A 113,377-nucleotide genomic window follows, 5' to 3' on the forward strand; every position below is an offset into this window, starting at 1 on the left:
CTGGTGGCGATGCGGTTCGAGGGGGCGGTGCCGCCGGCGCCGTCGGTGCGGGTGGAGTCGCTGGAGCTGCCGGTGATGATCGAGGCGCTGCGGCGGAACTGGCGGGCCGACGAGCCGGAGCTGCCCGAGGACGAGGTGGAGCAGCTGGCCACCCGGATCGCCGCCCGGCGGCGGGGTGCGGACGAGGTGCACTTCCTCGGCGTGGTGGCCGACGGTCGGCCGGTGGCGTGGGCGGATCTCTACCTGCACGAGGGAATCGCGCAGATCGAGTACGTGCTGACGGTGCCGGGCCACCAGGGCCACGGCTACTCGACGGCGATCATGCGCGAGGCGTTGCGGCGGGCCCGCGGCCGCGACACGGTGTTCCTGTTCGCCGACGGCGAGGACTGGCCGCAGAACTGGTACGGCCGACTGGGATTCACCCCGGTCGGCCGCTTCCACGAGTACGTCCGCACTACTTAGCCCAGGGCACCTGCGGGGAGGCGTAGAAGTTCACGCCCTGCGCCTTCCAGCGCGGACCCTGCGCGGCCAGCCGCGTCTTGAACGTGTTCCAGTCGTGCGTGCTGGCCGGCGACCAGCCCAGCTCGGCCAGCTCGGCCAGGCGCGGGAAGGCCATGTACTGGATGTCGGCCAGCTTGGTGATGGTCTCCGTCCACAGTGGACCTTCGACGCCGTTGACCTGGCTGGCGTTCACGCCGGTCAGGTACGCGCCGGGATCCCAGCTGTAGGCGGTCTTGGCCTCGATCAGGCCGGCCCAGTCCTGGCCCAGCGGCGTGCTCGAGGTGTACTTCATGTCCAGGTAGGCCAGATTGGCCGGGGACAGCACGAAGTGCGTGCCCTTCTTCGCCGCCGCCTGCACAGCCGCGTTGGTCGGCGTGGTGTCCCAGTACTGCCCGATGGTCGAGGGCAGCAGCGCGGCCTTGCTGATGTCGTGCCAGCCGATGGCGATCTTGCCGTGGTTGGCCACGATCTGCTGGACCTTGGGGATGAACGCCTGGTAGTCGGCGTCGCTGGTGGACTGCGACTCGTCGCCGCCGATGTGGATGTACGGGCCGGGAGTCAGCGCCGCCAGCTCGCCGATCACGTCGTCCAGGAACTTGTAGGTGATGTCCTTGTTCACGCACAGGGTGCTGAAGCCGACGTCGGTGCCGGTGTAGAGCGGCGGGGCCACGCCGTTGCAGTTCAGCTCGGCGTAGGAGGCCAGGGCCGCGTTGGTGTGCCCCGGCATGTCGATCTCGGGAATGATCGTGATGTAGCGGCTGGCCGCGTAGGCCACGATGTCCTTGTACTGGGCCTGCGTGTAGTAGCCGCCGGCGCCGCCGCCGACCTGGGTGCTGCCGCCGTAGGTGGCCAGGCGCGGCCAGCTGTTGATCTGGATGCGCCAGCCCTGGTCGTCGCTCAGGTGCAGGTGCAGCGTGTTGACCTTGTAGCGGGCGATCTCGTCGATGTAGGTCTTGACCGTGTCCACGCCGAAGAAGTGACGGGCCACGTCCAGCATCGCGCCGCGGTAGGCGAAGCGCGGGTGGTCAGTGATCTTGCCGCTCTGGATCGTCCACGGGCCCGGCTGCTTGGTGCTGGCCTCGATGCTGGCCGGCAGCAGCTGCCGCAGCGTCTGCACGCCCTCGAACAGGCCCGCCGGCTTGTTCGCCGACAGCACCACCGAGGCCGCCGTCACCGTCAGCGTGTAGCCCTCGTCGCCGAGCGATGCGTCCGGCACGATCAGCAGCTGGATCGGGTCCACCGCGTGCGCCACCAGCGACTTGTCCACCGGCAGCGCGAAGCCCGTCGCCGGACGCAGCGCGCCGGCCAGGTAGTCGCCCACCGCCGCCGCCTGACCGCTGGCCGCGATCCGCGCGCCGCTGGCCAACGTGAACGTCGAGCTCGCCTGCGTGGCCGCCGCCGGGGCCGGCACCACGCTCGCGTACGGCACCGCCTTCGGCGCCGTCGCCGCCTGAGCGGCCGTCGCTGTCCCGAGCATCGTGATGGCGGTGGCCGCGACGACCAGCCGCCGGGGGATCGTTGACATGTCTTGGTTGTCCTCCCGAGCGGGGACCTGGACACGGCGGCGGAAACCCATTGGATACAGCCCCCGTACGCAGTGTCAAGGTCTGGACCACTTCATGGCGCCGCCTTCGGCGTCGCGGCTCGGCCCCCGGGTAGCCGATGCCTCGCCCTTGCCGGATTTAGTCCGCCGCATCGGCTCGGGTGGGTGGTTGAGTTGAGTGGCGGCGGACGAAATCCGGCGTGCGGGCGAAGCATCGGCGGGGCCTCGCACTCTCTCGGTTGGCGATTCTCGCTCTCTTTGGTAGTGGACCCCCAAGATTGGGTCTCCTCGTCGGATGTCGACACTATTCCTGCTGTCGAAGAACTGAGGAACCTCCAGCATTGGCGAGGCCCAGTTGGATCAACGACGCCTGGCGTCGCTTGTTGCGCGAGTCGCTGCGGACCATCTGGAGAACCTCGTTGCCCTTGAGCTCGTGCAGCACCGAGTCCAGGGCGAGACCGTTGTTGAACCGGCGTGGGAAGTACTGGCGCTTGAGCGCCAGAAAATCGCGGGTGAGGCCGGGAACGGCGACGGCCTCGACGATCAGCCCCAGAATTACCATGACCGGAGTCGAGTTAATTCCCTGATCGGGTGATTCTGTGCCACCGGACTCGTCGAGATAACAGAAATGCACCCCGGCAACATAGCGCACAACAGCACTAAGGCCGCCCCGAGGGGCGGCCTTAGGATGTGATGTTCGGTCGTTCTGACCTATGCACCGGTACTGCCGTTTCTGCACCCAGCATACCCACTACGCCATCCGGACGCAAACTCCTTCGGGGTCAGGCGCTGACGCGGAGGGTGGAGACGCCGCGGAGGATGAAGTGGTCACGGTAGGAGGGGCGGGAGTCGACGAGGGTCAGGTCGGGCAGGACGGCGAGGCCGGCCAGGGCGAGCTGGCCTTCGAGGCGGGCCAGGGGAGCGCCGAGGCAGAAGTGGATGCCCTGGCCGAAGGAGACGAGCCGGCCGGACTGGCGGGTGAGGTCGAGGCGGTCGGGGTCAGGGAAGGCGTTGGGGTCGCGGTTGGCCGCCCCGAGGACCATGGAGACGATCTCGCCGGCGAGGACGGTGTGGCCGGCGACCTCGGTGTCGGCCACGGCGACCCGGGAGACGAACTGCACGGGGGAGTCGTAGCGCAGCAGTTCCTCGGTGGCGGCGGGGGCCTGGTCGGGATTCGAGCGCAGGAAGGCCAGCTGGGCGGGGTGGCGCAGCAGCGCGAGGGCGCCGTTGCCGATGAGGTTGACGGTGGTCTCGCGCCATGCTGCTGGCGCTGTTGTCGCGCGCGTCGGACGACCTGCTCACGCAGGTGGAGTGCTGGCTGGAGCCGCACGCGGACCGCCGCGAGAGCGTGCGGCTGAGCATCGAGCTGGCCGTGCAGATGTACGACGACCACGGCGCGGTGCTGATGGCGGCGCAGAACCCGGACGCCCCGGCCGAGGCCCGGCAGTTCATGGCCGACCTGAACGGCCGCCTGGTCGCGGCGACCGAGGACATGATCGAACGCACCCGTGAGGCCGGCGCCGCCCCGGCCGGGCCGCCCTCGGCGCACTCGCTGGCCACCATGCTGGTCGGCATGACCGAGCACGCCATCTCCCACGACGAGGGCGATCCCGAGCTGGTGGACACGCTGACCTCGATCTGGCACCGGGCGGTCTTCGCCGCGGACTAGGACCGGCGGCCGGGCGCACGGTCAGGTCCACCGCCGCCGGATCAAGGTGGAGCCGGCGGCGGTGGACCCGGGGCTAGCCGGCCGCGGCCAACCGGGCCTGCCGCCGGCCGACGTACCACCGGGTCCACACGGCCAGCAGCACGAACGCGACGACCAGCATCACCGTCGACACGGTGACCATGACCTCGATCGGCAGCAGGAACACCAGCGGAACCCGCACCAGCGCCTCGATCACCAACCCGACGCCCCACACCAGGGACATGGTGTAGAAGGTGCGGCGGAAGCCGGGCAGCTCCTGCCACCGCTGCGCGAACTCCGCCTCCCGGCCGGGCTGCATGCGCAGCGCCGCGAAGTAGATGAGCGGCTTGCCGAACAGACAGCTGACCAGGAACGCGACGCCGGCCACGAAGGTGCCGGCCGATTCCTTGACGAGCAGGAAGCGCGCGTCGCCGGTGACGAACGACAGCACCAGCCCGACCGTGAACACGCCGACCATGAAGGCCGAGAACAGCTGGAACTTGCGGTCCTTGACCGCGACGAACAGGGTGCGCAGCAGCGCGACGACCGAGCCGGTCAGCAGGGCCACGAAGTCGCTGGCTCCCAGCCAGTGGGCCACGAAGTAGGCCAGCGCGGGCACGCCGACGTCCACGAGCAGCGAGCTGAGGATCGTCGCCACCCGGGGTGACTCGGTCTTCTCGGTCATGGCGTGAGTTCTCCGTCCGGGATCCAGGACCCGTGGAAGCCGGCCGGCACCCGACGGGGCAGCAACACCGCCGCGACCGGCTTGGCGGACAGGTCGGTGGCGTCGTGCACGAGCAGTTGGGAGGCCACGGACGGATCGGTGTTGGTGGCGATCGACAGCAGCCAGCCCTCATCTTCCCCGCTGGAGTCCTCGGCCGGGACGAAAACGGCCTCGCCGGCCCGCCAGTTCTCGCCGAGTTCATGCCGGGCCACCACGCCGCGGTCGGTGTCGTACTTGACGATGGCGCTGCGGTCGACCGCGTACAGGTAGCGGTTGGGCAGGCCGACCCGCCGGTCGTCCACGGTCGGGAACTCGGCGGCCCCGTCGTCCAGCTCCTGCTCGGTCACCTTGCCGGTGGCCGGGTCGAGGATCCAGCGGTGCAGCTTGCTCACGGCCAGCGCGGCGGCCTGCTCGGCCACCGGCGCGCCGCCGATGTGGCTCCAGCTGGCGAACCACGCGTCGCGGCTGTAGCGGATGGCGTCCAGGACGACCCGGCCCTGCTCGTCCTCGCGGGCGTTGCCCACGTGGAAGACGTAGCACGGGTCGACGTCGAACCACTGGACGATCGGGTCGTCCTTGCCCATCAGGCCGATCCGGGACGTGTACTTGTCGCTCCACTGGTACGGCATGCCCCGGCCGACCAGCTCCAGGTCGAACACCACGGGCAGGTCCAGCCACACGATGTGGTCGGCGGTGATGGCGAAGTCGTGCATCATCGTCGGACCCGGCACCTGCACCGGGAAGTTGGTGATCAGCTGACCGTCGGCGGAGAGCCGGTGGTAGGTCAGGTACGGCGCCCGGAAGCTGTAGTCGAACAGGTGCAGCTCGCCGGTCTCCGGGTCCTCCTTGGGGTGCGCGGTCATGCCGGTGGTGAGCCGGCCGTTGAAGTCGCACGGGCCGAGCGTGTCCAGCTCGGGGCTCATCTCGTACGGGAAGCTGGTCTCCATCAGCGCGAAGATCTTGCCGCCGTGCTCGATCACCGAGGTGTTGGCCGCGCCGGCGGCCAGGTCGCGGGCGCCGTCCCGGAGCAGGGAGGGCGCGCCCTCCAACCGCTTGGTCCGCACCCACCGGTTGCGGTACCACTCGGCCCGGCCCTGGTTCAGGCGGACGCCGTGGATCATGCCGTGGCCGGTGAACCAGTGGCCGCTGTCCTCGCCCGGCTTCGGGTTGGGGCCGTTGCGGAAGTAGCGCCCGGTCAGCTCGGTCGGCAGCGCGCCGGTGACCTGGAGGTCCTGCGCCTCGATCTCGTCGGGGACCGGCGCCAGGTGGCCGGCCAGGTAGCTCGGAGTCTGTTCGGTCATATCCCAACGGTGACACGTGGCTAATAACATGTCAATGCTGACATGACAGCAATGGGAGGTGGACACGGGCCGTCAACGGGCCGGGCCGATCCGTCACCTCGTCAGGTTCGCTGACACCGCCGCGCCGGCCCGCTGGCAGAGTGGGGCCCCGGTTGGCTACCGGAGCGGAGGACGTCATGCCCGAGGCGAGCGAGTACGCGCGAGGGGTGCCGTGCTGGATCGACCTGTCCAGCACGGATGTCAATGCCAGCAAGGAGTTCTACACGGCGCTGTTCGGCTGGGAGTACTTCGTCGGACCGCCGGAGACCGGTCACTACACGCAGGCGCTGCTGAACGGCCACAGCATCGCCGGGCTGATGCAGCAGGAGGGCGCCACGCCCGTCACCTGGACCACCTACCTCAAGTCCGACGACGCCGACAGCACGCACAAGGCCGTCGTCGAGCACGGCGGGCAGGCCATGACCGAGGTCATCGACGTGACGGGCGAGGGCCGGATGATCATCGCCGCCGATCCGACCGGCGGCGTGTTCGGCGTCTGGGAGCCGGGCCGGCACATCGGCGCGCGCCTGGTCAACGAGCCCGGCACCTGGATCTGGAACGAGCTGTCGACCCCCAACGCGGCGCGGGCCCGGGCCTTCTACGCCGACGTGTTCGGGGTGGAGATCGCCGATCCCCTGCCGGACATGGACTACACGACGTTCCGGGTCGACGGGCGGGACGTCGGCGGCATCTTCACCGTGCCGGACGCCGAGCCGGACTGGCGGGTGTACTTCGCCGTCGCCGACACGGACGCCACCGCGGCGATCGCCGACAGCAACGGGGCGACGGTGGTCAGCGAGCCCAAGGACACGCCGTTCGGCCGGATGGCCGTGATCCAGGATCCCCAGGGCGCCGTCTTCGCCCTGATGTCCGGCCCCCAAACCTGAGCCCTGCTCGTGTCAAGCCGCTGATGCTTGGAACGGACCATTCCTCCACTCGCAGTGCAGGAATGGTCCGTTCATACAGCGTGAGGGGTCATGCGGCGGGCACCGTGGCCGGCATCGTGTCGTCGGCCGGGGCCGCCGGCTTGGTCGGCTTGGTCGGCTTGTCGCCGTCGTGACCGCCGCCGAGCAGGCTGCTGAGCAGGTTGGACAACGAGTCCAGCAGGCCGCTGACCAGGCCGCTGACCGAGTCGAGGATGCCACTGCGGGGCTGCGGCGCGTACAGGGCGGCGGCGAGCTGGTCGCGCTGCTGCTCGGCCCGGCCGAGATACATGGCGGCGGCGGGACTCAGCGCCGTCCGGTCGCCGTGAGCGCCGGCCAGCAACGGGTTGAGCTCGGAGACGGCCGTCTTCAGCGCGGTGACGTCCTGGGCCTGCCAGGCCGCGGCGACGCGGTCCCGGCCCTGCTGGATCTGTTGCGCCAGCGTGGCATTGCCGGGCGCGGGGCTGGTGGACTGGGCGACGGCTGTGCTCACGCCGGTCACGCCGAGCACGGCGGCGACCAGGGTGGCGGCGATGATCCCGACTACGGTCTTGGGCATCGTTGACCTCTGGGGTGGTTGTCGGAGAACCGGTCGGCCCCATAGTTGACCCGTGAAGCACTTTCCGCGCGCTCTAGATCACCCGATCGGGGAACGCGGCCTGGAACAGGCTCAGCAAAGGCGTTGCCTTCACGGCTGTTTCCTCGAACTCATCGTCCGGATCGGACAGTGCCACGACCGCGCCGCCGACGCCGTAGTCGACCCGCCCGGGCGTGACGACCGCGGTGCGGATCACCACGCTGAGGTCGACCGCGCCGTTGAGCGAGAAGTAGCCGACGGCCCCGGAGTACACGCCGCGGGCGGCGCCCTCCAACCGGTCGATGATCTTCATGGTGCGGATCTTCGGCGCGCCGGTCATCGAGCCAGGCGGGAACGCCGAGCGCACGCAGTCCACCGGCGACGCGTCGGGCCGCAGCCGCGCGGTGATCGTCGAGACCAGCTGGTGCACGGTGGCGTAGCTCTCCACGTCGAACAGCTTCGTCACCCGCACGCTGCCGACCTCGGCCACCCGGGCCAGGTCGTTGCGCACCAGGTCGACGATCATCAGGCTCTCCGACCGGTCCTTCTCGCTGGTGCGGAGTTCCTCCCGCAGCTCGGCGTCGCGGTCGGGCGTGCGCCCGCGTGGCCGGGTTCCCTTGATGGGCTTGGATTCCACCATGCCGTCGGCGTCGATGCGCAGGAACCGTTCCGGGGATGTGCTGAGCACGTGCAGGTCCCCGAACTTCAGCAGCGCGCCGAACGGGGCCGGGCTGGTGCGCCGCAGGAACCGGTAGGCCGGCCAGGGGTCGACGTCGGCCTCGACGGCGATCCGGTTGGTGAGATTGACCTCGTACGTCTCGCCCTCGACGATTGCCTGCTGGCAGGCGGTCACGGCGTCGATGTACTGCTCCCGGTTGTGCCGCAACGAGATCGCCGCCGGCGTGCACGCCTCGGCCGGTCGTACGTACACATCAGACACGGCATCCAGCAGTGACAGCTTGGCCGGATCGAGGGCTAGCACATAGGTTGTGCCCTCCAGGTGGTCGAACACCACCGCGTGGTCGGCGAACATCATCGCCGCGTCCGGGTACGGCGACTCGTGCGCGGCGTCGCCGCCGCACTCGGACTTCAGCTCGTAACCGAGATATCCGATCCACCCCAAGGTGAAATCGAACGGCACGTCCGCGACCGCCCGGACCGCGCCGAGCTTCCCGGCCAGCCAGTCGAAGAAGGAGCCATCGGCGGCGGTGACGCACCGCGAAGCCGAGCCCATGATGGAGAAGCGGTCGATCCCGTTGCTGTCCAACCAGAAGGCGTTCTCCGCGTCCCGAAACAGCTGGCCGAAAACGACTTCCGGGTCGTGTGTGGTCGGCATCCGCCGCACGTGAACGGAAAGCGGCTCCGGGGCCGGGGAGACAGTGCTCTTGATCGTGATCGCCGGCCGCGGGCGCGCGGGCGTCAGGTCGACGAAGTTGCGCAGCAGCCGGTGGCCGTGCTCGGTGCGGATCGACTCCGGGTGGAACTGCACGCCCCACAACGGTCTTGTCCGGTGCCGCAGCCCCATCAGCACGCCGTCCGGCGTCCAGGCCGTGGCGACCAGTTCCTCGGGCAGGTCGGTGACGGCCAGCGAGTGGTAGCGCACCGCCCGGAACGGCGACGGCAGCCCGGCGAACAGGTCGGTGCCGTCGTGCTCGACCGGCGAGGTCCGCCCGTGCCGGGGCTCGTCGGCCCGCCCGACCTTCGCGCCGTGCCAGTGGGCGATCGCCTGGTGCCCGAGGCACACACCGAGCAGCGGCCGTTCGCAGCGGTCGATCAGCTCCCGGGCGCGGCCCAGGTCGGCGTCGTGCTCCGGGGTCCCGGGGCCGGGCGAGATCACCACGTTGTCGAACTCGGCCAGCAGCCCGGCCGTCAGCGCCGGGTCGTCGTTGCGCAGCACGGTCGGCGCGCACCCGCTGACCTCGGCCAGGTAGTGGGCCAGGTTGTGGGTGAACGAGTCGTAGTTGTCGACCAGCAGCGTGCGCACGCGGCGACGGTAACCGACCGAACCGGCCGTGGACACCGATTGTGTTGCGCCGAACGGCGGCGACGCCATGGCCGAACGACGGTTCACCACTTCGAGCGACGAATCGAAAACGCTGTGTCGACAACGGGAGCGCCGAAGACTGAATATCCCTCACCAATTCGGGGCTGGAGTATACAAGTCGACAGCCTCGGGGAAGGAGAGCGGGCGCGGAGAGGAAAGCCGGTGGCCGGGATGGCGGCCGCCGGACGGGCAAATGCCGTCTCGGGAAGGGAGGCGCCGTGCTGCGCACACCGGCCGCCGCGATCGGCGGTTTCTACGCCACCTCGCTCGACTCGGTCCGGTTCGCCTTCCGTCGCCCCTTCCAGACCCGCGAATTCCTCCGCCAGGCCTGGTTCATCGCCGGCGTCTGCCTGGCCCCGACCCTGCTGATGTCGATCCCGTTCTGCGTCATCACCGTGTTCCAGCTCAACCAGCTGCTGATCGAGCTGGGCGGGGCCGACCTGTCCGGCGCCGGCGCCGGGCTCGGCGTGGTGCGGGAGATCGCGCCGTTGGTCAGCGCCCTGGTGGTGGCCGGCTCGGGGGCCACGGCGATCTGCGCCGACCTGGGCGCGCGGCGGATCCGGGAGGAGATCGACGCGATCCAGGCGCTGGGCCTGCACCCGGTGCACCGGCTGGTGGTGCCGCGGGTGCTGGCCGCGACCGTGGTCGCGCTCTGCCTGAACGGCCTGGTCACGCTGGTCGGGCTGGCGGCCGGCTACGTCTTCTCGGTCTACGTCCAACACGCCAGCCCCGGCCTGTTCACCGCCAATCTCACCCTGCTCACCGGACCGAAGGACTTCATCGTCAGCGAATTCAAGAGCGCGGTGTTCGGGTTGTTGGCCGGACTGGTCGCGTGCCATCTCGGATTGACGGCCAAGGGCGGTCCGAAAGGCGTCGGCGATGCCGTCAACCAGACCGTGGTCGTCGGTTTCCTGCTGTTGTTCCTGGCCAACAGCCTGATCACCGCACTGGTGCTGAGGAGCTGACGATGCTGCGACTGATCGGCCGCCAGCTGGAATTCCACGGCCGCGTCTACGCGACGCTGCCCGGCGCCGTGCGCAAGTACCGGCGGGAAACGCTTCGGCTACTGGCAGAGACGTCCCTGGGCACCGGCGGGCTGGCCGTCATCGGCGGCACCGCGGCCGTTGTGGCGTTCATGACAGCGGCGGTCGGCGTGGAAGTCGGCCTGCAGGGCTACGCCGCCCTGTCCGACATCGGCGGCGGCGCGCTGGCCGGCTTTCTCTCCTCCTACGCCAACACCCGCGAGGCCGCGCCGCTGGTCGCCGGCATCGCGCTGACCGCCACGGTCGGGGCCGGGTTCACCGCGCAGCTGGGGGCGATGCGGGTCAGCGAGGAGATCGACGCGCTGGAGGTGATGGCCGTGCCGTCGCTGCCGTTCCTGGTCGGCACCCGGATCCTGGCCGGGCTGCTGGCCATCGTGCCGCTGTTCGCGCTGGCCGTGCTGACCTCGTTCACCGCGACCAAGCTCGTCGTCACCGTCGGCTTCGGCCAGCCGGCCGGCACCTACCAGCACTACTTCGACATCTTCCTCAACCCCACGGACCTGTTCTGGGCGTTCGCGAAGGCGGTGCTGATGTCGGTGGTGGTCATGTCCGTGCACTGCTACCACGGGTTCACCGCGCGCGGCGGCCCGGCCGGCGTCGGCATCGCGGTCGGCAAGGCCGTGCGGACCTCGCTGGTCGCGGTGCTGTTGGTGGACATGGCCGTCGACTTCAGCGTGTTCGGCAACGCCGCGACCGTGCACATCGCCGGATGAACCGGCACAGCGCGCTGGGGGCCGCGTTCGTCGTCGCCGTGCTGGCGGCGTCGGCGCTGGTCGCCGCGCAGTTCGAGGGCGCGCTGGACCGGTTCGTCCCGGTCACCGTGCGCGCCGACCGGGCCGGGATGCTGATGGACCGCGGGGCCGAGGTGAAGGTCCTCGGGGTCACCGTCGGCACGGTCCGCAGCGTCACGCCCACTGCCGACGGCGCGGAGCTGGGCGTCGGCCTCTACCCGGCGATGGCCGACAAGGTGCCGGCGGACGTCACCGCCAACGTGGTGCCGCTGACCATCTTCGGGGCCAAGTACATCGACCTGATCCGGCCGGCCGGGCCGTCGTCGCCGATCAAGGCCGGTGCGGTGATCAGTGGCAGCCGGGTCGCCGTGGAGCTCAACGAGACCTTCGAGCACCTGTTGGGGCAGCTCGACGCCATCGAGCCCAGCCGGTTCGACCTGGCGCTGACCGCCGTCGCCGATGCCCTGCGGGGCAACGGGGACAAGCTCGGCGAGCTGGCCGCTGACCTCGACGGCTACCTTGTGCGATTCACTCCCAGCCTGCCGGCGCTGGGGTCCGACCTGGCCAAGGCGCCGTCGGTGCTCGACACGTACGCGGCGGTGGCGCCGGACGCGATCCGCATCGGCGACAACCTCGGCGTCACCAGCGACACCCTGGCCGCCGGCCAACTGGGCGGCTTCCTGTTGTCCCTGACCAGGTTCGGCAACCAGGGGGCCGAGTTCCTCGGCGGCATCGACCAGCCGCTGGCCGACGCGCTGCACATCAGCCGCCCCACCGCCGGGTTGCTGGCCGACTACGCGACGATGTTCCCCTGCCTGTTCCGGGGGCTCGACCTCAACCGGGAGTTGTTGAGCCACAACCAGGACAGCGGCCTGCACGTCGACATCACGGTCGGCCCCGGGGTCGAGCCGTACCGGTATCCCCAGGACCTGCCTCGAATCCGGCCGGGCACCGGGCCCGACTGCCACGGAATGGCCGGCCCTCGGTGAAGTTCCTGGTGTTCTTACTCGTCAGCGTCGCGGCCGCGGCGCTGGTCGGCGTGACCTTGTCCGGGGGCGCGCCCAGCGGGCCGGCCGACGACTATCACGCCGTCTTCGCCGACGCGTCCAACCTCACGACCGGGGACGAGGTCCGGGTGGCCGGCATCCGGGTCGGCAGCGTCGACGAACTGTCCATAACGGACGGAAACCGGGTGCTGGTGACGTTCTCCGCGCAGCGGACCGTCGAGCTGACCACCGGCGCCCACGCCGCCGTGAAGTACAAGAACCTGGTCGGCGACCGCTACCTGGAGCTGACCGCCGGCGACGGGTCCCGGATGTCGGCCGACGGCACGATACCCGTGTCCCAGACCGCGCCGGCCCTCGATCTCGACGCCTTGTTCAACGGGTTCAAGCCATTGCTGGCCGCCCTCTCACCGGACCAGGTCAATCGCGTCTCCGACGAGCTGGTCACCGTGTTGCAGGGCGAGGGCGGCACCATCGACGACCTGTTGGCCTCACTCGCCTCGGTGACGTCCACTGTGGCCGACCGGGACCGGGTGATCGGCGACCTGATCACCAACCTGGATGCCGCGCTGGGCAAGGTGAACACCGGCGAACTGGGGCAGCTGATCACGCAGTTGCAGCAGCTGGTGAGCGGGTTGGACGCGGATCGCGACCAGATCGGCGACGCCGTCACGCACATCGACCTGCTCACCGGGAAGACGGCCGCGCTGCTCAACGTGATCCGTCCGCCGCTGCGCGACGACGTCGGCCACCTCGGTCAGCTGGCGAACACCTTGAACGCCAACAAGGACAGCATCACCGCTTCGCTGGCCGCGCTGCCGGACGCCTATCAGCGGCTGAGTCGGGGCGCGGCCTGGGGCGGCTACTTCAACATCTACCTGTGTGGCCTGGGCGTCAAGCTCGCGGACCCGATCGCGCTGCGCAGCGGCATCGCCCGTTGCCAGCCGACGAAGTGAGGGCGGCATGACAAAGACCTTCGCCGAACGAGATCCGGTCAAGCTGGGAGTGATCGGCACCCTCGTGCTGGTGGCCGTGGTGATGGGTGCGTTCATGGCGCCACGGGTCATCGGCGGCCGGCAGTTCACCGCCGAGTTCGCCGAGGTCGGCGGGCTGACCGGTGGGGATCCCGTGGTGGTGTCCGGGCTCAAGGTCGGGTCCGTGGACGGGGTCGAGCTCAATGGCGACCGAGTCGATGTGACGTTCTCGGTGACGGACGGCGACATCCGGCTCGGCGATGCCACCGGTGCCGCGATCAAGGCCGAGACGGCGTTGGGGCGCAAGGAACTCGCACTGACCCCGGCCGGGGCAGGGGAGCTGCGGCGGATTCCGCTCGACCGCACCACCGTTCCCTACGACGTCACCGAAGCGCTCTCGGACGTCACCGCGAATATGTCCCAAGTGGACACCGGGAAGGTTTCGACCGCGCTGGACACGTTGTCCGACACCTTCAAGGACACGCCGCCGCAGGTGAAGGCGGTGCTGGACGGGCTGAGCCGGCTGTCCGGGACCGTCAACTCGCGCGACGCCGCGTTGCGGGATCTGTTGGTGCACGCCAACAATGTCAGCGGTGTACTGGCCAAGCGCGACGAACAGCTGGTCAAGGTCCTGACCCAGGGTTCGTCGCTGCTGGCCTCGTTGAACCAACGGTCGGCGGCGATCCGGTCCCTGCTGACCAACTCCGTCGCGGTGTCGGACCAGCTCAGCGGGCTGGTGGCCGACAACAAGGCCCAGCTCGATCCGTCCCTGAAGCAACTCGACGACCTGCTGACCATGGTGCAGCAGCACCGGGATGAGCTGCGTCAGGTGCTCGACCGGACTGGGCCGCTGGTGCGGGAAGTCGGCGAGGCCGTCGGCTCCGGGCCGTTCGTGGACACCCAGGTCGGCAACCTGGTGCCCACCAACCTGGTGCCGCTGCTGCCGGAACTGTTGGCCAGGGGAGGAAAGTGAACCTACACCGGCTGACTGTGGCGGCGGTGGTGGTGGCCCTGCTGGCTTCGACGGCGTACGTGGTGCTGAACCCGGGCGGGCGGCGGACCGCGACCCTGGAGTTCACGCGGGCGGTCAACCTGCATCGCGGCGACGACGTTCGAGTGCTCGGCGTGCGGATCGGCGAGATCACCTCGGTGCGGCCGGCCGGCGACCAGGTCGCCGTCGGCATCGCCTACGACCGGCCGGTGCCGGCCGGCGCGAAGGCGGTCATCGTCACGCCCAGCGTGATCAGCGGCCGATTCGTGCAGCTCACGCCGGCCTACACCAGCGGGCCGCAGCTGGCCGACGGTGCGGTGGTGCCTCGTGAGCGGACGGCGGTGCCGGTGGAGTGGGACGAGCTCAAGGATCAGCTCACTCGGCTGTCGACTGCGTTGGCACAGAACGGTTCCCTGCCCAAGGCGATCGACACCGCCGCCGCCAACCTCCAGGGCAACGGCGGGTCGATCCGCCAGACGATCATCGATCTGGCCCGGGCCGCCAGCACTCTGGCCGCCGGCAGCAAGGACTTGTTCGGCACCATCACCAACCTCCAGGTCCTGGTCACCGCGCTGAACGGTGCCGACGCCCAGGTCCGGGAGTTCAGCGCGCAGCTGGCGGCGATCGCCACACTGGCCGACGACAACAAATCCGAGCTCGCCGCCGCGTTGGCCGCCCTGGACCGGGCCACCGCCGAGGTCGCGGACTTCGTGGCCCACAACGGGGATCGGCTCGGCGCGACCGTCGGGCAGCTGGCCGACGTGACCAAGATCCTCGCCGACGAGCGGGCCCAGCTGGCCGCGATCCTGCACCAGGCGCCGACCACACTCGCCGACACGCTGGCCATGTTCGATCCCGCGACGGGTACCTTGCAAGCGCGGCTGGCCATCAACAACACTCAGGACCTCGCCGGCTTCACCTGCATCACGCTGTTTTCGCTCGGCGGCACACCGGACCAGTGCCGGCAGACGCTGGATCCGTTGCTGCGTCTGCTGAACATGAACACCGTGCCGGTGGCGTTGAATCCGCCCAACCTGCCCACCCTGCTGTTGGGCGGCGGCCGATGAGAATCCTGTTGGCGCTGGCCGTCGTGCTGCTTCTGGCCGGGTGCGGGCATGACACCTACACCGTGCGGGCGGAATTCGCCAACGTGGCCAACCTCGTGCCCAACGCCGAGGTGAAGGTCGACGACATCACGGTCGGGCGGGTCAGCGAGGTGCGCCTGGACGGCTGGCACGCCCGGCTGACCCTGGAACTGGACGCCGGGGTGCGGCTGCCGGCCAACGCCACTGCCAAGATCGGCCAGAAAAGCCTGCTGGGGGCCGAATACGTCGAGCTGGACCGGCCGCCCGACCAGCAGGGCCGGCTGCGGGACGGCGACCTGATCCCGTTGGCGCGGACCGACCGCTACCCGGAGACCGAGGAGCTGCTGGCCGGATTGTCGTTGTGGCTCAACGGCGGGGGGCTGGAGAACCTCCGCACGATCTACACCGAGGTGGACAAGGCCCTGGGCGGGCGGGAGCAGGTGACCCGGGACCTGCTCGACCAGTTGCGCACCTTCACGGTCTCGGTCGACCAGCAGAAGGCCGCCATCGTCGCGACCATCGACGCCTTGGACAACCTGAGCAAACCGCTTGCTGCGCAACGGGATCAGCTCGCCCAGGCACTCAATCACGTCACGCCGGGGGTGACGCTGCTCAACCAGCAGCGGACCAACCTGACCTCCGCCTTGACCGCGCTGACCTCGTTTTCCATGACTGCCAACAAAGTCATCGACCACAGTCAGGACGACCTGGCCGGGAATCTGCGTGATCTCCAACCGATCCTGGCCAACCTCGCCGCCGCCGGGGACTCGCTGCCGCGATCGTTCGACGTCGCCGGCACGCTGCTGTTTCCGTTGTCCACCTTCACCAACAGCTTCCGCGGCGACTTCGTCAACGTGTACGCATCGGTCGACCTCTCCTTGCAGGCCGTCAATCCGTTGCTGGCCCCGTTGGGCGGCCGCTGATGTTCAGCCGCCTGGTCCGCATCCAGCTCGCCGCCTTCTCGGCGCTGACGATCTTCGCCGTGTCGGTGATCGCCGTCGACTACGTGGGCCTGACCGGCGGCAAGTACACCGTGACCGCCGACTTCTCCGATGCGTCGGGGCTGTACGAAGGGGCCGAGGTGACCTATCTCGGTGTGCAGGTCGGCAAGGTGTCGTCGATGGACCTCGGCCCCGACGGCGTGGCGGTCGGGATGTCGTTGGACCAGCCGGTGCCAGCCGCTCTGCGGGCCGAGATCCACAGCACTTCGGCGATCGGCGAGCAGTACGTCGACCTGTCGCCGACCGGCTCCCTGACCGAGATGGCTGCTGGCGGCGCCACGATTCCCATGGACCGGACCAAGCCGATGACGCCGACCGACGCATTGCTGTCCAGTGTGGACTCGTTGGCCAAGGCCGTGCCGACCGATCGGCTCCGCGTTGTGCTGGCCGAGGTGACCACCGCGTTCCAGGGCTCGCACGACGATCTCCGCCAGCTGCTGGACCAGGCCTCACTGCTCGTGCACGACGCCACGGTCGACCTCGGCCCGACGACCGGCCTGATCGACCAGCTCGGGCCGTTTCTCGACACCCAGCACGACCTCGACGGCCAGATCCGTTCGTACACCAGGGATCTGGCTTCGTTCACCGACCAGCTGCGGCTCAGCGACGACGACATCCGCCGCCTGCTCGGGACCGTGCCCGGCTTCGACGACCAGCTGCTCGGCCTACAGGACCGGCTCCGGCCGACGCTGCCTTCCCTGCTGGGCAACCTGATCGCCACCGGCCAGGTCGTGCGCACCTACCGGCCCGGGGTCGAGCAGTTCCTCTCCGACTACCCGGCGACCGTCGCGCTCATCCAGAACATGCTGCTGCGGCACAACGGCGACATCGCCGCCACGCTGCGGCTCAACATCAACGACCCGCCGCCGTGCACCACCGGCTTCCTGCCCAACCCGCAGCGGCGGGATCCCAGTGACACCAAGGACATCGCCGCGCCGGGCGACCTGTACTGCAAGGTCGAGCCGGCCGATCCACGAGTCGTTCGGGGCGCGCGGAACACGCCGTGCCTGAACGCGCCCGGCCGACGCGGCGCCAGTCCCGAGCAATGCCGAGAACAGGAGCCCGCATGGCAGAAGTTGTTCGTGAGATAAGGCCGTGGCGGCAACGGATCCTGCCGGCCGTCGCCGTGGTGCTGGCGGTCGCGCTCGTCGCCGTCGCGACCCTGTTGCTGCTCAAGCTGGACGACGCCAACACCGAGGAGGCCGACCGTCAGTCGGCGCTCCAGGTCGCGCGGCAGGTCGCCGTCGACCTGACCACCGTCAGCAAGGACACCGCGCAGGGCGACGTGGACCGGCTGATGGCCGTGGCCACCGGCTCGTTCAAGGACCAGTTCGCCCAGCAGGCCGACGTGTTCCGCAAGGTCGTGCAGCAGGCTTCGGTCACCTCCAAGGGAACCGTGGCCGAGGCCGGCGTGAGCGGCGTCGACGGGGACACCGTCACCGTGCTGGCCGCCGTGTCCGCGACCGTGCAGAACAGCGACGCGCCCAGCGGGGAACAGCGCCAGTACCGGATGAAGATGCAGCTGCAACACGACGGGGACCGCTGGCTGGTCTCGGATCTGGAGTTCGTGCCGTGAGGTTCTTGAGATGGGTCGCCGCCGCCGCGATGCTCGGTCTGTGCGCCGCTACTTTCCTGCTCTACCAACGGGTCGAGCAGGCGTCCGAACTGGACTCCGCCCGCCGGTCTGCGGTCGACGCCGCGCGGACCCGACTGCCGCAGCTGCTGTCGTACGACTACCACACCCTGGACAAGGACCTGGCCGGCGCGCGGGCCGGCACCACCGGGGCGTTCCGCGACCAGTTCGCCGAGCTCAGCAGCAAGGTCGTCGCCCCGGCCGCGCAGAAGCAGCAGATCGTCACCAAGACCACCGTCGCCGCGACGTCCGTGGTCAGCGTCGAGCCGGATCGTGTGGTGCTGCTGGTGTTTCTCGACCAGGTCACGCAGACCGCGGCTGACCCGTCGTCGCGGATCGACGGCGCGCGGGTGCGCGCCACCCTGCAACGACAGGACGGCCAGTGGCTCGTGTCCGACCTGACGCCGGTGTGAGGCCTCAGACCCGGGCGGTGATCTCCCCGAGCAGGTCGTACGCGCCGGCGATCAGGGACTCCGGGGTCGCGGGCCGCACGATCAGCCACTGCTCCCCGCCCGCGCCCGGCTTGTGCTGGAACACCCAGCGGCCCGACTCGAAGTCCATGTAGGTCATCGGCTGCTCGCAGCGGCGGTGCCGGCCCATGCCGTCGCGGGCGCTCGCGTACAGGCGGCCGCCGCCCAGCCGGGGCTCGGCCAGCAGCCGCTGCAACGCGCGCTCCTCCGGCGGGCCCTGATCCGTGCCCGACTGCAGCCAGCTCTGCGGCTCCTCGTCGTAGCTCTGCGCCACCGGCTGACCGGTGCCGACCCGGTTGGCCGCCGCCAGCGAGATGCTGATCGACTGCCCGCGCCCGGGCGGGGCCGGCGGCAGCAGGCCGACCGCCGCCTCCGGCAGCTTGTCCGGCGGGATCGGCCGCAGGTGCAGCGCGTGGTCGTCCAGCACCGCCAGCACCGCCGACCGGCCGTCGCTGGCCGCGACCGCGCCCACCGCCACCCGGTTGTGGTAGCCGACGCGGCCGTACAGCTCCAGCGGCGGCCGGGCCAGCAGAGCCATGGTCGCCACCAGGTCCGGGTGCGCCGCCATGCCGTTGGCCATGCCGATCCGGGCCAGCTCGTCGTAGGCCCGCCGCTCCCAGGCCGGGTAGTCGGCCAGCGTCACGTCCGGCAGCGGCACGGCCAGCATGTGGTGCTGCTCCTCGATGCCGTGCCGCTGGCGCACGGCTTCCCACGCGTCCTTGGAGACGCTCACCGGCGCCCTGAGCACTGCCTCAGCCCCCAATCACCCCTCCCGGCGGCAACGTCGCCGGGAGGTCCCCCACGATCTCGTCTTCCTCGGTCACCAGGTAGGCCGCCGACTTGTGCTCGCCGTCCTCTTCCTTCTTGCCGCCCCGGCCCTGGCCGCCGCCCATCATGCCGCTGTTCGCGCCGGCCGCACCTCGTGCGCCCGCCATGCCGCCGGCCATGCGGCCACCCTCTTCGGCCGCGCCCATGCCGGCAGCCGCCCCGGCGCCCGGCTTCGCCCCGGCCCCCGACATCGAGCCCGCGCCCATCGCGCCCCGGCCTGCCGCGCTGCCGTAGCCACCGCCCGCGCCGCCTCCGCCGTAGCCGCCGCCCCCGGCGCCACCGCCGAAGCCGCCCGCCATCGGGAAGCCGCCGCCCATCCCGCCGCCACCGCTGCCGTCGCCGCCCGCGCCGCCACCGGGGTAGTTCCAGGAGCCGGGGCCCGTCGGGTAGCCCGTCCCCGTGCCCACGCCCTGGAGGTTCGTGCTGGAGGTCCCGGGCGGCGGCACGTAGCTGCCGTTCCCGTCCGTGCCGATGCCCCCAGGCTGGTACTGCCCGCCTCCGCCGTTGGTGCCGGACTGGTACTGGCTGCCGCCACTGCCCCCGCCGGCGCCACTGACGTTATGGGCGTTGTAGTTGCCGCCACCACCCGTGCCTGGTCCGACAACATGCCCCGGGCCACCGGTGTGGTCCACCGGATTGCTCACCAGGCTGATGTTGTTGGCGTTCATCGTGTCATTGTCAGTGAACGCGGGGAACGTCTGCACATTCGCGGTGGTCGACCTGCCGTATGCCGCATACGCTGCGGCATTGGCGTTGTTGATGTCGTTGTTCTTGTCAACCGCGTCATCGTGATCGGTGTTCCACGGCACCATGTGTTCGTACCAGGGTTCGTTCGGTACCGGCACCGTGTTGTTGATCTTGGCTTGCGTCGCCTTGAACTGGCCGGCCTGATTGGTCAGCGCGGTGGATGCCTGCTGTGACATCGTCTGGCCATCGCTCATACCCTTGACCAGCGGGTCGAACGCGCTCTGCATGCTGTCGGCGGCCGACCCGGTATAGGTCGTCTTGATACCCTCTAGCGCCTTCTTGAAGGCGGTCTGCTGCTCACCGTATGTCTGGGCAAGTTCCTGGAACCCGGTCGCGTTCTGGTGAATGGGGCCGTCGCCCTTGACGCCGTTGTGGAACTGGTCGTAGATCGTGCCCTGCCCAGCCCTGCAGGTCGGCGCGTACGTGTAGCCGTTTCCTTGTCCGTTTCCACTCATGGGATCACCTCGACGCCTTGATGTTGTCGAGCAAGTTTGAAACGAGCGCTTCGCTCACTGCGCACATGTTGCTGTGGTATTTGTAGCCGTCAATCGACTGCGTCTCGATCGCGACCACAACGTGGTCTGCGACGGAGACGTTGGTGCTACATTCGCCGCTCGGCGAGCCGCTCTGGCTGGTGTCCTGAGCCGGGTAGCCCTGAATTGGGTCGAGCTTCTTGCTGTAGGGAAAATTTGCGCCACCGGCGAACATTGCGGTGGGTGTCATATTTGGATATACGGTGATTGACACATTAGCCTGGTGGCCGTCCTGCGGGAATAGCGTGCATGCCGAGCTTGTGTCGTTCTTGTCGGGAGTGCTATTGCTTACTTGCCCCATGTAAGGGGCCACTTGAGCTGGCGTGAGCCCGGAGCAGAGGTCCTGTTGGAGCTTGGTCGTGTCCAAGGGGTTGGAGACCGTGTCGGCGCTGCTGGTCGCAGTTGTGGTGGTCGTCGCGCCCGTTGTCGGGCTGGCGGTGCCACCAGGATTGTTGTTGCAGCCGGCGAGGGCCAGGGCGGTGACGCCGCCGAGGATGGTCACGGTGAGCGTGGTCTTCGATCGCACGTGTCAGGCCCTCAATGTGTTGTCGTGTTCGGTCTGCTGGTACTGGGCGACCACCGCGTTGACCTTGTCGATCAGCGCCTGGAGCTCTTTCTGCTTGTTGAGGTTCCACTCGGAGTGCTGTTTCACCATCTGGTTCGCTGTGCTGGCCCACGCGGAGCTGTAGTCATCGTGACCCGGCGGCAAGACCTGAAGCACACGAGCTGCTCGCTGCAAAGTCAACGCCAACTCCTGCTTCTGCTGCGTCAGCGCGGTGACGAACTTCTGGGCATCGTCGATGTCGATGCTGTAGCCGCCGCCAACGTCGATCTGCGCTGCCATGGTCCCATCCCCACCTAGCGTCCCCGTAGCCGCCACTCAGGCTAGCCGACCGTGCATCGCGGCGCGGGGGAATCCCTCATCGAGGCGACTCAAGGCCCGTCGACCGTGATCATGGTGACTGTCTGTCGTCGATACGGGTCCGACGCGGGTCGGGGGCCGGTGGTTCCCGGATGGGATTAGGGCGAATGGGTGATCTGCGCCGCATGGCGGGCCCGGGTGAGCAGGAGGAAGGCCAGCACGGCGCCGAGGGCGACGACGGCCATGACGGTGCCCATGGAGACGGCGGAGTTGGCCAAGGGGGCGGCGATGCCGCCGGCGAGGAACTGGGCGGTGCCGAGCAGGGCGGAGGCGTTGCCGGCCTTGTCGGGGTGGTCGGCCATGGCCAGGGCGGTGGCGTTGGGGAAGACCATGCCGACGGAGCCGGACAGCACAAAAAGGGAGGGCAGCACGCCGGGGAGGCCGAGGCCGGTGAGGACGGAGAGCAGGAAGGCGGCGGCGCTGAGCACGGTGCCGGCGAGGCCGACGGCGAGCAGGCGGCGGGGGGAGAAGCGGCCCAGCAGCCAGCTGTTGAGCTGGCTGGCGGCCATGATGGCCAGCGAGTTGACCCCGAAGACCAGGCTGAACAGGGGTGCGGACAGGCCGTAGGTGTCCTGGAGCACGAAGGAGGAGCCGGAGATGTACGCGAACAGGGCGGCGAAGGCGAGGGCGCAGGACAGGGTGTAGCCGAGGAAGACTCGGTCGGCCAGCAGGGAGCCGATGGACAGCCCGCCCCGGCGGCGGCGTTCGCGGGGCAGGGACTCGGCCAGCAGGAACGTGGTGAGGACGAGCAGGAGCAGCCCGATCACGGACAGCACGACGAAGACGCCGCGCCAGGTGGTCCAGTGCAGCACGACCGCGCCGAGGGCTGGGGCGACGACGGGGCCGAGGCTGTTGACCAGCATGAGCAGGGAGAAGAACTTGGCCAGCTCGCGGCCCTCGAACAGGTCACGGGCGACGGCCCGGGCGATGACGATGCCGGCGGCGCCGCCCATGCCCTGCACCAGCCGCAGCACGGTGAGGGACAGGGCGGACGGGGCGACGACGCAGGCGGCGGAGGCGGCGAGGTAGACGGCCAGCCCGACCAGCAGCGGCCCGCGGCGGCCGAGCCGGTCGGACAGCGGCCCGGCGATCAGCTGCCCGACGGCCAGGCCGATGGTGCACGCGGTCAAGGTCAGCTGGATGTCCGACGGCGCGGCGGTCAGCTCCCGCGCCATCGCCGGAAACGCCGGCAGGTACATGTCGATGGACAGGGGCGCGAACGCCGACAGACTGCCCAGCACGATCGCCAGCCCGGCCGTTTTAGCCCTGGTCACAATTGGCCAGAGTACGTCGCCCGGGTGAGGTAGCGTCCGCGTCATGATGGCCGTCACGCCGATGCTGCCCGCGCACGCGCAGGCCGTGCTGGAGATCTATCAGCAGGGCATCGACACCGGCAACGCCACCTTCGAGACGACCGCGCCGGGCTGGGCCGAGTTCGACGCGGGCCACCTGCCCGGACATCGCTTCGTGGCGCTGGACGGAGATCAGGTGCTGGGCTGGGTGGCCTGCTCACCGACGTCCAAGCGGGCGGTGTACGCCGGCGTGGTGAGCGAGAGCGTGTACGTGCGTCCGGACGGCCGCGGGCGCGGGGTCGGGCGGGCGCTGCTGAACGCCCTGATCGCCAGCACGGAGGCGGCCGGCATCTGGACGCTGCGGGCCGGCATCTTCCCGGAGAACACGGCCAGCCTCGGCCTGCACGAGAAGATGGGCTTCCGGGTGGTCGGCGTGACCGAGCGGATCGGGCGGTTCAGCGACGGCCGGTGGCGCGACGTGGTCCAGCTGGAGCGGCGCAGCAAGGTGGTCTGACCATCTACTGTGGACTGTCACGCCGAGGTCATGACATCTGTCGTGGTCGGCATCGGTGCGCCGCTGCCAGACTCGAGGCCATGCGAGCCAGAGGAATCAACTACGACACCGGTTTCACGCCCGGCGGCAAGCTGAGCCGGCGCGGATTCGACCTCGACGACGTGCGGCGCGAGCTGCGGGTGATCGCCGAGGAACTGCACTGCACGGCGGTCCGGATCACCGGCGCGGACCCGGAGCGGATCGCCCAGGCGGCGGCGATCGCGGCGGAGTTCGGGCTGGAGGTGTGGTTCGCGCCGTTCCCGTGCGACCTGACGGCGGAGCAGATGCTGCCGCTGTTCGAGGACTGCGCGACCAGGGCCGAGCGGCTGCGGCTGGACGGCGCGGAGGTGGTGCTGGTCCTCGGCTGCGAGATGAGCTTGTTCGCCAAGGGTTTCCTGCCCGGGGACGACGTCTTCGCGCGCATCGAGGGCATCATGACCGGCAAGCCCGAGACGTACGCGGCCTTCGCCACTGCCCCGGCTGCGATCGAGGCCTTGCTGGCCAAGGCGGCGGCCGCCGCCCGGGAGCGGTTCGGCGGCAAGATCACCTACGCGTCCGGGCTGTGGGAGGACATCGACTGGACGCCGTTCGACATCGTCTCGGTGGACGGCTACCGGGACAAGGAGAACGCGGCCACCTTCCGGGACCAGCTCGCCGCGCGGACGCGGTTCGGCAAGCCCCTGGCCATCACCGAGTTCGGCTGTTGCACCTACGCCGGGGCCGGCGAACGCGGCGGCGCGGGCTGGATGATCGTCGACAACAAGGCCGACCCGCCCCGCATCACCGGCGATTACTCCCGGGACGAGCAGGAGCAGGTCCGCTACCTGCACGACCATCTGGAGATCTTCGAGGAGGTCGGGGTGGACACCGTGCTGTGGTACACCTTCGCCTCCTACGACGCGCCCTGCAACCCCGATCCCCAGTACGACCTGGACACCGCCGGCTACAGCGTGGTGCGGCTGACCGACGGAAGCCTGACGCCCAAGGCAGTGTTCGCCGCGATGGCCGAGGCCTACCGCCGCTGACGCTTCGGCCGCCGCCGAACTGTTGCGGCACTATGGTTTCCGGCATGGATCTGGAACTGCCGGTGCCGCGGCCCGAGCCGACGGTGGCCTGGCTGCGGGCCATGGTCGCCCGGTTCAGCGATGGCCCCGATCACCGCCGGCGGCGGGCCCTGGCCGTGGCCGAGCTGGCCAGGATCGACCCGGCCGAGCTACGCCGCCGAGCCGCCGAATCCTCGTGCTCCGCCGCCGAAGTCCTGGCTCAGGCCATGGGAATCGACGCCGGGGCGGCGGTCGCCGACGTGGCCAGGGCCTACCACCCGCACACCGTCGCCGACGAAGCCGCCGACCGGGCCGTCGCCCGTCTGGTCGACGCCTTCGGCGGCGTCGCCGACGAGCTGACCGCCGCCCGGATCAGCCTGCTGGTGCAGAGTTGCGACGCCACCACCGCCCTGGTGGCCAAGGCCCGCAACCATCCCACCGTCGAGGAGACCCTCCGCGACGACCAGCCGCTACGCACCACCAGAAGGGTCCGGGACGGCGAAGTGGTGCTGGTCAGCCTGGACGGCCATCCCTTCGGCGCCGGCAGTCACGAGTGTCCTGGCCAGGCCCACGCCATCGCACTGGCGGAGGGAATCCTGGCGCGAGGCAGGACGTGACCACGCCATGCCAGGATGGCTCGCATGGCCGTTCCGGAGATCCATCTGAAGCAGATCGCACGCTGGTGCGCGCAGCGCGTGCCGGAACGCGTGCGTGACCAGGTTCGCATCGAGCACAGCACCCGCGGGTCGAACGTGACGATCTTCGAGCTCTGGCAGCCGGATCTGGGCGACGAGTGGTCCCGGCGCGCGATCGCGCAGCTGCGCTATGACGGATCGAGCTGGCGATTGTACTGGCCGGACCGCAACACCCGCTGGCACCTGCTGCCGGAGGTGCCCGCCGCGACGACTCCGGGGCCGCTGCTGGCGGAGTTCGACAATCCCGCGCGGCCTTTCGACTGACTCACCGGCACGTGGCGCCGAGCAGCAGCAGTCGTAGGCCGTGCTCGAAGTGACGGTCGGCGTCGGGTAGCGGCTCGGTGGCCTGCTGCTCCTCGATGACGCATCCGACGGTGTACCGGCTGACGGCCAGCACGGTGCCGAGGGTGTCCTCCCGGCTCAGGCCGTCCGCGAGCATCATCTCGACCAGCCGGCGCAGCGAGGTTGTGTCGCTGGCGCGGGGGACAGTGCCGGCGTGCAGGCGGCCGCCGTCGCGGTGGGCCAGCAGGCCGCGGCGGAAGGCCCGGGCGCGGTCGGCCAGCCACTCGGGCCAGGCCTGACCGGGCTGCGGATGCTCGACGGGCGCCATCGCGGCGGCGGCGATCTCCGCCGACAAGGCCTCGAGCAGCGCCCGCTTGTCGGCGAAATGCCAGTACAGGGTGGGGGCCTTGATGTCGAGGGCGTCGGCGAGCCGGCGCATGGACAAGCCGTCCAGGCCGACCTCGTCCACCAGTCGCAGCGCCGTGTCCACCACGGTGTCCCGATCCACGGTTGCCACTCTAACAGTGTTCGAGTACCGTCTCTAACGGTGTTAGAGACTACGGATGTGGTGATCGTCGGGGCCGGCCCGGTCGGCGCGATGCTGGCGGCCGAGCTGCGCCTGCACGGGATCGGCGTGGTGGTGCTGGAGCGGCTGACCCGGCCGACGGGGTTGTCCAAGGCGCATGCCTTGCACGCCAGGACGATCCAGACGCTGGACCGACGAGGCCTGCTGGACCGGTTCGTGTCGGTGGCCGGGAAGGGGCCGAGGGCCGGCCGGGCCCAGTTCGGCGGCCTGGAGGTGCTGGACCGGACCGCCGTCGAGGCCGATGTGCCGATGATGCTGGGCGTCCCGCAGGCCGAGACCGAGCGGATCCTGCTGGACCACGCGGTCAGCCTCGGCGCGGACGTCCGACGGGGGCAGGAGGTGGTCGGCATCGACGGCGCAACGGTGGAAACCGTTTCTGGCCACCGGATCGCCGCCGAGTTCGTGGTCGGCGCGGATGGCGGCCGGAGCACGGTCCGCAAGCTGGCGGGCATCGACTTCGCCGGCACCGACGCCACCATCGCGGGGCTGCTGGGCGATGTGACGGTCGAGGACCCGCGCGCGATTCCCTTCGGCTGGCACCGAACGGAACGCGGCTGGGTCATCAGCATGGTCCGTCCCGACGGCGCCGGCCGGGTCTTCGCGCTCACCTTCGACGGTCCGCACGCGGACCGGGATGCCCCGCTCGGCATGGCCGAGTTCCGGTCCACAGTGGAGCGAATCCTCGGCCGCCCGGTCTCGATGCGCGATCCCCGCTGGCTGTCCCGCTTCGGCGACGGCTGCCGGCAGGCCGTGGAGTATCGCCGGGGCACCGTGCTGCTCGTCGGCGACGCCGCGCACGTGCACTTCCCGGCCGGCGGCCAGGGGCTCAACCTCGGCTTGCAGGACGCCGTCAACTTGGGCTGGAAGCTGGCCGCGACGATCAACGGCACCGCCGCCGACGGGCTGCTCGACACGTATCACGCCGAGCGGCACCCGGTCGGCGAGCGCGTGCTGCGCAACGCCCGCACCCAGGTCGTGCTGATGGATCCGGACCCGCGGTTCGACCCGCTGCGCGAGGTGTTCACGGAGTTGATGCTGCTGGACGAGACCAACCGGCACCTGGTCTCGATGCTGGCCGGCCTCGACGTCCACTACGCGCCCGGCGATCACCCGGCCATCGGCCACTATGCCCCGGCCTTGCCGGGGCTGGCCAAGCGGCAGCGGGGCGGACAGTGGGTCTATGTCGGCCCCGAGCCGCTCGACGGCGCCGAATGGCTGGCGGGACAGGAGCAAATGCTGATCCGGCCGGACGGCTACGTGGCCTGGGCCGGTGAGCAGGGGATGGCCGAGGCGCTGCGGCGGTGGGTCACTTCTTTCCCAGCAACGAACCGACATCGCTGAGCACGCCGCCGACCACCGCGTCCAGCACGTTCGGCGGCGGGGTCGTGGTGGTCGTGGTCGGTGGCGGCGCAGTGGTGGTGGTCGTCGTGGGTGGCGGGGAGGTCGTGGTGGTCGGGGCGGAAGTGGTTGTGGTGGCCGCAGGAGTGGCGAGGGCGGGGATGGCGGTGACGCCGCCGGAGTAGGTGGTGATCCACTGGAAGACGTCGGCGAGGTAGGCGCCGTCGTGGTTGTAGCTGAGGATGGCGTTGACGAGATCGCCGTTGAGGGACAGGTCACGGCCGTCGGCGCAGAGGTAGTCGGCGGCGGAAGCGGTGGCGTCCCAGACGTTCTGGGGGTCGGCGGTGCCGTCGCGGTCGGCGTCGACGCCCCACTTGGCCCAGGTGGAGGGCAGGAACTGCATGGGGCCCTCGGCATGGACGCCGTCGGGCAGCTCGGGGCCGAAGATCGGCGAGGTGACGGTGCCACGGGTGTCGACCTGGCCGCCCCGGGCGTGGTTGGACTCGACCTTGCCGATGCCGGCCAGCACCTGCCAGCGAAGGTGGCACGACGGCACGCGGCCGGCGGCCTGCTGGTAGGCGGCCAGCAGCACGGCCGGGATCCGGCTGTCGACGACGGTCGGGATCGGCTTGTACGGCACGACATGGTCGGGATACACGACCTGCACGTCGCCACGCTTGTGCGGCGCGGTGGGCGAATGGGCCGGCGGCACAACGCGATCCGGAACGTTGGTGGCGGCCGGCTGGGCGGCGACGACCGCTGCCGGTGGGGTCGTGCTGGCGGCGCAGGTCACGGCCAGCACACCGGCGAGCGCGAGCAGGCCGGTCGAGGCACGGCGGGACAAGGCAGGCTCCAATCAGGGGGAGAGGACCGTGGCCCGGCGGGGACGACGGGCCGGGCCACGGTGGGTCTTTCCGCGGGCGAGATCAGAACAGGCGGCCGAACACCTGGGAGACCGACTGCAGGGCGCCGAGCACCGGGACACCCGCCGGGGCGAACGTCCAGATGTTGTTGAGGCTGCTGGTGTCCGGCTTGTCGACCACGGTCACGCCGTCGGCCAGCGCCGGCGCGGCCGCGCCGACCAGAGCGGCGGCGACCAGCGCGCCGGTGACGATCGTCTTGCGCATGAGGGGGTTTCCTTTCCTTGTCAGCCGCTGATGAGCTTCAGCAGGCCGTCGATGGGGGCCAGCACCTGGGTCGGCACGGGCACGGTCGGGCCGAGCAGCGAGCCGACGTCCAGACCGGGCAGGGCCCAGATGGGCAGCGGGTCGGCGGCGGCGACGCCGGCGCCGGCGGCGAGCAGGGCGGCGGACAGCAGTCCGACGGTGAGGACCTTCTTCACGGGTTTCCTTTCAGCAGACGGAATCGGTGGGCTTGGGGTTGCCGAGGCCGAACAGCGGCCGCAGCGGCACGCCGACGTAGGTGCCGGCGATGGCGGCGACGCCCCACAGCCAGCCGTGCAGGCTGAACGAGGCCACGCCGGAGAAGTAGGCGCCGATGTTGCAGCCGCCGGCCATCCGCGCGCCGAAGCCCATCAGCACGCCGCCGATGACCGCGCCGACGGCCATCTTCCACGGCACGGCCCGGTGCAGCACGAAGGCGCCGGCCAGGGCGGAGGCGATCAGCGCCCCGAGCATGATGCCGAAGTCCATCACCGACACGCGGTCGGCCAGCACCGAGGCGTGCAGGGCGGCGGCGTTCTTGGGGATCGTCCAATAGGGAGCATGGGAGATGTCGATCCCTATCCAACCAAGGAACTTCGCTCCCCACAAGGCAAAGGCGGAGGTGATTCCCCATGGGCTGCCGGAGATGAACAGCGTCACGGCGTTGAGCACGGCCAGCAGGATCGCGCCCACCCACAGCGGCCACGCGCCGCGCAGCACCCGCGTCCAGCCCCGGGCCACGGGAGCCGGCTCGATCGGCGGTGGGTTGCGACGTCGTTGCAGCAGAAGGGATCCGGCGGCGATCGCGCCGATGATCAGCAGCGAGAACAGCACGCCGCCGCCGTAGCCCAGGGGCGTGGCGGCCAGCGACACGGTCGGGCCGAGCGACTGGAGGTAGAGGATCCAGGTGGCGGCGAAGGCGCTGCCGATCGAGCCGAGGATGAATCCGCCCAGCGTGTAGAGGATGGCGGTCTGCCCGCTGCCGACGGCGAACAGCGTGCCGGACGCGCAGGATCCGCCGATCTGCATGCCGATGCCGAAGATGAACGCCCCGGCCGCCACTCCGATGCTCGCCGGCAGCACCATTCCCTGCGGCGCGCCGGAAAGCCCGAAGCCGGACTGGAGGATCACCGCGAACAGCAGCACCGCGACGGCCAGCATCAGCATGTGGGCCCGGATGGCCGCGCCCTGGCCGACGGCCACGATCTGCCGCCAGGCCGAGGTGAAACCGAAGCGGGAGTGGAACAGCACCAGGCCCAGGGCCAGGCCGACCACGTACAGCAGGGCCAGCTTCCAGCCCGCCGCGTGGTAGACGGCGAAGCCGAGTATCGCGGCCAGCGCGGTGCCGACGATGATCACGCCGGATCTCGCCGACGGCGCCTCGACCACCACCACGGGCAGTCTCTCGTTGACGACAGACATCTTCCCTCCTAACGACTCGGGGCAGGGGGCGGTAAAAGGAAACCGGTCACGACAGCGGTCCCGAGATGGGGACGATGGTGCCGTTGGGCACCCACTGGCCGGGATAGGCCATCTCCATCCCGTCCATGGTGCTGTCCATGGGCATGGCGTCGACCTGCGCCGAGGCGTAGAGCCGCACGGCCGGCTCGGTGTGCTGGCCCTGGGCGGCGAGCCACTGGTCGAGCCCGCCGATGGTGCCGGTCTCACCGGGGAAGGCGTTGGACAGCGCGACGGTGTAGGCCAGGGTCTGCGGATCGCGGGGGTCGAAGTGCAGCGGGATCGCCGAGCTGACAACGGACTTCAGCAACGGCGCGGTCAGCAGCCAGGGCGCCAGGTAGACGCCGTAGATGTAGGTGGGCTTCTGGGTCTGCTCGACGGCGACCTTGTTCAGCTCGGCGGCCGCGTCCGACCAACCGGCCACGACGACAAGGGCGCTGTTGGGCTGTTCGGTGTCGGAGACGGGGATGCCGGCCTGCCGCACCACTTCCTCGGCGGCCTTGGCCCGGGGAGAGCCGTCCCCGACGACGGTGATGGACGGAATCTTCCGCCCCTTCAGGTAGTCCGCCAGCTTGCGGACAGAGTCGGAATCCTCTGTGGACAGAACGTCGCTGGGGCAGGAGGCGAGCGCGACGCGGCTGCCGCCGAGCAGGCCGCCCAGCGCGGCGTTGGCGCACTCGGGGTCGATGGCCCGAGCCTCAGGCCCGGAGCCGGTGTCCACGGCCAGCGTGGATTCCTTGCCGTCCCGGGAGATCCGCAGCGAGCTGCGACCCGGCGGCAGATCGACCTCGGCCCAGGCGCCGTTCACACCGGGCCGGGTCACGGCCTTGACGCCGTTGACCGTCGCCTGCTCCGGCAGGTGGACCAGGTTGCGACCGGGCCGTTGCGGCGCGACCAACACCGGCACACCAGTGGCCTCGCCGAGCAGCGGCACGCCCGGCGTGGGCAGGTCCGCTGGCCGGGGAATCGCCCCCAGCGCGGCCCAAGCCACATAGGCGACCACCACCAGCAGCGCGCCGACGGGGTAGAGCCGCCGCGCCGGCAGGGTGAGAGTCAGCGCCGTCGCGGCGATCGGCAGCAGCGCCACCACCAGCAGGGCCAACCCGAAGCCGGTGTCGTAGAGCCGACGGTCGAAGCCGACCCCGGACACCGCTATCTGCAACACCCCGGCCAGCGCCAGCACGGTAGCCAGGGTCAGCGCCACCGGGCGAGCCCGCAGCCGCCCGGTGTCGGCCGGCGCGAGCAGCGTCAGCCCGAGCCAGGCGACCACGCCGACGGTGTAGCCGGTGTCGGCCAGGAACTCGATCCCCATGTGGCTCAGGGAGATCTCGGAGATCAGCACCACCAGCAGGCCGAAGCCGAGGTACGCGGCCGGCGTGCGCCACCGCAGGGTCGCCGGCACGGCGACCGCCAACACCAGCTGTCCGATCGCGAACGGCGCGCTGGTGTCCAGCCACAGCAAGGAGATCACGTCGGCCACGGCCGTAACGGCGGCCGCGATCGACGCGATGAGAACGGTGCCACGGCGCACCGAGGCCACGGTGGGCCGCAGCAGCCCGATGCCCGCGACGGTCGCGCTGGCCAGCAGCAGCACGATCCTGAGCAGCAGCACGGCGGCCGGCACGCCGGTTGCCGGCATGTCCATGCCCATGTCGGTCATGTTCACAGGGGATCCCGCTTCACCTAGGGCGGGTGGCGCCGCGGTCGGGGCGGCGCCACCCGCGTTGGGTCACTTCACGTCGGCGTCGGCCACGACGAACAGCTCGGAGTGCGGCTTGGCGTTGCCGAAGTCCCCGTGCGGCCAGGACTTCCGGTTGAAGTTGATGCCGACCTGCCCCGTGTACTCGTCACGGAACGAGGTGTCGACGGTCAGCTTGCCGTCCGGCCCGATGTCCACCATGTTGACCTTGTGGTCGCCGTCGATGCCGGAACGCGCCACGAAGTAGTCCGACACCGCGACCCGGTCGGGGTTGTCGGTCTCGTGGTAGTAGCCGTCGGAGCCGAGCTGGAAGTTGTCGTACGTGCCCCAGTGCGGCCCCTGGCCCGGCGTGCCCGGGTTGATCGCCGCCGCGCCGACCAGCGTCGGGCAGTCCGCCCCGCCGCCGTTCTGCGCCTTGGCGATGGTGTCGATGTCGCAGGTGTAGTTGTCACCGTCGGACAGCAGCTTGCGGATGTCCAATGTGTACACACCGCCGATGGTGCCCGGGTCGTCGGCCGACAGCGTGCCCTTGGGCCGGCCGATCACCGCGTGGTACAGGTAGTGGTCGTCCGGGCTGACCTGCACCCAACCGCCGTTGGTCCCGCCCCCGTTGGCCTCGGTCGCGTTGGGGTTGAAGGCCTTGGTGGCCGTGCCGTCGTCGAACACCTCACGCCAGTGCGGCTCGGCGGCGGTGATGTCGGGCGTGTAGAAGATCGCGCCGCCCTGCATGGTCTGGGCGAACGCGCCCTTGTGCCCGGGCTGGTTGGTGACGGTGTTCTCCATCGCCGCCCGGCTCTCCGCGTGCAGCGGGTCGGCCGGGTTGGCCCGGGGACCGTCCGGCAGATAGCTGACCGCCCGCAGCTTGGGGTTGTTGCGGTCGGAGATGTCCCAGGTCCGGATGGTCGGCCGCCGCAGGTACGGCGATGGCTGCTTGACCGGGTCCAGGATGATGTTGCGCGGCTCGGCGTAGTCGCTGGTGATCATCGTGTTCAGGTCCTCGCGGGCCTGGATGCCGTGCGGGTTGGCGCAGGTGGGGCTGCCCAGCTGCGGCAGGTTGTCGCACAGCTTGGGGTCGTCGCCCTGCGGGGTGTCGGCCGGCGACTGGGACAGCACCTTGCCGTTCTGGTCGAAGTGGATCACCTCGCCCGGGCTGCCGGCGAAGCCGTTGCCGATCACCGATGAGCCGTCGCCGTAGACATAGGGTCCGGGCACCACCGGTCCGCCCATGTAGGTGCCGTAGGCGGTGCCGTCCTTGAGCGTCCAGTACGCGTCCGGCACCGAGCCGCCCAGCGTCTGGCTCGGCAGGCTGATGCCCTTGAGCTTGAGCTGCGGCAACGAGGTCACGTCGAAGGCGTAGGTGGCCGCGGCGAACAGCGCGCCGGCGTAGATGGTGTCGCCCTTGTGCCACACGTACTGCATGTGGTGCGGCTCGTTCTCCACCAGCGGCCCGACGGTGGCGGTGTTGACCACCTTGCCGTAGTCGGGGGAACCCTTGGTGGCGTCGATGACCGCCAGGAAGTCCGGCCCCGGCAGGGCGTTGCGCACCTTGGTCAGGCCGCCGCCGAGCGTGCCCGGCAGGTTCTTGATGTCCGGCACCAGGGTGTCGGCGATGTTCTCGTCGCCGGCCCAGACCAGCAGCCATTCCTTGCGGGTGTTGGCCTTGGCCGCGTACTGCGGCACCAGGTGGTTGGTGACGGAGTAGTCCTTGCCGTCCGAGCCGGTGACGTGCTCCGTGGTCACCTGCACATCGGCGTAGGCGGACGTGCCCGCGGCCGGGAAGACGACGGCGGCCGCGGCCAGCACCACTGCCGCGCCGGCCACCCTCGTCCGTCGCCGTCGAGGCGAATTCACTGACATGTGTGCTCCCTATTCGTCACAGGAGAAAATGCGCGTGGCTGATCGACCGGACACCGGAAGCGGTGTTCGGGCAGACGCCGTCAGCGGCTTCCGACTATGTCGGAGTCCGAGGAATGTGAGATGGCCTCAGCGACCGAGACAGAGGTCGCTCGCCTGCCGTTGCAGGTCGACATGCCGGCGAATGGTCAGATAGACCCCGCGCATCATGCGCAAGATGATGCTGCGTTCGGAGTAACTTGTCAATGAGTTCCCCAAGGGCGGGAAATGCCCCCGAATGGGTGAAGTCTATTGACGTGTCGGAGACAGACAAAAGGCCGCCGGCGAGCCGGCGGCCTTTTGTTAATGGATCGGGTCAGCCGAGGAAACGGCCGACCGCCACGAAGGCGGCCAGCAGAAGGAGAATGACGTTGGCGGGCAACGGTTGCCGCTCGCCCCGGGTGAGGTGGACTCGGATCGCCCCGACCTGCACGACGACCAGCCCGACGGCGGCGATCGGGGTCAGGATCGGGGCGATTCCGGTGAGCTCGGGCAGGATCAGGCCGAGCGCGCCGAGCACCTCGACCGCCCCGACGGCCTTCACGCCGGCGTCCGAGGTGTCCTTCATCCAGTCGAACCGGCCCGTGGCCACCAGCTGCTCGCGCGGTCGCGCCACCTTCATGCCGCCGGCCCCGAGGTAGACCAATGCCAGTAGAGCCTGCACGACCCACAGTGCGATGTTCACGGGATTCCCCAATCCTTACCCCTTGTGCGTAGCCTCATGGTCTGTCCGCATGGGCGACGCTGCAAAAGGCACATCGGTGTATGTGTCCAGGAAAGGCGGCTTGACTATGACGCAGGTCACACCCGAGGGCAACTGCCCGCGCACGATGGCGATCGAGGACGGCGGCGCGGTCCGCGAGGTGCTGGACCGGATCGGCGACAAGTGGAGCCTGCTGGTTGTGGCCACGCTGCGCGAGGGCCCGCTGCGCTTCGGCGAGCTGGAGAAGCGGATCGCCGGCATCTCGCAGCGCATGCTCACGCTGACGTTGAAGCACCTCGTCGAGGACGGCCTGCTGGCCCGCACCGCCTACGCCGAGGTGCCGCCGCGGGTCGAGTACGAGGTGACCGAGCTGGGAAAGACGTTGGCGCCGCTGGTGATCGCGCTCGCCGAGTGGGCGATGGCCAACCGTGAGCAGATCAACGCCAACCGCAGCCGCTACAGGTGATCGCGGATTCGGTCGCGATGTGGCTTTCGCCGCAACGCTTCCGTGGCCGCGACGACCACTTCGGACAGTGGGTGCGGCAGCTCCGCGTCCAGCTCCCGTCCGGCCGCCTCCGCGGCCTGCCAGGCCCGTTCCAGCGTGGGTAGCAGTTCCCGCGTTCGGGGCGTGAGGTCCACGATCCGTTGCCGCGCATCGGTTCCCGGCGACAGTGACACCAGTCCCTGACGATCCATCTGCGCGACGGTCTGGCTCGCGGCCGAGTGGGTGACCTCGACCGCCGCCGCCAGATCGCGGATCGAGCTCGGGCCGAGCGTGGCCAGCGTGCGCACGAACGGCGCGAAGCGCGGCCGGAACCCGGCCAGTCCCAACTCCTCCTCGACGGTCGCCACGCCGTCGTCCAGCAGCTCGATCAGGTGGCGCAGTCGTGTGCCCATTCCCGGTCCCGTCACACCGTCAATATAACAGTGCTAATGTAACAGTGCTGTCATATCAGACGGAGGGGAACCCATGCGCGACCGCTACCCGGAGCTCGAGCCCTACGACCACGGTCTACTCGACGTCGGCGACGGCAACCTCGTCTACTGGGAGACCTGCGGCAACCCCGACGGCAAGCCGGTGCTGTCCGTGCACGGCGGCCCCGGCAGCGGCAGCAACCCCAACTCCCGCCGCTACTTCGACCCCGAGCGCTACCGGATCGTGCTGTTCGACCAGCGCAACTGCGGCCGCAGCCGGCCCAACGCGGCCGACCCGGCCGTCGACCTGTCGGCCAACACCACCGATCACCTGATCGCCGACATGGAACTGCTGCGCGAGCACCTCGGCATCGACCGGTGGATGCTGTTCGGCGGCTCCTGGGGCTGCGTGCTCAGCCTCGTCTACGCCGAGCGCCACCCGGACCGGGTCACCGAGCTGGTGCAGATGGGCCTGGCCACCGGCCGCCGTGAGGACGTCGAGCTGTTGACCCGAGGGCTCGGCGGGATCTTCCCGCAGGCCTACGAGAAGTTCCTCGCGCCGCTGCCGGAATCCGACCGCGACAACACTCCTGCCGGCTACTACAAGCTGCTCAACGATCCCGACCCGGCAGTGCGGGACCGGGCCATGCGCGCCTGGTGCGACTGGGAGGACGCCATGCTCCCGTACGCGCCGGCCCGCGCCATGTACGAGGAGGACGAGCAGTTCGCCTACGCCTTCACCCGGCTGGTCACCCACTACTGGAGCCAGGACCACTTCATCGGCCCGGACGAGGTGCTGGCCAACGCCGGCCGGCTCAAGGACATCCCGACCGTGTTCGTGCAGGGCGTCCTCGACCTGGGCAACCTCGTCGGCGCGCCGTGGCTGCTGGCCCAGGCCGTGCCGCACGCCGAGCTGGTGATGGTCCCCGACGAGGGTCACAGCGTGCGGTCGCCGGGCATGCGACACGCCCTGGTCACGGCCACCGACAAGTTCGCGGAAAAAACTTCTGGCAGGGTGTCGAGCGAGCCGACCGCCGATCGACGCGTAGGTGAGAAGGCACCCTGACATGAGGAGACAGCGATGCGGTTCATGGTGATCGTCAAGGCCAGCGAGGCGAGCGAGGCCGGCGTGCTGCCCACGCCGGAGGAGTTCGAGGCCATGGGCAAGTTCAACGAGGAACTGGTCGACGCGGGCGTGCTGCTGGCGGCCGACGGCCTGCAGTCCAGCGCCAAGGGCGCCCGCATCTACTTCGACGGCGACAAGAAGACCGTGGTCGACGGGCCGTTCACCGAGAGCAAGGAGCTGATCGCCGGCTACTGGCTGGTCGAGGCCAAGTCGCTGGAGGAGTGCGTCGAGCGGTTCAAGCGCTGCCCCAACCCGGCGCCCGGCGTCCAGACCAACATCGAGATCCGGCGGGTGTTCGAGGCCGAGGACTTCGGCGAGAACTTCACGCCCGAGCGGCAGGCCGCCGTGGAGGAGCTGCGGGCCCGGGCCGCCGCCCAGCACAACAGCTGATATCCGGGCTGAACCCGGCTGGACGCGGGTTCGCGCCGGTCTCTGGAGCCACGGGCCGGAAAAATCGCATCTGTTCAGCGATTTTTCCGGCCAAGGCGAACAGACCGGTCACGAGCGAACCCGCCCCGCGCGGAACGCGCGGCGAGGATACTGTGGCGGTGGCCACCGACACCCACCGTGCGATCGAGGCTGTCTGGAGGATCGAGGCGCCCCGGCTCATCGCCGGGCTGACGCGCCTGGTCCGCGATGTCGGCACGGCCGAGGAGCTGGCCCAGGACGCCCTGGTCGCGGCCCTGGAGCAGTGGCCGGACGCGGGCGTGCCGAACAATCCCGGCGCCTGGCTGATGACCACGGCCAAGCGCCGCGCCATCGACCAGATCCGCCGCAACGAGACCTTCAAGCGCAAGGTCGAGGAGGTCGGCCGGGACCTGGAGGAGTCCACCCCGGACATCGGCGCGATGGTCGCCGAGGACGACGGCATCGGCGACGACCTGCTGCGGCTGGTTTTTGTGGCCTGTCACCCGGTTCTGTCCACCGAGGCCCGCGCGGCGCTGACGCTGCGGCTGCTCGGCGGCCTGGCCACCGACGAGATCGCCCGGGCCTTCCTGGTGCCGGAAACCACGATGGCGCAACGGATCGTGCGCGCGAAGAAAACCTTGGCCAAGGCCAAGGTGCCGTTCGAGGTGCCGCAGGGGGAGGAGCTGGCGGCCCGGCTGTCCTCGGTGCTGGAGGTCGTCTACCTGATCTTCAACGAGGGCTACTCGGCCACCGCCGGCGACGACTGGATGCGGCCGGCCCTGTGCGAGGACGCCTTGCGGCTGGGCCGGGTCCTGGCCCGGCTGGCCCCGCGCGAGCCCGAGGTGCACGGGCTGGTGGCGCTGATGGAGATCCAGGCGTCCCGGGCCGCGGCGCGCACCGGCCCCAACGGCGAGCCGATCCTGCTGGCCGACCAGAACCGGGCCCGCTGGGACCAGTTGCTGATCCGCCGCGGCCTGGCCGCGCTGGAGCGGGCCGACGCCCTGATCGACGACAAGCCCGGCTCGTACGTGCTGCAAGCGGCCATCGCCGCCTGCCATGCCCGGGCTCGGCGGTTCGAGGACACCGACTGGGAGCGCATTGCCTGGCTGTACGAGCGGTTGGCCGAGGCGACGCCGTCCCCCGTGGTCGAGCTCAACCGCGCGGTGGCGCTGTCCATGGCCTTCGGGCCGGCGACCGGCCTGGCCCTGCTCGACCAGCTGATGGCCATCCCCGCGATGCAGAACTACCACCTGCTGCCCAGCGTGCGCGGCGACTTCCTGGTGAAACTCGGCCGGCACGCCGAGGCCCGCGCCGAGTTCGAGCGGGCCGCCGCGCTGACCCGCAACGAACGGGAGCGAACCCTCCTCCTGGACCGCGCCGCCGCCTGCCCCTGACCCCGTTTTGACGCTTGGAAGGGGGCTTTCCTCCACTCGGAGTGGAGGAAAGCCCCCTTCCAAGCGGTGGCCGTGCGGCGGTGGCCGTGCGGGTCAGCGGTCCCACTCCCATTCGATGCGGTAGGCGCCGGCCGGCTGGTCGAGCCAGACCGCGCGGACGGTGTGCCGGCCGTCGGCGGTGAGTTCTTGTGACGTCGAAGGGCCGCCCTGATTCGGTTCAGAGGTGGCCCGAAAGTAGTGCGGAACCGCTTCCGGACGAAAGGAGACCTCCAGCACGTACTGCCGGATCGGAGCCGCGAATCGGCGTTCGCACATCATCGCCCTGTTGCCGCCGGGAACAAAGTCGAGGCCGTATTCGACAACGGTTCGCTCACCCTTGCGCAGGTTCTGGTCGAACCACAGTTCGGCGGCCAGCAGGTGCTGCCGCTCGTCGACGCCGACCCGCCCCAGCCGCACCCCGGCCATCGGCACCACGGTCGGCAGCCGTCCGCCCCGGGTGTCGTCGCGGTAGACGGTGATCATGTGCTTGGCCCGCTCGGTGACCGCCTCAAGCACCGCGATCACCCGGCAGTAGGTCTCGGCGCCGGTCGCGTCCATGTCGTAGCGCTCGTGGTAACTGAGCACCCTACGGTGCTCGGCCGGCAGCTGGACCTGCGACATCAGCTCCTCGACGGCCTCGCCGAAGTGCCCCCAGAGCTCGCCAGACGGCACCGGCCGGGCCGTGCCGCGGCCCCGGCGCACCCGGTCCCCGAGCAGTTCGCGCAGCGATCCGGCGGGCACCCGCAGGATCTCCTCCAACGCGGACAGCGCGGCCAGAGACTCCGGGCGCTCGGGTCTGCTCCGGCCTCGGGACCAGTAGCTGAGCGTGGCTGTGCTCAGCGCGAATCCCCGCTCGGCGAGCCGATGGACGATGCGGTCCAGGGTCAGTCCGCTGGCGGTGATCGCGCCGTGCAGGGCGGGCGCGAAGTCGCGACGGTGCGTCATCGCGCCCGATTATCGCCGACCAAAAGCGCGATTACCACCCGTCAATGGGCCCTTGACATCGCGCCGTGACCGGTCGTGTACTGCGTCGGCAACAATTCCACGCCTCTCGTTAACACTTAATTTCCCTGCCTAGTGGAGAAGACGTGAAAACTATTTCACGCGTGGCGATCCTGCTCGCCACGCCCCTGGCGCTCGCCCTGCCGGCGCTCGGCGGCCCCGCCTCCGCCGCCGAACCGCAGGTCGCGCTCACCGGCGACATCAGCCCGGCCGTCGGCGTCAGCCACCGCGTCGGCGACCTGCCGGCCGACCGGCCGCTGCACGTCGCCGTCCCGCTCAAGCTGCGCGACGCCGCCGGCCTGGACCGGTTCCTGGCCGCGGTCGCCGACCCGCATTCGCCCGACTACGGCCACTACCTCACCCCCGCCCAGTTCGCCGACCGGTTCGGGCCGTCCCAGCGGTCCTACGACCAGGTAAGCGCCTACCTCCAGGCCAGGGGGCTGACGGTGACCGGCGTCAACGGCCAGGCCGTCGACGCCACCGGCACCGCGGCCCAGGTCGCCGCCGCGTTCGCGACCCCGATCGGCCGGTACGACCGCGACGGCCGGCAGTTCTTCGCCAACGATCGGAACCCGGTGCTGCCGGCCAGCATCGCCGGCCTGGTGCAGGGCGTGTCCGGTCTGAACGACTACGCCGTCCGGCACCGTGACGCGAAGCCGGCGGCCCCGTCCGGCCTCGGGCCGGCCGCGCTGCGGTCGATCTACGACACCAACGGCATCGGCGCCGACGGCAGCGGCCAGACCGTGGCGCTGTGGGAGTTCGACGGCTACAAGAAGTCCGACATCTCCACCTACGACCAGCAGTTCGGCCTGAGCTCGCCGGCCCCGGTCACCGTCTCGGTGGACGGCGCCAACTACGACTCCAGCCCCGGCCAGGGGCAGGCCGAGGTCAGCCTGGACATCGAGATCGTGCAGGCCATCGCGCCCAAGGCGGCGACCCTGGTCTACGAGGCGCCCAACACCGACGCCGGCGAGCTCGACATGGCCAACCAGATCGTCAAGGAGAACAAGGCCCAGGTGGTCTCCATCTCCTGGGGCCTGTGCGAGCAGGACAGCACCTCCTCCACGATGACCAGCGTCGACAACGCCTTCAAGCAGGGCGCTGCGCAGGGCCAGAGCTTCTTCGCCGCCTCCGGCGACAGCGGCTCGAAGGACTGCACGCGCAGCGACTCCGGAGCGGGCGTGGTCGCCGTCGACTTCCCGGCGTCATCCCCGAACGTCACGGGAGTCGGCGGCACCACGCTCTCCGTCGGCAGCAACAACTCCTACGGCTCCGAGACCGTGTGGAACAACTCGATCGGCTCCACCGGCGGCGGCGTGTCCAAGGTGTTCAGCGCCCCGAGCTGGCAGACCGGCGTGAACGGCAAGCGGACCGTGCCCGACGTGGCCAGCGACGGCGACCCGAACACCGGCTACTCAGTCTACACCGGCGGGCAGTGGCAGGTCTACGGCGGAACCAGTTGTGCCGCGCCGATGTGGGCCGGCTGGGCCGCGCTGTACGACCAGAAGGCCAAGTCCAAGCTCGGTGCCGGCAACGCCGCCATCTACGGCCTCAAGGGCAACACCTTCCACGACGTCACCACCGGCAACAACGGGGACTTCAAGGCCGGCCCCGGCTATGACGAGACGACCGGCTGGGGTTCGTACGACGGCGCCAAGTTGTTCAACGCCCTCAACGGTTCCAGCACCGGCAACACCGTCACGGTGACCAACCCCGGCGACCAGACCACGGCCGTCAACGGCAGCGTCAACCTGCCGATCAAGGCCACCGACTCCTCGTCATCGGCCAAGCTGAGCTATGCGGCCAGCGGGCTGCCGGCGGGGCTGGCGATCGACTCGGGCACCGGCGTCATCTCGGGCGCCGCGACCACGCAGGGCGTTTCGACCGTGACGGTCACGGTCACCGACGACACCCAGGCCTCCGGCAACGCCAGTTTCCGGTGGACGGTCGGCAACCCGCCCACCGGCGCCGTGACCGTGACCAATCCCGGGAACCAGTGGGCGTTCAAGGGATATCCGCTGTTCCAGACCATCCAGATCAGCGCCACGGCCAGTGACGGCGGCGCGCTGACCTTCTCCGCCACCGGCCTGCCGCCCGGCCTGAAGATCAGCGCGTCCGGGGCGATCACCGGCACGCCCAGCGCGGCCGGCACGTACTCGGTCACGGTGACCGCGTCCGAGGCCAACGGCACTTCGGGCACGACCACGTTCACGTTCACCGTGTACGGCTTCTGATCCCGCCGATCCGCGAGACCCCCGCGCCGGGCCACCCCTGCATGGCCCGGCGCGGACCCTCGCCTGTCACCGTGACGTCACCGAAAAAGCACAGCATCCACGGTTGTCGGGCGGTCGTGGCCCGGTCATGATTCGAGGATGCAGGCATACGACGCGGTTGTCGTCGGCAGCGGCCACAACGCGCTGGTCACCGCCGCCTACCTGGCCCGGGCCGGCTGGGGCGTGCTGGTGCTGGAGGGCAACGACCGCCCCGGCGGCCTGGTGCGCACCGACGAGCTGACCCTGCCCGGCTTCCGGCACGACAACTTCTCGGCCGCGCACCCGCTGTTCGTGGCCGGCCCGGCCTACGCCGACCTGCGGGCCGAGCTGGACCTGGAGTACCTCAACACCCGCTACCCGACCGGCGTCTCGCTGCCCGGCGGCCGCGGCTCGGTGGTGTCCACCGACCTGGACGAGAACGTCGTCGAGTTCAACCGGCTCGCGCCCGGCGACGGCGACGCGCTGGCCGAGCTGTTCAAGGAGTTCGGGCCGGCCATCCAGACCGTGTTCGCGCTGTGCTCCGCGGACCTGACCGCGGACAGTTCGGCCACCGCGATCCAGAGCCTGATGCACACGCCGGACGGCGGTTTTTCCGACTTCGCGCACATGTTCACGTTGAGCGCGCGGGCCTTGCTGGCCCAGCGGTTCCAATCGCCCGTGCTGCACGCCATGCTCGCGCCGTGGGCTACCCACCTCGGCCGGGCCGTCGACGATGCCAACAGCGGCACCTGGACCGTGTTGGTGCTGGCCGCGCTGACCATGGTCGGCATGCCGATTCCCAGGGGCGGCAGCGAGGAACTGGTCAAGGCGCTGGTCAAGGTGATCGAGCGCAACGGCGGCGAGGTCCGATGTGGACAGTGGGTGCGGCACGTCCTGGTCAAGGACGGGCATGCCGTCGGCGTGCGCACCGCCGACGGCGAGGTGTGCCACTCCCGGCGGTCCGTGATCGCTTCCGTCAACCCGGACCAGCTGTACCTGAAGCTGCTGGACCACGAGGACGGCGTCACCCCGCCCGCGCTTCGTAAGCAGGCCAAGGACTATCGCTACGGCCTCGGCGCGTTTCAGGTCCACCTGGCCCTGTCCGAGCCGGCGCGTTTCCACGACGAGCGGCTGGCGCACGTCGGGCAGCCGCACCTGACCGGTGGCCTGAACGCGATTTCCCGGGCCACCAACGAGGCTCTGCGCGGGCTGCTGCCGGTGGAGCCGACGATCTCCTGGGACACTCCGTCCACAGTGGACCCTTCGCGGTGCCCGCCCGGCCGGGCCGTGGCGCGGCTGCAGATGCTGGAGGTGCCCGCGGTCGTGCACGGGGACGCCGCCGAGAAGATCCACATCGGCTCGCGCGGCTGGACCGAGGGCGTCAAGGAGGCCTTTGCCGACCGCGTGATCGAGGAGGCTGCCAAGCATGTGCCGGGCCTGCACGACATCATCCTGGACCGGCACCTGATCAGCCCGCGCGAGCTGGCCGCCTTCAACCCCAACTGCGGGCCCGGCGATCCCTTCGGCGGCAGCCACGACCTGGCCCAGAGCTACGTGTTCAGCCCGCTGCCCGGCCAGCCCAGCCACCGCACCGTGGTCCCCAACCTCTACATGGTCGGCGCGGCCACCTGGCCCGGCCACGGCATCAGCGGCGGCTCCGGCTACATCGTCGCCCAGGAACTCCTCGACTGAACCCCAATGCCATTCCGCACTTGGAACCGACCATTCCTCCACTCCGGGGGGAGGAATGGTCCGTTCACAGCGTTTCAGGTGGCGGGAAGGCGGCCCAGGCGGTGATGGCGAAGCCGTCGCCGGCCGGGCGGACCTCGACCGCCCCGTGCCCGCCGAAGTGGGCCGGCACCACCAGCTCACCTTGCTCGGCGGCCCTGGCCAGCACCCGCTGCCGGGTCTTGGCCGCCATCGCCTCGTCCACGCAGAGCACGCTGCCGCACCACGGCTGCGTGATCTGGAACGGGCTGTGGATCAGGTCGCCGACGAACACCGCCCGGTCGGCGCCGGAGCGCAGCCGCAGCAGGGACGATCCCGGAGTGTGGCCCGGCGCGGCCTCCAGCTCGAGGTTCTCGTCGATGCGGAAAGTGTTGTCCCACAACGTGGCCAGCCCGGCCTCGACGATCGGCCTGATGCTGTCCTCATGCGTCGGCGCGCCGGCGAAGTGCTCGTGATCGGCGCGGGGGATGAGGTAGGTGGCGTTGGGAAAGGTCGCAACCCAGTCGCCGTCGACATCGTGGGTGTTCCAGCCGACGTGGTCGGCGTGCACATGCGTGTTCACCACAACGTCCACATCGGACGGATCGACGACGGCGCGGAGCCGCTCCAGGAAATCCGTGCGCCAGTGATTGAAGATCGGCATGGTCGGGCGGACCCGGCCGTTGCCGACGCCGGTGTCGACCAGGATCGTGCGGCCGGCGCTGCGCAGCACCCAGGTCTGGGCCGCGGCGACCATGCCGCCGGTGGCCGGGTTGAGGTGATCCGGCGCGAGCCAGTCCGGGACCGGGTCCGGCACGCCGGGCAGGAAGGCGCGCAGCGGCCCGAACTCGCCGTGCCACTCCACCACCCTGGTGATCTCGACCCCGCCCCAGGTGATCGTGTCCATGCATCTGAGTCTGCTGCTCAGCGGTGAGCGTTCCAATGCTCATGACGGTCGATCGCATGCTTGATACGCTCACCAAGTGGACGTGGTGAGCGATGTCATCACGGTGCTGCGCACCGGGCGGTCGTCGTCCAACCGGACCTCGGTCGACGCCCGGTGGCAGGTGCCGTTCGAGGCCTACGAGGGCGCGGGTTTCCACATCCTGTTGCGGGGAACCTGCTCGCTGATCAGCGATGTCGCCGACCCCGTCCGCCTCGGCGTCGGCGACGTCGTGCTGCTGCCGCACGGCAGCGCGCACGGGCTGGCCGGCGACGGCACCGAGCTGCTGTGCGGCAAGTACCGGCTCGACCGGTCCCGCCCCCATCCGTTGCTCAGCGGGCTGCCCGAGATCATCCACCTGCCGGCGACCGTGGGCCGGCATCCGGAGCTGCGGGCCGCCATCGATCTGCTCGGCACCGAGGTCGAGGCCGACCGCTCCGGGCGGGACGCCGTCGTGTCCGGCCTGCTTGATCTGCTGCTCGTCTACATGCTGCGGGCCTGGCTGGAGGACAACCCCACCGCGTGTTGGTCACAGGCGCTGTCCGATCCCGCGGTGGCCGGCGCGCTGCGGGCCATCCACGACGACCCGGCGCGGCCGTGGACCGTGCCCGAACTCGCCGCCGCGGTCGGGCACTCCCGGGCTACCCTGGCCCGCCGGTTCGTCGCGCTCGTCGGGCAGCCGCCGATGGCCTACCTGACCTGGTGGCGGATGACCCGCGCGGCCCGCCTGCTCCGGGACTCGGACGCGCCGCTGTCGGCCATCGCCCGGCAGGTCGGCTACGAGTCCCCGTTCGCCTTCTCCCACGCGTTCAAACGGCTGTTCGGTCAGTCGCCCAACCAGTACCGGCTCTCGGAGGTCTCCTGATGTTGCGCTGTGCCGTCCTCGACGACTACCAGGACGCGGCGCGCTCCCTGGCCGACTGGAGCGAGGTGGAGCTGACCGTTTTCCGCGAGCACATGGCTTCGGAGGACGAGGTCGCGGCGGCGCTGGCCGACTTCGACGTGGTCGTGATCATGCGGGAGCGCACGCCCTTTCCGGCGTCGCTGATCGAGCGGCTGCCCAAGCTGCGGCTGCTGATCACGTCCGGAATGCGCAACGCGTCCATCGATCTCGCGGCCGCTTCGCGCGCCGGCGTGACCGTGTGCGGGACGGCCAGCCGATCCGAGCCGCCGGTCGAGCTGACCTGGGCTCTCATCCTCGGGCTGTGCCGTCACCTGGTGCCGGAAAACGTCGCGTTCCGGTCCGGCGGCCCGTGGCAGAGCACCATCGGCACCGACCTCGCCGGGGCCACTCTCGGGCTGATCGGCCTGGGCAAGATCGGCACCCGCGTGGCCACGATCGCCCGGGCCTTCGGCATGAACGTGCAGGCGTGGAGCCAGAATCTGACGTCCGAACGCTGCGACGCCGTCGGCGCCGCGTTGGCGCCGTCGCTGCCCGAGCTGATGGCCGCGAGTGACGTCGTGTCCGTGCACCTGGCCCTGAGCGAGCGCACCCGGGGTCTCGTCGACGCCGCCGCACTGGCCGCGATGAAGCCGTCATCCTTGCTGGTCAACACTTCGCGGGCGGCGATCGTGGACACCGACGCGCTGGTCGCGGCCCTGACCGCCGGCCGGATCGCCGGCGCGGGGCTCGACGTGTTCGATCTCGAGCCCCTGCCGGCCGACCATCCACTTCGGACACTGCCCACGGTGCTGGCCACGCCCCATCTCGGCTACGTGACCTACGGCAACTACTCCCGGTACTTCGTCGAGGCGGTCGAGGACATCCACGCCTTCGCCGCCGGCGCCCCGATCCGGACCCTGGGCTGAGCCTCAGCGCAGCCGCGGCCGGAAGCTGTCGAACAGCACCAGAATGTGGTGCGAGTTCACGCCGGCCGCCTCGAACAGGGCCTTGACCCGGTCCGGCAGCGGCCGGAACGGATCGTTCTCGCGGGTCGGCGGCAGGCCCTCCGCGTCGCCCAGCAGCGACTCGGGCGTGGCCAGCGTGGTCAGCCGGTAGTAGCGCCAGCGGGGCGCGGTCGAGTCGGCCACCACCACCTCGCGGCCGTCCCGGATGATCACGCTGGCCCGCTTGTCGTTGTAGGCCATGGTCACGCAGTTGTCGCCGACCAGAGTGGCGATCCGGGCCGCCGCGCGGCGCGGATTCTTGAACGTGCCCTTGGAGACCCAGACGCCGTCGATCAGGTCCACCTCCAGGCCCGCGCTCTCGAACGCCGCGCGCAACTCCGCGTGCGGATCATCGGCCGAGTCCACGGCCAGTTCGATCACCCAGTCCACATCCGTGCGGGTCACGACGCGCGCGTAGGGCTGGTCCGGGTGGTACAGGTAGCGCTCGGCCTGCTCCGCCTCCGCGAACGCCGCCACCTCCGCGGCCCGGTCCCACGCCGACTTGGCGATCGCGTCGTTGGGGCCGCTGCCGAACAGGTCCGCCTCTTGGCACAGCAGGGCCAGGCCCACCGCGATCAGCGAGCTCAGGTACGACTCCAGCTGGCCCGGGACGGTCTCGCCGTCGCCGAGGGGGAGCGTCGAGACCACGTCTCGCAGCTCCGGCCGCCACTGCTCGCCCGACTCCCAGACCCCCGCCGCCAGCAGGTCCAGATACAGCCGTGCGACCGTCATCCGCAGCTCCGGCCAGGGATGCGGCTCCGTCGTCACCGCGTCCCGCATGACCTTGAGACGGTTGCGCCACAGGTGCCGCTGGTTGGGCGGGATCACCGGCGCGGTCGGCGGCGTGGACGGGAACACCATGTCGGTGAGCGACGGGCCCAGGGTCTGGGTGACCGTGCCGAGCCACTCGTCCCAGTCGGTCGTCGGTCGCCGCGGCGTGGTCCTCGCCTCGGCCAACAGGTGGTTCAGATCGCTCGCGAAGCGCTGGGACAGGGTCTGATCTGCGTAGACCTCGGCCATTGTGAGGTGCCGGGCCAGTCTCGGCTGGTGGTGGTCGGTCCCGGTCTCCACGTCGCCCCCTCGGGATGATCGGCGGTGTGTCTTCAACCTAGGCGACAACCGGCCGCGGTAGCCCCGAACCAGCCAGGGGTCCTGCTCACAGTGGCCTGATTGTGAGGGGCGATCATCTGGACATACATACAGACTGTATGTATGTTTTTGGCATGGAGATCGAACTCGGCTCCGGGCGTCTCCGCTACCAGGAGGTCGGCTCGGGCCCACCCGTCGTTTTCGTGCACGGATTGCTGGTCAACGGCGACCTGTGGCGCAAGGTCGTGCCGGCCGTGGCCGGCGCCGGCTATCGGTGCCTGGCGCCCGACTGGCCGCTCGGCGCCCACTCCGTGCCCATGCCCCGCGCCGATCTCAGCCCGCCCGGCGTGGCCGCCCTCATCGCCGAGTTTCTGGACCGGCTGGATCTTCGCGACGTCACCTTGATCGCCAACGACACCGGCGGGGCGCTCACCCAACTGGCGATGGCCGCTCACCCATCGCGGATCGGTCGGGTCGTGCTCACCTCGTGCGACTGCTTCGAGGCCTTTTTCCCTTCCGTGTTCGCCCCCTTGCCGCGGCTCGTGCGCATTCCCGGCGCCACCTGGCTGCTCGTCCAGGCCCTTCGGGTGCGAGCCCTGCACCGGCTGCCCATGACCTTCGGCTGGGCCGCCAAACGCCAGCCGCCCGCCGAGGTCGTCGACTCGTACCTGATGCCCAGCCGGATCAGTCCCGAGGTTCGCGCCGACCTGCGCCGATTCGTCTCCGGCGTGCACAACCGACACACCCTTGCCGCCGTTGCCAAGCTCCGCGAGTTCGATCGCCCCGTCCTGTTGGCGTGGGCCCGTGAGGACAAGCTGTTCCCCGTCTCCCTCGCCCGCCGCCTCGCCTCCGTGCTCCCCGACGCCCGTCTCGAGTTGATCGACGACTCGTACACCTTCGTGCCCGAGGACCAGTCGCAAGCGCTTGCCCGGCTCGTGGTGAACTTTCTCGGTGCCACGTCGTAGCCAGGAGGAACGCACCCGCTCCACCCGGTCCGCCCTCACCGCCGCCGCCCGCGAGCTGTTCGCCTCCCGCGGCTACGCCGCCGTGTCCACCGACGAGATCGTCCGGGCCGCCGGCGTGACCCGGGGGGCGCTCTACCACCACTACGCCGACAAACAGGCCCTGTTCGAGGACGTCTTCGAGCAGCTGGAGGCGGAGATGTCCGCCGAGATCTCCGACGCTTTCTCCGGCGCCCCCGACCACCTCTCGGCGATGGCCGCCGGCGTCACCCTCTTCCTCGACATCTGCCAGCGCCCCGCCGTGCTCCGCATCGCCCTCACCGACGCCCCCGCCGTCCTCGGCTGGTCCCGCTGGCGCGAGATCGAGGCCCGCCACGGCCTCCGCCTCGTCACCGCCACACTCTCCGCCGCCGTCGCCGACGGCCTCATCGCCACCCCCTCGGTGGAGGCCCTCGCCCAGCTCGTCCTCAGCGCCGTCATCGAGTCCGCCCTCATGATCGCCAACGGCGCCGACCGGGCCCCCACCCAGCAGGCCCTGATGACCCTGCTGCTGGGCTTGGTCCGCCGATGACCGTCCGGCGATTCGGTCCTGCCGCCCCTGTCCGACATGGCAAACTCGTGGCGGCGTTCGGCTCGGCAGCGAAAGGCGACGCGAGTGACCACCTGGACCGACGTGATCAACTATGTCCGGACCCGGCACGAGGTGCTGGAGGACACCGGCTCGTGGCTGCGGTTCCGCCTCGAGTGCGCCGGTGACCGCACCCAGCAGGTCGCCGTGCACCACGTCCCCGACCTCGACGGCGCCGAGTGGCTGGAGATCTCCTCCCCCGTCGGCCACGCCGACTCCATCGACCTCCGCCGCCTCCTCGAACTAGCCGGCGAGCACACCATCGGCGCCGCCGCCGTGGTCGACGGCGTCGCCCTGCTCAAGTACGCCGCCCCCCTCGAAGACCTCAGCGTGCTCGACGAGTTCGCCCGCCCCCTCGAACTCCTCGTCGCCCGCGCCGACACCCTCGAACAGGCCCTCACCAACTCCGACGAGTTCTAGGGCCGACGAGTTCCGACGGCCGCGCGGAGATCGTCGATCAGGGCGGGGAGGACCAGCTCCTCCTCGATTCGCACGCCGCGCCGTTCCAGGGCCGCGCGCAGGCGGGGATCCCACGTGGCGTCCACCGGCCGGCCCAGGAGATCGCCGCCGGTCACCTCCACCGCGTCGTACGCGGCCGCGTCGAACCGCCAGGGTTGCCAAGGAATCCGCTCGCGCAGGGCATTGCCTATCCGCACCCCGCCCCAGTCGAAGTCGCCGTGGTAGTTCACCTGGGCGCCGCCGGCCGCGAGCAGGTCCAGCAGCCGCCCCACCGCGGCCGAGGGCTGACCGTTCAGACAGATCAGCGGCGGGCAGCGCGGGCCGAGCTCATCGGCCGCCGACGCGAGCACGATCGGGTTCTCGCACGCCCACACCGGGCCGCCGCCGACGCCGAGATCGACCCGGCCCAGCTGGCGCAATGTCAGCACACACGGCTCGCCGCCCTCGCGGGCCAAGGCCAGCATCCGGCCGGTCAGCGTCTCAAGGCCGCCCGGGAGATTGAGACACAGCACGGACGACGACAACTCGTCGCGATGCACACCCACGGCGGCCCACGCGGCCCGTCGCTCGGCGGCGGAGCCGTCGCCGGCGGGCGGTGATCCGGCGAGAACCCGCGCCGCCGAGAGCACGAGAGTCGCCAGCGGACGTCCGTCGTCCAAGCCGTGTGCGTCGCCCGTGGTGTGGGCGGCGAGCCGGCCGAGCGCGACGCCGGCCGACGGGAGCTCGGCCAATACCCGGACCGCCGAGGCGACCAGCACGGACGCCGTTTCGGTGTCGGCCGCCAGCCGGCGCACCATGCCGGTGGCGTCGAGCCACGCGCGCCAGGCGGTCAGCTCCGGGCGTCCCGCGGCCAGCTCGTCCAGTGGCCGGTGGATCGCCGCCCACGCCGCGTCCTCGGCCGTGCGTTCGGGCACGGCGCCGATGAGGAGCCGCACGGCGTCCGCGAGCCCATCCTCCGCCGCGCCGCTGCGACGCAACACGGCGTCGAGCTCGTCGAGGGACACAGTCAGTGAAGTGCCGGCACCCGCCCGCCGGCCCAGCAACTGCTCGGCGGCCCGCCGTTGACCGTGGGTGGCCGACGTGAGTGTGACGACGCCGCTCAGCGTTTTGCCGCTCGCCAGGCGGCGGCGCATGCGGTCGAGCAGCCATGCCGTGTCCTCGCCGCCGAGCAGCTTGCGAAGGCGATCGGGATCGGCCATCAGGCGACCGGGACGTACGGGGTCGGGCGCTCCACCTGCCTGCGCTCGTGCCCGTCCCACCGCCAGGGGGTGACCAGCACGGCGTCGATGCCGTCCCGTCGCGCGAGCTGGGCGATGGCCAGCCCCGGCACCTGCGGATAGCACCCCCACTCGCGTTCACTGGTCATCACCACGTCCAGGTCGAACGAGGCCAGCAGGCCGAGGCATTTCGCCCGGGAGTCGTCGTCGACACCGGCGAACGCCTCGTCGAGGGCGATCAGCCGCGGCGTATGCGGACTGGTCGACGAGGAGTAGAACGACGAGGCGGCGGCGAACAGCGGCACGGACGCGGCCAGCACCCGCTCGCCTCCGGACGCCGGTCCGGTGGCCGGCCGCCACTGACCGTCCTGGTAGCGCTGGATCGCGAACTCGTGCCAGGACCGGTAGTCCAGTGCGCGGGTCAGCTGCTCCACCCAGCCTCCGGCGAGATCCTCGGTGTGCTCGCGATTGATCTGCTCCTGCAGGAACTCGCCGACCGTCGAGCGGTCTTCCGGGCTCCACGCGTCGGCGGTCTGCCGCAGCAGCCGGTGCCGCACCTGGTCCAGTCCGTCGGGCGCGGTGCGCGCGGTGTGCCACCGCAGCCTCAGCCGCATCCCGGTCGACGTCGGCCTTTCCTCCAGATCGGCGTTGATCGCCCGCACCTGGTCCTCGGCGTTGCCGATCAGTTCCTGGAGCGTGCCGGCCACCTCGTTGATGAGGTGGTTCTCCAGGATCTCGCGTTCCTTGGCGGACAACAGGGTCGCCCGCTGCTCGGTTTCGGCCGCCAGCGCCGAGACGAGCGCGGGGATGTCCTGGACACGCCCCTGGAACAGCACGTCGACGACGATGATGCCGTCCCGCACGGTCATACCGGCCGAATGGCCATGCCGGGACAGCGCGTCCGTCAGCAGCTTGTGCTCGGCCGAGACGCGCTGCTGTATCAGCTCCCACGGCCGGTCGGCGTCGTCCACGCCGTCCAGCGCCGCGTTCACGGCACGCGCCAGCGCCACGGCCGGATTCGGCGCCCATTCCGTTGCGGGATCGGGGAAATCCAGCTCGGGAAGGGCGGTCGCCAGCAACCCGGTCGCCGCGAAGGCACGCAGTTCGGCGAGGGCGTGATCCCGTTCGGCCGCGGCGGCGGTGATCGACTCGCGGAGCGTCTCCCGCCGGCCATCGGCCTTGCCGCGCTCGTCACGGGCCCGCTGCTCCGCGGCCCGGGCGTCCCGTTCGCGCTCGTCCCGTCCGCGCAGTTCGCCGTCGACCGCGTCCAACCTGCGGTACAGCTCCTCGACGCCCGCGCCCGCCGTCTCGACCAGCACCCGGTGACGTTCGGCCGCGATCTCGGCCTCGGTGCGGGCGCCGAACGCGGATTCCCGGGCGTCGTCACGACATTCCACGGCGGTCAGCAGTTCCTGTTCCGCGCCGGCCAGAGTCGCCCGTGCCCGAGCCAGCGCCCGCGCTGCCGGCCAGAGCGCGGCCAGGGCGACCCGGTAGTCGCCGATCGCGGCGCGCACCCGCGCCAGTTCGTCCGGATCGGTCGGCAGTCCGACATCCCCGGCGAACTCCGCGGCCCTGCCCCGGGCCTGTTCCGCCTCATCGGCGCGCTCGCCGAGGATGTCGACGGCCTCGGCCAGCCGTGCGTCCACGCGGCGTTTCGCCTCATGCTCGGCCGCGAGCTTGACGTGCGCCTCGCGTAGGTCGTTGTCCCTGGGCTGATCGCGGTGTTCGGCGGCCAGAGCGTCCCGGTCGGCGCTCAGTTCCGTGATGGCGTCGGCGAGTTCGGCCAGACGTTGATCCAGCCGGGCCAAGTCGGCCCGCAGTCGTTGGATGCGGGCCCGCCGCGCGGCCTCTCGCGCTCCCTCGCCGATGTGACCGGCAGAGCCCTTGTGCCACGAACCGTGCAGCACGCCCACGGCGAACCTGCCGTCGACCGCAACCCAGCTGCCCGCCCCTGGGCCCAGGCCGATCGCTCGCAACACCGAGGTGACCGCGTCATCGGTGAGCGCGGCCGCCAGCGGGTCGGCGCGATCGACGGCCGGTGCGAGCACGGCGGTGAGGCCGCCCGCGGGTGCGACCTCACCGGGCGCCACCACGACGTCATCGGTGACAGAGCCGCGCAGTTCGCCGTCCGGGGTGATCCACGCGTCCAGGATGCCCGAGGCCTCCAGCGCCGCCTCCAGGCCGGCGCGGTGCTCATCGGCCAGGCCCGGAGTGAAGTCGACGACCCTCCACAATGGAGCGCCCGGGCGGCCCGCCCGGACGCCGTCGCCGCGTGTGTGCGGCCGCGGCGGCGCATCGTGTCCGCCCGCCTCCAACCGGTCGATCTCGTCGAGGACCGCGGCCCGCTCGGCGCCGACCGTGCTCTGCTCGGCCTCGATCGCGGCCTGCCTGCGCCCGAGTTCGTTCGTCGCCCGCAGCACCGCGTCCGCGACGGCACTGGCCCCTGGATTGGCGCCGTCGAGCGTTTCCACCCACGCGTCCAACGCGGCCAGCACATCGTCCACATCGGACACTTCGAGGCGCGATGTCGCTGTGAGATAGGAGCGGTACGCGACCACCAGTGCGGCGCCACGTTCGGCGGCGACCGCGTCGGCCGCCGCGATCCGGTCGGCGGCGGACTGCTGCTCGGCGATGATCCGGTCCACGTCCGCCCGCGCCGACCGCAGGGCGGCCTCGGCCGTCGTCACCGCGGTGAGCAGCCGTTGCAGCTCGTCGGCCGCCTTGGTCTGCCGCTCGACGAGCGCCGCGCCGGCTCGTTCGCCGCCGTCCGCGACGACTGCCGCGTGGTCGGCGGCGACCCACGCGGCCACGGCGGCATCCTGCGCCGTGATCGTCGCTCGGTCAAGGGATTCCGCGTCGGTGACGGCGGCGTCGCGGGCCCGTGACGCCTGCTCCTCCCGGCGTCGGGCCGTCTCCACAGCCGACGCGTGCTCCCGTTCCCGGGCGTCGGCGAACCTGGCCAGCCGGTCGGCGTCCGCCCCGGCCTGTTTCAGGGCCTCGGCGTCCCGCATCTCCGGGCTGTCCTGGAGGGCGGCTCGCCGGGCCTCAAGGTGGGTCTTCGCCTCGGCCAGCTCGTCGAGCAGTCGCTCCGCCGCGTCGAGTTCCCGCGTGGCCGTGTCGTGGGCAGCGTCCGCCTCGCCCAGGTCCCGGCCCAGCTGTTCGTACCGACTGTGCGTCTGCCGGGGCGGGGTCGCACGGCGTTTGGCCGCCACGCGAGCGTAACGGCGGTAGTGGGTCAGGAACGCCTCGGCCGCCGACTTCGCCTCGGCGAGGCCGCGCACCGTCTCGCGCTCCTCGTCCAGGCCGCGAAACGCCTCGGCCACGGTGGTGATGAGAGCCGGATCGAGCGGCGGCAGCGCCTCGGTGAGGGCACGGGAGAGCAGTTTCTCGTCGGGCTTCTTGGACAGCTGCGGCTGGCGTAGCTGGATCAGCAGGTTGACCAGGGCCTCATAACGCTGCGGGCCCAGCCCGAAGAGGGCCTCGTCCACGGCGCGGCGGTACTCCGACGCCGTGTCGTAGACCATGCCGTGGCCGTCGACCGACTCCTTCAGCTTCTCCCGGGTCAGCGCCACCCTGGTCGGGCCGATCAACGACAGCTCGTGCCCCACCCGCTGGCTGGTGACGAAGAACCAGTGCCGGGCGATGCCGCGCCCGGCGACGGCCTTCATGCCGCAGCCGACCGTGCGGTACTCGGCGCCGCCGTCGGGACGGATGCGGCCGAACTCCAGCCACGTGTAGCCGAGGCGCTCGCTGTGCGGATGTTTCCCGCCCAGCAGCAGGTTCCACTCCATCCGCTTGTTGCGGTCGCCGTCCGGCTCGACCCGGTGCGCCGACAGCTCGCCGTCGAGCAGGAACGGCAGGGTCAGCGCGAGCACCTTGGACTTGCCCGTGCCGTTGTTGCCGCGCAGCAGCAACCGGCCGTCGTGGAAGTGGAATTCCTCGATGTCGTAGTAGAAGAGGTCCACCAGGCCGGCGCGCAGCGGCTGCCAGCGTTCGCGGTGGGGGACCGGTGGGATCACTTCCGCTTGCCTTCCCGGATCGTGGGCGTCGCGAGCCGGTACCGGCCGATCGCCGGACGGGCGAGCACCGACGCCGGCTCACCCGCCGCGTCCTCGACGAGCCGCAGGGCGCGCAGCTTGTCCAGCGCGATGGCCAGCAGTTCCTCGTCGGCCCCCGGTTCGGTGACGCCCCGACGCCAGTAGGACTGGTGTTCCCTGGCCATCTTCCGGACGTGGGCGCGCAGCTTCTCCAGCGGCACCGGCCCCTCCCGCGTCGCCAGGTACTCGGCGACCAGCAGGGTGACGTGGCCGTCGGTGCGCTGCTCCGGCATCCGCACGTCGGTCAGCTCGTCGTCCGGGTCGACCATCGCGATGCCCTCGGCGCGCATCTCGGCGACCAGGCCGGTGGCGTCCTCGATCCGGCGGGTGATGGCGTGCCGCTGGCCCACCAGATACCCGCGCTCGTCCTCGGCGAGCTCGTCGTAGTACACCACCGGGTCGTCGAGCAGCCGGCGAGTGAGCCGGTGGCGCAGCGCGCGGTTGCGCAACTCGTCGGTGTCGGCGACCGGCTCATGGGTGAGTTCTGCCAGCCTGTCCGGGAAATCATCGGCGGTGACGGTGGACGGGCCCCGGGCGCCGGTCAGCAGCGCGGCGAGCACCCGGCGTCGCACGTCGTACAGCACGTCGCCGTTGTCCCCCAGGAAGGCGTCCTCGTCACCGGCGACCCGGTCGAGCACGCCCCATTCGAGCAGCAGCCGCACCGCGGCGACCAGATCCGAGCGCTCGTCGCGCCGGGCGAGGGTGAAGGACACACCGGCGTTCACGAGTTCCGGCTCACCCGCGGCGGCCAGCACACCCGCGGCGAGCCGGCCGAGCGTGATCTGCGCGTCAGCGCGCTCCAGGACCGCCAACGCCAGGCAGAGCAGCACGTACCGGCGGCGCCCGAACGGCGGCTTGCCCTTGCCGTCGCGGGCCGGACGGGAGTCGTCGGTCGAGGCCGGCGCGGCCTTGAACAGCCGGGCGGACTCGGCGCTGACGACGAGCCGCCACCCCGTCTCGGTCGCCAGCCAGTCCCGCAGGTCCGATGCATGCCGCCGGACCAGCCGCAGGGCATCGTCATCCGTTCCCGCGGTGAGCAACGGCTTGGCGAGCAACGCGCGCATCGCCTTGCGGCGCTGGATGACGGCTTCCTCGACGAGCGTGCTCACGCGATCGCCTCGGCCCGGCCGCGCGCGGTGAGATCGACTATCTCGATCAGGTGGTCCGGGCCGCAAAGCACGCCGTCCTCGGTCTCGATCCGCACTGTGCCGCCACCGCGGACGACGGTCAGGTGGACGCCCATGGCGCCGTCACTCGTGGTCGTCCGGACCTCGGTGTCGCCGGGCGTCCGCGCCGACAGCGCGTCGCCGAGCAGGCCGAGGAAGAGCCGGAAGGCGCGGGTGTCGAGCCGGCCGAGTTGGGACAGCCGGATCGGGCCCGGCGTCGCCAGACGCTCGCGTGCCGCGGCGACCTGGGCCGACTCGGCCTCGGCCTGATCGGCGAGGGCCTGCCGCTGCTCCGCGCGGTCGACGACCCGGTTGGGCTGGCCGCGTCGCTCGTAGGAGCCCGTCCGACGCAGCTGCGGGCTGATTCGCACCCCGGGCGCGAGCCGCCATGGCGTGCCCGGCGTGGGACGCTCTTCTTCCCATGCCACAACGGTTTCCTGACTGACGGTGAGATGCCTGGCCGAGGTGAGGCCGAATGCCGCGCGCCACAACCGATGCGCCGCGTTGTCATCGGGCGCCTGCGCGAACCACCGCGCCAGCGTCCGGAAATCGGCCGAACGGTCCGAGCGCCCCGAGCGGCGTTCGTTGAGCGCGGCCACCGTGTCGATGAGCTGCGTGATGGCCGTGACGGCGGCGCCGCGTAGCAGCCGTGCCTGCGACAGGTGCCGCGAATCGGCCGACACGAACCAGTCGTGCAGCCCGCGCCACCTGTTCCGCCACGCGTCCAGGCATGCGTCGACGGCGTTCGCCTGACCGTCCGGGGCCACATCCGCCGCCTCGCGCCTGGCCGCCACCGCGAGCAGCCGTTCCACACCGCTCTGTTCGAGCCGGCCGAGCAGAATCGCGATCTCCGCGCCGCGGTTGGCGAGATCGGCGATGAACTTGTTCACGTAGTCGATCAGCTGCTGCTTGTACGCGATGAACGCCGCCACGTCGCCGTCCGCGAAGTCGATCACTCGACGCAGCGACGCCATGAACGCCTGGGCGTTGTCCGCCAGACCGGTGAACCGCTCCGCAAGGGCGAGCAGCAGCAGATGCACCTTCGCCGGGTCGAGATCATCCGCGTCGGCCAGCTCCGCCAGCGCCCGCAGCTGCCCGGCGATGTCCTCCAGCGCCACGGACTGCAGGGAGCCCCGGCGACCGAGCGCCTCGTCGTAGACCGCGAGCGCCTCCTCCGCGGCCTGACCGGCCGCCGTCAGCTGGTAGAGGTAGCGGGCCCGGTGGAAGTCCGCGACGCTGGTCACCCGGCCCGTGTCCGGGTCGGCCCGCAGATTCCCCCACTCGACCAGCTGCTCCAGCGCGGCCGCGACCGCCTCGACGTCACCGGGCCGCCCCAGGTCCGCGGTGACATCCTCGGGCCTCATGTGCACGATGAACCGGTCCCGCGCCCGCGCGAACGTCAGCAGCACGTCGCGATAGAGCCGGGCGTTCTTCGCGCTCAGGTGCGCGAAGGGCTCCGGCTCCCGGTCACTGCGCTGTTCGGCGGCCACCACTCGATTATGTCGATCACCCCTGACAGCCGTGTGCGCACCCGCCGGCTGCGGCCCCTACCCTGTCAGCCGTGCAGCCACGACTACACAGGATGCGCAAGGAGCAGCGGCGCCGGTCGGCCAAGACCTGGATCGAGTCAAGTGCGAGGGTCACCATCAAGACCTATGCCAAACGCTATGGGGTCGACCGGTACACCGCCTATGAGGACCTCACCGCCGTGGGCTTCCCCCTTCCTCCGTCGGCCGAGACGTGGGCGCACCGGCCCGACCCGACGCCGCGCCGTCGCGCCGTGGACGAGCAGGCCGGCCTCGACGACGACATGTGGATCAACATCGACGGGCGGCGAATGTTCGTCGTGGACCACACGCCGGGCGGCGCGCCGTTCGGCGTGTTCGAGGACGAGTGGTAGCTCGGCACACCGCCGGCGTCGGGGAAGGTGACGCCAGCACAGCCCGGGCGTCCGCACGTCGCGGATGGCCGACATGTCTCTGACCGGCGCAGGTGCGGGAGTATGGGTAGGTCGGAACGGGAGAACGGCCATGACCAGTGACGACACCCTCTTGTCCGATGTCGAGTCCTTCGTCGACGATGACCGCCGCCACCGGAGGAGCCCTGTGACGGACACTCGCCTGGCGGCGTCGGAGGCTCGCGCCTGCCCCACGTTCGACGAAGCGCGGCGGTTGGCCATGTGGCTGGGACCATCCGGGCGGCCGATCACCCCGAAAGGGGTGCTGCGGCCCAGCGACGTGCCAGAGATCGCGCAGGTGCTGGCCACCGTGGAGCGTCTCGACGAAGACATGGCCTGGCGTCGTGCCGGTCCGTGGTTGGATGCCCACCCCCCCGGTCACAGCCGCCCGGCAGTTGCTCGTGGCGGCGGCCACCGCTTCCCCGATGCACCGGATGATCGCATTGTCTCTCGCCGCCGGGCTGGGCGACAGCGCGTTGCCAGCATGGCGTGAAGCGGCCACGTTTTCGCAGGTCGGCCCAGCGGCTCGGGCCTTCCTCGCCCTCGAGTTCGACGGTCCGGAGCCGACGGCACAGGATGCGCGTTGGCAGCTCGTGGATGAGCTCGCGGCCCTGCTCGACGAGGAAGAGGCGTCCGAGGCCCTGCCGGCCATCTGGGACAACCTGCCCGGCGCGGACGTCGACGAGAAGATCAGCGCGGTCGAAGCGTCCGGTCACCCCGAGGCCGGACGGCTGGTCGACGAGCTGCGGCGGTACGCCTTGACCGGTGACCGTCGCCCTGTGCCACCCGTCTACCAGTTGAAGGTCTCCCTCAGGCGCGTGCGACCGTCGGTGTGGCGGCGTGTGGAGGTGGACGGTGATATCAGGCTCGGTGATCTCCATGTGGTGATTCAGGCCGTCATGGGCTGGGGCGGCGACCATCTGCACCAGTTCACCATCAACGGCAAGCAATTCAGCGACGGTTCCTACGACCTGGACATCGGCGACGAATGGCGGGTGGACCTCGCCGACGTGCTGCCGCGTCCGGGAGCCACCGCGGACTACCTCTACGACTTCGGTGACAGTTGGCTGCACGCCATCAAGGTGGAGGCGATCCACGACGCCGAGCCGGACGTGGTGTACCCCCGTTGCGTCGGAGGGAAAGGCACCCGACCCGGGGAAGACGGCGGCGAGCCCGAGCCCTTCGACCTCGAACGCCTCAACCACCGCCTCGGCAAGCTCCGGGTCGACACTGAGGACGCCTTGTGACCGTGACACCATGTGCATCCGTGGCGCTGGCAAAGGTGAGTGAATCGTCGGTGCGGCGTTTGGCCGACAGTTGATCGCCGACGATCGGTTGCGCGAGTTCCTGTGCGCACAGGACTCGGCCTGGCTGGCTGACGAGCTGCTGACCGCCGCTCGGGCTGATCCACTGCTGCGCGCCCGGCTGGACGTCGCGGCTGGCGTCGACACCGCCGACGCCTACGACGAACGTGCGCTGCGCAAGCGTCTGCAGCGGGCGATCGAGATACACGACTTCGTGGACTACGGCGGGGCTTACTCGTACTTCCATCAGGTCGACGAGGCGCTGGACGCGGTGGAGGAGCTGATCGACGGGGGATTTCCCCAGTCGGCGGCGAAACTGGCTGTCTACGCGCTGGAGTTGCTGGAGGGCAATGCCGGCCTGATCGACGAATCCGATGGCGGCCTGGGCAGCGCCCTCGGTCGGGCCCAGGAGATCCACCTGGACGCGTGTTCGGTGGCCGTGACTGATCCGGTCGCGTTGGCGGAGCTGCTGGTCGCCCGTGCGCTGGCCAGTGACCACGAGGTGTTCCTGACCGCCCTGCCGGACTATGAGTCGGTGCTCGGGCCCACCGGTGTGGCCCGCTACCGGGAGTTGGTCGAGCGGGCGTGGCAGGCCTTGCCGCCCAAGAAGCCGAGGGAGCACGGCGGTCGCCGGTTCGTCATCACCTACCTGATGGAACAGCTGGCCGAGCGCTACGGGGGCGCTGACGCCCTGATCGAGGTCCTGGCCAGGGACGTGACCAGCGGATACGACATGCTGCGGATAGCCAACCGGCTGTGCGCCGACGGCCGTGACGATGAGGCGCTGGAGTGGTTGGGCCGGGGAATGGCGGAGTTCCCGCCAGACTCGCGGCTGCGCACGTTGGCCGCCGACTGCCATGTCCGGGCCGGCCGTCGGGCGGAGGCCGGCGAGCTGCTGTGGGCGAACTTCACCGACCGGCCGAGCCTGGCGGACTACATCGCCCTGTCCGACGCCACCGCCGAGCAGTTCCCGGCCTGGCGGGCACGCGCGGTCACGCTACTGCGATCCCGGCCGGCCGCGACGGAGCGATTCACCGCGATGACGTATGCCCGGCCGTCAGGACACTCGACACTGGTCGAGGTCCTGCTGTGGGAGGGCAATGACGAGGCGGCATGGCAGGCCGCTGTGGATGGCGGCTGCCGGGACGAGCTTTGGCTGCGCCTGGCCCGACAGCGCGCCGCGACCCACCCGGCCGACGCGATACCGGTTCTGCTCGCCGCCGCCGATCAGTCAATCGGGCACAAGAATCGTGATTCCTACCGGGTGGCCGCAGGTCTGCTGGCCGAAGCCGGCCCATTGTTCGCCCGCTGCGACCGTCAGAAAGACTTTCGTTCTCATCTGGCCGCGCTGCGCGCCGCGCACCGACCCAAGCGGGCACTGCGCGAGGAATTGGACCGCCTCAAGCTGCCTTGACGGCTGGCGGGCAACCCCACTGCATCCGAACTCCGTCACAGGGTTCAGGGCGCGAAGCCCCTGGCTTCGTCGCGACGAGCGGTGGAGGTGGTTTACCCGGGCCGCCGAACTGGCGCTGAGGAGTTGGTCAAGCCGGTCGCGGGACCAGGTTTTCCGAGTCGTGTTCGGTCCGCTGGGTCAAGGCCCGCCGCGGGCCGATGATGCTCGGTTCACGGCCGATCTCTTCCAATCCGAGGCCTTCGATGTGGATGAGCACTCTGGCGATGGCGCCGGGACGGATCGAGTTCAGCCGTGAGATCTCGTCCAAGCAGTGGGAGAAGGTGAAGTGCGTCCGCCCTTCGAGTTCCACCGGATCGGTGACCTCCGGGCCGCTCGCGAACGGCGGTGTCGCGACAATGAGTGCTGGTGAGCCGTCGCCTCTGGTGTTGGTCAGCACCTGAGACTTGCCCACCTCGGGAGTGCCGCCGTACCGGTCATGCACGAGATGGAACTTGATGACCTGGGCGTCACAGTCGTGGGGCACGACAGATCCGGCGCCAAGTCGAAAGTCCAGGCACGGTAGATCATCCAGTGCACGCCGCCACTCCTCCACTGTGGACTGTGTAACGGACGCGGGGACATACATCACCATGGTCACCCTTGCGGTCCACTATGCACCCGGGCGAGCGCCGGCGAGCCGAGCCTAAGGGGGTGCAGGGGGCGAAGCCCCTCCTGCCTTGGGGTCTGGGGCGAGAGCCCCAGAAAACGCAACGGGCGATGTATGACCGCGCCTTCTGCGGTCATACATCGCCCGTTGCCCGTGCCCCCGGCAGGATGGCTCTGCGCCAGCGGAACCCTTGCGTGTGCTCTGAGCTGCGGTTTCTCTGCGTCCTGGGGGTTCATCTGAAACTTCATGTGGGCAGGTACCCAGGGCTCGGACCTGCGCACTTGCGCGGCCCGTCGGGTGCGCTCCGCCTGGCCGCCGCCCGGATGAGGAGCCGGCAGAGGGAAGATGTCGGGATGCGTCGCAAGCCTTCTGCCAGGAGGGCCAGCGAGGGAGTGACCCACACCCAGCTGGCCATCCAGGACGAGCTGGGTTGGTTGTTCCGCGAGCAGCCGACTGAGGACTACGGCATTGACGCGCACGCCGAGGTTGTCGACGGCGAGGACGTGCGCGGGCGGCTGCTGGCCCTGCAGATCAAGGCCGGGATGAGCTGGTTTCGGGAGACAGCGCCAAGGGGCTGGTGGTTCCAGCCGGATGCTGAGCATGTGACCTACTGGCTCAACCACTCCCTGCCGGTGGCCGTGGTGCTGTACCACCCCGAGACCAAGCGCTGCCACTGGCAGCTGGTGAACCGCCAGACGCTCCAGAGAACGTCCACGGGCGGGTGGAAGCTGCTGGTGCCGGAAGCCCAGGTGCTGGACGCAAGCGCGGCGGACAGGCTGCGCGAGGCCGCCGAGGGCGACCCGTACGTCCTGCGTATCCGCCAGCTGCAGCTGGCAAAGCCGTGGATGGAGCTGCTGGCCAGTGGCAAGCGGCTGGTGGTGGATATAGAGGAGTGGATCAACAAGTCGTCCGGACGCGGCGCCATCTCGCTGGGCGTGGACAACGAGGACGGCGAGAAGCCCGAGGAGCTGGCCAGCTGGGGCGTGTTTCTCGGGTTGGCGAGCTACGCCGAGGTGGTGCTGCGGCTGTTCGCGTGGGCGGACGTGCAGGTGCACGAGGAAACCTACGAGGACGCGGAGTACGACCAGTACGAGGCCGAGTGTGTCATCTACGACAACGAGGGTGACCGTTTCGTCACCGAGGACTTTGACGAGTGGCGCAGCGGCAGGTTGGCACAGGGCCTGCGGCCCTTTGCCAATGGCGCTGGCGAGGTGGACTTCTGGCGGCTGGAACTGACGCTCAATGAGCTGGGCAAGGCGTTCCTAGTGGTGGATAGGTTCGGGATGGAGGGCGGGAGATTGTTGACGTAGGGCGGGTTGGGTGGAGCAAGCTGGAGGCTGGTCTGAAAGATTGCCTCCATGTCTGCCCGCAGCTTCATGGAGGTAGGCGGCCGTCTGCTGCTGGCCTGCCGGGAGAGCTACGTGCCGGACCTGGCGGCGCTGTTCACCGAGGACGAGCTGCGGCACGACGACGAGCACTTCGGCTATGTCTCGACGGTGCGCGACCTTCGGGACCGCCTCCAGTTGCACGGGTTTACTGCGGCCCGAACGCGGGCGGAGCTGGACGATGCTGTGCAGGACCTGGCACGCCAAGCACCCGACCCCCGACGCCGACGACCTTGGCGTGCCGGTGCGTGACGCCGCCATGATCTGCTCCGACCGGCCGCCAGCATCCGCTGGTAATCCTGCTGACCGGTGCCGAACCGGCCGGTACGTAGGACGTGCTCGCGGTGGTCGATGATCTCGACGGTGGCCGACCGCTTGCACGGGTCCATGCCGATGATCATGGGTCCCATGTCCGTTCTCCTCGCCGTGTCGGAATGGTGATAGGCGAGGCGGGCAGCGCTACTCCGAGCTGGGCAGACCCCTCTTGAGCCACACCCCGCCACGGTGCTCGACGGGGGCGTGCCATGAGTGAGCCACACCCAACAGCGTGGTGGGCAGCCGCTGAGGGAGCCACCGTCGAGTACCTCAACCGAGTCTGGCCGGGCAGCGGTCGTACCGCCATTCAACAAGTAGCCGCGGAGCGTGTGGGATCGGGAACGCCTGCAAGTGAAACTGAGTGGCTGAGTTGGGTCTCGGACAGTCGCAGGCTCTGGGGCGATGTCGACGGGCTCGTCCCTCACTCGCTGCAGGCCTGGTCCGGCCGTCGGGCGAACGGGTCGACGGGCGGGAAGCAGCCGTAGTCCTGAAGCGGCTGGCAGTCGTCGAGGGCGATCTCCAGCTACCAGCCGCGGGCGACAAACCCGTCTGGGCGGTCGAGGACCCGATCACCGGGCGCCAGCGCACCTGGACCACTCTCGGGCTTGCTGATGTCAGGCCGGATCCGGGTCTCGCCGTGGTTGTGTGCCACCAGCGCGTACACGGCGTGATCGCCTCGGCGACCTCCGCGTCCTCCAGGCCCGGGTTGAGATTGTGGTACGCACGGCGGGAGGCCAGCGGCTCCAGCCGGGCGTCGCCGGGAGGGGGCATGGCTCCCCTCAAAATTCGGGCCGGCTCAAGTCATTTCTTGAGCTGACTGAGGAGGCCCGCGACGGCGAGAATCAGGCCTGTTATCGTGGTGAGGTACCGCAGGGTCAGACTGTGCTCCAAGCGCCAGTTCTTCTTGCCCCGCTTAGGTTTCCGGGAAGCCACAGTCTCAGCGCCCCGTCGCACGGTGATCGACGGGTTGGCTCGCCTGGAGATTCACGAAGCGTCGAAGGATCTTGCGGCGGACGCGGTCTTGGCCGAACGCTTCGGGCTGCCCATTGAGCTGGGCGGCCTTCTTCCAGCTCCTCCTACCTGGACAGTCGGCATAGGTCAGGCAGATCTCCTGCTCGATCGGACTGAGTTCAGCGAGCACCCTTCGTACAACTGCGGCCCGCGAGCCCACCTCGAAGGCGGGGGCGGGGATGAGCTCGATCAACTCAGCGCTCTCACCGGTCGGTCCATGAACGCGGACTGAGGTCGAGACGATCGTCTGGCGGTTGATTCGTCCTTTGTGGATCGGGCGCCAATCCATATGGCACTTGTGAATGAGCTTCCGTAGGGAGGGCAAGACGTCGTCATCGCCCGTTCGCTCCTCGGAGGGCCACTGGTCGCTGAGCAGAGCGTCGATCAACGCCTGCAACTTTTCGTCCGGGATCGGGCTTCGCCATCCCAGCCACTGCCCACCGAACTCGGCGACCGCAGCGTTCCTTGTGGCCATGGACATCTGCGGGTCGGAGCAGAGGTAGGTCTGGCGTAGCTCGACCGCCGCCGACTGTGCGCTGCGAGCGGCCGCCACGGCGAGCGATCGGGCCTGGCTGTGAGCCTCGTCCTCCGAGGTCTCCTGTGGCGACTCACGACATTGCGCCACTTCGTGCAATCGCACAAACGTCGCAGCCAACAACGAGTACTCGATCACGTAGCCGGGTGTCTTGTTGCCGGCATTGCGAAGGGCCGCCTTGACGACGCGCACTAGATCGCGAAGCTGTCGATCCGTCGGCGCCAGCTCACTCGCCGCGTTCATAACGTCCGAGGCGGGGATGACTGCTGGCGCTCGCCGAGGCGGCGCGGGGCTAAGCGTGCCGCCGTCAAGCGCACGGTGGCAGTTGCTGCAAATCATGAGCAAGTTGGAGAGTTCCCGAGCGGCCTCGCTCCAAGCCGCGCCAGTGATCTGCTGCGCCTTCTCCTCCAGGGAAAGCTCGGCCTGTCGCGGCTCGTCGGGCGTGCGCGCCGCCCGGCGCACGATCTCCGCCGTGCGTGGCCTCAAGGCGTCGCCGCAGCAGTCGCATACAAGGCCGTGCGGCTCCTCGGACTGCTGTTGGTGGGATTCAACGTATTCCATCAGGTCTCCGTCGCGCTGATAGGTCGTGCCGTCACCTACTAGCGATCAGATCAGCCAAAAATGGCACTTCAACATTGTGGCTTGCGTCACAGTCGCCGACCGAGTCGGCTTCTCTGCTGGAGGACCACGTCATGCAGTAAGTGCAGGTCAGGGGCAGGTTAACAACCAACAGCAATCGGCCGGTTGACGCTCACACCTTGTAGGTGTCTTCGAGTGTCAGCCGGCCGGATGTTGATGTTGCCCATGTTTTGTGTGCCCCCGGCAGGATTCGAACCTGCGCACCCGCCTCCGGAGGGCGGTGCTCTATCCCCTGAGCTACGGGGGCCCGTTGCTCAACGAGGAGAAGCTTACAGCACGGGGTGGAGGGGTTTTGCACGGGCTGTCGGGTGGGGGCCTGGGTGGTGGAGTGGCTGGTCAGGGCGGTGGGGGTGGCGTGACGGGCGGGTGTGGGCGGCGGGGGTGGGTGATCGTGTGGTGGAGGCCACAGGGGCGGGGTTGAGGGTGATGCCAGGGTTCGAAGGGAGAAAGTTAGGCTAACCATATTGAACCTATGCGCATGTCGCTATATGTTCGCTGTGGGCGGAGCGGAAGGTTGGGCGGTCGGGAAGGGCTGGGGTGCTATGGGGCACGGGCATGGGCACGGCAGTGCGTCGGGCAAGCACGTGGGCCGGTTGTGGGCGGCGCTGGGGCTCGGGGCGACGTTCCTGGCGGTGGAAGTCACGGTGGGGGTGACGACCGGCTCGCTGGCGCTGGTGTCGGACGCGGCGCACATGCTGACGGACGTGGTGGGGATCGGGCTGGCGTTGGCGGCGGTGATGCTGGCGGCCGGGAACAGGACGAACCAGAACCGCACGTTCGGCATGTACCGGGCGGAGGTGCTGGCGGCCCTGGCGAACGCGGTGTTGCTGTTCGCGGTGGCGGGCTACGTCCTGTTCGAGGCGATCGAGCGGTTCACGGCCCCGCCGGAGGTGCCGGGGCTGCCGGTGGTGCTGACGGCGATCGTGGGCCTGGCGATCAACGCGACGGCCTTCCTGCTGCTGCGGGAAGGGGCGAAGGAGAGCCTGAACCTGCGAGGCGCCTACCTGGAGGTGCTGTCGGACCTGGTGGGCTCGGTGGGCGTCCTGATCAGCGGCCTGATCACGCTCACGACGGGCTGGCGCTACGCGGACCCGGTGATCGCGGTGGCGATCGGGGTGTTCGTGCTGCCCCGCACCTGGGGACTGGCCAAGCGGGCGCTGCGCATCCTGTTCCAGCACGCGCCCGAAAGGGTGGACGTGGAGCAGCTACGAGTCGATCTCACCGCCCTGGACGGCGTGACCGAGGCGCATGACGTGCATGTGTGGACACTCACATCGGGCATGGAGGTGGCCTCGGCCCACCTCGCGGTGGCCCCGACGGCGGTGCCGGCCGATGTGCTGGTCAGGGCCCAGAAACTGCTGGCCGACGACTACGCGCTCGAGCACGCGACGGTCCAGGTGGAGCCCCGCGAGGCCACCGGGAAGTGCCGGGACCTGAGTTGGTAGTGGCACCCGTTCGGGTGTCTTCTGTGAAAACCGCGTGGGTATCCCAGCGGTGCTGCGTCCCACCTCTGTCACGGGTGAAGACGTGAGAGAGCGAAGGGGATGGACAGCATGGGCAACGACCGCAAGGTGATCACGTCGAGGGTGGACTTCGGCTTCCTGGCCGCGCACGACTTCCTGGTGCCGCTGGAGGTGGAGCTGCGCTACGACACGCTGGACCCGTTCGCGGTGGTGGCGGCCTTCCGTCCTGGCCGGGACGACTGCGTGGAGTGGGCCTTCGCCCGCGACCTGCTGGCTGACGGCCTGATCGGCGACGCCGGCGAGGGCGACATCCGGATCAGGCCGTCGGACAGCGACGTGGAGATGGTCGTGGTGGAGCTGCGCTCGCCGTCGGGCCAGGCGGTCTTCGAGGCCCCGGCGGAGGACCTCGCCGAGTTCCTGGACGAGACCTACGAGGTCGTCATGCCCGGCAACGAGCACCTGTGGGCGGACATCGACGCGGAGCTCACGCGGCTGACGTCGATGTCGTGAGGTACTCCTCCTTGATCTCCTTCTCACCGAACGGCCAGACCCGCTCGGCCCGGGCCCAGATCAGGAACGCGGCGACGCCGACGATCACCCAGGCCACCGACAGGATCTTGGACAGTGGGTCGGTGGAGTAGTACAGGAAGCCCCAGCCGAGCAGGGCGACGACCAGCGGCGCCGGATACAGCCACATCCTGTACGGCCGCACCAGCTCCGGCTGACGACGACGCAGCACGACGAGCGCGGCGATCTGCGCCACCGACTGCACCAGCACGATGACGGCGGTGAGCGCGTTGATCACCACGGCCAGGGGGAACAGCGAGGCGATGGCGGTGATCACGCCCATCACCAGCAGGCCAGCGGTGGGGAAGTGGCCCTTGGGGTGCAGTTTGGCGAACACCGGCAGGAACAGCTTGTCGCGGGCGGCCTCGTAGGGCACTCGGGAGCCGCCGAGCAGACCCGCGAACACCGACGCGAACGCGGTCACCACGATGAGCACGGTCACGATGTCGCCGGCCACCGGGCCCCACGACGTGTTGACGGCCAGCGTGGCCACCGATGAGGACTTGGCCACGTCCTGCCACGGCACGGCGCCGAGAATGCCGATCTGCAGCAGCAGGTACAGCGCCATGATGCCGACGATGGACAGGATGATCGACCGCGGCAGCGTCTTGCCCGGCTGACGCACCTCGGCGCCCAGGTAGGCGCTGGTGTTGTAGCCCAGGTAGTCGTACACGGCGATGATCAGGCCGCCGCCGAGGCCGGTCCAGAACGCGCCGCCGCCGGCGAACGCGCCCGGCGTGTAGTCGAAGGCCAGTGCCGCGCTGAAGTGGCTGTAGGCGGCGATGATCACGGTCAGGATGCTGACCAGCATCACGCCGAAGAAGGCCGTGGTGACCTTGGTGATGTCGCCGATCTTGCGGTACAGCATGACAACCACGACGCCGGTGACCAGCACGCCGATGACGTGTCCGAGCGTGTTGACGCTGCCCGTGTCGTCCACCACCGCCGGCCACAGCACGCCGAGGTACTGCACCAGGCCGATGACGCCGGTGGACATGATCAGCGGGATGAACAGCACCGCGGTCCACACGAACAGGAACGGCATCAGCCGCCCGGTCCGGTACTGGAACGCCTCCCGCAGGTAGATGTAGGTGCCGCCGGCGCCCGGCATGGCCGCGCCGAGCTCGGCCCAGATCAGGCCGTCGGCCAGCACGATGATCGCGCCGATGATCCAGCCGAACATGGCCTGCGGCCCGTTCATGGCCGCCACCATCAGCGGGATCGTCAGGAACGGCCCGACGCCGCACATCTGGGTCATGTTGATGGCGGTCGCCTGCCACGGGCCGATCTGGCGTTCGAGGCCCGCCTGCCCCTGCTGCGTGTCCGAAGCCACGCCCCACCTCCCTGATCGAATTAGGAAAGGTTCTTAACATATAGACGGCGCAGGGGGAACACGCCGACGAGCACTGCCGCCGAACTCGTGACCTGATCTTGCGGGAGACTGAGCGGGTGACGCCGTCCGGACTATTGCCGGAGTCGTGGCTGATCGCGTCCGCCGACCAGCGCGTCGCGCTGGAGAAACAGCTGGTGGAGGGGGTCGCCGCCGACCATCCGCTGGCGCTCGCGCCGGTGGCCGCCGTGGCCAGCTGTGCGGGCTGCGAGGCCGTGGTCTACACCGCTGGACTCGGCCGCGAGCTGGTCTGGACCATCGTGACGTTCGGCCGGACGGACGGCGTCGACCCCCGGGTGGAGGTGTTCCCGGCCTTCGCTGGTCTGCGCCGCGCCCTGGCGGCTCACCTCCATTGATCCGATTGCCTCCTACTATGGGAGGTCGGCGGGGCCTCGGCCCCCGGACACGGAGGCAGTGGGTGTGAGGGCGCCACAGGTCGGCACGCCCGCGAGCATGCGGGAGCTCAACCAGCGGATCGTGCTGGACCGGCTGCGCCGCGGCGGCGCCGCGACCAGGCCGAGCCTGGCCAAGGACACCGGCCTGTCCAAGCCCACGGTCGGGCAGGCGCTGCTCGATCTGGAGCAGGACGGACTGGTCCGGGAGGCCGGCCGCACCAGCGCCGGCCCCGGCCGGTCGGCGGTGCTCTACGAGGCCGACCCGGCGGCCGGGCACGTCCTGGGCATCGACATCGGTCGCGGCCGGATCCGCCTGGCGGTGGCCGACCTGGCCGGCGCCGTGGTGGCCAAAGTGGACGAACCCAACCGTTGCCGCTCGGCCAGCGCCCTGGTGCGCACGGTGCACGAGATGGCCACCGGCGTGGTGGGCCAGGCCGGCATGCGACTGTCCGATGTGGTCCTGACGGTGGTCGGCAGCCCGGGTGTGCCCGACCGCCGAGGCCGGATGCTGCACTACGCGCCCAACCTGCCCGGCTGGGGCCGGCGCGGCCTGCTGGACGAGCTGGAAGCGGTGCTGGGCCCCAACCTGCTGGTGGAGAACGACGCCAACCTGGCCGCGGTGGGCGAGCGGGACCAGGGCGCGGCCCGCGGCGTGGACGTCTTCGTCTGCGTGAACGTGGGCACCGGCATCGGCATGGGCATCGTGGTGGACGGGCAGCTGTTCCGCGGCGCGCACGGGGCCGCGGGCGAGGTCGGCTACCTGCCCTACGGCTGGGTGGACGAGGACTCGGAGGGCTGGACGCCGTCCACGCCGGGCATGCTTGAGCAGGCCGCCGCCGCGAACTCGGTGGTGAAGCTGGCCCGTGAGCACGGCGTGCGCAACGCGAGCTCGGCCCGTGAGGTGTTCCAGCTGGCCCGGCAGGGCGACGCGGCCGCGTTGGCGGTGGTCGAGCAGGAGGCGGTGAAGCTGGCCTTCCTGGTGGCCTCGGTGTCGGCGGTGATCGACCCGGAGGTGGTGTTGCTGGTCGGCGGCATCGGCTCCAACACGGACCTGCTGATCGACCCGCTGGAGAAGGCGCTGCACGAGATCAGCCCGATGACCCCGCGGATCTGCCCCGGCGAGCTGGGCGAGGACGCCGTGCTGATCGGCGCGATCGCCACCGGCCTGCGCGCGGCCCAGGACATCGTCTTCGAGCGCCGCGGGGAAAATCTGGTGACACAGCGCAGCGGCGTTCATGCTTGATTGAAACGCTTCACTCGTTTGGCGGAACCCAACCCGAGCTTTGGTGGCATAGCGTAAGCGTCACCTCCTCGGGAGGGAAAAGGGTCGCACAAGGGGATAAACGAGGCAGGCCGAGACGGGGGTCAGGTCACCTCACGTTCAGGGAGCGGACCGCCGCGCCGCTGTTAGCCCGCTCCCTGAACGTCTCACCCCACCGACCCGCAGCCGCTTTCGATGTCATGAAGGGCCCCTTCCTCACGCTGAACGTGAGGAAGGGGCCCTTCATGTCACTGTCGGGAATCAGATGATCAGTTCATCGGGAGCGGCTGGATGTTCTTGGCCGCCATCATCTGCTTCATCAGCTGGACCTCGGAGTCCTGGGACTTGAGCATGTTCTCGGCCAGCACGCGGACCGCGGGCACGGTGGCGTGGGCGGCGGCGAACTGGGCCATCGGGGCCCCGCCGAGGTGGTGGCGCATCATCAGCTGGATGAAGTAGCCGTCCATGTCCGGCCCGGTCAGCGACTGGAGCTTGGAGATCTCCGCGCTGCTGGCGTAGCCGGGCATGTGGTCGACGCCGTTGGTCGGCATCTGGTTGCCGTTCATGCCGGGCATGCCGGCCATGCCGTCGCTGGGCCCGGCCATCCACGCCATGTAGCGCCCGGTCGGGGACTGCTCGGGCTGGCCCCACAGCATGAGCCAGCCTCGCATCCGCCCGGACTGGTCCTCCTGCGTGGACTGGATGTCGAAGGCCAGCTGCTTGATCTGCGGGTCCTGGGTGTGGTCACGGGCCCAGTTGGCCATGGTCACGGCCTGCTCGTGGTGCAGGGACATGTCCTGGGCGAAGCCGACCTCGACCGAGCCGGGGCCCGGGTTGTCCGAGGAGCCGCCGCCGGGCAGCTTGATCAGCAGCCCGACGGCCGCGCCGAGCAGCAGGATGGCCACCGCGGCGGCGGCCAGCACCAGGACCCGCGTGGTCGCGGAGACGGGGCCGCTGGGCAGCTCCTCCTCCGCGACCTCGTCGAGCTCGTCGGTCTCGGTCATCCGCTGGTGGACGTGCTGGTCGGGGTGGGCGTGCCCGAGCCCGAGGTCGGCTGGCCGGCCGGCTGCTGCTCGTTGGTGGCGTCCTGCGCGCCGGTGCCGGTCATCGGCACCGCGTCCGGGCCCGGCTTGGACGGGTCGAACGGCGGCGGGTTGTTCGGGTCGAACTGGCCAGGGCCCAGGGCGTCGCAGCTGGCGCCGACCTCGGGGTACTCGTACTGGTTGGTGCGCAGCGCCGAGATGAACTCGTCGATACGGGGATCGGTGGCGCTGTCCACCTTGAGCTGGTGGCCCCACGACTGCAGCGAGACCGCCTTGTCCAGGCCCGGGTACGGCGACAGCATCATGAACTGCTTGCCGGTGACCTTGAGCTTGAGCGTGTCCAGGTCACCGCCCTTGATCTTGTCGGGGTTGTAGGCGATCCACACGGTGCCGTGCTCCAGCGCGTGCACCATGTTCTCGCTGCGCACCGCGGTCTTGTAGACGACGCCGTCGCAGTCGGCCCAGAACCCGTCGTGCGGGCCACCGAAGGGCGGCGACTGGTCGTAGGCCACCCGTTGGGTGGGCTGCACGTGCTGACCGGACTTGTAGTCCTTGACCACGATGCCCGGGATCTTGGTGGACGGGTCCTTGTTGCTGTCGCTGGGCTGCCACTGGGCCAGCGCCGCCTGCGCGGCGTTCTGCTCGCTGATCCGGACATAGGCGTAGCTGAACACGCCGATGGCCAGCAACAGCACGACGACGACGGCGATGATGGTGCCCCAGGGCTTGCCCTTGCCGGCCACCATCTGTCCGCGTGCCGCGTTGACGGCGTTGTTCTTCTTCTTGCCGCCGCCGCCCTTCTTCTTCCCGCCGGCCATCTCCCCGCCCTCGATCGTGAGCTGGACCACACCGGTCCAGACCTTCGGCGGCAAGTGTAGGGACCGGGGATGAGAATTCCGTCAGACCCCGATCCGGTCACGGCCGCGCGACCTGCGCCGTTGCCCCCCTCCCTCTGTGAATAACCCCATCGCGAGCTGCGAATACGCTCTCCTAGACTGCCTGGGTGACTCCAGCCGCTCTTGCCGATCTTGTCCGTTCCGCCGCCGTCGACGTCCTCACCTCCCGAGGCCTCGACACCGGCGTGCTTCCGGCCGAGGTGACGGTGGAGCGACCCCGCAACCCGGAGCACGGCGACTACGCCACCAACCTGGCGTTGCAGGTGTCCAAGAAGCTCGGGGTGAACCCCCGTGACTTCGCCGGCTGGCTGGCCGAGGCCCTGACCAAGCAGGACGGCGTGGCCGCGGTGGACGTCGCCGGGCCGGGCTTCCTCAACCTGCGGCTGGACGCCGACGCGCAGGGCGCGATCGTGCGGGAGGCGCTGACCGCCGGCGCCGCCTACGGCCACAACGAGCTGCTGGCCGGCAAGAAGATCAACCTCGAGTTCGTCTCGGCCAACCCGACCGGCCCGGTGCACCTGGGCGGCACCCGGTGGGCCGCGGTCGGCGACGCCCTGGGCCGGGTCCTGGAGGCCGAGGGCGCCGCGGTGACCCGGGAGTACTACTTCAACGACGCCGGCGCGCAGATCGACCGGTTCGTCCGCTCGCTGGTGGCCGCGGCCAAAGGCGAGCCGGCCCCGGCCGACGGCTACGGCGGCGGCTACATCGGCGACATCGCGGCCGAGATCCTCAGGCGGGAGCCCAGCGTGCTCTCGCTGCCCGACGCCGAGCGGGACGAGACCTTCCGCCGGGTCGGCGTGAACCTGATGTTCGACGAGATCAAGCAGAGCCTGCACGACTTCGGCACCGACTTCGACGTGTACTTCCACGAGAACTCGCTGCACGAGTCGGGCGCGGTGGAGCGGGCCGTCGAGCGGCTCAAGGCCTCCGGCGACCTGTACGAGCAGGACGGCGCCTGGTGGATCCGGTCCAAGGACTTCGGCGACGACAAGGACCGGGTCGTCATCAAGAGCGACGGCCAGCCGGCCTACATCGCCGGTGACATCGCGTACTTCAAGGACAAGCGGGACCGCGGCTTCGACCTGTGCATCTACATGCTGGGCGCGGACCACCACGGCTACATCGGCCGGCTCAAGGCGGCCGCGGCGGCGCTGGGCGACGACCCGGACACCGTCGAGGTGCTCATCGGCCAGCTGGTCAACCTGGTCGCCGACGGCAAGCCGGTGCGGATGAGCAAGCGGGCCGGCACGGTGATCACGCTGGAGGACCTGGTCGACGCGGTCGGCGTGGACGCGGCCCGGTACTCGCTGATCCGGTCCTCTGTGGACTCCGCCGTGGACATCGACCTGGACCTGCTGCGCAAGCAGTCGGCCGAGAACCCGGTGTACTACGTGCAGTACGCGCACGCTCGGGTGTGCAGCGTGCTGCGCAACGCGGCCGACCTGAAGATCGACGAGGGTCAGGTCGCCGACGCCGACCTGAGCCTGCTGACCCTGGACAAGGAGGGTGCGCTGATCCGCACCCTCGGCGAGTTCCCGAAGGTCGTCGCCTCGGCGGCCGAGCTGCGCGAGCCCCACCGGGTGGCGCGGTACCTGGAGGAGCTGGCCGGCTCCTTCCACAAGTACTACGACGACAAGGACCCCCAGGCCAAGGTGCTGCCCAAGGGCGACGAGGAGGTGTCGGCGCGGGCCGTCCCGCAGCTGCACCTCTACCGCGCCACGCGGCAGGTGCTGCGCAACGGCCTGGCCCTGCTCGGCGTCTCCGCCCCGGAACGGATGTAGGAAAGTCATGCGCGCACACCCCGCCGGCCCACGTCACGCCGACGTGCTCGTGCCGGCGAACACCGCGGGACCCCGACCGTCCACTTCAGACGAGCTGGACACGCTGCCGGTCAACGTGTGGCCGCTCAACACCGGCCGCCGCGCGGACGGCGTGGTCGAGTTCGCCGGCGTGGACGTGCGGGACCTGGCGGAGCAGTACGGCACGCCGCTGTTCGTGGTCGACGAGGACGACTTCCGCACCCGCTGCCGCACCCACGCCGAGGCCTTCGGCGACCCGGCGCTGGTGCACTATGCCTCCAAGGCCTTCCTGTCGGTGGAGATCGCCCGCTGGGTCGCGCAGGAGGGCCTCGGGCTGGACGTGTGCAGCGGCGGCGAGCTGGCCATCGCGCTGCGCGCGGAGTTCCCGCCGGCGCGGATCGCCTTGCACGGCAACAACAAGTCCACGGCCGAGCTGGCCATGGCGGTCGACGCCGGGGTCGGCGTGGTCGTGCTGGACTCGTTCCTGGAGATCGCCCGGCTGGACGAGATCGCCCGCCGCCGCGGCGTGCGGCAGGCGGTGCTGATCCGCGTCACGGTCGGCGTCGAGGCCCACACCCACGAGTTCATCGCCACCGCGCACGAGGACCAGAAGTTCGGCTTCTCGTTGGCCGGCGGGGATGCCGCCGAGGCGGCCCGCCGGGTGCTCAAGGCCGAGGGGCTCACGCTGGTCGGCCTGCACAGCCACATCGGCTCGCAGATCTACGACGCCGACGGTTTCGAGATCGCCGCGCACCGCGTGATCGGGTTGCTTTCCGAGCTGCACAAGGAACACGGGTCCGACGCGCTGGCCGACCTGTCCACTGTGGACCTCGGCGGCGGCCTCGGCATCGCCTACCTGCCGGACGACGACCCGCCGCCGGTCGGGCAACTCGCCGAGCAACTGCGCCAGATCGTGCGCAAGGAGTGCGACAACGAGGGCCTACCGGTGCCGCGCGTGGCCGTGGAGCCGGGCCGCGCCATCGCCGGCCCCGGCACCGTCACGGTGTACGAAGTGGGCACCACCAAGGACGTCGTGCTCGGCGGCGGCGCCGGCCGGCGCTACGTCAGCGTCGACGGCGGCATGAGCGACAACATCCGCACCGCCCTGTACGACGCGGCCTACGACTGCCGGCTGGTGTCCCGCCGCGTCGACGAGGACGTGCCGGCGACCCTGTCCCGCGTGGTAGGCAAGCACTGCGAGTCCGGCGACGTGGTGGTGCGCGACTGCTGGCTGCCCGGCGACATCGCGCCCGGCGACCTGCTCGCGCTGGCCGCGACCGGCGCCTACTGCTACGCCATGGCCAACGGCTACAACCGGCTGCCCCGTCCGGCGGTCGTCGCCGTCAAGGACGGGCAGAGCCGGCTGTTGCTGCGCAGGGAGACCGAGGACGACCTGTTCCGCCTGGAGGCATAGTCGTGAAACCCATCAAGGTCGCGATGCTCGGCTGCGGCACCGTCGGCACCGAGGTGGCGCGGCTGCTCACCGACCAGGCGGAGGACTTCGCGGCCAGGATCGGGGCGCCGGTTGAGCTGGCCGGCATCGCCGTGCGCCGGCTCAACAAGAGCCGGGACGTGCCGGCCGGGCTGCTCACCACCGACGCCGACTCGCTGGTCGAGTCCGATGTGGACGTTGTCATCGAGGTGATCGGCGGCATCGAGCCGGTGCGCTCGCTGCTGCTGAAGGCGCTGCGCGCCGGCAAGTCCGTGGTCACCGCGAACAAGGCGCTGCTGGCCGAGCACGGTCCCGAGCTGTACGCGGCGGCCGACGAGTCCGGGGCCGACATCTACTTCGAGGCCTCGGTGGCCGGGGCCATCCCGCTGCTGCGCCCGCTGCGCGAATCCCTGGCCGGGGACCGGATCAACCGGGTCATGGGCATCGTCAACGGCACCACCAACTTCATCCTCTCGGCCATGTCGGCCACCGGCGCCGGCTACGCCGAGACACTGGAGGAGGCCAGCCGCCTCGGCTACGCGGAGGCGGACCCGACCGCGGACGTCGACGGGTTCGACGCCGCGTCCAAGGCGGCCATCCTGGCCTCGCTGGCCTTCCACACCCGGGTCACCGCCGGGGATGTGCACCGCGAGGGCATCTCCCAGGTCACCTCGGCCGACATCGCGGCCGCCCGCGGACTGGGCCGCACGGTCAAGCTGCTGGCCATCTGCGAGCGGGTCACCGACGCCGACGGCGTGGAGTCGGTCGCCGTCCGCGTGCATCCGGCGATGATCCCCAACAGCCACCCGCTGGCCTCGGTCGGCGGCGCCTTCAACGCCGTGTTCGTCGAGGCCGACGCGGCCGGCCAGCTGATGTTCTACGGCCAGGGCGCGGGCGGCGCGCCGACGGCCAGCGCGGTGCTGGGCGACCTGGTCGCGGTGGCGCGCAACATCGTCGCCGGCGGGCGCGGCCCGCGCGAGTCGGCGTACGCGGACCTGCCGGTCCGGCCGATGGGCCAGGCCAGCACCCGCTACCACATCAGCCTGGACGTGGCCGACCGTCCGGGCGTGCTGTCCCAGGTCGCCGCCGTGTTCGCCGAACACGACGTGAGCATCGCCGTGGTGCGCCAGGAGGGCCGTCCGGTGGACGCCAGCCTGGTCGTGGTCACCCATGCCGCCTCCGACGCAGCGCTGCGCGGAACCGTGGACAAGATCGCCGGACTGCCGGTGGTCCGTGAGGTCGTCAGCGTCATGCGGGTCGAAGGGGAAGAGTCATGATCACTGCTGTCAGACCGGGATGGCCGGGGATCATCGCCGCCTACCGGGACCGGATCCCGCTGCCGGCCGACGCCGAGATCGTCACCCTGCACGAGGGCGGCACGCCGCTGGTCGAGGCCGGGCACTTGTCCGAGCTGACCGGCAGCCGCGTCTACCTGAAGGTGGAGGGGGCCAACCCGACCGGCTCGTTCAAGGACCGCGGCATGACGGCGGCGATCAGCCTGGCCGTGTCGCAGGGGGCGAAGGCGGTCATCTGCGCCTCCACCGGCAACACCTCCGCCTCGGCCGCGGCCTACGCGGCCAAGGCCGGGCTCACCTGCGCGGTGCTGGTGCCCAGCGGCAAGATCGCGCTGGGCAAGCTGGCCCAGGCGGTCATGCACGGCTGCCGCATCCTCCAGGTGGACGGCAACTTCGACGACTGCCTTGAGCTGGCCCGCAAGACCGCCGCGGAGTTCCCGATCTCCCTGGTGAACTCGGTCAACCCGATCCGCATCGACGGCCAGAAGACCGCCGCCTTCGAGGTGTGCGACGTGCTGGGCCGGGCGCCGGACGTGCACCTGCTGCCGGTGGGCAACGCCGGCAACATCACCGCGTACTGGAAGGGTTACACCGAGTACGCGAAGGACGGCGTGATTGCCGCCGCGCCAAGGATGTTCGGTTTCCAGGCGGCCGGCGCGGCCCCGCTCGTGCAGGGCGCTCCGGTGAAGAACCCGGAGACCGTCGCCACCGCGATCCGCATCGGCGATCCCGCTTCCTGGGACGGCGCGATCAACGCCCGTAACGACTCGGACGGCCTGATCGACGCTGTCACCGACGACCAGATCCTTGCCGCGTACCGGTTGCTGGCCTCGCGCGAGGGCGTGTTCGTGGAGCCCGCCTCCGCCGCCAGCGTCGCCGGTCTGCTGCTGACGGCCGCGGATGGCCGGCTGCCCAAGGGTTCCACGGTGGTGTGCACCGTGACCGGTCACGGGCTGAAGGACCCGGACACCGCGCTGAAGGGCATGCCGGAGTTCGAGGTGCTGCCGGTGGAGCCCGGCGCGGTCGCGCACGCCCTGGAGCTGGTGTGAGGGCGGTTCATGTCCGGGTTCCGGCCTCCACCGCCAATCTCGGCTCCGGCTTCGACGCCCTGGGTCTCGCGCTCGGCCTGTACGACGAGGTGACGGTTGAAGCCGCTGCCTCCGGCCTCGATGTGCAAGTGCGGGGCGAAGGTGCGGGGCAGGTGCCGCTCGACGAGGATCACCTGCTGGTGCGGGCGATCCGAGCCGTCGACGGGGTGCCGGACGGTCTGATTGTCCGGTGCCGCAACACCATCCCGCACTCCCGCGGCCTCGGCTCCTCGGCCGCCGCCGTCGTCGCCGGTGTCGCCGCCGGCTACGCGCTGGTCGGCAAGACGTTGGATGACCGGGCCTTGCAGCTGGCCGCGGAGTTCGAGGGGCACGCCGACAACGCGGCGGCCAGCATGCTCGGCGGTCTGGTGCTGGCGTGGGGCGAGGGGGAGAAGGGGCAGTGCTTCCGGGCCGTTCGCCTCGAACCCCACCCCGACCTGGGGGCGATCGTCTTCGTTCCGGCCACGGAGTCGTCCACGAAGACCACCCGCGGGCTGCTGCCGGCCCAGGTGCCGCACGTTGACGCGGCGTTCGCGGCCGGACGGGCAGCGCTGGCGGTGCACGCCGTGACCGTCGCGCCCGAACTTCTTTTGCCCGCCACGGAGGATCGACTGCACCAGGGGTATCGCGAACCGGCGTGGCCGGACACGATCCGTGTTGTCGAGGCGCTGCGCGCGGCCGGCCTGCCGGCCACCGTGTCCGGCGCCGGTCCCACGGTGTTCACGCTGGTCAGCGGGGATCAGGAGGTTCCGCCCGGGGTGGACCTGTCCGGCTTCCGGGCCCGACGGCTGAAAATCGACCGGGACGGCGTACAGGTTCGGCCGATCGGTTGATTTTGCCACAAAGTCCTGGTCGTGGGTGTTGTGACGGATGCGCCACGCCGGGGACCGGTTGTTGCACCATGCCGGCCTGCCGTCTACCCTCAGGGTAGATCAGTCACCGAGCGCACGGGCGCCGGTGTCGTGCCCGGGCACTCGTCCCGGTACGCATCTCCCGATCGGAACGTCCTAGTCGACGTCTGGCGGGATACCCGGCCGCTGTGGTGACCGACAAGTCCCGTGTTCGCGGCTTTCCGCCCGCTCACGGGCGACCGCGCCGTTCAGCGTTCGGGACGGCGCAGCTGGTCCAAGTAGGAGGCTCGGACCGGTCAGGAAGGACATGTGTGAGCAACACCGATCTCTTGGGCAGCGACGCGGTGTCCGCCGCGCCGGGTTCCCAGCAGGACTCGGCTCCTGCCCCCCGTACCGAATCCAAGGAGACCCCGCTGACCACCACGAAGCGCCGCGCAGGACTGTCCGGCATGGTGCTCGCGGAACTGCGCGAGCTCGCCGGTCAACTCAACATCAGCGGCACCGCGGGCATGCGCAAGGGCGACCTGATCGCCGCGATCAAGGAGCGCCAGGGGTCTTCCGGCGGCCGCGCCGAGACCGCCGAGCTGCCGCTGACCGGTGTCACCGCGTCCAAGCCGGCTCGCCGCACCGCCGAGAAGCCCGCCCGCGCCGCCGACGGCAAGAAGGAGAAGGCCGCCGAGGCCAAGGCCGAGGCGCCCGCTCCGGTCGAGGCGCCCGCGCCGGCGCCCGCCCCCGAGGCCTCGGCCCCGGCGGAGACCGCCCCCGCGCCGCGTCAGGGCGAGGAGGAGGGCGGCCGCCGCAACAACCGGCGCCGTCGCACCGCCGGCCGTCCCGCCGGCGCCCCCGACAGCTCTGACCAGCAGCAGTCCTCGGCCTCGGCCGGCGACCGCCCGCAGCAGGGCGAGCGTCAGGAGCGGCAGGACCGCCAGGACCGTCAGCAGGGCGACCGCGGCGAGCAGCGTGACCGCGGCGACCGCCAGCAGGGCGACCGCGGCGAGCAGCGCGACCGCGGCGACCGCCAGCGCGACCGCAACGACCGCGGCTCCCGCGGCGACCGGCAGCAGGGCAACAACCGGCCGGACAACCGCCAGCAGGACGATGACGACGACGAGCGCGGCGGCCGCCGCGGGCGTCGCTTCCGCGACCGCAGGCGCGGCCGTGACGGCGTCGAGCGCGGCCAGGGCGGCGGCGGTGGCGACACCGAGGTCCGCGACGACGACGTGCTGCTGCCCGTCGCCGGCATCCTGGACGTGCTGGAGAACTACGCCTTCGTGCGCACCTCCGGCTACCTGGCCGGCCCGAACGACGTCTACGTGTCGCTGTCGCTGGTGCGCAAGCACGGCCTGCGCCGCGGCGACAACATCACCGGCGCCGTGCGCCAGCCCCGCGAGGGCGAGCAGCAGCGGCAGAAGTTCAACCCGCTGGTCCGGGTGGACACCATCAACGGGCTCGAGCCCGACCAGGTGCGCAACCGGCCCGAGTTCACCAAGCTCACGCCGCTCTACCCGAACGAGCGCCTGCGCCTGGAGACCGAGCCGCACATCCTCACCACCCGCGTCATCGACCTGGTGATGCCGGTCGGCAAGGGCCAGCGCGCGCTGATCGTGTCCCCGCCCAAGGCCGGCAAGACCTCGGTGCTCCAGTCGATCGCCAACGCGATCACGACGAACAACCCCGAGTGCCACCTGATGGTGGTGCTGGTGGACGAGCGTCCGGAAGAGGTCACCGACATGCAGCGGTCGGTGAAGGGCGAGGTCATCGCCTCCACCTTCGACCGCCCGCCGGGCGACCACACCTCCGTGGCCGAGCTGTCCATCGAGCGGGCCAAGCGCCTGGTGGAGATGGGGCACGACGTGGTCGTGCTGCTGGACTCGATCACCCGTCTGGGCCGCGCGTACAACCTGGCCGCGCCGGCATCGGGCCGCATCCTGTCCGGTGGTGTCGACTCGACCGCGCTCTACCCGCCCAAGCGCTTCCTCGGCGCCGCGCGCAACATCGAGGGTGGCGGCTCGCTGACCATCTTCGCCACCGCGCTGGTGGAGACCGGGTCGACCATGGACACGGTCATCTTCGAGGAGTTCAAGGGCACCGGTAACGCCGAGCTCAAGCTGGACCGGCGCATCGCCGACAAGCGGGTCTTCCCCGCCGTCGACGTCGACCCGTCCGGCACCCGCAAGGAGGAGCTGCTGCTCCCGCCGGACGAGCTGGCCGTGATGCACAAGCTGCGCCGCGTGCTGCACGCCCTGGACAGCCAGCAGGCCATCGACCTGCTGCTGGACCGGCTGCGCAAGAGCCGTACCAACATCGAGTTCCTGATGCAGGTGGCCAAGACGACGCCGGGCAGCAACGGCGACGACTGATCGCGTAGACGCCAACGGGGCCCTTCCCAACCGGAAAGGGCCCCGTTTGGTGCTTGGAAGGGGGCTTTCCTCCACTCGGAGTGGAGGAAAGCCCCCTTCCAAACGAATGGGGACCCCGGTGCGGGGGAGGCGTGGAGCCCCCGGAAGGCCGGGACGGTGGGAGTGGCCCGGCGATGGCTTTACTGGTGCGGGCGGGCCGCCGGGGTCCAGCCCCGGTAGTTGTTGAAGTAGTCGTAGCCGCCCATGGCCTTGGTCACGTGGCCGATGCGGCCGTTGACGCTGGAGGCCCAGAAGCCGCCCGCGCCGTCGGAGATGCCGACGTGGCCGTAGGCGCTGATGTTCCAGTACACGAAGGCGCCCAGCGGCGGGTTGTGGTCGCCCGCGTGCTTGGGGGAGGCGCCGTTCCAGTGGGCGTTGGCCGAGGCCCAGACGCCGGTGGTGCCGTAGGCGTTCTCCGCCGCCTTCTCGCAGTAGCCCTGGTAGGCGGTGCTGCCGTTGTGGGCCTGGTACCAGGCGACCGCGCCGGCCGCGGTGCCGTCGCCGGCCGACATGGGCGCGGCGATGGCGGCCGGGGCCGCGGATGCCTCGGCCAGCGGGACGGCGCCGATCGCGGTGACCGACAGGGTGACGGCCAACGCGGCCTTGGCGGCGGTCTTCAGAAAACTGTTCACGTCGTATCCCCTCAGCAAGTGAGATCTTGACGAGCCGAGGGCGACGCTAGGGGCGTGACCGGAGTCACGTCAGCGGCCGTTGCCGGGAGTGGAAACGTGAGCGCCGGGTCACGCCCCGTCATCAGACGAAAGTTGGTGCTCCCACACGCACAGCGCCACCGACACCGCCGCCGCCGGCGCGCCGATCGCGATCGCCACCAGGTCGGGCAGGGCCAGCCAGCTCAGCGCGATCCCGGCGGCCAGCACCAGCGCCGGGTACCCGCCGGCGAGCCGGCGCAGCCGGGTGTGCCGGCCCCAGGCCACCCCCGAACGCAGCGCCGCCGTCACCGCGGCCGCCGCCCCGAACACCGGAGCCGACAGCGGCAGCGTGCCGTCGCCCACGTCCAACGCCAGGCAGGCGGCCCCGAGCAGGCCCAACACAGTGGCCGTGAACAGCATGGGCACGATCAGCCACACCGCCGGCGGCAGTGGCCGCGGCGGCGAACAGGCGTCCAGCGCGCATGACACGGGCCACAGTGTGGCGAATAGGCCATTTGGCGGGCGGGTGAGGTCGGTGGAAGGCCGCTCGCAGCGCCCAGCGGACCGCGCCGAGCGGCGAGTGGTCGACGGGGAACAAACCACCGGGGCGGCCTGTTTATGCAGGTGTCGGGCCGTCTGGCAGAATGGACGGTCGAGTCAGGCTCCGGTTCACCCCAGCAGCAGCCAAGGGGACCCGGCGGCCGCCGATGAGAGGAAGCAAGCACATGAGGGCCGGCATTCACCCGGAGTACGTGGAGACGTCCGTGACCTGCGGTTGCGGCAACACCTTCACCACCCACAGCACCAAGACCTCCGGTGCGATCCACGTCGAGGTCTGCTCCAACTGCCACCCGTTCTACACGGGCAAGCAGAAGATCCTGGACACCGGTGGCCGCGTCGCCCGCTTCGAGGCGCGCTACGGCAAGCGCAAGAAGTGAGGGGACGGGCTCGGGAGGACGTCTGTCCGCGGACTGCGCGAACCTGATCGCCCGTCGTTCGCATCTGGGGGCGACCCCCAGACCCCCGAGCCGAGGCTTCGCCTCGGGGGCGTGGGTTTGAACGTCGAGAGGGCCCCGTAGCCGACATGGCTGCGGGGCCCTCTCGCGTTGTGCCACGACCCGGCGTCTGGGGGTGTCGCCGGGTCCTGCCCACTCCGGGGAGTGGACGCGGTTTCCTGCGGTACTGCCTGGGAATGTGTCGTGCGCCGGGGCGGCGCCGGCTGGGGGCTACCGACGCCGCCACGGTCTTGCATCGCCCCCCACCGGGGGCTCTCCCGGACCCCGGTGCGGTTGGACACCACTAGACTGCCCGCGCGGCCCGGACGACTCATCGTCAAAATTGGGTATCTGGCGTTGCCGGGCAACCGGATCGTCGACCTCTCGGTGACCAAGATTCGTACCCGGATACCGGATAACGCGTCCGGCCGCTCGGTCGATAGGCCGGTTGGTTGAAGCATCATCAAGGCGGTCGTTCTCCCACGGCCGCGCCGACGTTGTGGGCAGGGGGCTGCGCATGACAGGGCACGCTTGGCTAGGGCGCATACCCGCGGTCCGCGTCCCGGCGACGGTCGCCGTGCTCGCGACGATCGCGGTCAACCTCTCGCCGGCCCGCACCGTCATCCCGGACCAGTCCGGCCAGCTGCTGCTGGTCGTGGCGGTGGCCGGTCTCACCGCCTGCGGTGTCGTGATGGCGTACATGCTGGCTCGACTGGACGACAGCAGAGGTATCGGCGGACTGGCCGCGGCCGTAACGGTCTACGCGGTGGTTGTGCTGCCCACCACCGTCATCGCCTTCACCACGCCCAACACCCAGCACGTGATGGGCCTGCTGCGCACCACCGGCGTCCTGCTGTTCCTGGCGCTGATGGCGATGGCCCTGGTGCCGGGCCAGCCGTCGTGGACGATGGGCTGGCCGGGCGGCCTGGCGGGCATGGTCGTGGCGGTCGCGCTGGCGGTGCTGGTCTACGAGGTGCCGGCGCTGGACGCGCTGGCCGCCGACGGCACGCTGGACCGCCTGCTGGTGGGGCTGTGGCTGCTCGTGACGCTGGCCTACATCGCGTACGGCATCCGCAACCGGGTGCCGATGGCCTACGGGCTCGGCGCCGGCATGGTGGTGGTCTTCCTGGCCCAGGTGCTGCGCGAGACCGGCAACATGGGGCTGGGCGGGGCCAGCCTGCGGCTGTGCGGCGCGGTCATCATGTGCGCGGCCCTGGCCCGCCGGCTGCGCGAGCGCTGGCACACCTCGCAGCTGCGGGTGGACCGCATCGCCGAGCTGGACCACGAGCTGCACAACGTGCTGGCCGGCCTGGACGGCATGACCCACGTGCTCAACCACGCCGGCACCGACGACCGGGAGCTGCTGGGCGAGGCCGTCCGCGAGGAGATCGGCCGCCTGCGCAACCTGCTCGACCAGCGGGCCGAGCCGATGGGCTGCGCGGTGGACCCGGTGCTGACCCGCATCGTCACCCTGCGCCGGACCAACGGCCTCGACGTGGAGCTGGACGTGGAGCCGGGCCTGCGCACCACGATGCCGGCCGACGCGTTCGCCCAGGTCGTGACCAATCTGCTGGCCAACTGCGAGCGGCACGCGCCGGGGGCGAAGGTGCTGGTCAGCGCCCGCGCCCACGGCCGCACCGTGCAGGTCGAGGTGCGTGACGACGGCCCCGGCCTGGCCCCGGAGGTGCGCGGCAAGGTGTTCCGGCGCGGCGTGCACGACCGCTCGCGCGGCGGCAGCGGCCTCGGCCTGCACCTGAGCCAGCAGCTGGTCGGCGCGTCCGGCGGATCCCTGTCGCTGCGTCCGGCGGCCGACGGGCACGGCACCGTCGCGGCCCTGGCCGTGCCCGCGGGACGCTGATGCGACCACCCGTTCTGGTGATCGACGATCACGCGATCGTGGCCACCTCTCTCGTGTTGGCGCTGCGCGCCCAGGGCCTGCCGGCCAAGCGCTGCCCGGTCACCTCGGAGGAGGCGATCCTGGCCGAGGCCCAGGCCGGCGCCGAGCGCGGCCTGGTGCTGCTGGACATGGACCTCGGCCTGGACGTGGACGGGGCCGACCTGGTGGTGCCGCTGCGGGCGATGGGCTGGCAGGTGCTGGTCGTGACCGGGTCCTCCAGCCGCAACCGGATCGCCGCGGCCGTGGTGGCCGGCGCGATCGGCTGGGTGTCCAAGGCCGCGCCGTTCGAGCAGCTCGTGCAGGCCGCCGTGGCCGGGGCCGCGGGCCGGTCCAACCTGTCCGAGCGGGAACGCCGCGAGCTGGTCGAGCTCAACCGCGGCGACCGCGACCGGGCCCGCCTGCTGGACCGGCTGACCGCCCGTGAACGGGAGGTGCTGGACCGTCTCGCCGCCGGTCACCGGGCCGCGAAGGTGGCCGAGGAGTTTGTCGTGTCGGTGGCCACGGTGCGCAGCCAGATCCGCTCCATCCTGGCCAAACTGGAGGTCGGCTCCCAGCTGGAGGCGGTCGCGCTGGCCCGATCGGGTGGCGGCCCGGGTCGTTAGGCAGACTAGGGAGTGTGACCAGACCCGTCCCTGAGGCCCTTGAGGCGTTGCTGACCGAGTACCGCGAGCTGGAGGAGCGGCTCGCCGACCCCTCGGTGCACGCCGATCAGGCGACGGCACGCAAGCTCGGGCGCCGCTATTCCGAGCTGACGCCGGTGGTGCGCACGATCCGTGAGCTGGAGCAGGTGCGCAACGACATCAGCGCGGCCGAGGAGCTGGCGGGCGAGGACCAGGCCTTCGCGGCCGAGGCCGACGAGCTGCGCGCGCGGATCCCGGAGCTGGAGCAGAAGCTGACCGAGCTGCTGCTGCCGCGCGACCCGCACGACGGCTCCGACATCGTGATGGAGGTCAAGTCGGGCGAGGGCGGCGAGGAGTCCGCGCTGTTCGCCTCCGACCTGGTGCGGATGTACCTGCGCTACGCCGAGAAGCACGGCTGGAAGGCCGAGATGCTCGACGCCACCGACTCGGACCTGGGCGGCTACAAGGACGCCACGCTGGTGATCAAGTCCAAGGGCAACGACCTGGACGGCGTGTGGGCTCGGCTGAAGTTCGAGGGCGGCGTGCACCGCGTGCAGCGGGTGCCGGTGACCGAGTCGCAGGGCCGCATCCACACCTCGGCCGCCGGCGTGCTGGTCTACCCCGAGGTCGAGGACGTCGAGATCGAGATCGACGAGAAGGACCTGCGGGTGGACGTGTTCCGGTCCTCCGGGCACGGCGGGCAGAGCGTCAACACCACCGACTCGGCGGTGCGCATCACCCACCTGCCCACCGGCATCGTGGTGTCCTGCCAGAACGAGCGGTCGCAGTTGCAGAACAAGGCCAGGGCCATGGAGGTGCTCCAGTCCCGGCTCCAGGCGCTGGCCGAGGAGAAGGCCCAGCAGGAGGCCTCGGCCAACCGTCGCAGCCAGGTCCGCACCGTGGACCGCTCGGAGCGGATCCGCACCTACAACTTCCCGGAGAACCGCATCTCCGACCACCGCATCAACTTCAAGGCCCACAACCTGGACCAGGTGCTGACCGGCGAGCTGGACCCGCTGCTGGACGCACTGGCCGAGGCCGACCGGGCCGAGCGGCTGGCCGCGGTGGGCAGCAATGGCTGACGTCCGCCACCGCCAGCCGCTGCGGCTGGCCATCCTCGACGCCGAGCGGATCCTGTCCGCCGCCGGCATCGACAGCGCGCGCTTCGACGCCGAGGAGATCGCCGCCCACGTGGTCGGCGTGGAGCGGATGAAGCTGCCGCTGGTGCCGCTGGTCGACCCGCAGGTGGTGGAGGGCATCGGCAAGCTGGTGCACCAGCGGGCCAAGCGGATTCCGTTGCAGCACCTGCTGGGTTGGGCCCCGCTGGGACCGATCACTGTGGACGTCGGCCCCGGCGTGTTCATTCCACGGCCGGAGACCGAGCTGCTGTGGGAATGGGGATTGGCTGCCCTGCAAGGGAAAACCAACCCCGTGGTGGTCGACCTGTGCACCGGATCGGCCGCGTTGGCGTTGGCGGTGGCCCATTCCCGGCCCGACGCCGTGGTGCACGCGGTGGAGATGGACCGCTCCGCGCTGGCCTGGGCCCGCCGCAACGCCGACAAGCGGGCCGCCGCCGGCGACACCCCGATCCGGCTGCACGCCGCCGATGTCACCGCCCCCGGCGCACTGTCCGAACTGGACGGCGCTGTCGACCTCGTGCTGTGCAATCCCCCTTACGTGCCAATGGGAACCGCGGTGCCGCCGGAGGTTGCCGAGCACGATCCCGTGCAGGCCGTGTTCTCCGGCGGCGACGGACTCGACGTCATCCGGCCGGTCGTCGCGCTGGCCGCCCGACTGCTCAAGCCCGGCGGCGGCGTGGCCATCGAGCACGACGACACCCAGGGCGAGTCCGTGCCGGCGCTGCTGGCGTCGCGGCGGGTGCTGACCGATGTGGAGGACCACCTGGACCTGCCGGGCACGCCCCGGTTCGCTACCGCACGGCGGAGCCCGCTGCCATAGCGTCGAAGATCGGGGAGGTCTGGGCCCAGGCGCTGGCCGGGGCCGAGGCGTAGACGTCGTACTGGGTGCCGTCGGCGTTCCAGTAGAGGATCTTCACGTGCCGCGACTCGCCGTTGAGGCTGTAGGTGAACTCCCACAGCACGGCCGGGTTCTGCTGGTATTTCTGCTGGCTCATCTGCACCCGCTGGTAACCCGGTTGGGTGGACCATGACTGCTTCTCGTAGGCGGTCAACCAGGTGAACAGGTCGGCCTCGCCGGCCACGCCCTGGTAGCGCACGAACCGGCCGCTGGCCCCGCCGTTGGCAGGGTCGTCGGCCTGGAAGCCGTTGCGGATGGAGCTGACCTGCCACCCGTTCGGGATCACCGTTGTCAGCCCGGCCGGGCCGCTGACCTGCTGGAATCCCGCCGGCGGGCCGGTCGGCGCGGGGGAGGCAGCCGTCGGCGCGGCGGCCGCGGCCCCGGCGATCGCGGTGCTGCCGTGCGTGGCCAGCAGGGCCACCCCGATCAGGCCGCCCGCGACCAGGTAGCCGACCGCCGCGACCAGCGCCAGCTGTAGTGGAGTGCGCACGGCCCTCCCTGTCCGGAAGAATGCGAGCCGAACCAAGCCTACTGAGCGAGGGTCGCGGATGGGCAACGAGTGGCAGGCCGGCCGGGAGTGGAAGGACATCTCCACCAAGTGGCGGCTGGTGCCGGCCGGGCTGCGGTCCTCGCGTCCGGACGACCCGTTCGCCCAGGGCTGGCTGGCCCTGGAGGCCGGCGACCTGGCCCGGGCCCAGCCGCTGTTCGAGGAGGCGTGCCGCGTCCGCGGCGACGGCAACGACTACGTGGCCCTGGGCGACGTGGCCGTGGCCAGGCGGGACTGGGCCGCCGCCGAGGCCCAGTTCCAGCGGGCCCTGGTGGTCGCGCCGCTGTCCATCCTGGCCGTGCTGGGGCTGTCCCTGGTGCGGGCGGCCACCGGCCAGGCCGAGCACGCCGTGGCCGAACTGGACGTGCTGTCCCGCACCCGCAAGGGCGATCCCGTCATCGGCTACTACCTGGCCGTGGCCCTGCTGGCCAGGACCGTGGAGGTGCGGACCGAGACCGGCGACGGTCGGCTGCTCATCGGCGACGTCAACCAGCTGGCCGAGTGCGAGGCGCTGGCCCGCAGGGTCGCCGTCTCCGGCACCGACGACCCCGAGTTGCTGGCCGGCGCGCGGGCGCTGCTGGAGGAGGTCCGGTCCGGGCAGGAGTGGATCTGGACCGCCCCCCGCAACGCCGCCTTCCTCGGCGGCGTGGCGGCGATCTTCGGCCTGGTCCCGATCATCCTCGGCGGCCTGCTGGGCAGCTGGCCCCTGGTGCTGGCCGGCCTGGTGATCGGCGCCGCCGCGGTGTTCTACGCCGTCTACACCTACCGCCGCCAACGCTGGCAACTCCGCGCCCTCTCCCGCTGACCCCCCACCCCCTCTTTTCCCCACATGCGCTTCCTACTTGGCGTCAGACGCCACATGGGAAGCGCATGTGAAGAAACCGGGGCATCGAGCGCCGGGGTGCCACGTGCGCTTCCCATGTGGGTTCGGACGCCATATGGGAAGCGCATGTGGTGTCACGCGCCCCGCGCGGAGGGCGGGGTTGGGGTTCTGCGACGATCCCTTGCCGTGAGCACTGTTTATGACTGTTCCCGGCAGGACAGCCGCGAGGCGGGGCTGGCCGCGGCGGCGGGCGCGGTCCGCTCCGGCCGTCTGGTGGTGCTGCCCACGGACACCCTGTACGGCATCGGCTGCGACGCGTTCGACGCGGCGGCGGTGCGGTCGCTGCTGGAGGCCAAGGGGCGCGGGCCGGACATGCCGATCCCGGTGCTGGTGGGCTCCTGGACGACCATCGACGGCCTCGTGTTCTCCGTGCCGACCCAGGCCCGGCAGCTGATCGAGGCCTTCTGGCCGGGCGGCCTGTCGCTGGTGCTCAACCACGCCCCGTCGCTGAACTGGGACCTGGGCGAGACCCGCGGCACGGTGATGCTGCGCATGCCGCTGCACCCGGTGGCGATCGAGCTGCTGCGCGAGGTGGGCCCGATGGCGGTGTCCAGCGCCAACCGCAGCGGCCACGCGCCGGCGACCACGGCGGCCGACGCCCAGGCGCAGCTGGCCGAGTCGGTGGCGGTGTACCTGGACGGCGGCACGGCGGACAAGGGCGTGGCCTCGACCATCCTGGACCTGACCGGCGCGAAGCCGTTGGTGCTGCGGGAAGGCGCGGTCACCATCGCCGAGCTGAACGAGGTGCTGGGCGAGGACGTCGTCGGCAAGTGATCAACTAGCCCGGGAGCTGGGCGCCACACGGATGGCGGTAGCGTTGTAGTCGTCTCTTTCCCCTTGCAGCGAACACAAGGAGCGACTGCACGCCGTGGGTACTCAGCTGCCAACCCCGGCCGGCGGCTTGTTGCCCGTCCGGGAGTACCTCCTCGTCGGGCTCACCGCCGCCGCGGTGACGTTCCTGCTGACCGGCCTGGTCCGGGTGATCGCGATCCGGCTGGGCGCGGCCCACGCCCCGCGTGCCCGCGACGTGCACGTCACGCCCATCCCGAAGATGGGCGGCCTGGCCATGTACGCGGGTGTGCTGGCGGCGATGCTGCTGGCCCACCAGCTGCCGGTGCTGCGGGTGGCGTACACGTACTCGCTGGCCCCGTGGGGAGTGGTGCTGGCCGGGCTGCTGATCACGCTGGTCGGCGCGATCGACGACCGGTTCGAGCTGGACTCGCTGACCAAGCTGGCCGGCCAGGTCACCGCGGCCGGCATCCTGGTGGTGTTCGGGGTGCAGTGGCTGGCCTTCTGGGTGCCGTGGGACGGCCTCAACGGCAGCTACGGCTCGGTCCTGGTGCTGGGCCCGAGCCAGGGCACGCTGCTGACCATGCTGCTGACCGTCACGATGATCAACGCGATGAACTTCGTGGACGGCCTGGACGGCCTGGCCGCCGGCATCGGCTTCATCGCCGCCGCGGCCACCTGCGCCTTCTCCCTGGGGCTGCTGGACCAGCGCGGCGGCGACGCCCACCTGTACCCGCCGGCCCTGATCTCGGCCGCGCTGGCCGGGGCCTGTCTCGGCTTCCTGCCGCACAACTTCAACCCGGCCAAGATCTTCATGGGCGACTCCGGCTCCATGCTGATCGGCCTGATGCTGGCCGCCGCCAGCACCTCGCAGGCCGGCGACCTGAACTACTCGGTGGCCGACCCCCGCGACCTGATCGCGCTGCTGACGCCGCTGATCGTGGTGGCCGCCGTGCTGTTCGTGCCGCTGCTGGACCTGATCATGGCGATCATCCGGCGCACCCGGAAGGGCATGAGCATCGGCAGCGCCGACAAGATGCACCTGCACCACCGGTTCCTGGAGATCGGCCACTCGCAGCGGCGGGCGGTGCTGCTGATCTACCTGTGGGCCGGCCTGCTCGCCTTCGGCGCGGTGGCGCTGGCCTTCGCCCCGGTGGAGGTGGTGATCTTCGGCGTCGCCGCCGGACTGCTGCTCGCGCTGGGCGTCTCGGCGGTGCCCCGGCTGAAGGCGGCCCGCGCCGCCGCACGGAGCAACTAGGTCCAGATCGGGCGAATTGTCAAGACTGCCGCCGGATTTAACGAACCCGAACTTGCGTCCGCGCGTATAGTCCTTGGGGTTGCAGACTCGCTGGACGCACCACGAGCCCGTCTCTGAGGGCCCGTGGCAGTGGCGTCCGTACGCTGTGGTAGCGTTCGCCGTGTCTCCGAACGACGGGGACCTGCCGACCCAGTGACCGTTCGAAATCCGAGGTCACGGCCGACACAAAGCTCGGACGGCGCCGCTACGACGAGGAGCTGCCCTTGACTGACCGTCATCTCTCCGCGCGCTCTGCCGGATAGCGACAGCCGTCCTGTCATGTCCGCCAAACAGCCCAGCGGTCGCCCGAGCGTGGCGAGCCTGATCGGTATCGGCTCCACGGTCGTGGTCCTGGTTGTCGGCGGAGTGGGACTCGGATGGTGGTTGGACTCGGTCCTGCACACCGTTCCGGTCTTCGTGTTCATCGGCCTGGCCGCAGGCATGGTCAGTGCCTGGATTTTCGCCTACGCCACGCTTCGCAAGTTCCTGAAACAATGAGGTTCGAGGGGTAAAGCATGTCAGCCGGGGAAGCTGCGTCGCCCACTCCCATCCACGTCCAGCGGATAGTCGATCTGCGTCGTCCGCTGTTGATGGCGGCCGCTATGGGAGTCCTGGCGCTTGTCGTGTCGGGTCTGCTTGGCCACATTCTGATGGGGGTCTTCGGCGTCGTCGGCCTCGGGCTGGGCCTGCTCAACACCCGCCTCGTCCAGCGCTCGGTCGCCAAGGCGACCATCACCGAGAACCCGAGCAAGCGGGGCCTGGCCATCTCGGCCCTTGGCCGGCTCGCCATCATCACCGCGCTCGCCATCGGCCTGTTCTTCCTGGTGCGGCCGGACGGCATCGGCATCTTCCTCGGCCTCGCGGTCTTCCAGCTCATCATGATCGCCAGCACCTCGGCATCGGCAGTGAAGGGGCTTCGCCAGCAATGACGACGCAGAATCTGGCCGCCTCGCAGATCGAGATCGGGCAGCACCTGTTCCGTTTCGAACTGTTCGGCATGACGTTCAACGGTGACACGTTGCTGGCCAGCGCGCTCGCCGCCGTGGTCCTGATCGTGCTCGCGTTCACGCTGCGGGCGAAGATCACCTCCGGCGTGCCGGGCGGCGTTCAGCTGTTCTTCGAGACGATCACCGGCGCGGTGCGCCAGCAGGTCGACAACATCATCGGCCTGAAGATCGCGCCGTACGTGGTGCCGCTGGCCATGTCGCTGTTCCTCTACATCCTGGTGGCCAACTGGATCGCCGTGCTGCCGGTGCAGATCGGCGGGCACGACCTGATCCCGCCGCCGGCCTCGGACGCCAACTTCACCTACGCGCTCGCGCTGCTGGTGTTCGTGTGGTTCCACGTCGCCGGCGCGCGGCGCCGGGGCGCCGGCCGCCACCTGGTGCAGCTGGCCAAGGGCCACGTCACGTTCCTCGCCCCGATCAACATCGTCGAGGAGCTCGCCAAGCCGATCTCGCTCTCGCTGCGACTTTTCGGCAACGTGTTCGGCGGCACCATCATGGTGTCCCTGATCATGGCGATGTTCCCGTCGTACATCCTGTGGGCGCCGAACGTGGTCTGGAAGCTCTTCGACCTGTTCGTCGGACTGATCCAGGCGTTCATCTTCGCCCTGCTGACCATTCTCTACTTCGGTCAGGCGACGGAAGTGTCGGAGGAGCACCACTGATTCCGACTGTCATACCTGCTTGGCTTAGTCTGACATTCACCACAGTGACATTCTTTACGGGCGTCAAAGAAATATCGGATTAGGAGAGTCATGGCTGACATCAACCAGGCCATCATCGCGGCTGGTGCCTACATCGGTGGCGGTCTCATCCTCGGTGGTGGCGCGATCGGCGCCGGTATCGGTGACGGTATCGCTGGTAGCCAGTTCATCGCGGGTGTGGCTCGGCAGCCGGAGGCCCAGGGCCGCCTGTTCCTCCCGTTCTTCATCACCGTCGGTCTGGTCGAGGCCGCGTACTTCATCAACCTGGCGTTCATGGCCCTCATCGTGTTCTCCCAGCCGGGTAGCGGGGCCTGATCTCCATGCGGAACGAGGTTCTCGCGGCGGGGGACAACTTCCTCCTTCCCAACGGCACCTTCTATGGCGAGCTGATCATCTTCGCCATCGTCCTGCTGGTCATCTGGCGCTTCGTGCTGCCGCCCGTGCAGAAGGCGCTGAAGGACCGCGAGGACATGGTCCGCAAGGAGGCCGAGCAGTCGCGTGCGGCTGCCGAGCGCTTCGAGCAGGCCGAGGCGAAGTACAACGAGGCGTTGGCCGAGGCCCGTGCCGAGTCCGCGTCCATCCGGGACACCGCGCGGGCCGAGGGCCAGCGCATCCTGGACGAGATGCGGCAGCGGGCGCAGGCCGAGGCCGACCAGATCGTGCAGCGGGGCGACGAGCAGCTGGCCGCCCAGCGCGCCCAGGTCGTCGCCGAGCTGCGCACGCATGTCGGTGAGCTGTCCACGGCGCTGGCCGGTCGGGTCGTCGGCGGCGAGCTCGCCCCGGCCGCGCGCGGCAACGCCAACGTGGACCGCATTCTCGGCGAGCTGGAGGGGAACGGCTGATGGGCGTGGCCGAGTACATCGCTGAGCTCTTCGCGTTCGCGATCATCGTCTTCTTCGTCGTGCGGTACATCGTGCCGCCGGCGCGCAAGGCGATGCGGGCTCAGCAGGAGACCATCCGCGGCCAGATCGAGCGGGCCGAGCAGACCGAGAAGCGGCTGGCCGTCGCCGAGGCGAAGTACGCCGACGCGCTGGTCGAGGCCCGCGAGGAGGCCGCGAAGATCCGCGACAACGCGCGTGCGGACGCGCAGCGGATCGTCGAGGAGATGCGGGCGCAGGCCGACCGCGAGGTCGAGCGCATCCGGCTGCGGGGCGAGGAAGAGCTCGCCAACCGCCGCCAGCACCTGATGCGCGAGCTGCACGCCTACCTCGGTCAGCGGTCGGTCCAGGTGGCCAACCGCCTGGTCGAGGAGCACCTGGCCGACGCGGGCGCCCGCAGCGCCACCGTCGACCGGTTCCTGGACGAGCTGGACGCGATGTCCGCCCGTGACGAGGCGGCGACCTCCGAGCCGTCGCTGGTCGCGAGCAAGGGAGAGAGCTGATGCACGCCGCAAGTCGTGAGGCGCTCGCGGCCGCCGAGCTGCGGCTGCTGGACGTCATCGACGGCGCCGACGACCAGGGTCTGGTGACCCTGGGCGAGGAGCTGTTCGCGGTCGTCCGGCTGCTGATCGACGAGCACGCGCTGCGCCGCGCCGTCTCGGACCCGGCGTCCGAGCCGCAGGCCCGCGAGGGCCTCGTGCGCGGGCTGCTCGCCAGCAAGGTCGGCGAGGGCACGCTCAAGGTGCTGTCGGCGGTCGTCACGGCCCGCTGGTCCAGCGGCCGCGAGCTGCTGGACGGCCTGGAGTCGCTGGCCCGCACCGCGCTGCTGGTGCGCGCCGAGCGGGGCAACCGGCTGGACGCGGTCGAGGACGAGCTGTTCCGGCTGGGCCGGATCATCGCCGGCCAGACCGAGCTGGCGCAGGTGCTCGGGGCCAGCGGCGGCAACGCCGCCGGCAAGGCCGAACTGGTGGACTCGCTGGTCGCCGGCAAGGTCGAGCCGGTCACCGAGATCCTGGTGCGCCAGCTGGTGACCACGCCGCGCGGCCGCGACATCGTGTCCGGTCTTGAGGAGCTCACCGCGGTCGCCGCCCGGCGTCGCGAGCGCTCCGTGGCCTACGTGCGGTCGGCCGTCGAGCTGACCGCGGCGCAGGTGGACCGGCTGGCGACCGCGCTCGCGCGGGTCTACGGCCGCCAGGTCGTGCCGCACGTCGAGATCGACCCGACGGTGCGCGGCGGACTGGTGGTCAGGGTCGGGGACGAGGTCATCGACGGCAGCGTCGCCGGCCAGCTCGACCTGCTGCGCCGTGAACTGGCCGGCTGAGTCGGCTCCCAAACGTTAGAGATGCCCAAAGCGAAGTGAGAGCAGGAACGACATGGCGGAGCTGACGATCTCGTCGGACGAGATCCGCAGTGCGATCGAGAACTACGTCTCCAGCTACTCCCCGGACGTCAACCGGGAAGAGGTCGGCACCGTCACCGCGACGGGTGATGGCATCGCCTTTGTCGAGGGCCTGCCTTCCGCTGTGACCAACGAGCTGCTGGAGTTCCCCGGCGGCATCCTCGGTGTCGCGCTGAACCTGGACGTGCGGGAGATCGGCGCGGTCATCCTCGGCGGCTACGAGTCGATCGAGGAGGGTCAGGAGGTCAAGCGGACCGGCAAGGTGCTGTCGGTGCCGGTCGGCGACGGCTTCCTCGGCCGCGTGGTCAACCCGCTCGGCCAGCCGATCGACGGCCTCGGCGACATCGTCGCCGACGACGAGCGCGTCCTCGAGCTGCAGGCCGCGACCGTGATGGAGCGCCAGCCGGTCAAGGAGCCGCTGCAGACCGGCATCAAGGCGATCGACTCGCAGACGCCGATCGGCCGGGGCCAGCGGCAGCTGATCATCGGCGACCGCAAGACCGGCAAGACCACGGTCTGCGTCGACACGATCATCAACCAGAAGCAGGCCTGGGCCACCGGCGACCCCAAGCAGCAGGTGCGCTGCGTGTACGTCGCCATCGGCCAGAAGGGCTCCACCATCGCCGCCGTGAAGACGGCGCTGGAGGACGCGGGCGCGCTGGAGTACACCACCATCGTCGCCGCCCCGGCGTCCGACCCGGCCGGCTTCAAGTGGCTGGCCCCGTACACCGGCTCGGCCATCGGCCAGCACTGGATGTACCAGGGCAAGCACGTCCTGATCGTGTTCGACGACCTGACCAAGCAGGCCGAGGCCTACCGGGCCATCTCCCTGCTGCTGCGCCGTCCGCCGGGCCGCGAGGCCTACCCGGGCGACGTCTTCTACTTGCACTCCCGCCTGCTGGAGCGCTGCGCGAAGCTGTCCGACGAGCTGGGCGCGGGCTCGATGACCGGTCTGCCGATCATCGAGACGAAGGCCAACGACATCTCGGCCTACATCCCGACCAACGTCATCTCGATCACCGACGGCCAGTGCTTCCTGGAGTCCGACCTGTTCAACCAGGGCCAGCGCCCGGCGGTCAACGTCGGTGTGTCGGTGTCCCGGGTCGGCGGCTCGGCCCAGATCAAGGCCATGCGCAAGGTCGCCGGCTCGCTGCGGCTGGACCTGTCCCAGTACCGCGAGCTGGAGGCGTTCGCCGCCTTCGCCTCCGACCTGGACGACGTGTCCAAGGCCCAGCTGGCCCGCGGCGCCCGGCTGCAGGAGCTGCTCAAGCAGCCCGCCTACAGCCCGTTCCCGGTCGAGGAGCAGGTCGCGTCCATCTTCCTGGGCACCCGTGGCCACCTGGACTCGGTGCCGGTGGAGGACGTCCGCCGCTTCGAGACCGACTTCCTCGAGCACCTGCGCCACAACGAGGCCGGCATCCTCGCCGAGCTCCGCGACAGCCGGGACCTCTCCGAGGAGAACGAGGAGCGCCTGGTCGCCGCGATCGCGAACTTCAAGAAGGGCTTCACCGCCTCCGACGGCTCCTCGGTCGTCGAGCACCCGGCGGACGCCCTGGACGAGGACGAGGTCGGCCACGAGTCCGTGACCGTCAACCGGCCCAAGCCGAAGGCGTGACGTGACCCATGGCAGCTGAGCTTCGAGTTCTCCGGCAGAAGATCAGGGCGGTCAAGTCCACCCAGAAGATCACCCGTGCCTACGAGCTGATCGCCACCTCGCGCCTGCCCAAGGCGCAGCAGCGGATGGCCGCGTCCCGGCCGTACGCCGAGGAGATCACCCGTGCGCTGACCGAGCTCGCCACCGTCTCCACCCTGGACCACCCGCTGCTGGTGGCCCGGCCGGAGCCGAAGCGGGCCGCGGTGCTCGTCGTGACCAGTGACAAGGGCATGTGCGGCGCCTACAACTCCTCGGTGCTCAAGCGGGCCGAGGAACTGCAGTCGCTGCTGCGCGAGCAGGGCAAGACCCCGGTGCTGTACGTCATCGGCCGCAAGGGCCTGACGTACTACAGCTTCCGCAACCGGGAGCTGGCCGGCTCCTGGTACGGCACGTCCGACCAGCCGAACTACGCCACCGCGGCGGAGGCCGGCAAGGCCGTGGTCGAGTCGTTCATGTCCGAGGAGGGCGTGGACGAGGTGCACGTGGTGTACACCGAGTTCCGGTCCATGCTGACGCAGAGCCCGGTGGCCAAGCAGGTCGCGCCGCTGGAGGTCGAGTACACCGAGGAGCCGACCACGTCGCGCACCTCGTACGAGTTCGAGCCGGAGGCCGAGCAGCTGCTCGGCGCGCTGCTGCCCAAGTACATCAACACGCGCCTGTTCTCGGCGCTGTTGGAGGCGGCGGCCTCCGAGCTGGCTTCGCGCCAGCGCGCCATGAAGGCGGCCACGGACAACGCGAACGACCTGCTCCGCGACTACAGCCGCCAGGCCAACGCGGCCCGCCAGGCCCAGATCACCCAGGAGATCAGCGAGATCGTCGGTGGCGCCAACGCCCTCGCAGCCGCAGGAAGTGATGAGTGAGATGACTACCGCAACCGCCAGCTCCACCGGCCGCATCGCTCGCGTCCTCGGCGCCGTCGTCGACGTCGAGTTCCCGCGTGGCGCGGTGCCCGAGCTGTTCAACGCCCTCAACGTCCAGGTCGACACCGCCGGCATCAACCGGCTGCTGACCCTGGAGGTCGCCCAGCACCTCGGCGACAACCTGGTCCGCACGATCTCGATGCAGCCCACCGACGGTCTGGTCCGCGGCCACGCCGTGACCGACACCGGCAAGCCGATCTCGGTTCCGGTCGGCGACATCGTCAAGGGGCACGTGTTCAACGCCCTGGGCGAGTGCCTGGACGAGCCCGGCTACGCCAAGGACGCCGAGCACTGGGGCATCCACCGCAACGCTCCCGCGTTCGACGCCCTCGAGGGTCGGACCGAGATGCTGGAGACCGGCCTCAAGGTCATCGACCTGCTCACCCCGTACGTGCAGGGTGGCAAGATCGGCCTGTTCGGCGGCGCCGGCGTGGGCAAGACGGTGCTCATCAAGGAGATGATCATCCGTGTCGCCCGGAACTTCGGTGGCACCTCGGTGTTCGCCGGTGTCGGCGAGCGCACCCGTGAGGGCAACGACCTCATCCTGGAGATGACCGAGGACGGCGTCATCAACGACACCGCCCTGGTCTTCGGCCAGATGGACGAGCCGCCGGGCACGCGTCTGCGCGTCGCCCTGTCCGCGCTGACCATGGCGGAGTACTTCCGCGATGTGCAGAACCAGGACGTGCTGCTGTTCATCGACAACATCTTCCGGTTCACCCAGGCCGGCTCCGAGGTGTCCACGCTGCTGGGCCGCATGCCCTCCGCCGTGGGGTACCAGCCGACCCTGGCCGACGAGATGGGTCTGCTCCAGGAGCGGATCACCTCGACCCGGGGCCGGTCGATCACCTCGATGCAGGCCATCTACGTGCCCGCCGACGACTACACCGACCCGGCGCCGGCCACCACCTTCGCCCACCTGGACGCCACCACCGAGCTCTCCCGTGTGGTGTTCTCCAAGGGCATCTTCCCCGCCGTGGACCCGCTGGTGTCCACCTCGACGATCCTCAACCCGCAGATCGTCGGCGAGGAGCACTACCGGGTGGCCCGCGAGGTCGTCCGGATCCTCCAGAAGTACAAGGACCTGCAGGACATCATCGCCATCCTCGGCATCGACGAGCTGTCGGAAGAGGACAAGGTGACGGTGCAGCGGGCGCGTCGCATCGAGCGCTTCCTGTCGCAGAACATGTACTCCGCCGAGCAGTTCACCGGTCAGCCCGGCTCGACCGTGCCGCTCAAGGAGAGCATCGAGGCGTTCGACAAGATCGCCAAGGGCGAGTTCGACCACTACCCCGAGCAGGCGTTCTTCATGTGCGGCGGCCTCGAGGACCTGGAGAAGAAGTACAAGGAGCTCACCGGCAAGTGAGTTCCGGCGCGGCGGGGGTGCTGGTTCCGGCCGGCACCCCCGCCGCGCTCCTGGCGCGGCTGCGCCGAAGGCGTGGCCCGTACGCATTCCGTAACCGTTAGAATCGGTCCTCGAGGTCGACGAAGGAGATGAACGTGGCCGAGATGTCCGTCGAGTTGGTCGCCGTCGAGCGTCGTCTGTGGTCGGGCCAGGCCACGATGGTGCTGGCGCGGACGATCGAGGGCGAGATCGGCATCCTGCCTCGCCACATCCCGCTGCTCGGCCAGCTGGTCGACGGCCACGCCGTGGAGATCCGCACCACCGGCGGCGAGGTAGTGCGAGCCGCCGTGCACGGCGGCTTCCTGTCCATCAGCGACCGCGGCGTGAGCATTCTCGCCGAGTCCGCGGAGCTCGCCGACGAGATCGACGTCGCGGCGGCCCGCGCGGGCCTGGACAGCGAGGACGAGGCGGAGCGGACCCGAGCAGCCGGCCAGCTGCGCGCTGCGGGCCAGACGGTCTGAGCCGGGCTGACGGGCGAGGCCGTGGAGATGACTTGGATCGTGGCAGTGGTCCTGGTCGTCACGGCCGGGGGTCTGGGCCTGCTGGCCTGGCGCCGGCTTCGGCTGTTGCGCGCCGGTGGCGTGCACGTGGCCGTGCGGGGACGCAAGGACGACAGCGGCCGGGGCTGGCAGTTGGGCGTCGGCCGCTACCGCGGTGACGAGTTCGTCTGGTACCGGGTGCTGTCCGTGCGATCGGGCCCGGACAAGGTGATCCGCCGCGAGGGCCTGGAGATCGACGCCCGCCGCGAGCCCACCGGCGCGGAGACCTATTCGATGCCCCTGGGGGCCATGGTGATCAGCTGCCACGGCCCCGACGGCACCGTCGAGATCGCCATGGGCGTGGACGCCATGACCGGCTTCCTCTCCTGGCTCGAATCCAGCCCCCCAGGCAGCATCATCCCCTGGGCCAGCTGACCCCGTTTTTTGTGCTTGGAAGGGGGCTTTCCTTCACTCGGAGTGGAGGAAAGCCCCCTTCCAAGCGTTTCAGGCGTTGCCGCCGGGTTGCCAGAGGACGTCGCCGTCGGGGTTGGCCACGCGGGCCAGGATGAACAGCAGGTCGGACAGGCGGTTGAGGTACTTGGCCGTGAGGACGTTGGTCTGCTCGGCCTCCGCCTCGATCAGGGCCCAGGTGGACCGCTCGGCCCGCCGGGTGACGGTGCGGGCCTGGTGCAGCAGCGCCGCCCCGGGCGTGCCGCCGTTGAGGATGAACGACTTCAGCGCCGGCAGGTCGGCGTTGTGCTGGTCGCACCAGCCTTCCAGCCGGTCGACGTAGGACTGGGTGACCCGCAGCGGCGGGTACTTCGGATCGGGCACGATGGGGGAGCAGAGGTCGGCTCCGACGTCGAAGAGGTCGTTCTGGATCTTGCGAAGCAACCCGGAGAGCTCCTCGGGCAACTGACCGAGTGCGATGGCCACCCCGATGGCCGCGTTGGTCTCGTCGACGTCGGCGTAGGCGGCCAGCCGCGGGGAGGTCTTGGGCACCCGGGAGAAGTCGCCGAGGGCGGTCGTGCCGTCGTCGCCGACGCGGGTGTAGATGCGGGTCAGGTGCACGGACATACCCGGACCATAGAGCCTTTCCCGTTTCCGTACGATGGTCGACGGCTCCGGCCGGGTCGAAGACGCTAGGAGATACAGGTTGAGCGAGCACTTCAGGGTCGAGGGCGGGGCACGGCTGGTCGGCACGGTGGACGTGGTCGGCGCCAAGAACAGCGTGCTGAAGCTGATGGCCGCGGCCCTGCTGGCCGAGGGCACGACCACGCTCACCAACTGCCCGGAGATCCTCGACGTGCCGCTGATGGCGGACGTGCTGCGGGACCTGGGCTGCGACGTCGTGGTGGACGGGGCGACCGTCACCATCACCACCCCGGCCGAGCTCAACCACGAGGCGACCTCGTCCTCGGTGGGCAAGCTGCGGGCCTCGGTCTGCGTGCTGGGCCCGCTGATGGGCCGCTGCAAGCGCGCGGTGGTGGCGCTGCCCGGCGGCGACGCGATCGGCCAGCGCCCGCTGGACATGCACCAGAGCGGCCTGCGCCAGCTCGGCGCGACCAGCACGATCGAGCACGGCTGCGTGGTGGCCGAGGCCGAGGACCTGCGCGGCGCGCAGATCTGGCTGGATTTCCCGAGCGTGGGGGCAACCGAGAACATCCTGATGGCCGCGGTGCTGGCCAACGGCACGACGGTGATCGACAACGCCGCCCGTGAGCCGGAGATGAGCGACCTGTGCACGATGCTGGTGCAGATGGGCGCGAAGATCGAGGGCGCCGGCACCTCGACGCTGACCGTGCACGGCGTGGACAAGCTGGAGCCGACCGAGCACCGGGTCATCGGTGACCGGATCGTCGGCGCCACCTGGGGTTTCGCCGCCGCCGTCACCCGCGGCGACATCACCGTCCGCGGCGTCGACCCGCACCACCTGGACCTGGTGCTGGAGAAGCTGCGCATGGCCGGCGCCGACGTGTCGCTGGTCGAGGACGGCTTCCGCGTGGTGATGAACGACCGGCCCAAGGCCGTCGACTTCGTCACCCTGCCCTACCCGGGGTTCGCCACCGACCTCCAGCCGTTCGCCATCGCCATGGCGGCGGTGGCCGACGGCACCTCGATGATCACCGAGAACCTGTTCGAGTCCCGGTTCCGGTTCATCGAGGAGATGGTGCGCATGGGGGCCGACGCCCGCACCGACGGCCACCACGCCGTCGTGCGCGGCCTGGAGCGGCTGTCCGCGGCCCCGGTGTGGGCCTCCGACATCCGGGCCGGGGTCGGGCTGGTGCTGGGCGGCCTGTGCGCCGAGGGCGTCACCGACGTCTGGGACGTCTTCCACATCGATCGCGGCTATCCGCAGTTCGTGGAGAACATGCAGCGCCTCGGGGCCACCATCCAGCGGGTGGCTGAGCAGGCGTAACGGCCATCTAAACCGATCGTGTGAGCAAATCCACCAGGTAGATCAAGGTTACTGACCAGTAAGCTGGCCGGAACACGATGCCGTGCTCCGGAGGTGGGCCGTGCCTTACCCGACCGACCGCGACCGTGATCGCCCGTGGGTGATGCGCACCTACGCGGGCCATTCGTCGGCGGCCGCGTCCAACGCCCTGTACCGGCGCAACCTGGCCAAGGGGCAGACCGGCCTGTCGGTGGCCTTCGACCTGCCGACCCAGACCGGCTACGACTCCGACCACGAGCTGGCCCGGGGCGAGGTCGGCAAGGTCGGCGTGCCGGTCGCGCACATCGGCGACATGCGTCAGCTGTTCGACCAGATCCCGATGGCCGACGCCAACACGTCGATGACCATCAACGCCACCGCGATGTGGCTGCTGGCCCTGTACGTCAGCGTGGCCCGCGAGGACGGCGCCGACATCGCCAAGCTGGCCGGCACCACCCAGAACGACATCATCAAGGAGTACCTGTCGCGGGGCACCTACGTGTTCCCGCCCGGGCCGAGCCTGCGGCTGATCACCGACATGGTCGCCTGGACCGTGGCCAACGTGCCGAAGTGGAACCCGATCAACGTCTGCTCGTACCACCTCCAGGAGGCCGGGGCCACGCCGGTGCAGGAGATCGCGTACGCGATGAGCACGGCCATCGCCGTGCTGGACGCGGTCCGCGACTCCGGGCAGGTGCCGCCCGAGCGCATGGGCGACGTGGTCGCCCGCATCTCCTTCTTCGTCAACGCCGGCGTGCGGTTCGTCGAGGAGATGTGCAAGATGCGGGCCTTCGCCGTGCTGTGGGACGAGGTGACCCGCGACCGCTACGGCATCGCCGACCCGAAGCAGCGCCGGTTCCGCTACGGCGTTCAGGTCAACTCGCTGGGCCTGACCGAGGCGCAGCCGGAGAACAACGTGCAGCGCATCGTGCTGGAGATGCTGGCGGTGTCGCTGTCGCGCAACGCGCGGGCCCGCGCGATCCAGCTGCCGGCGTGGAACGAGGCGCTGGGCCTGCCCCGGCCGTGGGACCAGCAGTGGGCGCTGCGCATGCAGCAGGTGCTGGCCTACGAGACGGATCTGTTGGAGTACGAGGACATCTTCGACGGCTCGCACGTGGTGCAGGCCAAGGTCGACGAGCTGCTGGCCGGGGCCCGCGAGGAGATCGACCGCGTGCAGGCCATGGGCGGCGCGGTGGCCGCGGTGGAGACCGGCTACATGAAGTCCTCGCTGGTGAGCTCGCTGGCCGAGCGCCGGCGGCGGCTGGAGGCCGGCGAGGACGTGATCGTCGGCGTGAACAAGTTCGACACCAGCGAGCCCTCGCCGTTGCAGGCCGAGGGGGCCAAGGCCATCGAGACCATCGACCCGATGGTGGAGAAGCAGGCCATCGAGGCCCTGGAGCGCTGGCGGGAGACGCGGGACAACGCCGCCGTCGAGGCGTCGCTGACCGCCCTGCGGGACGCCGCCAAGACCGACGAGAACCTGATGGAAGCCAGCCTGGCCTGCGCTCGGGCCGGTGTGACGACCGGCGAGTGGGCGGCCGCGCTGCGCGAGGCGTTCGGCGAATACCGGGCCCCCACCGGGGTTTCCGCCGCCGCCACCGTCGGCGAGGCCGGCTCGGCCATCGCCGCCGTGCGGGAACGCGTGCAGGAGACCGGCCGTCAGATCGGCGAGCGGCTGCGGATCCTGGTCGGCAAGCCCGGCCTGGACGGCCACTCCAACGGCGCCGAGCAGATCGCCGTGCGGGCCCGGGACGTCGGCTTCGAGGTGGTGTACCAAGGGATCCGGCTCACCCCGGCGCAGATCGTGGCCGCCGCGGTGCAGGAGGACGTGCACATCGTCGGCCTGTCCGTGCTCTCCGGCTCGCACCTGGAGGTCGTGCCGGCGGTGGTCAACGGCCTGCGGGCGGCCGGGGCCGGCGACGTGCCGGTGATCGTCGGCGGCATCATCCCGCCCGAGGACGCCGCCGCCCTGGCCGACCGCGGCGTGGCCCGCGTCTTCACTCCCAAGGACTACGAGCTCACCCAGATCATGGACGAGATCGTCACCGTCATCCGCGAAGCCCACCACCTCTGATCCCAGCTCCACCTTCGCGCTTGGAAGGGGGCTTTCCTCCACTCGGAGTGGAGGAAAGCCCCCTTCCAAGCCTCAATGTGTCGACGGTCACTCCAGCACGGCGGCGACGAACTGCTCGGGATCGCCGTCCATGCAGAGGTGCCCCTGACCGAGCAGCGGCCGGAGTCGGCCGTGTGGCAGGCGATCCAGGACGGCGTGGGTGGCGGCCTTGATGTACTCGGCGCTCTCGGCGCCCAGCAGCATCCGCACCGGCACGGTGATCTGGGCCAGCGCGTCGTCGATCTCGAAGCCGGCCACGAACACCAGCTCGCGGGCGATGGTCGGCGCGGCGGCCAGCCGGCCGGTCCAGGCCGGGCTGCGGCGCAGCATCGCGATGTCCTCGTCGGTCTGAAGGGCCACGTGCCGCAGGAAGATCTCCAGCATCGCCTCCCGGTCGCCGGCCTCGACCGCGGCGCGCAGCTGGGCCAGCACGGGCGGATCCACGATGTGGTGGCCCGGCGTCGGGATCGGCGGCTCGTACAGCACGATCCGGCCGACCTGGTCGGTCAGCGCCGCCGCCCGCAGCACGCACAGCGCCCCGTAGGAGTGTCCGAGCAGGGTGACGTCGGGGCCGGCGGCCGCCACCACGGCGGCGACGTCCTCGGCCTCGCGGGCGATGTCGTAAGCGGGGTTCTCGGCCGTGCTCAGCCCCCGGCCGCGCCGGTCGACGGCGTCCACGGTGAAGTGCTCGGCCAGCGCCGGAAGCACCGGCTGCCAACGATTGTGGTCGGCCGACGCGCCGTGCACGAGGACCAGGCCCGGCCCCTGTCCGGTGCGCTCGTAGCCGACGACGGTGCCGTCCGGCGACACCACGGAGAGTTCAGCCATGCCGGACACTAACGCCGGCCGGCCCCGGACACAGGACAGCTGCCCGACCGCGCGCGATCGGGCAGCTGCCTGAAACCCGCATTCGGTATGTCGGAGAGCGGGACTCGCCGGGGTCAGTCGGCCGTGGCCGCGGCCTTGCCCGAGGCGGCGGGGACGTTCTCCGGGAAGTGGCAGGCCACCTGCTGGCCCGGGGCCAGCTCCACCAGCGGCGGCTCCACCGTCTTGCACTTGTCCTGGGCCTTCCAGCACCGGGTGTGGAACCGGCAGGCCGGCGGCGGGTTGATCGGGCTGGGCACGTCGCCGACCAGCCGGATCCGCTCCCGCTTGCCCTTGTTGTCGGGGTCGGGCACCGGCACCGCCGACAGCAGCGCCACCGTGTACGGGTGCATGGGCCGCTCGTACAGCGCGGTCCGGTCGGCGACCTCCATGATCTTGCCGAGGTACATCACCGCCACCCGGTCGGACACGTGCCGCACCACCGACAGGTCGTGCGCGATCATCACGTAGGTCAGGTCCAGCTCGCCCTGGAGGTCCTCGAGCAGGTTGATCACCTGAGCCTGGATGGACACGTCCAGCGCGGACACCGGCTCGTCGGCCACGATCAGCTTCGGCTTGAGGGCCAGCGTCCTGGCGATGCCGATGCGCTGGCGCTGGCCGCCGGAGAACTCGTGCGGGTAGCGGTTGTAGTGCTCGGGGTTGAGCCCGACCAGCTCCAGCAGCTCCTGCACGGCCTTCTTCACGCCCTGCGGCGTCGACACCTTCTGCAGCCGGAACGGGGCCCCGATGATGGTGCCCACGTTGTGCCGCGGATTGAGCGACGAGTACGGGTCCTGGAAGATCATCTGCACGTCGCGGCGCAGCGGCCGCATCGCCGAGTTGGACAGGTGCGTGATGTCCCGTCCCTCGAAGACGATCGTGCCCTCGGTCGGCTCGAGCAGCCGGGTCAGCAGCCGGCCGGTCGTGGTCTTGCCGCAGCCGGACTCGCCGACCAGGGACAGCGTCTCGCCGGACCGCACCGAGAAATCGAGCCCGTCGACGGCCTTGACCGCGCCGACCTGCCGGCGCAGCAGTCCCCGGCGGATCGGGAAGTGCTTGCGCAGCCCCGAAACCGTCAACAGACTGTCCACAGTGGTCTCCATCTTCCTAGAGTTTCGGCTGGATCTCGTTGGTCCAGATCCGCAGCCGCTGGTCGACGCTCATGTGGCAGGCCACGCGGTGGCCGTTGCCGATGTCCACCAGCTCGGGCACCTGCGACGTGGTGGCGTCGCCGGGCAGGTCCTTGTACGCGCACCGCGGGTGGAACGCGCACCCGCTGGGCACGTTGATCAGGCTGGGCGGGGTGCCCTTGATCGGCAGCAGCCGCTCCGAGCGGTCCCGGTCCAGCCGCGGCATCGAGGAGAGCAGGCCCCAGGTGTACGGGTGCTGCGGGGAGTGGAACACCTCGCGGGCGCTGCCCTGCTCCACCGACCGCCCCGCGTACATCACCATGATGTCGTCGGCCAGCTCGGCCACCACGCCCAGGTCGTGGGTGATGATGATGACCGCCGAGCCGAACTCCTGCTGGAGGTCCTTGATCAGGTCCAGGATCTGGGCCTGCACGGTGACGTCCAGCGCGGTGGTCGGCTCGTCGGCGATCAGCAGCTCCGGGTCGCAGCTCAGCGCCATCGCGATCATGGCCCGCTGCCGCATGCCGCCGGAGAACTGGTGCGGGTAGTCGTCCACCCGCGAGCTCGGCTGGGGGATGCCCACCCGGTCCAGCATCTCGATGGCGTGCTTGCGGGCCACCGCCTTGGTCACCTTGTGGTGGATCCGGTAGGCCTCGATGATCTGCGCGCCGACCGTGTAGAAGGGGTGCATGGCCGACAGCGGGTCCTGGAAGATCATCGCCATCTTCTTGCCCCGCAACGACCGCACGTGGTCGTCGTCGGCCGAGAGCAGCTCCTCACCGTCCAGCCAGATCTCGCCGGTCATCTTGGCCTTGGCGTAGCGCTGAAGCCCCATCAGGGCCATGCTGCTCACGCTCTTGCCGGAGCCGGACTCGCCGACGATGCCCAGCGTCTTGCCGCGCTCCAGCTTGAACGACAGCCCGTCCACCGACTTCACCACGCCGTCGTCGGTGTTGAAGTGCACCCGCAGGTCGTTGACCTCCAGGAAGCTGCGCTGCTGGGGCGGTTCCCACTGCTCGGTCATGATTCCGCCTCCGCGGAGAGAAGATCGGCGGCCACTAGATGCGCACCCGCGGGTCGATGACCACGTACAGCACGTCCACCACCAGGTTGGCGATGATGACGAAGGTCGCGGCCAGGATGGTCACGCCGAGCACCTTGGGCAGATCGTTCTGGGTGATCGCCTGCAACGCGTACTGGCCAAGACCGTTGAGCGAGTACGTCTTCTCGGTCAGGATCGAGCTGCCCAGCAGGATGCCGATGTCCAGGCCGAAGATCGTGGTGATCGGGGTCAGCGCGGCCCGCAGGCCGTGCTTGACCACCACGGTGCTCTCCGGCAGGCCCTTGGCCCGCGCGGTGCGGATGAAGTCCTCGCCCATCGTCTCCAGCATGCCGGCCCGGGTCAGCCGGGCGTACGCGGCGGCGTTGAGGAAGGCCAGCGTCAGCCAGGGCAGCACCAGGTCGTAGGCCCACTCCGCCGGGTTGTCGGTGAAGTTGGTGTAGCTGCCGCCCGGCGGGAACCAGTCCAGGGTGTAGCTGAAGATGTTCAGCGCCAGCAGACCGGTGAAGAAGATCGGCAGGGACACGCCGGCCAGCGCGATGCCCATCGCCGTCCGGTCGAAGACCGAACCCTTGCGCAGCGCGGAGATCACGCCGGCCGACACGCCGAAGGCCAGCCACACGATCGCGCCGCCCACGGCCAGCGACAGCGTCACCGGGAAGCGGTCCAGCAGGTCCGGCAGGACCGGTTGCTGCTGGAGGAACGAGTAGCCCAGGCATGGCGCCGGGCAGTGCACCGTGGTCGGGCCGGTGCTGTAGTCCGCGCCGACGAAGATGCCCGACACGAACCGGCCGTACTGCACGTAGAGCGGGTCGGTGAAGCCGAGCTTTTCCGCCATGAGGTGGATCTGCGCCGCGTCGGCGGTCTTGCCGACGTAGCGGGACGCGAGGTCGTCCGCGGTCGCGCCGCCGATGCGCGGCAGCAGGAAGAAGATCAGGAACACCGCGATGCTGACGATGAACAGCATCACGACCGCCCCGATCAGGCGACGAATCAGATATGCGAACACCGGTACGGCTGACGGCCGCCCGGCCGCCGTCTCGCGACGGCGGCCGGGCGCCCTACGCCTTCACCTACCTTCCGGCTACTTCTTCACGCCGAGCGCGAGGTAGTCGTACATGCCGTACGCGTCGTTGACGAACACGTTGGTCAGGTTGGTCGGACGGTACAGCAGCGCCTTGGCGAAGATGCCCGGCAGGATGTACGCGTCCGACATGACCTTCTTGTCCACGTCCACCCACGCCTTGTTGCGGGCGTCGTTGTCGGCGGTGTTGCTGGCCTTGTCGACCAGCGCGTCGACGGCCGGGTCCTTCACCGTCAGGTTGGAGTTGCCGCCGGAGTCGCGGATGGTGCGGCTGTCCACGATCTGCTTGAGGAAGCCGAAGCCGTCGGTCCAGTCACCCTGCCAGCCGGTGATCATCAGGCCCAGGCCGTTGTTCTTGGCGTAGTCCGGCTTGCCGGCGTACAGCTTGAAGTAGTCGCCCTGCGGGAAAGGCTTGATGGTCAGCTTGATGCCGACCTTGGACAGCGACTGCTGCAGCGCCTCGGCGGTGTTCTTCTCCTTGGGCCGCTCGGCCCGGTAGGAGATGCTGGTGCTGAAGCCGTTGGGCTGGCCGCAGGCCGCGAGCTCCTGCTTGGCCTTGGTGTCGTCACCGGCGTTGTTGGGGGTCGGGAACTGGTCGAAGCTCTCCGAGCCCTGGGTGACCGGGGGCAGCAGGTGGGTCGCGATGTCGCCGCCGGTCGGGCCGCCGTACGCGGCCTGGTAGGAGGTCTTGTCCGCGGCGTACTCGATGGCGTTGCGGCAGTGGATGTTGTCCAGCGGGGCGACGTCGCCGTTGATCGCGGTGTACCAGAGCCGGTCGCCGACCGGGTTGTCCGCGTTGGCCTTCTGCTGCGGGTTGGCCAGGATCTTGCCCTGGGCCGCCGCCTGCACGCCGGTGCCGGCGATGTCCACGTCGAGGTCGCCGGCCAACAGCCGGGAGTCGATGTCATCGGCGTTGACGTTGAGCTGCACGGTGATCTGGTCCGGCAGCGCCTTGCGGTTCGGGTCGGTCTTCGGGTCCCACTGGTCGTTGCGGACCAGCGTGAAGTTCTTGCTGAGGTTGTTCTCGGAGAACTTGTACGGACCGGTGGAGACCACGTGCTTCTTGTAGTCGGCGCCGGTGTCCTTGGCCTGCTGGACCGGCATGGTCGAGGGCAGCGCCGCGAAGTAGTCGAAGCCGGAGTACGCGGTGTTCAGGTGGAAGACGATCGTCGAGTCGTCCGGCGTCTCGATGGCCTTGAGGCCCAGCTTGTCCGGCGTCGGGTCGCTGTAGGGCGTGGTGTAGCCCTGCAGGTCCAGGAAGTCGTTGAAGTACGTGGGGCCGTCGGGGAAGACCGTCTTGTCCAGCGAGCGCTCGACCGCGTACTTGACGTCCTTGGAGGTGACCGTGCTGCCGTCCTCGAACTTCACGCCCGTGCGCAGCTTGTAGGTCCAGGTCTTGCCGCCGTCGCTGGACTGGCCCAGCGAGGTCGCCAGGTCCGGCACCAGCTTGGTGCCCTCCTGGCCGGGGGCGGAGGCGAACATGAGCAGGCCTCGACCGGTCAACCGGGCGAAGTTCCACTCGTATCCGTAGTACATGTCGGCCGGGTCCAGCGAGTCCCAGTCGCCGGCGTTGGCCATCCGCAGGGTGCCGCCCTTGGTGTCCGAGGCGTTGACCACCTTGCCGCCGGAGGCGGCGTTGTACGTCGCGGCGCCGCTGGTGCTCGACGAACCGGAGCCGCCGCCGCAGGCGGTCAGGCCCACCGCGAGTGCGGAGGCGACGGCGACCGCCGCCATGATCCGCGTTCTTCTCATGATCTGGTCAACCCCTCATCTTCTCGAACTGCTTTTCCTCGGGCGGGTGGGACAGCCGTCCCGTCATCGAGCACGTGGGTCGAGCGCGTCGCGCAGACCGTCACCGAACAGGTTGAACGCCAACACGGTGATGAAGATGGCCAGACCGGGCACGAGCATGAACTCGGGGTCGATCTGGTAGTACTGCGTGGCGTCGGAGAGCATGCCGCCCCAGGTCGGGGTGGGCGGCCGGACGCCGACGCCCAGGAACGACAGCGCCGACTCGAACAGCACGTTGGTCGGGATCAGCAGCGTGGAGTACACCAGGATCGGCGCGGCCAGGTTGGGCAGCAGCTCCCGGAACAGGATGTGCGGGGCGCGGGCGCCCAGGCTGCGGGCGGCGTCGACGAACTCGCGCTCGCGCAGCGACAGCGTCTGGCCGCGGATGATCCGGCCGATGTACGACCAGTTGAAGAAGCCGATGATGAAGATCAGCAGGGCGATGCGCAGCGCGTCGCCGGACAGGCCGAAGGCGTTGTCCGGGACCACGCCGGCCAGCGCCAGCGAGAACAGCAGCAGCGGGAAGGCCAGGAACACGTCCATCAGCCGGCTGATCAGCGTGTCCACCCAGCCGCCGAAGAAGCCGGCGATCACGCCCATCACCGTGCCGATGACCACCGAGACCACCGTGGACAGGAACGCGATCAGCAGCGACACCCAGGAGCCGGCGAAGATGCGGGCCAGCAGGTCGCGGCCGTTGACCGGCTCCACGCCCAGCGGGTGTTCGGCGCTCAGGCCGCCGAACACGCCCTTCGGGATCTGCAGCTCGGGGTCGATCAGCGACTGGTTGAACGTGGTGGTGGGGATGATGCCGAACACCCGGTCCAGCACGAAGGCCACCGCGGCCGCGACGACCAGGATCGCCACCACGACGCCGCCGGCCATCGCGACCTTGTCCCGCCGCAGCCGCATCCAGGCGATCTGCCGCAGCGAGCGGCCCTCGATCGCCTTGCCCATCCCGGCCAGCACGGCCTCAGGCTCCGCCTGGACCGCGTCGCCCGGAACATCCATGGGCGCCGTCATCGTCTCACCCCTGCCTTCGGCGGCCGCACATCAATTGCTCCCGTTGGGAACTCACCAGTTCCCCCGAGTTCAGCAGACTCTCTTACCAATGGCTCAGTAACACCAGATTTCGCACGCGTCCGTGGCGCGATTGTGATTGAAATGGCGGACAGGTGGCCGCCGAGGTAGCCTGTCTGGCCTAAGCGAGCCTAACCCTTTTGGGTGAACCAGCTTTGGTGCTCGGTCCAACTTGTCGACGGAGGGTGACGACCGTCGCGGTCGCGCCCCGTGTGGCCGGTATCGCCCGATCGCACTTCTGGAATTGCCGCCCAATGGCGCTAGAACGATTTTGCCGGAATGCGCTGCGCATGCGCCGGGTGACTCGCTGTGAATGCCGGTTCGGATGTGGCAGCGTGAGGACATGGCCTCCTACCAGCACATCCTGCTCGATCGGGCCGGGCCGACGGCACGGATCACCATGAACCGCCCATCCCGGCGCAATTCGCTGTCCGCCGAGCATCTGGGCGAGCTGCTGGACGCCGTCCGCTCGGTGGCCGCCTCCGACGCCTCCGGCCTCGTGCTCGCCGCCGCCGGTCCCGTCTTCTCCGCCGGCCACGACTTCGCCGACGTCGCCGCTCGTGACCTGCTCGGCGTCCGGGAGCTCCTGACCTTGTCCACCGAGCTCATGCGCGCCCTCCAGTCCGCGCCCCAGGTCGTCGTCGCTCGCGTCCACGGCCTCGCCACCGCCGCCGGCTGCCAGCTCGTCGCCTCCTGCGACCTGGCCGTCGCCGCCGCCTCCGCCGGCTTCGCCCTCCCCGGCGGCAACGGCGGCTGGTTCTGCCACACCCCCGCCGTGCCCGTCGCCCGCTCCGTCGGCCGCAAGCGCCTGATGGAGCTCGCCCTCACCGGCGACCCCATCGACGCCCCCACCGCCCTGGCCTGGGGTCTCGTCAACCGAGTCGTCCCCGACTCCGACCTGGACGCCGCCGTCTCCGACCTGCTCGCCCGCGCCACCCGCGGCAGCCGCGCCTCCAAGGCCCTGGGCAAACGCACCCTCTACGCCCAGCTCGACCGCCCCGAGTCCGACGCCTACGCCCTCGCCCTGGAGGTCATGGCGGCAGCCTCCCAACTCCCCGACGCCCGCGAAGGCATGGCCGCGTTTCTGGAGAAGCGCCGCCCGACCTGGACCGGCTGACCGGCCGGGCGATGCGAGTGTGCACGTGACTGGGCCGCCTGACTCACGCCCCATGTGGCCCTCTCGACCCCCGTGTCACGTGTAGGCACCCTCTTCCTCCTCCTCCCGACCCCATGCCACATGTGGACCACATGTGGCATGGGGAGCCGACTGTGGCGCACATGTGGCTTTTGACGGGGTTGGTGGTGCTGATGGGGCGGGTGGGGCTTGCTCGGCGCTCGTTGGCGTTGTTGCGGGGGTTGCGCGGGTTCTTGCCGGGGTAGACCGTGTTCCTAGGCGGCCGGACGGCCGCCCGATTTTGCGCGTTTGCACTACCGTCGCATGCTTGCGTCGATCAGTAGAAAGATTTCAACTTTCCGATACAGATCTTGCAGTACATCGTCCTGTCTTCTTAGGGTGGCCGTCACACCGGCATCCTGAGCCGAAGTGGAGACGACGATGTCTGCACGATCCCTGCGTCCCTTATCCCTGCGACTGGCGGCAGCCGGCCTCGGCGTCGCCACCCTGGTCGGACTGGCCCTCGCCGCCCCACACGCGGCGCCCTCCGCGGCCGCGGCCACCGGCGGCCGGGGCGCCACGGTCCCGTTCACCGAGTACGAGGCCGAGTCGGCCGCGACCAACGGCACGGTGATCGGCCCCTCCCGGACGGCCGGCACCCTCGCCAGTGAGGCTTCCGGGCGAAAGGCCGTCACCCTGTCGGGCAACGGCCGCTACGTCGAGTTCACCCTCACCGCCGCGGCCAACGCGGTGACCCTGCACTACTCCGTGCCCGACGCCGCCGGCGGCGCGGCGTACACCACACCGATCGCGGTCTACGTCAACGGCGCCAAGAGCCAGGACCTGACCCTGACCAACAAGTACAGCTGGTACTACGGCGGCTACCCGTTCACCAACGACCCGGGCGCCGGCAACCAGCACCACCTGTACGACGACGTGCGGACCATGTTCGGCAGCCCGCTGGCCGCCGGCGCCAAGGTCAAGTTCCAGCTCGACGCCGCCTCGGTGGCCGTCACCCTGGACACCGCCGACTTCGAGAACGTCGCCGCGCCGATCGGCCAGCCGGCCAACTCCCTGTCGGTCACCTCCTACGGCGCCGACCCGAGCGGGGCCGCCGACTCCGGCAGCGCCTTCGTCACGGCCATCGCCGCGGCGTCGTCGCAGGGCAAGGTGCTGTACGTGCCCCAGGGCGCCTACACCGTCAACCAGCACCTGACCGTCAACAACGTGACGATCCAGGGCGCCGGGCCCTGGTACAGCGTGCTGCACGGCAACCGGGTCGGCGTGTTCGGCCTCGGCGAGCCCAACAGTTGCGGCCAGGGCGGCAATTCCGGCGTCAGCAGCAACGTCAAGCTCTACGACTTCGCGATCATCGGCGAGGTCACCGAGCGCAACGACTGCGACCAGGTCAACGCCATCGGCGGCGCGCTGGGCGGCGGCTCGGTCGTCTCCGACATCTGGATGCAGCACGTCAAGGTCGGCCTGTGGCTGGACGGTCCGTTCGACGGGCTGACCGTGGCCAACAACCGGATCCTCGACACCACCGCCGACGGCCTCAACCTGCACGACGGCATCAGCCACGTCACCGTCACCAACAACTTCCTGCGCAACCTCGGCGACGACGGGCTGGCCATGTGGTCGGAGGTCAACGCCGACCACGACAACACGTTCTCCTTCAACACCGTCGAGTTACCCATACTGGCCAACAACATCGCCATCTACGGCGGGCACGACAACAGCGTCACCGACAACATCGTGACCGACACCCAGACCCAGGGCGGCGGCATCCACGTCGCCAACCGGTTCAACGCCGTCCAGGTGTCCGGCACGACCACCTTGGCCCGCAACACAACCCTGCGCGCCGGCGTGCTCGATCCCAACTGGCAGTTCGGCGTCGGGGCCATCTGGTTCGACGCCCAGCAGGGCGCGCTGAACGGCACCATCAACGTCACCGACTCCAACCTGCTCGACAGCTCGTACGAGGCGATCCAGACCGTCGAGGGCTCGACCGTCAGCAACGTGCACTTCAGCAACATCACCATCGACGGCACCGGCACCTTCGTGCTCCAGTTGCAGGCCGGCGGCTCCGCCAGCTTCAGCAAAGTCACCGCCGCCCACGTCGGCGCGCCCAACCCGATCTACAGCTGCCTGGGCACCGGGTTCA

The 113,377-nt window shown here is 70.1% G+C and carries 112 protein-coding genes and 1 tRNA gene (2 of these 113 cut by a window edge); 69 read left to right on the top strand and 44 right to left on the bottom strand.

The annotated features are described in order from the left end of the window. Positions 1–462: the 3' portion of a GNAT family N-acetyltransferase gene (locus tag ACIG5F_RS24040; RefSeq protein WP_396520940.1), read on the top strand. It extends 288 nt beyond the left edge of the window; the window shows 462 of its 750 coding nt (coding positions 289–750); its start codon lies beyond the left edge, outside the window; the stop codon is at positions 460–462. On the opposite strand, the gene ACIG5F_RS24045 is transcribed toward ACIG5F_RS24040, so the two are convergent. The 3 genes from ACIG5F_RS24045 to ACIG5F_RS24055 all read right to left on the bottom strand — a co-directional run bounded on the left by ACIG5F_RS24045 (position 455) and on the right by ACIG5F_RS24055 (position 3,279). After that, on the bottom strand, positions 455–2,026 hold the full coding sequence (locus ACIG5F_RS24045) for a beta-N-acetylhexosaminidase (RefSeq protein ID WP_396520942.1): 1,572 nt from the start codon (positions 2,024–2,026) through the stop codon (positions 455–457). The two genes, ACIG5F_RS24040 and ACIG5F_RS24045, sit on opposite strands and share 8 nt — an antisense overlap. A gap of 322 nt (positions 2,027–2,348) precedes the next feature. Continuing rightward, the gene (locus ACIG5F_RS24050; protein WP_396520944.1) at positions 2,349–2,696 is read right to left on the bottom strand and encodes a DUF3800 domain-containing protein; all 348 of its coding nucleotides are present in this window, start codon (positions 2,694–2,696) and stop codon (positions 2,349–2,351) included. A gap of 130 nt (positions 2,697–2,826) precedes the next feature. Continuing rightward, the gene (locus ACIG5F_RS24055; protein ID WP_396521209.1) at positions 2,827–3,279 is read right to left on the bottom strand and encodes a cytochrome P450; all 453 of its coding nucleotides are present in this window, start codon (positions 3,277–3,279) and stop codon (positions 2,827–2,829) included. A gap of 23 nt (positions 3,280–3,302) precedes the next feature. On the opposite strand from ACIG5F_RS24055, the gene ACIG5F_RS24060 reads away from it, so the two are divergent. After that, positions 3,303–3,713: a hypothetical protein gene (locus ACIG5F_RS24060; RefSeq protein ID WP_396520946.1), complete on the top strand. Its 411-nt coding sequence runs from the start codon at positions 3,303–3,305 to the stop codon at positions 3,711–3,713. Between the two features lie 73 nt (positions 3,714–3,786). Here the strand turns inward: ACIG5F_RS24060 and ACIG5F_RS24065 are convergent, their stop codons facing one another. Both ACIG5F_RS24065 and ACIG5F_RS24070 read right to left on the bottom strand, forming a co-directional pair. Beyond that, a complete protein-coding gene (locus ACIG5F_RS24065; protein ID WP_396520948.1) occupies positions 3,787–4,416 on the bottom strand; it encodes a VC0807 family protein in 630 nt (209 codons plus the stop codon). Then, positions 4,413–5,756 (bottom strand): carotenoid oxygenase family protein, encoded by a 1,344-nt coding sequence (locus ACIG5F_RS24070; protein WP_396520950.1) that lies wholly within the window; start codon positions 5,754–5,756, stop codon positions 4,413–4,415. Before ACIG5F_RS24070 ends, ACIG5F_RS24065 begins: the two co-directional genes overlap by 4 nt. 176 nt (positions 5,757–5,932) lie before the next feature. Here ACIG5F_RS24070 and ACIG5F_RS24075 point away from each other — a divergent pair, with 176 nt between their 5' ends. Further along, positions 5,933–6,682, top strand: a complete 750-nt coding sequence (locus tag ACIG5F_RS24075) for a VOC family protein (RefSeq protein WP_396520952.1) — start codon at positions 5,933–5,935, stop codon at positions 6,680–6,682. An 88-nt stretch (positions 6,683–6,770) separates the two neighbouring features. On the opposite strand, the gene ACIG5F_RS24080 is transcribed toward ACIG5F_RS24075, so the two are convergent. Then, positions 6,771–7,277 carry a hypothetical protein gene (locus ACIG5F_RS24080; RefSeq protein WP_396520953.1) on the bottom strand — a complete coding sequence of 169 codons (507 nt, stop codon included), beginning with the start codon at positions 7,275–7,277 and terminating at the stop codon, positions 6,771–6,773. A 73-nt stretch (positions 7,278–7,350) separates the two neighbouring features. Beyond that, positions 7,351–9,279, bottom strand: coding sequence for an aminodeoxychorismate synthase component I (gene pabB, locus ACIG5F_RS24085; protein ID WP_396520955.1), 1,929 nt, complete (start codon positions 9,277–9,279; stop codon positions 7,351–7,353). 278 nt (positions 9,280–9,557) lie between these two features. Between pabB and ACIG5F_RS24090 the strand changes: the two genes are divergently transcribed. From ACIG5F_RS24090 to ACIG5F_RS24135, 10 genes are read left to right on the top strand one after another with little or no spacing between them, the layout of a single operon-like run. Beyond that, entirely contained in the window at positions 9,558–10,304 is a 747-nt protein-coding gene (locus ACIG5F_RS24090; RefSeq protein ID WP_396520957.1) for an MlaE family ABC transporter permease, read from the top strand. A 2-nt stretch (positions 10,305–10,306) separates the two neighbouring features. After that, positions 10,307–11,095 carry an ABC transporter permease gene (locus ACIG5F_RS24095; RefSeq protein ID WP_396520959.1) on the top strand — a complete coding sequence of 263 codons (789 nt, stop codon included), beginning with the start codon at positions 10,307–10,309 and terminating at the stop codon, positions 11,093–11,095. After that, positions 11,092–12,102, top strand: coding sequence for an MCE family protein (locus tag ACIG5F_RS24100; RefSeq protein ID WP_396520961.1), 1,011 nt, complete (start codon positions 11,092–11,094; stop codon positions 12,100–12,102). The genes ACIG5F_RS24095 and ACIG5F_RS24100 overlap by 4 nt, the downstream gene beginning before the upstream one ends. Before the next feature lie 8 nt (positions 12,103–12,110). Beyond that, entirely contained in the window at positions 12,111–13,073 is a 963-nt protein-coding gene (locus tag ACIG5F_RS24105; RefSeq protein ID WP_396520963.1) for an MCE family protein, read from the top strand. 7 nt (positions 13,074–13,080) lie between these two features. Next, positions 13,081–14,064 carry an MCE family protein gene (locus ACIG5F_RS24110; protein ID WP_396520965.1) on the top strand — a complete coding sequence of 328 codons (984 nt, stop codon included), beginning with the start codon at positions 13,081–13,083 and terminating at the stop codon, positions 14,062–14,064. Continuing rightward, positions 14,061–15,149, top strand: a complete 1,089-nt coding sequence (locus tag ACIG5F_RS24115; protein WP_396520967.1) for an MCE family protein — start codon at positions 14,061–14,063, stop codon at positions 15,147–15,149. The genes ACIG5F_RS24110 and ACIG5F_RS24115 overlap by 4 nt, the downstream gene beginning before the upstream one ends. After that, the gene (locus tag ACIG5F_RS24120) at positions 15,146–16,090 is read left to right on the top strand and encodes an MCE family protein (RefSeq protein WP_396520969.1); all 945 of its coding nucleotides are present in this window, start codon (positions 15,146–15,148) and stop codon (positions 16,088–16,090) included. The genes ACIG5F_RS24115 and ACIG5F_RS24120 overlap by 4 nt, the downstream gene beginning before the upstream one ends. After that, on the top strand, positions 16,090–17,259 hold the full coding sequence (locus ACIG5F_RS24125; RefSeq protein WP_396520971.1) for an MCE family protein: 1,170 nt from the start codon (positions 16,090–16,092) through the stop codon (positions 17,257–17,259). Before ACIG5F_RS24120 ends, ACIG5F_RS24125 begins: the two co-directional genes overlap by 1 nt. After that, complete coding sequence (locus ACIG5F_RS24130) at positions 17,235–17,744, top strand: hypothetical protein (protein ID WP_396520973.1); 510 nt, start codon at positions 17,235–17,237, stop codon at positions 17,742–17,744. Before ACIG5F_RS24125 ends, ACIG5F_RS24130 begins: the two co-directional genes overlap by 25 nt. Then, positions 17,741–18,214, top strand: coding sequence for a hypothetical protein (locus ACIG5F_RS24135; RefSeq protein ID WP_396520974.1), 474 nt, complete (start codon positions 17,741–17,743; stop codon positions 18,212–18,214). The genes ACIG5F_RS24130 and ACIG5F_RS24135 overlap by 4 nt, the downstream gene beginning before the upstream one ends. 4 nt (positions 18,215–18,218) lie before the next feature. On the opposite strand, the gene ACIG5F_RS24140 is transcribed toward ACIG5F_RS24135, so the two are convergent. The 5 genes from ACIG5F_RS24140 to ACIG5F_RS24160 form a co-directional block, all read right to left on the bottom strand. Beyond that, the gene (locus tag ACIG5F_RS24140) at positions 18,219–19,034 is read right to left on the bottom strand and encodes an ESX secretion-associated protein EspG (protein WP_396520976.1); all 816 of its coding nucleotides are present in this window, start codon (positions 19,032–19,034) and stop codon (positions 18,219–18,221) included. After that, positions 19,024–20,301, bottom strand: coding sequence for a WXG100 family type VII secretion target (locus ACIG5F_RS24145; RefSeq protein ID WP_396520977.1), 1,278 nt, complete (start codon positions 20,299–20,301; stop codon positions 19,024–19,026). Before ACIG5F_RS24145 ends, ACIG5F_RS24140 begins: the two co-directional genes overlap by 11 nt. 4 nt (positions 20,302–20,305) lie before the next feature. Beyond that, positions 20,306–20,905, bottom strand: a complete 600-nt coding sequence (locus tag ACIG5F_RS24150; RefSeq protein WP_396520979.1) for a DUF3558 family protein — start codon at positions 20,903–20,905, stop codon at positions 20,306–20,308. 3 nt (positions 20,906–20,908) lie between these two features. Next, entirely contained in the window at positions 20,909–21,223 is a 315-nt protein-coding gene (locus ACIG5F_RS24155; RefSeq protein WP_396520981.1) for a PE domain-containing protein, read from the bottom strand. 176 nt (positions 21,224–21,399) lie between these two features. Continuing rightward, entirely contained in the window at positions 21,400–22,575 is a 1,176-nt protein-coding gene (locus ACIG5F_RS24160; RefSeq protein ID WP_396520983.1) for a multidrug effflux MFS transporter, read from the bottom strand. 43 nt (positions 22,576–22,618) lie between these two features. Between ACIG5F_RS24160 and ACIG5F_RS24165 the strand changes: the two genes are divergently transcribed. The 4 genes from ACIG5F_RS24165 (at position 22,619) to ACIG5F_RS24180 (ending at position 25,148) form a co-directional block, all read left to right on the top strand. Beyond that, on the top strand, positions 22,619–23,107 hold the full coding sequence (locus ACIG5F_RS24165; RefSeq protein WP_396520985.1) for a GNAT family N-acetyltransferase: 489 nt from the start codon (positions 22,619–22,621) through the stop codon (positions 23,105–23,107). 80 nt (positions 23,108–23,187) lie between these two features. Then, complete coding sequence (locus ACIG5F_RS24170) at positions 23,188–24,171, top strand: hypothetical protein (RefSeq protein WP_396520987.1); 984 nt, start codon at positions 23,188–23,190, stop codon at positions 24,169–24,171. Between the two features lie 44 nt (positions 24,172–24,215). Next, positions 24,216–24,806, top strand: coding sequence for an oxidoreductase (locus tag ACIG5F_RS24175; protein WP_396520989.1), 591 nt, complete (start codon positions 24,216–24,218; stop codon positions 24,804–24,806). 24 nt (positions 24,807–24,830) lie between these two features. Next, positions 24,831–25,148 (top strand): DUF3024 domain-containing protein, encoded by a 318-nt coding sequence (locus ACIG5F_RS24180; protein ID WP_396520991.1) that lies wholly within the window; start codon positions 24,831–24,833, stop codon positions 25,146–25,148. Position 25,149: 1 nt separating this feature from the next. On the opposite strand, the gene ACIG5F_RS24185 is transcribed toward ACIG5F_RS24180, so the two are convergent. Then, positions 25,150–25,674, bottom strand: a complete 525-nt coding sequence (locus ACIG5F_RS24185; RefSeq protein WP_396520993.1) for a TetR/AcrR family transcriptional regulator C-terminal domain-containing protein — start codon at positions 25,672–25,674, stop codon at positions 25,150–25,152. A 39-nt stretch (positions 25,675–25,713) separates the two neighbouring features. Here ACIG5F_RS24185 and ACIG5F_RS24190 point away from each other — a divergent pair, with 39 nt between their 5' ends. Beyond that, positions 25,714–27,093: an FAD-dependent monooxygenase gene (locus tag ACIG5F_RS24190; RefSeq protein WP_396520996.1), complete on the top strand. Its 1,380-nt coding sequence runs from the start codon at positions 25,714–25,716 to the stop codon at positions 27,091–27,093. Here the strand turns inward: ACIG5F_RS24190 and ACIG5F_RS24195 are convergent. The 7 genes from ACIG5F_RS24195 to ACIG5F_RS24225 all read right to left on the bottom strand — a co-directional run bounded on the left by ACIG5F_RS24195 (position 27,059) and on the right by ACIG5F_RS24225 (position 33,988). After that, positions 27,059–27,934 (bottom strand): lytic transglycosylase domain-containing protein, encoded by an 876-nt coding sequence (locus ACIG5F_RS24195; protein ID WP_396520998.1) that lies wholly within the window; start codon positions 27,932–27,934, stop codon positions 27,059–27,061. The genes ACIG5F_RS24190 and ACIG5F_RS24195 overlap by 35 nt on opposite strands. A gap of 82 nt (positions 27,935–28,016) precedes the next feature. Further along, positions 28,017–28,217, bottom strand: a complete 201-nt coding sequence (locus ACIG5F_RS24200) for a hypothetical protein (RefSeq protein ID WP_396521000.1) — start codon at positions 28,215–28,217, stop codon at positions 28,017–28,019. Between the two features lie 20 nt (positions 28,218–28,237). Then, positions 28,238–28,432: a hypothetical protein gene (locus ACIG5F_RS24205; protein WP_396521002.1), complete on the bottom strand. Its 195-nt coding sequence runs from the start codon at positions 28,430–28,432 to the stop codon at positions 28,238–28,240. Between the two features lie 10 nt (positions 28,433–28,442). Further along, positions 28,443–29,675 carry a YeeE/YedE family protein gene (locus ACIG5F_RS24210; RefSeq protein WP_396521004.1) on the bottom strand — a complete coding sequence of 411 codons (1,233 nt, stop codon included), beginning with the start codon at positions 29,673–29,675 and terminating at the stop codon, positions 28,443–28,445. Between the two features lie 46 nt (positions 29,676–29,721). Then, on the bottom strand, positions 29,722–31,371 hold the full coding sequence (locus ACIG5F_RS24215; RefSeq protein WP_396521006.1) for a hypothetical protein: 1,650 nt from the start codon (positions 31,369–31,371) through the stop codon (positions 29,722–29,724). 69 nt (positions 31,372–31,440) lie between these two features. Then, the gene (locus ACIG5F_RS24220; RefSeq protein WP_396521008.1) at positions 31,441–33,267 is read right to left on the bottom strand and encodes a hypothetical protein; all 1,827 of its coding nucleotides are present in this window, start codon (positions 33,265–33,267) and stop codon (positions 31,441–31,443) included. A 352-nt stretch (positions 33,268–33,619) separates the two neighbouring features. Continuing rightward, positions 33,620–33,988 (bottom strand): DoxX family protein, encoded by a 369-nt coding sequence (locus ACIG5F_RS24225; RefSeq protein WP_396521010.1) that lies wholly within the window; start codon positions 33,986–33,988, stop codon positions 33,620–33,622. Between the two features lie 106 nt (positions 33,989–34,094). On the opposite strand from ACIG5F_RS24225, the gene ACIG5F_RS24230 reads away from it, so the two are divergent. Continuing rightward, positions 34,095–34,472: a winged helix-turn-helix transcriptional regulator gene (locus ACIG5F_RS24230; protein ID WP_396521012.1), complete on the top strand. Its 378-nt coding sequence runs from the start codon at positions 34,095–34,097 to the stop codon at positions 34,470–34,472. Here the strand turns inward: ACIG5F_RS24230 and ACIG5F_RS24235 are convergent. After that, entirely contained in the window at positions 34,463–34,903 is a 441-nt protein-coding gene (locus tag ACIG5F_RS24235; RefSeq protein WP_396521211.1) for a MarR family transcriptional regulator, read from the bottom strand. The genes ACIG5F_RS24230 and ACIG5F_RS24235 overlap by 10 nt on opposite strands. 73 nt (positions 34,904–34,976) lie before the next feature. Between ACIG5F_RS24235 and pip the strand changes: the two genes are divergently transcribed. The 3 genes from pip (at position 34,977) to ACIG5F_RS24250 (ending at position 37,849) form a co-directional block, all read left to right on the top strand. Beyond that, complete coding sequence (pip, locus tag ACIG5F_RS24240; RefSeq protein WP_396521014.1) at positions 34,977–35,987, top strand: prolyl aminopeptidase; 1,011 nt, start codon at positions 34,977–34,979, stop codon at positions 35,985–35,987. 15 nt (positions 35,988–36,002) lie between these two features. Further along, positions 36,003–36,437, top strand: coding sequence for a YciI family protein (locus ACIG5F_RS24245; protein WP_396521015.1), 435 nt, complete (start codon positions 36,003–36,005; stop codon positions 36,435–36,437). Between the two features lie 158 nt (positions 36,438–36,595). Next, the gene (locus ACIG5F_RS24250) at positions 36,596–37,849 is read left to right on the top strand and encodes an RNA polymerase sigma factor (protein ID WP_396521016.1); all 1,254 of its coding nucleotides are present in this window, start codon (positions 36,596–36,598) and stop codon (positions 37,847–37,849) included. Positions 37,850–37,942: 93 nt separating this feature from the next. Here the strand turns inward: ACIG5F_RS24250 and ACIG5F_RS24255 are convergent, their stop codons facing one another. After that, positions 37,943–38,833 (bottom strand): hypothetical protein, encoded by an 891-nt coding sequence (locus ACIG5F_RS24255; protein WP_396521018.1) that lies wholly within the window; start codon positions 38,831–38,833, stop codon positions 37,943–37,945. Between the two features lie 161 nt (positions 38,834–38,994). Between ACIG5F_RS24255 and ACIG5F_RS24260 the strand changes: the two genes are divergently transcribed. Together ACIG5F_RS24260 and ACIG5F_RS24265 are read left to right on the top strand one after the other, a co-directional pair. Next, complete coding sequence (locus ACIG5F_RS24260) at positions 38,995–41,124, top strand: protease pro-enzyme activation domain-containing protein (RefSeq protein ID WP_396521020.1); 2,130 nt, start codon at positions 38,995–38,997, stop codon at positions 41,122–41,124. Between the two features lie 138 nt (positions 41,125–41,262). After that, positions 41,263–42,834: a phytoene desaturase family protein gene (locus tag ACIG5F_RS24265; protein WP_396521022.1), complete on the top strand. Its 1,572-nt coding sequence runs from the start codon at positions 41,263–41,265 to the stop codon at positions 42,832–42,834. A 64-nt stretch (positions 42,835–42,898) separates the two neighbouring features. Here the strand turns inward: ACIG5F_RS24265 and ACIG5F_RS24270 are convergent, their stop codons facing one another. Further along, positions 42,899–43,756, bottom strand: a complete 858-nt coding sequence (locus tag ACIG5F_RS24270) for an MBL fold metallo-hydrolase (RefSeq protein WP_396521024.1) — start codon at positions 43,754–43,756, stop codon at positions 42,899–42,901. Between the two features lie 76 nt (positions 43,757–43,832). On the opposite strand from ACIG5F_RS24270, the gene ACIG5F_RS24275 reads away from it, so the two are divergent. Next, on the top strand, positions 43,833–44,657 hold the full coding sequence (locus tag ACIG5F_RS24275) for an AraC family transcriptional regulator (RefSeq protein WP_396521026.1): 825 nt from the start codon (positions 43,833–43,835) through the stop codon (positions 44,655–44,657). A 2-nt stretch (positions 44,658–44,659) separates the two neighbouring features. Continuing rightward, complete coding sequence (locus tag ACIG5F_RS24280; RefSeq protein ID WP_396521213.1) at positions 44,660–45,601, top strand: D-2-hydroxyacid dehydrogenase family protein; 942 nt, start codon at positions 44,660–44,662, stop codon at positions 45,599–45,601. A gap of 3 nt (positions 45,602–45,604) precedes the next feature. Here the strand turns inward: ACIG5F_RS24280 and ACIG5F_RS24285 are convergent, their stop codons facing one another. Next, positions 45,605–46,750 (bottom strand): hypothetical protein, encoded by a 1,146-nt coding sequence (locus ACIG5F_RS24285; protein ID WP_396521028.1) that lies wholly within the window; start codon positions 46,748–46,750, stop codon positions 45,605–45,607. Positions 46,751–46,902: 152 nt separating this feature from the next. On the opposite strand from ACIG5F_RS24285, the gene ACIG5F_RS24290 reads away from it, so the two are divergent. The 3 genes from ACIG5F_RS24290 to ACIG5F_RS24300 all read left to right on the top strand — a co-directional run bounded on the left by ACIG5F_RS24290 (position 46,903) and on the right by ACIG5F_RS24300 (position 48,778). Further along, complete coding sequence (locus ACIG5F_RS24290) at positions 46,903–47,733, top strand: alpha/beta fold hydrolase (protein ID WP_396521030.1); 831 nt, start codon at positions 46,903–46,905, stop codon at positions 47,731–47,733. Continuing rightward, complete coding sequence (locus tag ACIG5F_RS24295) at positions 47,720–48,301, top strand: TetR/AcrR family transcriptional regulator (protein ID WP_396521032.1); 582 nt, start codon at positions 47,720–47,722, stop codon at positions 48,299–48,301. Before ACIG5F_RS24290 ends, ACIG5F_RS24295 begins: the two co-directional genes overlap by 14 nt. An 84-nt stretch (positions 48,302–48,385) precedes the next feature. Then, complete coding sequence (locus ACIG5F_RS24300) at positions 48,386–48,778, top strand: hypothetical protein (RefSeq protein WP_396521034.1); 393 nt, start codon at positions 48,386–48,388, stop codon at positions 48,776–48,778. Here the strand turns inward: ACIG5F_RS24300 and ACIG5F_RS24305 are convergent. From ACIG5F_RS24305 to ACIG5F_RS24320, 4 genes are read right to left on the bottom strand one after another with little or no spacing between them, the layout of a single operon-like run. After that, entirely contained in the window at positions 48,775–50,016 is a 1,242-nt protein-coding gene (locus ACIG5F_RS24305; protein WP_396521036.1) for a TIGR02679 family protein, read from the bottom strand. The two genes, ACIG5F_RS24300 and ACIG5F_RS24305, sit on opposite strands and share 4 nt — an antisense overlap. Next, on the bottom strand, positions 50,016–54,053 hold the full coding sequence (locus tag ACIG5F_RS24310; protein ID WP_396521038.1) for a TIGR02680 family protein: 4,038 nt from the start codon (positions 54,051–54,053) through the stop codon (positions 50,016–50,018). The genes ACIG5F_RS24305 and ACIG5F_RS24310 overlap by 1 nt, the downstream gene beginning before the upstream one ends. Next, positions 54,050–55,240 carry a TIGR02678 family protein gene (locus tag ACIG5F_RS24315; protein WP_396521040.1) on the bottom strand — a complete coding sequence of 397 codons (1,191 nt, stop codon included), beginning with the start codon at positions 55,238–55,240 and terminating at the stop codon, positions 54,050–54,052. Before ACIG5F_RS24315 ends, ACIG5F_RS24310 begins: the two co-directional genes overlap by 4 nt. Then, complete coding sequence (locus ACIG5F_RS24320; protein ID WP_396521042.1) at positions 55,237–56,787, bottom strand: TIGR02677 family protein; 1,551 nt, start codon at positions 56,785–56,787, stop codon at positions 55,237–55,239. Before ACIG5F_RS24320 ends, ACIG5F_RS24315 begins: the two co-directional genes overlap by 4 nt. A 71-nt stretch (positions 56,788–56,858) precedes the next feature. Between ACIG5F_RS24320 and ACIG5F_RS24325 the strand changes: the two genes are divergently transcribed. The 4 genes from ACIG5F_RS24325 (at position 56,859) to ACIG5F_RS24340 (ending at position 59,972) form a co-directional block, all read left to right on the top strand. Next, entirely contained in the window at positions 56,859–57,197 is a 339-nt protein-coding gene (locus ACIG5F_RS24325; protein ID WP_396521044.1) for a hypothetical protein, read from the top strand. 130 nt (positions 57,198–57,327) lie between these two features. Beyond that, positions 57,328–57,747 (top strand): hypothetical protein, encoded by a 420-nt coding sequence (locus ACIG5F_RS24330; protein WP_396521046.1) that lies wholly within the window; start codon positions 57,328–57,330, stop codon positions 57,745–57,747. Then, positions 57,680–58,501 carry a hypothetical protein gene (locus ACIG5F_RS24335; RefSeq protein ID WP_396521048.1) on the top strand — a complete coding sequence of 274 codons (822 nt, stop codon included), beginning with the start codon at positions 57,680–57,682 and terminating at the stop codon, positions 58,499–58,501. The genes ACIG5F_RS24330 and ACIG5F_RS24335 overlap by 68 nt, the downstream gene beginning before the upstream one ends. Positions 58,502–58,571: 70 nt before the next feature. Beyond that, complete coding sequence (locus ACIG5F_RS24340) at positions 58,572–59,972, top strand: DUF6880 family protein (RefSeq protein WP_396521050.1); 1,401 nt, start codon at positions 58,572–58,574, stop codon at positions 59,970–59,972. A 127-nt stretch (positions 59,973–60,099) separates the two neighbouring features. Here ACIG5F_RS24340 and ACIG5F_RS24345 read toward each other — a convergent pair whose 3' ends face one another. Further along, positions 60,100–60,609: a hypothetical protein gene (locus ACIG5F_RS24345; protein ID WP_396521051.1), complete on the bottom strand. Its 510-nt coding sequence runs from the start codon at positions 60,607–60,609 to the stop codon at positions 60,100–60,102. Between the two features lie 362 nt (positions 60,610–60,971). On the opposite strand from ACIG5F_RS24345, the gene ACIG5F_RS24350 reads away from it, so the two are divergent. Beyond that, positions 60,972–61,928, top strand: coding sequence for a DUF4365 domain-containing protein (locus tag ACIG5F_RS24350; protein ID WP_396521053.1), 957 nt, complete (start codon positions 60,972–60,974; stop codon positions 61,926–61,928). Positions 61,929–61,976: 48 nt separating this feature from the next. Then, positions 61,977–62,255, top strand: a complete 279-nt coding sequence (locus ACIG5F_RS24355; protein ID WP_396521055.1) for a hypothetical protein — start codon at positions 61,977–61,979, stop codon at positions 62,253–62,255. 1,000 nt (positions 62,256–63,255) lie between these two features. Here ACIG5F_RS24355 and ACIG5F_RS24360 read toward each other — a convergent pair. Next, positions 63,256–64,425: a hypothetical protein gene (locus tag ACIG5F_RS24360; protein ID WP_396521057.1), complete on the bottom strand. Its 1,170-nt coding sequence runs from the start codon at positions 64,423–64,425 to the stop codon at positions 63,256–63,258. 253 nt (positions 64,426–64,678) lie between these two features. Continuing rightward, a tRNA-Arg gene (locus ACIG5F_RS24365) sits at positions 64,679–64,750 on the bottom strand. A gap of 295 nt (positions 64,751–65,045) precedes the next feature. Here ACIG5F_RS24365 and ACIG5F_RS24370 point away from each other — a divergent pair. Both ACIG5F_RS24370 and ACIG5F_RS24375 read left to right on the top strand, forming a co-directional pair. Continuing rightward, entirely contained in the window at positions 65,046–65,948 is a 903-nt protein-coding gene (locus ACIG5F_RS24370; RefSeq protein ID WP_396521059.1) for a cation diffusion facilitator family transporter, read from the top strand. Positions 65,949–66,056: 108 nt separating this feature from the next. Next, positions 66,057–66,476, top strand: coding sequence for an SsgA family sporulation/cell division regulator (locus ACIG5F_RS24375; protein WP_396521061.1), 420 nt, complete (start codon positions 66,057–66,059; stop codon positions 66,474–66,476). Here ACIG5F_RS24375 and ACIG5F_RS24380 read toward each other — a convergent pair. Next, complete coding sequence (locus ACIG5F_RS24380; RefSeq protein ID WP_396521062.1) at positions 66,451–67,866, bottom strand: APC family permease; 1,416 nt, start codon at positions 67,864–67,866, stop codon at positions 66,451–66,453. The two genes, ACIG5F_RS24375 and ACIG5F_RS24380, sit on opposite strands and share 26 nt — an antisense overlap. Positions 67,867–67,982: 116 nt before the next feature. Between ACIG5F_RS24380 and ACIG5F_RS24385 the strand changes: the two genes are divergently transcribed. After that, positions 67,983–68,279, top strand: a complete 297-nt coding sequence (locus ACIG5F_RS24385; protein WP_396521064.1) for a hypothetical protein — start codon at positions 67,983–67,985, stop codon at positions 68,277–68,279. Positions 68,280–68,376: 97 nt separating this feature from the next. Further along, a complete protein-coding gene (locus ACIG5F_RS24390; RefSeq protein WP_396521215.1) occupies positions 68,377–69,561 on the top strand; it encodes an ROK family protein in 1,185 nt (394 codons plus the stop codon). A 287-nt stretch (positions 69,562–69,848) separates the two neighbouring features. On the opposite strand, the gene ACIG5F_RS24395 is transcribed toward ACIG5F_RS24390, so the two are convergent. Both ACIG5F_RS24395 and ACIG5F_RS24400 read right to left on the bottom strand, forming a co-directional pair. Next, a complete protein-coding gene (locus tag ACIG5F_RS24395) occupies positions 69,849–70,583 on the bottom strand; it encodes a DUF305 domain-containing protein (protein WP_396521066.1) in 735 nt (244 codons plus the stop codon). Continuing rightward, positions 70,580–71,440, bottom strand: a complete 861-nt coding sequence (locus ACIG5F_RS24400; RefSeq protein WP_396521217.1) for a DUF3105 domain-containing protein — start codon at positions 71,438–71,440, stop codon at positions 70,580–70,582. Before ACIG5F_RS24400 ends, ACIG5F_RS24395 begins: the two co-directional genes overlap by 4 nt. Positions 71,441–71,625: 185 nt before the next feature. On the opposite strand from ACIG5F_RS24400, the gene argS reads away from it, so the two are divergent. From argS to rho, 6 genes are all read left to right on the top strand, one after another. Beyond that, complete coding sequence (argS, locus tag ACIG5F_RS24405) at positions 71,626–73,299, top strand: arginine--tRNA ligase (RefSeq protein WP_396521068.1); 1,674 nt, start codon at positions 71,626–71,628, stop codon at positions 73,297–73,299. A 7-nt stretch (positions 73,300–73,306) separates the two neighbouring features. After that, on the top strand, positions 73,307–74,731 hold the full coding sequence (lysA, locus tag ACIG5F_RS24410; protein WP_396521070.1) for a diaminopimelate decarboxylase: 1,425 nt from the start codon (positions 73,307–73,309) through the stop codon (positions 74,729–74,731). 2 nt (positions 74,732–74,733) lie between these two features. Further along, positions 74,734–76,026, top strand: coding sequence for a homoserine dehydrogenase (locus tag ACIG5F_RS24415; RefSeq protein WP_396521072.1), 1,293 nt, complete (start codon positions 74,734–74,736; stop codon positions 76,024–76,026). Next, positions 76,023–77,093, top strand: a complete 1,071-nt coding sequence (thrC, locus tag ACIG5F_RS24420) for a threonine synthase (protein WP_396521074.1) — start codon at positions 76,023–76,025, stop codon at positions 77,091–77,093. Before ACIG5F_RS24415 ends, thrC begins: the two co-directional genes overlap by 4 nt. After that, positions 77,090–77,965: a homoserine kinase gene (thrB, locus tag ACIG5F_RS24425; protein ID WP_396521076.1), complete on the top strand. Its 876-nt coding sequence runs from the start codon at positions 77,090–77,092 to the stop codon at positions 77,963–77,965. The genes thrC and thrB overlap by 4 nt, the downstream gene beginning before the upstream one ends. A 329-nt stretch (positions 77,966–78,294) precedes the next feature. Continuing rightward, entirely contained in the window at positions 78,295–80,343 is a 2,049-nt protein-coding gene (gene rho, locus ACIG5F_RS24430; RefSeq protein ID WP_396521078.1) for a transcription termination factor Rho, read from the top strand. 179 nt (positions 80,344–80,522) lie between these two features. Here the strand turns inward: rho and ACIG5F_RS24435 are convergent, their stop codons facing one another. Next, positions 80,523–81,014 (bottom strand): CHAP domain-containing protein, encoded by a 492-nt coding sequence (locus ACIG5F_RS24435; RefSeq protein WP_396521080.1) that lies wholly within the window; start codon positions 81,012–81,014, stop codon positions 80,523–80,525. Between the two features lie 108 nt (positions 81,015–81,122). Then, the gene (locus ACIG5F_RS24440) at positions 81,123–81,521 is read right to left on the bottom strand and encodes a hypothetical protein (protein WP_396521082.1); all 399 of its coding nucleotides are present in this window, start codon (positions 81,519–81,521) and stop codon (positions 81,123–81,125) included. Positions 81,522–81,757: 236 nt separating this feature from the next. Here ACIG5F_RS24440 and rpmE point away from each other — a divergent pair, with 236 nt between their 5' ends. The 5 genes from rpmE (at position 81,758) to prmC (ending at position 86,503) form a co-directional block, all read left to right on the top strand. Then, the gene (rpmE, locus tag ACIG5F_RS24445; RefSeq protein WP_211765482.1) at positions 81,758–81,970 is read left to right on the top strand and encodes a 50S ribosomal protein L31; all 213 of its coding nucleotides are present in this window, start codon (positions 81,758–81,760) and stop codon (positions 81,968–81,970) included. A gap of 574 nt (positions 81,971–82,544) precedes the next feature. Continuing rightward, positions 82,545–83,885, top strand: coding sequence for a sensor histidine kinase (locus tag ACIG5F_RS24450; protein WP_396521084.1), 1,341 nt, complete (start codon positions 82,545–82,547; stop codon positions 83,883–83,885). After that, a complete protein-coding gene (locus ACIG5F_RS24455) occupies positions 83,885–84,526 on the top strand; it encodes a LuxR C-terminal-related transcriptional regulator (protein WP_396521086.1) in 642 nt (213 codons plus the stop codon). Before ACIG5F_RS24450 ends, ACIG5F_RS24455 begins: the two co-directional genes overlap by 1 nt. Positions 84,527–84,540: 14 nt before the next feature. Next, positions 84,541–85,626 (top strand): peptide chain release factor 1, encoded by a 1,086-nt coding sequence (prfA, locus tag ACIG5F_RS24460; RefSeq protein ID WP_396521088.1) that lies wholly within the window; start codon positions 84,541–84,543, stop codon positions 85,624–85,626. Continuing rightward, a complete protein-coding gene (prmC, locus tag ACIG5F_RS24465) occupies positions 85,619–86,503 on the top strand; it encodes a peptide chain release factor N(5)-glutamine methyltransferase (protein ID WP_396521090.1) in 885 nt (294 codons plus the stop codon). The genes prfA and prmC overlap by 8 nt, the downstream gene beginning before the upstream one ends. On the opposite strand, the gene ACIG5F_RS24470 is transcribed toward prmC, so the two are convergent. Next, complete coding sequence (locus tag ACIG5F_RS24470; protein WP_396521092.1) at positions 86,475–87,071, bottom strand: hypothetical protein; 597 nt, start codon at positions 87,069–87,071, stop codon at positions 86,475–86,477. The two genes, prmC and ACIG5F_RS24470, sit on opposite strands and share 29 nt — an antisense overlap. A 58-nt stretch (positions 87,072–87,129) precedes the next feature. Here ACIG5F_RS24470 and ACIG5F_RS24475 point away from each other — a divergent pair, with 58 nt between their 5' ends. The 15 genes from ACIG5F_RS24475 to ACIG5F_RS24545 all read left to right on the top strand — a co-directional run bounded on the left by ACIG5F_RS24475 (position 87,130) and on the right by ACIG5F_RS24545 (position 98,975). Then, complete coding sequence (locus ACIG5F_RS24475) at positions 87,130–87,933, top strand: hypothetical protein (RefSeq protein ID WP_396521094.1); 804 nt, start codon at positions 87,130–87,132, stop codon at positions 87,931–87,933. A 204-nt stretch (positions 87,934–88,137) separates the two neighbouring features. Then, positions 88,138–88,785: an L-threonylcarbamoyladenylate synthase gene (locus ACIG5F_RS24480; RefSeq protein ID WP_396521096.1), complete on the top strand. Its 648-nt coding sequence runs from the start codon at positions 88,138–88,140 to the stop codon at positions 88,783–88,785. A gap of 106 nt (positions 88,786–88,891) precedes the next feature. Continuing rightward, entirely contained in the window at positions 88,892–90,058 is a 1,167-nt protein-coding gene (locus ACIG5F_RS24485) for a glycosyltransferase family 4 protein (RefSeq protein ID WP_396521219.1), read from the top strand. Between the two features lie 318 nt (positions 90,059–90,376). Continuing rightward, entirely contained in the window at positions 90,377–90,595 is a 219-nt protein-coding gene (locus ACIG5F_RS24490) for an AtpZ/AtpI family protein (protein ID WP_396521098.1), read from the top strand. Between the two features lie 17 nt (positions 90,596–90,612). Next, positions 90,613–91,026, top strand: coding sequence for an ATP synthase subunit I (locus tag ACIG5F_RS24495; RefSeq protein WP_396521100.1), 414 nt, complete (start codon positions 90,613–90,615; stop codon positions 91,024–91,026). Continuing rightward, positions 91,023–91,766 (top strand): F0F1 ATP synthase subunit A, encoded by a 744-nt coding sequence (gene atpB, locus ACIG5F_RS24500; RefSeq protein ID WP_396521102.1) that lies wholly within the window; start codon positions 91,023–91,025, stop codon positions 91,764–91,766. Before ACIG5F_RS24495 ends, atpB begins: the two co-directional genes overlap by 4 nt. A 90-nt stretch (positions 91,767–91,856) precedes the next feature. Continuing rightward, positions 91,857–92,120 carry a F0F1 ATP synthase subunit C gene (locus ACIG5F_RS24505; RefSeq protein ID WP_184865394.1) on the top strand — a complete coding sequence of 88 codons (264 nt, stop codon included), beginning with the start codon at positions 91,857–91,859 and terminating at the stop codon, positions 92,118–92,120. A gap of 5 nt (positions 92,121–92,125) precedes the next feature. Continuing rightward, positions 92,126–92,647 (top strand): F0F1 ATP synthase subunit B, encoded by a 522-nt coding sequence (locus tag ACIG5F_RS24510; RefSeq protein WP_396521104.1) that lies wholly within the window; start codon positions 92,126–92,128, stop codon positions 92,645–92,647. Next, complete coding sequence (atpF, locus tag ACIG5F_RS24515) at positions 92,647–93,186, top strand: F0F1 ATP synthase subunit B (protein WP_396521106.1); 540 nt, start codon at positions 92,647–92,649, stop codon at positions 93,184–93,186. Before ACIG5F_RS24510 ends, atpF begins: the two co-directional genes overlap by 1 nt. Beyond that, the gene (locus ACIG5F_RS24520; RefSeq protein WP_396521108.1) at positions 93,186–94,004 is read left to right on the top strand and encodes a F0F1 ATP synthase subunit delta; all 819 of its coding nucleotides are present in this window, start codon (positions 93,186–93,188) and stop codon (positions 94,002–94,004) included. Before atpF ends, ACIG5F_RS24520 begins: the two co-directional genes overlap by 1 nt. 52 nt (positions 94,005–94,056) lie before the next feature. Continuing rightward, the gene (gene atpA / locus ACIG5F_RS24525; protein ID WP_396521110.1) at positions 94,057–95,697 is read left to right on the top strand and encodes a F0F1 ATP synthase subunit alpha; all 1,641 of its coding nucleotides are present in this window, start codon (positions 94,057–94,059) and stop codon (positions 95,695–95,697) included. An 8-nt stretch (positions 95,698–95,705) separates the two neighbouring features. After that, positions 95,706–96,596, top strand: a complete 891-nt coding sequence (locus ACIG5F_RS24530; RefSeq protein WP_396521112.1) for a F0F1 ATP synthase subunit gamma — start codon at positions 95,706–95,708, stop codon at positions 96,594–96,596. Between the two features lies 1 nt (position 96,597). Then, a complete protein-coding gene (gene atpD, locus ACIG5F_RS24535; protein ID WP_396521114.1) occupies positions 96,598–98,022 on the top strand; it encodes a F0F1 ATP synthase subunit beta in 1,425 nt (474 codons plus the stop codon). Between the two features lie 143 nt (positions 98,023–98,165). Continuing rightward, positions 98,166–98,522, top strand: coding sequence for a F0F1 ATP synthase subunit epsilon (locus ACIG5F_RS24540; RefSeq protein ID WP_396521221.1), 357 nt, complete (start codon positions 98,166–98,168; stop codon positions 98,520–98,522). Between the two features lie 27 nt (positions 98,523–98,549). After that, positions 98,550–98,975: a DUF2550 domain-containing protein gene (locus ACIG5F_RS24545; RefSeq protein WP_396521116.1), complete on the top strand. Its 426-nt coding sequence runs from the start codon at positions 98,550–98,552 to the stop codon at positions 98,973–98,975. A 69-nt stretch (positions 98,976–99,044) separates the two neighbouring features. Here the strand turns inward: ACIG5F_RS24545 and ACIG5F_RS24550 are convergent, their stop codons facing one another. Next, positions 99,045–99,617 carry a cob(I)yrinic acid a,c-diamide adenosyltransferase gene (locus tag ACIG5F_RS24550; RefSeq protein WP_396521118.1) on the bottom strand — a complete coding sequence of 191 codons (573 nt, stop codon included), beginning with the start codon at positions 99,615–99,617 and terminating at the stop codon, positions 99,045–99,047. Between the two features lie 79 nt (positions 99,618–99,696). Between ACIG5F_RS24550 and murA the strand changes: the two genes are divergently transcribed. After that, positions 99,697–100,959, top strand: coding sequence for a UDP-N-acetylglucosamine 1-carboxyvinyltransferase (murA, locus tag ACIG5F_RS24555; RefSeq protein WP_396521120.1), 1,263 nt, complete (start codon positions 99,697–99,699; stop codon positions 100,957–100,959). A 100-nt stretch (positions 100,960–101,059) separates the two neighbouring features. Beyond that, on the top strand, positions 101,060–103,051 hold the full coding sequence (locus ACIG5F_RS24560) for a protein meaA (RefSeq protein ID WP_396521122.1): 1,992 nt from the start codon (positions 101,060–101,062) through the stop codon (positions 103,049–103,051). Positions 103,052–103,138: 87 nt separating this feature from the next. Here the strand turns inward: ACIG5F_RS24560 and ACIG5F_RS24565 are convergent, their stop codons facing one another. From ACIG5F_RS24565 to ACIG5F_RS24590, 6 genes are all read right to left on the bottom strand, one after another. Next, the gene (locus ACIG5F_RS24565) at positions 103,139–103,918 is read right to left on the bottom strand and encodes an alpha/beta fold hydrolase (protein WP_396521124.1); all 780 of its coding nucleotides are present in this window, start codon (positions 103,916–103,918) and stop codon (positions 103,139–103,141) included. Between the two features lie 113 nt (positions 103,919–104,031). Further along, positions 104,032–105,057 (bottom strand): ABC transporter ATP-binding protein, encoded by a 1,026-nt coding sequence (locus tag ACIG5F_RS24570; protein ID WP_396521126.1) that lies wholly within the window; start codon positions 105,055–105,057, stop codon positions 104,032–104,034. Between the two features lie 4 nt (positions 105,058–105,061). Continuing rightward, positions 105,062–106,108 (bottom strand): ABC transporter ATP-binding protein, encoded by a 1,047-nt coding sequence (locus ACIG5F_RS24575; protein ID WP_396521128.1) that lies wholly within the window; start codon positions 106,106–106,108, stop codon positions 105,062–105,064. Between the two features lie 34 nt (positions 106,109–106,142). Next, positions 106,143–107,153 carry an ABC transporter permease gene (locus ACIG5F_RS24580; protein ID WP_396521130.1) on the bottom strand — a complete coding sequence of 337 codons (1,011 nt, stop codon included), beginning with the start codon at positions 107,151–107,153 and terminating at the stop codon, positions 106,143–106,145. Between the two features lie 75 nt (positions 107,154–107,228). Further along, positions 107,229–108,980 (bottom strand): ABC transporter substrate-binding protein, encoded by a 1,752-nt coding sequence (locus ACIG5F_RS24585; protein ID WP_396521131.1) that lies wholly within the window; start codon positions 108,978–108,980, stop codon positions 107,229–107,231. 63 nt (positions 108,981–109,043) lie between these two features. Continuing rightward, positions 109,044–110,042: an ABC transporter permease gene (locus ACIG5F_RS24590; RefSeq protein ID WP_396521133.1), complete on the bottom strand. Its 999-nt coding sequence runs from the start codon at positions 110,040–110,042 to the stop codon at positions 109,044–109,046. Positions 110,043–110,442: 400 nt separating this feature from the next. Here ACIG5F_RS24590 and ACIG5F_RS24595 point away from each other — a divergent pair, with 400 nt between their 5' ends. Both ACIG5F_RS24595 and ACIG5F_RS24600 read left to right on the top strand, forming a co-directional pair. Further along, positions 110,443–111,216 (top strand): enoyl-CoA hydratase-related protein, encoded by a 774-nt coding sequence (locus tag ACIG5F_RS24595; protein ID WP_396521222.1) that lies wholly within the window; start codon positions 110,443–110,445, stop codon positions 111,214–111,216. Between the two features lie 438 nt (positions 111,217–111,654). Further along, positions 111,655–113,377: the 5' portion of a Bbp16 family capsid cement protein gene (locus ACIG5F_RS24600; protein WP_396521134.1), read on the top strand. Its footprint extends 575 nt past the window's final position; only the first 1,723 of its 2,298 coding nucleotides appear in the window; it begins with the start codon at positions 111,655–111,657; its stop codon lies off the right edge, out of view.

It is taken from the genome of Kutzneria sp. NPDC052558 (assembly GCF_044547355.1).
Taxonomy (GTDB): Bacteria; Actinomycetota; Actinomycetes; order Mycobacteriales; family Pseudonocardiaceae; genus Kutzneria.

Coding starts and splice junctions, on each gene's coding strand:
- ACIG5F_RS24045 (WP_396520942.1), bottom strand. CDS start 2,026: ATGTCAACGATCCCCCGGCGGCTGGTCGTCGCGGCCACCGCCATCACG.
- ACIG5F_RS24060 (WP_396520946.1), top strand. CDS start 3,303: ATGCTGCTGGCGCTGTTGTCGCGCGCGTCGGACGACCTGCTCACGCAG.
- ACIG5F_RS24065 (WP_396520948.1), bottom strand. CDS start 4,416: ATGACCGAGAAGACCGAGTCACCCCGGGTGGCGACGATCCTCAGCTCG.
- ACIG5F_RS24070 (WP_396520950.1), bottom strand. CDS start 5,756: ATGACCGAACAGACTCCGAGCTACCTGGCCGGCCACCTGGCGCCGGTC.
- ACIG5F_RS24075 (WP_396520952.1), top strand. CDS start 5,933: ATGCCCGAGGCGAGCGAGTACGCGCGAGGGGTGCCGTGCTGGATCGAC.
- ACIG5F_RS24080 (WP_396520953.1), bottom strand. CDS start 7,277: ATGCCCAAGACCGTAGTCGGGATCATCGCCGCCACCCTGGTCGCCGCC.
- ACIG5F_RS24095 (WP_396520959.1), top strand. CDS start 10,307: ATGCTGCGACTGATCGGCCGCCAGCTGGAATTCCACGGCCGCGTCTAC.
- ACIG5F_RS24100 (WP_396520961.1), top strand. CDS start 11,092: ATGAACCGGCACAGCGCGCTGGGGGCCGCGTTCGTCGTCGCCGTGCTG.
- ACIG5F_RS24110 (WP_396520965.1), top strand. CDS start 13,081: ATGACAAAGACCTTCGCCGAACGAGATCCGGTCAAGCTGGGAGTGATC.
- ACIG5F_RS24120 (WP_396520969.1), top strand. CDS start 15,146: ATGAGAATCCTGTTGGCGCTGGCCGTCGTGCTGCTTCTGGCCGGGTGC.
- ACIG5F_RS24125 (WP_396520971.1), top strand. CDS start 16,090: ATGTTCAGCCGCCTGGTCCGCATCCAGCTCGCCGCCTTCTCGGCGCTG.
- ACIG5F_RS24130 (WP_396520973.1), top strand. CDS start 17,235: ATGGCAGAAGTTGTTCGTGAGATAAGGCCGTGGCGGCAACGGATCCTG.
- ACIG5F_RS24145 (WP_396520977.1), bottom strand. CDS start 20,301: ATGAGTGGAAACGGACAAGGAAACGGCTACACGTACGCGCCGACCTGC.
- ACIG5F_RS24155 (WP_396520981.1), bottom strand. CDS start 21,223: ATGGCAGCGCAGATCGACGTTGGCGGCGGCTACAGCATCGACATCGAC.
- ACIG5F_RS24165 (WP_396520985.1), top strand. CDS start 22,619: ATGATGGCCGTCACGCCGATGCTGCCCGCGCACGCGCAGGCCGTGCTG.
- ACIG5F_RS24170 (WP_396520987.1), top strand. CDS start 23,188: ATGCGAGCCAGAGGAATCAACTACGACACCGGTTTCACGCCCGGCGGC.
- ACIG5F_RS24175 (WP_396520989.1), top strand. CDS start 24,216: ATGGATCTGGAACTGCCGGTGCCGCGGCCCGAGCCGACGGTGGCCTGG.
- ACIG5F_RS24180 (WP_396520991.1), top strand. CDS start 24,831: ATGGCCGTTCCGGAGATCCATCTGAAGCAGATCGCACGCTGGTGCGCG.
- ACIG5F_RS24200 (WP_396521000.1), bottom strand. CDS start 28,217: ATGCGCAAGACGATCGTCACCGGCGCGCTGGTCGCCGCCGCTCTGGTC.
- ACIG5F_RS24210 (WP_396521004.1), bottom strand. CDS start 29,675: ATGTCTGTCGTCAACGAGAGACTGCCCGTGGTGGTGGTCGAGGCGCCG.
- ACIG5F_RS24215 (WP_396521006.1), bottom strand. CDS start 31,371: ATGACCGACATGGGCATGGACATGCCGGCAACCGGCGTGCCGGCCGCC.
- ACIG5F_RS24220 (WP_396521008.1), bottom strand. CDS start 33,267: ATGTCAGTGAATTCGCCTCGACGGCGACGGACGAGGGTGGCCGGCGCG.
- ACIG5F_RS24230 (WP_396521012.1), top strand. CDS start 34,095: ATGACGCAGGTCACACCCGAGGGCAACTGCCCGCGCACGATGGCGATC.
- ACIG5F_RS24235 (WP_396521211.1), bottom strand. CDS start 34,903: ATGGGCACACGACTGCGCCACCTGATCGAGCTGCTGGACGACGGCGTG.
- pip (WP_396521014.1), top strand. CDS start 34,977: ATGCGCGACCGCTACCCGGAGCTCGAGCCCTACGACCACGGTCTACTC.
- ACIG5F_RS24245 (WP_396521015.1), top strand. CDS start 36,003: ATGCGGTTCATGGTGATCGTCAAGGCCAGCGAGGCGAGCGAGGCCGGC.
- ACIG5F_RS24255 (WP_396521018.1), bottom strand. CDS start 38,833: ATGACGCACCGTCGCGACTTCGCGCCCGCCCTGCACGGCGCGATCACC.
- ACIG5F_RS24265 (WP_396521022.1), top strand. CDS start 41,263: ATGCAGGCATACGACGCGGTTGTCGTCGGCAGCGGCCACAACGCGCTG.
- ACIG5F_RS24270 (WP_396521024.1), bottom strand. CDS start 43,756: ATGGACACGATCACCTGGGGCGGGGTCGAGATCACCAGGGTGGTGGAG.
- ACIG5F_RS24290 (WP_396521030.1), top strand. CDS start 46,903: ATGGAGATCGAACTCGGCTCCGGGCGTCTCCGCTACCAGGAGGTCGGC.
- ACIG5F_RS24305 (WP_396521036.1), bottom strand. CDS start 50,016: ATGGCCGATCCCGATCGCCTTCGCAAGCTGCTCGGCGGCGAGGACACG.
- ACIG5F_RS24330 (WP_396521046.1), top strand. CDS start 57,328: ATGACCAGTGACGACACCCTCTTGTCCGATGTCGAGTCCTTCGTCGAC.
- ACIG5F_RS24335 (WP_396521048.1), top strand. CDS start 57,680: ATGCACCGGATGATCGCATTGTCTCTCGCCGCCGGGCTGGGCGACAGC.
- ACIG5F_RS24350 (WP_396521053.1), top strand. CDS start 60,972: ATGCGTCGCAAGCCTTCTGCCAGGAGGGCCAGCGAGGGAGTGACCCAC.
- ACIG5F_RS24355 (WP_396521055.1), top strand. CDS start 61,977: ATGTCTGCCCGCAGCTTCATGGAGGTAGGCGGCCGTCTGCTGCTGGCC.
- ACIG5F_RS24360 (WP_396521057.1), bottom strand. CDS start 64,425: ATGGAATACGTTGAATCCCACCAACAGCAGTCCGAGGAGCCGCACGGC.
- ACIG5F_RS24370 (WP_396521059.1), top strand. CDS start 65,046: ATGGGGCACGGGCATGGGCACGGCAGTGCGTCGGGCAAGCACGTGGGC.
- ACIG5F_RS24375 (WP_396521061.1), top strand. CDS start 66,057: ATGGGCAACGACCGCAAGGTGATCACGTCGAGGGTGGACTTCGGCTTC.
- ACIG5F_RS24390 (WP_396521215.1), top strand. CDS start 68,377: ATGCGGGAGCTCAACCAGCGGATCGTGCTGGACCGGCTGCGCCGCGGC.
- ACIG5F_RS24395 (WP_396521066.1), bottom strand. CDS start 70,583: ATGACCGAGACCGACGAGCTCGACGAGGTCGCGGAGGAGGAGCTGCCC.
- ACIG5F_RS24400 (WP_396521217.1), bottom strand. CDS start 71,440: ATGGCCGGCGGGAAGAAGAAGGGCGGCGGCGGCAAGAAGAAGAACAAC.
- lysA (WP_396521070.1), top strand. CDS start 73,307: ATGCGCGCACACCCCGCCGGCCCACGTCACGCCGACGTGCTCGTGCCG.
- thrC (WP_396521074.1), top strand. CDS start 76,023: ATGATCACTGCTGTCAGACCGGGATGGCCGGGGATCATCGCCGCCTAC.
- rpmE (WP_211765482.1), top strand. CDS start 81,758: ATGAGGGCCGGCATTCACCCGGAGTACGTGGAGACGTCCGTGACCTGC.
- ACIG5F_RS24450 (WP_396521084.1), top strand. CDS start 82,545: ATGACAGGGCACGCTTGGCTAGGGCGCATACCCGCGGTCCGCGTCCCG.
- ACIG5F_RS24455 (WP_396521086.1), top strand. CDS start 83,885: ATGCGACCACCCGTTCTGGTGATCGACGATCACGCGATCGTGGCCACC.
- prmC (WP_396521090.1), top strand. CDS start 85,619: ATGGCTGACGTCCGCCACCGCCAGCCGCTGCGGCTGGCCATCCTCGAC.
- ACIG5F_RS24475 (WP_396521094.1), top strand. CDS start 87,130: ATGGGCAACGAGTGGCAGGCCGGCCGGGAGTGGAAGGACATCTCCACC.
- ACIG5F_RS24490 (WP_396521098.1), top strand. CDS start 90,377: ATGTCCGCCAAACAGCCCAGCGGTCGCCCGAGCGTGGCGAGCCTGATC.
- ACIG5F_RS24495 (WP_396521100.1), top strand. CDS start 90,613: ATGTCAGCCGGGGAAGCTGCGTCGCCCACTCCCATCCACGTCCAGCGG.
- atpB (WP_396521102.1), top strand. CDS start 91,023: ATGACGACGCAGAATCTGGCCGCCTCGCAGATCGAGATCGGGCAGCAC.
- ACIG5F_RS24505 (WP_184865394.1), top strand. CDS start 91,857: ATGGCTGACATCAACCAGGCCATCATCGCGGCTGGTGCCTACATCGGT.
- ACIG5F_RS24510 (WP_396521104.1), top strand. CDS start 92,126: ATGCGGAACGAGGTTCTCGCGGCGGGGGACAACTTCCTCCTTCCCAAC.
- atpF (WP_396521106.1), top strand. CDS start 92,647: ATGGGCGTGGCCGAGTACATCGCTGAGCTCTTCGCGTTCGCGATCATC.
- ACIG5F_RS24520 (WP_396521108.1), top strand. CDS start 93,186: ATGCACGCCGCAAGTCGTGAGGCGCTCGCGGCCGCCGAGCTGCGGCTG.
- atpA (WP_396521110.1), top strand. CDS start 94,057: ATGGCGGAGCTGACGATCTCGTCGGACGAGATCCGCAGTGCGATCGAG.
- ACIG5F_RS24530 (WP_396521112.1), top strand. CDS start 95,706: ATGGCAGCTGAGCTTCGAGTTCTCCGGCAGAAGATCAGGGCGGTCAAG.
- atpD (WP_396521114.1), top strand. CDS start 96,598: ATGACTACCGCAACCGCCAGCTCCACCGGCCGCATCGCTCGCGTCCTC.
- ACIG5F_RS24540 (WP_396521221.1), top strand. CDS start 98,166: ATGTCCGTCGAGTTGGTCGCCGTCGAGCGTCGTCTGTGGTCGGGCCAG.
- ACIG5F_RS24545 (WP_396521116.1), top strand. CDS start 98,550: ATGACTTGGATCGTGGCAGTGGTCCTGGTCGTCACGGCCGGGGGTCTG.
- ACIG5F_RS24550 (WP_396521118.1), bottom strand. CDS start 99,617: ATGTCCGTGCACCTGACCCGCATCTACACCCGCGTCGGCGACGACGGC.
- ACIG5F_RS24565 (WP_396521124.1), bottom strand. CDS start 103,918: ATGGCTGAACTCTCCGTGGTGTCGCCGGACGGCACCGTCGTCGGCTAC.
- ACIG5F_RS24570 (WP_396521126.1), bottom strand. CDS start 105,057: ATGGAGACCACTGTGGACAGTCTGTTGACGGTTTCGGGGCTGCGCAAG.
- ACIG5F_RS24575 (WP_396521128.1), bottom strand. CDS start 106,108: ATGACCGAGCAGTGGGAACCGCCCCAGCAGCGCAGCTTCCTGGAGGTC.
- ACIG5F_RS24585 (WP_396521131.1), bottom strand. CDS start 108,980: ATGAGAAGAACGCGGATCATGGCGGCGGTCGCCGTCGCCTCCGCACTC.
- ACIG5F_RS24590 (WP_396521133.1), bottom strand. CDS start 110,042: ATGACGGCGCCCATGGATGTTCCGGGCGACGCGGTCCAGGCGGAGCCT.
- ACIG5F_RS24595 (WP_396521222.1), top strand. CDS start 110,443: ATGGCCTCCTACCAGCACATCCTGCTCGATCGGGCCGGGCCGACGGCA.